At 59.7% G+C, this 115,343-nt stretch carries 96 protein-coding genes and 2 pseudogenes (2 of these 98 cut by a window edge); 48 read left to right on the top strand and 50 right to left on the bottom strand.

The genetic code is table 11. The features are described from left to right. The 4 genes in view from nqrE to nqrM are tightly spaced (at most 18 nt apart) and all read left to right on the top strand, a layout consistent with a single transcriptional unit that may run on beyond the window. A protein-coding gene (gene nqrE, locus GWQ27_RS00735) for an NADH:ubiquinone reductase (Na(+)-transporting) subunit E (protein WP_021139368.1) crosses the window boundary here: on the top strand, positions 1-515 show its 3' portion. It extends 82 nt beyond the left edge of the window; only the last 515 of its 597 coding nucleotides appear in the window; the start codon falls outside the window, past its left edge; the stop codon is at positions 513-515. Positions 516-533: 18 nt separating this feature from the next. Next, positions 534-1,757: an NADH:ubiquinone reductase (Na(+)-transporting) subunit F gene (gene nqrF, locus GWQ27_RS00730; RefSeq protein WP_059112146.1), complete on the top strand. Its 1,224-nt coding sequence runs from the start codon at positions 534-536 to the stop codon at positions 1,755-1,757. Positions 1,758-1,760: 3 nt separating this feature from the next. Further along, positions 1,761-2,798 carry an FAD:protein FMN transferase ApbE gene (locus GWQ27_RS00725; protein WP_021139367.1) on the top strand — a complete coding sequence of 346 codons (1,038 nt, stop codon included), beginning with the start codon at positions 1,761-1,763 and terminating at the stop codon, positions 2,796-2,798. An 11-nt stretch (positions 2,799-2,809) separates the two neighbouring features. Beyond that, entirely contained in the window at positions 2,810-3,034 is a 225-nt protein-coding gene (nqrM, locus tag GWQ27_RS00720) for a (Na+)-NQR maturation NqrM (RefSeq protein ID WP_005311992.1), read from the top strand. Positions 3,035-3,130: 96 nt separating this feature from the next. On the opposite strand, the gene GWQ27_RS00715 is transcribed toward nqrM, so the two are convergent. Next, on the bottom strand, positions 3,131-3,349 hold the full coding sequence (locus tag GWQ27_RS00715; protein ID WP_021139366.1) for a hypothetical protein: 219 nt from the start codon (positions 3,347-3,349) through the stop codon (positions 3,131-3,133). Positions 3,350-3,479: 130 nt separating this feature from the next. On the opposite strand from GWQ27_RS00715, the gene dinB reads away from it, so the two are divergent. From dinB to rlmM, 6 genes are all read left to right on the top strand, one after another. Beyond that, positions 3,480-4,532 carry a DNA polymerase IV gene (dinB, locus tag GWQ27_RS00710; RefSeq protein WP_275906430.1) on the top strand — a complete coding sequence of 351 codons (1,053 nt, stop codon included), beginning with the start codon at positions 3,480-3,482 and terminating at the stop codon, positions 4,530-4,532. A 66-nt stretch (positions 4,533-4,598) separates the two neighbouring features. Beyond that, complete coding sequence (locus tag GWQ27_RS00705; protein ID WP_275906429.1) at positions 4,599-6,740, top strand: methyl-accepting chemotaxis protein; 2,142 nt, start codon at positions 4,599-4,601, stop codon at positions 6,738-6,740. Between the two features lie 282 nt (positions 6,741-7,022). Continuing rightward, positions 7,023-7,943 carry a transcriptional regulator GcvA gene (locus GWQ27_RS00700; RefSeq protein ID WP_005312000.1) on the top strand — a complete coding sequence of 307 codons (921 nt, stop codon included), beginning with the start codon at positions 7,023-7,025 and terminating at the stop codon, positions 7,941-7,943. Beyond that, positions 7,936-8,574: an alpha/beta fold hydrolase gene (locus GWQ27_RS00695; protein WP_058393503.1), complete on the top strand. Its 639-nt coding sequence runs from the start codon at positions 7,936-7,938 to the stop codon at positions 8,572-8,574. Before GWQ27_RS00700 ends, GWQ27_RS00695 begins: the two co-directional genes overlap by 8 nt. Before the next feature lie 32 nt (positions 8,575-8,606). Next, a complete protein-coding gene (locus tag GWQ27_RS00690) occupies positions 8,607-8,993 on the top strand; it encodes a DUF423 domain-containing protein (RefSeq protein ID WP_099991894.1) in 387 nt (128 codons plus the stop codon). Then, positions 8,986-10,080 carry a 23S rRNA (cytidine(2498)-2'-O)-methyltransferase RlmM gene (rlmM, locus tag GWQ27_RS00685; RefSeq protein ID WP_059112140.1) on the top strand — a complete coding sequence of 365 codons (1,095 nt, stop codon included), beginning with the start codon at positions 8,986-8,988 and terminating at the stop codon, positions 10,078-10,080. The genes GWQ27_RS00690 and rlmM overlap by 8 nt, the downstream gene beginning before the upstream one ends. An 84-nt stretch (positions 10,081-10,164) precedes the next feature. On the opposite strand, the gene GWQ27_RS00680 is transcribed toward rlmM, so the two are convergent. The 7 genes from GWQ27_RS00680 to queF form a co-directional block, all read right to left on the bottom strand. Next, positions 10,165-10,608 carry a hypothetical protein gene (locus GWQ27_RS00680; protein WP_275906428.1) on the bottom strand — a complete coding sequence of 148 codons (444 nt, stop codon included), beginning with the start codon at positions 10,606-10,608 and terminating at the stop codon, positions 10,165-10,167. A 121-nt stretch (positions 10,609-10,729) separates the two neighbouring features. After that, on the bottom strand, positions 10,730-11,737 hold the full coding sequence (locus tag GWQ27_RS00675; protein WP_058393501.1) for an isocitrate dehydrogenase: 1,008 nt from the start codon (positions 11,735-11,737) through the stop codon (positions 10,730-10,732). A gap of 164 nt (positions 11,738-11,901) precedes the next feature. After that, positions 11,902-12,699 (bottom strand): flap endonuclease Xni, encoded by a 798-nt coding sequence (gene xni, locus GWQ27_RS00670; RefSeq protein ID WP_275906427.1) that lies wholly within the window; start codon positions 12,697-12,699, stop codon positions 11,902-11,904. A 165-nt stretch (positions 12,700-12,864) separates the two neighbouring features. Then, complete coding sequence (gene ppnN, locus GWQ27_RS00665) at positions 12,865-14,220, bottom strand: nucleotide 5'-monophosphate nucleosidase PpnN (protein WP_021139357.1); 1,356 nt, start codon at positions 14,218-14,220, stop codon at positions 12,865-12,867. Between the two features lie 161 nt (positions 14,221-14,381). Beyond that, the gene (locus tag GWQ27_RS00660) at positions 14,382-16,001 is read right to left on the bottom strand and encodes a GGDEF domain-containing protein (RefSeq protein ID WP_275906426.1); all 1,620 of its coding nucleotides are present in this window, start codon (positions 15,999-16,001) and stop codon (positions 14,382-14,384) included. 91 nt (positions 16,002-16,092) lie between these two features. Beyond that, on the bottom strand, positions 16,093-18,363 hold the full coding sequence (locus GWQ27_RS00655) for a hypothetical protein (protein ID WP_087756281.1): 2,271 nt from the start codon (positions 18,361-18,363) through the stop codon (positions 16,093-16,095). Positions 18,364-18,479: 116 nt separating this feature from the next. Then, positions 18,480-19,328, bottom strand: coding sequence for an NADPH-dependent 7-cyano-7-deazaguanine reductase QueF (gene queF, locus GWQ27_RS00650; protein WP_275906425.1), 849 nt, complete (start codon positions 19,326-19,328; stop codon positions 18,480-18,482). Between the two features lie 177 nt (positions 19,329-19,505). On the opposite strand from queF, the gene syd reads away from it, so the two are divergent. After that, the gene (syd, locus tag GWQ27_RS00645; protein WP_275906424.1) at positions 19,506-20,054 is read left to right on the top strand and encodes a SecY-interacting protein; all 549 of its coding nucleotides are present in this window, start codon (positions 19,506-19,508) and stop codon (positions 20,052-20,054) included. A gap of 91 nt (positions 20,055-20,145) precedes the next feature. Here the strand turns inward: syd and GWQ27_RS00640 are convergent, their stop codons facing one another. The 5 genes from GWQ27_RS00640 to GWQ27_RS00620 all read right to left on the bottom strand — a co-directional run bounded on the left by GWQ27_RS00640 (position 20,146) and on the right by GWQ27_RS00620 (position 23,112). Beyond that, a complete protein-coding gene (locus GWQ27_RS00640; RefSeq protein ID WP_169046624.1) occupies positions 20,146-20,931 on the bottom strand; it encodes a Zn-ribbon-containing protein in 786 nt (261 codons plus the stop codon). A gap of 6 nt (positions 20,932-20,937) precedes the next feature. Continuing rightward, a complete protein-coding gene (locus GWQ27_RS00635) occupies positions 20,938-21,243 on the bottom strand; it encodes a hypothetical protein (RefSeq protein WP_275906423.1) in 306 nt (101 codons plus the stop codon). Between the two features lie 97 nt (positions 21,244-21,340). Beyond that, complete coding sequence (locus tag GWQ27_RS00630; protein ID WP_169046622.1) at positions 21,341-21,577, bottom strand: DUF2789 domain-containing protein; 237 nt, start codon at positions 21,575-21,577, stop codon at positions 21,341-21,343. 134 nt (positions 21,578-21,711) lie between these two features. Then, positions 21,712-22,011 carry a DUF3301 domain-containing protein gene (locus tag GWQ27_RS00625; RefSeq protein ID WP_005312029.1) on the bottom strand — a complete coding sequence of 100 codons (300 nt, stop codon included), beginning with the start codon at positions 22,009-22,011 and terminating at the stop codon, positions 21,712-21,714. Between the two features lie 72 nt (positions 22,012-22,083). Then, positions 22,084-23,112 carry a DUF3549 family protein gene (locus GWQ27_RS00620; protein WP_059167939.1) on the bottom strand — a complete coding sequence of 343 codons (1,029 nt, stop codon included), beginning with the start codon at positions 23,110-23,112 and terminating at the stop codon, positions 22,084-22,086. 402 nt (positions 23,113-23,514) lie between these two features. On the opposite strand from GWQ27_RS00620, the gene GWQ27_RS00615 reads away from it, so the two are divergent. From GWQ27_RS00615 to ptsG, 6 genes are all read left to right on the top strand, one after another. Next, complete coding sequence (locus GWQ27_RS00615; protein WP_005312033.1) at positions 23,515-23,850, top strand: YqcC family protein; 336 nt, start codon at positions 23,515-23,517, stop codon at positions 23,848-23,850. Between the two features lie 55 nt (positions 23,851-23,905). Continuing rightward, positions 23,906-24,646, top strand: a complete 741-nt coding sequence (gene truC / locus GWQ27_RS00610) for a tRNA pseudouridine(65) synthase TruC (protein ID WP_059112127.1) — start codon at positions 23,906-23,908, stop codon at positions 24,644-24,646. A gap of 90 nt (positions 24,647-24,736) precedes the next feature. After that, positions 24,737-25,177 carry a flavodoxin gene (locus GWQ27_RS00605; protein WP_096118006.1) on the top strand — a complete coding sequence of 147 codons (441 nt, stop codon included), beginning with the start codon at positions 24,737-24,739 and terminating at the stop codon, positions 25,175-25,177. 524 nt (positions 25,178-25,701) lie between these two features. Further along, positions 25,702-27,018 (top strand): maltoporin, encoded by a 1,317-nt coding sequence (locus GWQ27_RS00600; protein ID WP_282684564.1) that lies wholly within the window; start codon positions 25,702-25,704, stop codon positions 27,016-27,018. A 91-nt stretch (positions 27,019-27,109) separates the two neighbouring features. After that, positions 27,110-28,075, top strand: a complete 966-nt coding sequence (locus GWQ27_RS00595; RefSeq protein WP_275906422.1) for a MalM family protein — start codon at positions 27,110-27,112, stop codon at positions 28,073-28,075. A 433-nt stretch (positions 28,076-28,508) separates the two neighbouring features. Beyond that, positions 28,509-29,939, top strand: coding sequence for a PTS glucose transporter subunit IIBC (gene ptsG / locus GWQ27_RS00590; RefSeq protein WP_005312062.1), 1,431 nt, complete (start codon positions 28,509-28,511; stop codon positions 29,937-29,939). 257 nt (positions 29,940-30,196) lie between these two features. Here ptsG and GWQ27_RS00585 read toward each other — a convergent pair whose 3' ends face one another. The 4 genes from GWQ27_RS00585 to map all read right to left on the bottom strand — a co-directional run bounded on the left by GWQ27_RS00585 (position 30,197) and on the right by map (position 35,237). Further along, positions 30,197-30,580, bottom strand: coding sequence for a DUF3461 family protein (locus GWQ27_RS00585; protein ID WP_005312064.1), 384 nt, complete (start codon positions 30,578-30,580; stop codon positions 30,197-30,199). A gap of 128 nt (positions 30,581-30,708) precedes the next feature. Beyond that, positions 30,709-31,536, bottom strand: a complete 828-nt coding sequence (gene dapD, locus GWQ27_RS00580) for a 2,3,4,5-tetrahydropyridine-2,6-dicarboxylate N-succinyltransferase (protein WP_005312067.1) — start codon at positions 31,534-31,536, stop codon at positions 30,709-30,711. Between the two features lie 135 nt (positions 31,537-31,671). Then, positions 31,672-34,359, bottom strand: coding sequence for a bifunctional uridylyltransferase/uridylyl-removing protein GlnD (glnD, locus tag GWQ27_RS00575; RefSeq protein ID WP_275906421.1), 2,688 nt, complete (start codon positions 34,357-34,359; stop codon positions 31,672-31,674). A gap of 89 nt (positions 34,360-34,448) precedes the next feature. Then, positions 34,449-35,237, bottom strand: coding sequence for a type I methionyl aminopeptidase (map, locus tag GWQ27_RS00570; protein ID WP_275906420.1), 789 nt, complete (start codon positions 35,235-35,237; stop codon positions 34,449-34,451). A 363-nt stretch (positions 35,238-35,600) separates the two neighbouring features. Between map and rpsB the strand changes: the two genes are divergently transcribed. The 21 genes from rpsB to pdxY all read left to right on the top strand — a co-directional run bounded on the left by rpsB (position 35,601) and on the right by pdxY (position 62,048). After that, positions 35,601-36,329, top strand: a complete 729-nt coding sequence (rpsB, locus tag GWQ27_RS00565; RefSeq protein ID WP_005312073.1) for a 30S ribosomal protein S2 — start codon at positions 35,601-35,603, stop codon at positions 36,327-36,329. A 104-nt stretch (positions 36,330-36,433) separates the two neighbouring features. After that, entirely contained in the window at positions 36,434-37,315 is an 882-nt protein-coding gene (gene tsf / locus GWQ27_RS00560; protein WP_021139738.1) for a translation elongation factor Ts, read from the top strand. Positions 37,316-37,386: 71 nt separating this feature from the next. After that, positions 37,387-38,121 (top strand): UMP kinase, encoded by a 735-nt coding sequence (gene pyrH, locus GWQ27_RS00555; RefSeq protein ID WP_005312076.1) that lies wholly within the window; start codon positions 37,387-37,389, stop codon positions 38,119-38,121. Positions 38,122-38,178: 57 nt separating this feature from the next. Continuing rightward, entirely contained in the window at positions 38,179-38,736 is a 558-nt protein-coding gene (gene frr / locus GWQ27_RS00550; RefSeq protein WP_005312078.1) for a ribosome recycling factor, read from the top strand. A gap of 72 nt (positions 38,737-38,808) precedes the next feature. After that, entirely contained in the window at positions 38,809-39,585 is a 777-nt protein-coding gene (gene uppS, locus GWQ27_RS00545) for a polyprenyl diphosphate synthase (protein WP_005312081.1), read from the top strand. A 26-nt stretch (positions 39,586-39,611) separates the two neighbouring features. Continuing rightward, positions 39,612-40,469, top strand: a complete 858-nt coding sequence (locus tag GWQ27_RS00540; RefSeq protein WP_059112121.1) for a phosphatidate cytidylyltransferase — start codon at positions 39,612-39,614, stop codon at positions 40,467-40,469. Between the two features lie 67 nt (positions 40,470-40,536). Next, the gene (gene ispC / locus GWQ27_RS00535) at positions 40,537-41,730 is read left to right on the top strand and encodes a 1-deoxy-D-xylulose-5-phosphate reductoisomerase (RefSeq protein WP_275906419.1); all 1,194 of its coding nucleotides are present in this window, start codon (positions 40,537-40,539) and stop codon (positions 41,728-41,730) included. Between the two features lie 171 nt (positions 41,731-41,901). Further along, entirely contained in the window at positions 41,902-43,254 is a 1,353-nt protein-coding gene (rseP, locus tag GWQ27_RS00530) for a sigma E protease regulator RseP (protein WP_275906418.1), read from the top strand. A gap of 34 nt (positions 43,255-43,288) precedes the next feature. Further along, entirely contained in the window at positions 43,289-45,712 is a 2,424-nt protein-coding gene (gene bamA / locus GWQ27_RS00525) for an outer membrane protein assembly factor BamA (RefSeq protein WP_219598529.1), read from the top strand. 148 nt (positions 45,713-45,860) lie between these two features. Then, positions 45,861-46,373: an OmpH family outer membrane protein gene (locus GWQ27_RS00520; RefSeq protein ID WP_219598530.1), complete on the top strand. Its 513-nt coding sequence runs from the start codon at positions 45,861-45,863 to the stop codon at positions 46,371-46,373. A gap of 3 nt (positions 46,374-46,376) precedes the next feature. Beyond that, positions 46,377-47,396: a UDP-3-O-(3-hydroxymyristoyl)glucosamine N-acyltransferase gene (gene lpxD, locus GWQ27_RS00515; protein WP_275906417.1), complete on the top strand. Its 1,020-nt coding sequence runs from the start codon at positions 46,377-46,379 to the stop codon at positions 47,394-47,396. 24 nt (positions 47,397-47,420) lie between these two features. After that, on the top strand, positions 47,421-47,882 hold the full coding sequence (gene fabZ / locus GWQ27_RS00510; protein WP_005312091.1) for a 3-hydroxyacyl-ACP dehydratase FabZ: 462 nt from the start codon (positions 47,421-47,423) through the stop codon (positions 47,880-47,882). Between the two features lie 5 nt (positions 47,883-47,887). After that, positions 47,888-48,679, top strand: a complete 792-nt coding sequence (gene lpxA, locus GWQ27_RS00505; protein WP_021139730.1) for an acyl-ACP--UDP-N-acetylglucosamine O-acyltransferase — start codon at positions 47,888-47,890, stop codon at positions 48,677-48,679. Continuing rightward, on the top strand, positions 48,672-49,811 hold the full coding sequence (gene lpxB, locus GWQ27_RS00500; RefSeq protein WP_275906416.1) for a lipid-A-disaccharide synthase: 1,140 nt from the start codon (positions 48,672-48,674) through the stop codon (positions 49,809-49,811). Before lpxA ends, lpxB begins: the two co-directional genes overlap by 8 nt. An 80-nt stretch (positions 49,812-49,891) precedes the next feature. Continuing rightward, entirely contained in the window at positions 49,892-50,482 is a 591-nt protein-coding gene (gene rnhB / locus GWQ27_RS00495; protein ID WP_059112117.1) for a ribonuclease HII, read from the top strand. 38 nt (positions 50,483-50,520) lie between these two features. Further along, positions 50,521-54,000, top strand: a complete 3,480-nt coding sequence (dnaE, locus tag GWQ27_RS00490) for a DNA polymerase III subunit alpha (RefSeq protein ID WP_099994727.1) — start codon at positions 50,521-50,523, stop codon at positions 53,998-54,000. 16 nt (positions 54,001-54,016) lie between these two features. Then, entirely contained in the window at positions 54,017-54,967 is a 951-nt protein-coding gene (accA, locus tag GWQ27_RS00485) for an acetyl-CoA carboxylase carboxyl transferase subunit alpha (RefSeq protein WP_005312096.1), read from the top strand. Between the two features lie 402 nt (positions 54,968-55,369). Next, positions 55,370-56,905: a lysine decarboxylation/transport transcriptional activator CadC gene (cadC, locus tag GWQ27_RS00480; RefSeq protein ID WP_275906415.1), complete on the top strand. Its 1,536-nt coding sequence runs from the start codon at positions 55,370-55,372 to the stop codon at positions 56,903-56,905. A 670-nt stretch (positions 56,906-57,575) separates the two neighbouring features. Then, positions 57,576-58,910: a cadaverine/lysine antiporter gene (gene cadB / locus GWQ27_RS00475; protein WP_005312099.1), complete on the top strand. Its 1,335-nt coding sequence runs from the start codon at positions 57,576-57,578 to the stop codon at positions 58,908-58,910. A gap of 76 nt (positions 58,911-58,986) precedes the next feature. Next, the gene (locus GWQ27_RS00470; RefSeq protein WP_111589326.1) at positions 58,987-61,119 is read left to right on the top strand and encodes a lysine decarboxylase CadA; all 2,133 of its coding nucleotides are present in this window, start codon (positions 58,987-58,989) and stop codon (positions 61,117-61,119) included. Between the two features lie 68 nt (positions 61,120-61,187). Continuing rightward, positions 61,188-62,048: a pyridoxal kinase PdxY gene (gene pdxY, locus GWQ27_RS00465; RefSeq protein WP_275906414.1), complete on the top strand. Its 861-nt coding sequence runs from the start codon at positions 61,188-61,190 to the stop codon at positions 62,046-62,048. Between the two features lie 24 nt (positions 62,049-62,072). Here the strand turns inward: pdxY and GWQ27_RS00460 are convergent, their stop codons facing one another. Next, positions 62,073-63,494, bottom strand: coding sequence for an MATE family efflux transporter (locus tag GWQ27_RS00460; protein WP_275906413.1), 1,422 nt, complete (start codon positions 63,492-63,494; stop codon positions 62,073-62,075). A 106-nt stretch (positions 63,495-63,600) separates the two neighbouring features. Further along, positions 63,601-64,509: a LysR family transcriptional regulator gene (locus GWQ27_RS00455; protein WP_021139723.1), complete on the bottom strand. Its 909-nt coding sequence runs from the start codon at positions 64,507-64,509 to the stop codon at positions 63,601-63,603. Between the two features lie 503 nt (positions 64,510-65,012). On the opposite strand from GWQ27_RS00455, the gene GWQ27_RS00450 reads away from it, so the two are divergent. Then, complete coding sequence (locus tag GWQ27_RS00450; RefSeq protein ID WP_034523881.1) at positions 65,013-66,308, top strand: HAAAP family serine/threonine permease; 1,296 nt, start codon at positions 65,013-65,015, stop codon at positions 66,306-66,308. Between the two features lie 140 nt (positions 66,309-66,448). Further along, entirely contained in the window at positions 66,449-67,729 is a 1,281-nt protein-coding gene (yjeH, locus tag GWQ27_RS00445; RefSeq protein ID WP_275906412.1) for an L-methionine/branched-chain amino acid transporter, read from the top strand. A gap of 55 nt (positions 67,730-67,784) precedes the next feature. Here yjeH and GWQ27_RS00440 read toward each other — a convergent pair whose 3' ends face one another. From GWQ27_RS00440 to GWQ27_RS00425, 4 genes are all read right to left on the bottom strand, one after another. Then, complete coding sequence (locus tag GWQ27_RS00440; protein ID WP_275906411.1) at positions 67,785-68,324, bottom strand: GNAT family N-acetyltransferase; 540 nt, start codon at positions 68,322-68,324, stop codon at positions 67,785-67,787. Positions 68,325-68,401: 77 nt separating this feature from the next. Further along, positions 68,402-70,135 (bottom strand): ATP-binding cassette domain-containing protein, encoded by a 1,734-nt coding sequence (locus GWQ27_RS00435; RefSeq protein WP_275906410.1) that lies wholly within the window; start codon positions 70,133-70,135, stop codon positions 68,402-68,404. 398 nt (positions 70,136-70,533) lie between these two features. Beyond that, positions 70,534-70,971: a PliI family lysozyme inhibitor of I-type lysozyme gene (locus GWQ27_RS00430; protein WP_005312116.1), complete on the bottom strand. Its 438-nt coding sequence runs from the start codon at positions 70,969-70,971 to the stop codon at positions 70,534-70,536. A 113-nt stretch (positions 70,972-71,084) separates the two neighbouring features. Beyond that, the gene (locus GWQ27_RS00425; protein WP_275906409.1) at positions 71,085-73,115 is read right to left on the bottom strand and encodes a M13 family metallopeptidase; all 2,031 of its coding nucleotides are present in this window, start codon (positions 73,113-73,115) and stop codon (positions 71,085-71,087) included. Between the two features lie 128 nt (positions 73,116-73,243). Between GWQ27_RS00425 and tilS the strand changes: the two genes are divergently transcribed. Then, positions 73,244-74,614, top strand: a complete 1,371-nt coding sequence (tilS, locus tag GWQ27_RS00420) for a tRNA lysidine(34) synthetase TilS (protein WP_275906408.1) — start codon at positions 73,244-73,246, stop codon at positions 74,612-74,614. Between the two features lie 60 nt (positions 74,615-74,674). Here tilS and GWQ27_RS00415 read toward each other — a convergent pair whose 3' ends face one another. Continuing rightward, positions 74,675-75,577, bottom strand: a complete 903-nt coding sequence (locus GWQ27_RS00415; RefSeq protein WP_034282344.1) for a GGDEF domain-containing protein — start codon at positions 75,575-75,577, stop codon at positions 74,675-74,677. A gap of 119 nt (positions 75,578-75,696) precedes the next feature. Between GWQ27_RS00415 and GWQ27_RS00410 the strand changes: the two genes are divergently transcribed. Continuing rightward, positions 75,697-77,649, top strand: coding sequence for a monovalent cation:proton antiporter family protein (locus GWQ27_RS00410; protein ID WP_275906407.1), 1,953 nt, complete (start codon positions 75,697-75,699; stop codon positions 77,647-77,649). Positions 77,650-77,680: 31 nt separating this feature from the next. Here the strand turns inward: GWQ27_RS00410 and GWQ27_RS00405 are convergent, their stop codons facing one another. The 6 genes and pseudogenes from GWQ27_RS00405 to GWQ27_RS00380 all read right to left on the bottom strand — a co-directional run bounded on the left by GWQ27_RS00405 (position 77,681) and on the right by GWQ27_RS00380 (position 81,427). Beyond that, on the bottom strand, positions 77,681-78,826 hold the full coding sequence (locus GWQ27_RS00405; RefSeq protein WP_021139084.1) for a patatin-like phospholipase family protein: 1,146 nt from the start codon (positions 78,824-78,826) through the stop codon (positions 77,681-77,683). A 123-nt stretch (positions 78,827-78,949) separates the two neighbouring features. After that, positions 78,950-79,819 carry an alpha/beta fold hydrolase gene (locus tag GWQ27_RS00400; protein ID WP_059112103.1) on the bottom strand — a complete coding sequence of 290 codons (870 nt, stop codon included), beginning with the start codon at positions 79,817-79,819 and terminating at the stop codon, positions 78,950-78,952. A 70-nt stretch (positions 79,820-79,889) separates the two neighbouring features. After that, positions 79,890-80,471: a TetR/AcrR family transcriptional regulator gene (locus tag GWQ27_RS00395; protein ID WP_005312128.1), complete on the bottom strand. Its 582-nt coding sequence runs from the start codon at positions 80,469-80,471 to the stop codon at positions 79,890-79,892. Positions 80,472-80,558: 87 nt separating this feature from the next. After that, positions 80,559-80,663 (bottom strand): annotated as a pseudogene (locus tag GWQ27_RS00390) (DNA-binding response regulator); the annotation flags it as partial. A gap of 7 nt (positions 80,664-80,670) precedes the next feature. Beyond that, positions 80,671-80,775, bottom strand: a pseudogene (locus GWQ27_RS00385) (DNA-binding response regulator); the annotation flags it as partial. Between the two features lie 7 nt (positions 80,776-80,782). Beyond that, positions 80,783-81,427 carry a response regulator transcription factor gene (locus GWQ27_RS00380; protein ID WP_059112100.1) on the bottom strand — a complete coding sequence of 215 codons (645 nt, stop codon included), beginning with the start codon at positions 81,425-81,427 and terminating at the stop codon, positions 80,783-80,785. Between the two features lie 158 nt (positions 81,428-81,585). Between GWQ27_RS00380 and GWQ27_RS00375 the strand changes: the two genes are divergently transcribed. Continuing rightward, positions 81,586-82,212 (top strand): glutathione S-transferase, encoded by a 627-nt coding sequence (locus tag GWQ27_RS00375; protein ID WP_021139080.1) that lies wholly within the window; start codon positions 81,586-81,588, stop codon positions 82,210-82,212. A gap of 81 nt (positions 82,213-82,293) precedes the next feature. Here the strand turns inward: GWQ27_RS00375 and GWQ27_RS00370 are convergent, their stop codons facing one another. From GWQ27_RS00370 to GWQ27_RS00355, 4 genes are all read right to left on the bottom strand, one after another. After that, positions 82,294-84,405: an alpha-amylase gene (locus tag GWQ27_RS00370; RefSeq protein ID WP_275906406.1), complete on the bottom strand. Its 2,112-nt coding sequence runs from the start codon at positions 84,403-84,405 to the stop codon at positions 82,294-82,296. 425 nt (positions 84,406-84,830) lie between these two features. Continuing rightward, the gene (locus tag GWQ27_RS00365; protein WP_275906405.1) at positions 84,831-85,634 is read right to left on the bottom strand and encodes a helix-turn-helix transcriptional regulator; all 804 of its coding nucleotides are present in this window, start codon (positions 85,632-85,634) and stop codon (positions 84,831-84,833) included. A gap of 11 nt (positions 85,635-85,645) precedes the next feature. Continuing rightward, positions 85,646-86,182: a YbhB/YbcL family Raf kinase inhibitor-like protein gene (locus GWQ27_RS00360; RefSeq protein WP_005312147.1), complete on the bottom strand. Its 537-nt coding sequence runs from the start codon at positions 86,180-86,182 to the stop codon at positions 85,646-85,648. Between the two features lie 269 nt (positions 86,183-86,451). Further along, entirely contained in the window at positions 86,452-87,708 is a 1,257-nt protein-coding gene (locus GWQ27_RS00355; RefSeq protein WP_021139077.1) for an adenylosuccinate synthetase, read from the bottom strand. Between the two features lie 181 nt (positions 87,709-87,889). Between GWQ27_RS00355 and GWQ27_RS00350 the strand changes: the two genes are divergently transcribed. Continuing rightward, positions 87,890-88,810: a LysR family transcriptional regulator gene (locus GWQ27_RS00350; RefSeq protein ID WP_058393458.1), complete on the top strand. Its 921-nt coding sequence runs from the start codon at positions 87,890-87,892 to the stop codon at positions 88,808-88,810. Positions 88,811-89,009: 199 nt separating this feature from the next. Here GWQ27_RS00350 and GWQ27_RS00345 read toward each other — a convergent pair whose 3' ends face one another. After that, complete coding sequence (locus GWQ27_RS00345; protein ID WP_275906404.1) at positions 89,010-90,374, bottom strand: TAXI family TRAP transporter solute-binding subunit; 1,365 nt, start codon at positions 90,372-90,374, stop codon at positions 89,010-89,012. Positions 90,375-90,557: 183 nt separating this feature from the next. Then, on the bottom strand, positions 90,558-91,697 hold the full coding sequence (locus tag GWQ27_RS00340) for a PatB family C-S lyase (protein ID WP_275906403.1): 1,140 nt from the start codon (positions 91,695-91,697) through the stop codon (positions 90,558-90,560). 161 nt (positions 91,698-91,858) lie between these two features. Here GWQ27_RS00340 and GWQ27_RS00335 point away from each other — a divergent pair, with 161 nt between their 5' ends. Next, on the top strand, positions 91,859-93,031 hold the full coding sequence (locus GWQ27_RS00335) for an MFS transporter (protein ID WP_275906402.1): 1,173 nt from the start codon (positions 91,859-91,861) through the stop codon (positions 93,029-93,031). Positions 93,032-93,212: 181 nt separating this feature from the next. Here the strand turns inward: GWQ27_RS00335 and GWQ27_RS00330 are convergent, their stop codons facing one another. Both GWQ27_RS00330 and GWQ27_RS00325 read right to left on the bottom strand, forming a co-directional pair. After that, the gene (locus tag GWQ27_RS00330; RefSeq protein ID WP_005312172.1) at positions 93,213-94,097 is read right to left on the bottom strand and encodes a LysR family transcriptional regulator; all 885 of its coding nucleotides are present in this window, start codon (positions 94,095-94,097) and stop codon (positions 93,213-93,215) included. Between the two features lie 109 nt (positions 94,098-94,206). Next, on the bottom strand, positions 94,207-94,962 hold the full coding sequence (locus GWQ27_RS00325; RefSeq protein WP_275906401.1) for a YciK family oxidoreductase: 756 nt from the start codon (positions 94,960-94,962) through the stop codon (positions 94,207-94,209). 222 nt (positions 94,963-95,184) lie between these two features. Between GWQ27_RS00325 and sohB the strand changes: the two genes are divergently transcribed. After that, on the top strand, positions 95,185-96,192 hold the full coding sequence (gene sohB, locus GWQ27_RS00320) for a protease SohB (protein ID WP_275906400.1): 1,008 nt from the start codon (positions 95,185-95,187) through the stop codon (positions 96,190-96,192). Between the two features lie 203 nt (positions 96,193-96,395). Here the strand turns inward: sohB and astB are convergent, their stop codons facing one another. Continuing rightward, positions 96,396-97,733: an N-succinylarginine dihydrolase gene (astB, locus tag GWQ27_RS00315; RefSeq protein ID WP_275906399.1), complete on the bottom strand. Its 1,338-nt coding sequence runs from the start codon at positions 97,731-97,733 to the stop codon at positions 96,396-96,398. Between the two features lie 361 nt (positions 97,734-98,094). On the opposite strand from astB, the gene topA reads away from it, so the two are divergent. Beyond that, positions 98,095-100,716 carry a type I DNA topoisomerase gene (gene topA / locus GWQ27_RS00310; RefSeq protein ID WP_275906398.1) on the top strand — a complete coding sequence of 874 codons (2,622 nt, stop codon included), beginning with the start codon at positions 98,095-98,097 and terminating at the stop codon, positions 100,714-100,716. A 114-nt stretch (positions 100,717-100,830) separates the two neighbouring features. Further along, on the top strand, positions 100,831-100,998 hold the full coding sequence (locus tag GWQ27_RS00305) for a hypothetical protein (protein ID WP_005312189.1): 168 nt from the start codon (positions 100,831-100,833) through the stop codon (positions 100,996-100,998). 130 nt (positions 100,999-101,128) lie between these two features. On the opposite strand, the gene GWQ27_RS00300 is transcribed toward GWQ27_RS00305, so the two are convergent. The 11 genes from GWQ27_RS00300 to GWQ27_RS00250 all read right to left on the bottom strand — a co-directional run. Continuing rightward, on the bottom strand, positions 101,129-101,485 hold the full coding sequence (locus GWQ27_RS00300) for an MGMT family protein (RefSeq protein ID WP_011898984.1): 357 nt from the start codon (positions 101,483-101,485) through the stop codon (positions 101,129-101,131). Positions 101,486-101,554: 69 nt separating this feature from the next. Further along, positions 101,555-103,108 carry a PAS domain-containing methyl-accepting chemotaxis protein gene (locus GWQ27_RS00295; RefSeq protein WP_219591974.1) on the bottom strand — a complete coding sequence of 518 codons (1,554 nt, stop codon included), beginning with the start codon at positions 103,106-103,108 and terminating at the stop codon, positions 101,555-101,557. A gap of 214 nt (positions 103,109-103,322) precedes the next feature. Further along, positions 103,323-105,188 (bottom strand): beta-N-acetylhexosaminidase, encoded by a 1,866-nt coding sequence (locus GWQ27_RS00290; RefSeq protein WP_275906397.1) that lies wholly within the window; start codon positions 105,186-105,188, stop codon positions 103,323-103,325. 160 nt (positions 105,189-105,348) lie between these two features. Next, a complete protein-coding gene (locus GWQ27_RS00285; RefSeq protein WP_169046593.1) occupies positions 105,349-106,221 on the bottom strand; it encodes a BadF/BadG/BcrA/BcrD ATPase family protein in 873 nt (290 codons plus the stop codon). Between the two features lie 105 nt (positions 106,222-106,326). Further along, the gene (locus tag GWQ27_RS00280; protein ID WP_275906396.1) at positions 106,327-108,066 is read right to left on the bottom strand and encodes a glycoside hydrolase family 9 protein; all 1,740 of its coding nucleotides are present in this window, start codon (positions 108,064-108,066) and stop codon (positions 106,327-106,329) included. A gap of 114 nt (positions 108,067-108,180) precedes the next feature. Then, positions 108,181-109,173, bottom strand: coding sequence for an ABC transporter ATP-binding protein (locus tag GWQ27_RS00275; RefSeq protein WP_021139062.1), 993 nt, complete (start codon positions 109,171-109,173; stop codon positions 108,181-108,183). Between the two features lie 11 nt (positions 109,174-109,184). Continuing rightward, positions 109,185-110,204, bottom strand: coding sequence for an ABC transporter ATP-binding protein (locus GWQ27_RS00270; RefSeq protein WP_111588230.1), 1,020 nt, complete (start codon positions 110,202-110,204; stop codon positions 109,185-109,187). Then, entirely contained in the window at positions 110,201-111,109 is a 909-nt protein-coding gene (locus GWQ27_RS00265; protein WP_087756236.1) for an ABC transporter permease, read from the bottom strand. Before GWQ27_RS00265 ends, GWQ27_RS00270 begins: the two co-directional genes overlap by 4 nt. A 1-nt stretch (position 111,110) precedes the next feature. Further along, positions 111,111-112,094 carry an ABC transporter permease gene (locus tag GWQ27_RS00260; protein ID WP_058393444.1) on the bottom strand — a complete coding sequence of 328 codons (984 nt, stop codon included), beginning with the start codon at positions 112,092-112,094 and terminating at the stop codon, positions 111,111-111,113. A gap of 117 nt (positions 112,095-112,211) precedes the next feature. Then, complete coding sequence (locus GWQ27_RS00255) at positions 112,212-113,897, bottom strand: ABC transporter substrate-binding protein (protein ID WP_087756235.1); 1,686 nt, start codon at positions 113,895-113,897, stop codon at positions 112,212-112,214. A 413-nt stretch (positions 113,898-114,310) separates the two neighbouring features. Further along, positions 114,311-115,343 carry the final stretch of a response regulator gene (locus GWQ27_RS00250; protein WP_275906395.1) on the bottom strand. Its footprint extends 2,405 nt past the window's final position, so 1,033 of the gene's 3,438 nt are visible here — the last part of the coding sequence; its start codon lies beyond the right edge, outside the window; the stop codon is at positions 114,311-114,313.

Here is a 115,343-nt window from a genome sequence, read left to right as displayed (position 1 = left end):
TCCTGGCAGTGTCCAAGAAGGTCAAGACCGCCATGGGTCTGGGGATTGCCGTTATCGTGGTTCAGACCGTTGCCGTTCCGGCCAACAACCTGATCTACAACTACGTCCTCAAGGATGGTGCCCTGGTCTCCGGCCTGGATCTCAGCTTCCTGAGCTTCATCACCTTTATCGGTGTGATTGCAGCCCTGGTGCAGATCCTGGAGATGGCGCTGGACAAGTACTTCCCTGCGCTCTACAACGCGCTCGGTATCTTCCTGCCGCTCATTACCGTGAACTGCGCCATCTTCGGTGGCGTCTCCTTCATGGTGCAGCGTGACTACAACTTTGTGGAGTCTGTGGTCTATGGCGTGGGGTCGGGTGCCGGCTGGATGCTTGCCATCGTGGCGATGGCGGGGATCCGCGAGAAGATGAAGTACTCCGACGTGCCGCAAGGTCTGCGTGGACTGGGCATCACCTTCATCACCGCGGGACTCATGGCGCTGGGCTTTATGTCCTTCTCTGGTATTTCCCTGTAATCGGAAAAGGAATAATAGATGGAAATTATTCTGGGTGTGGTCATGTTCACCGTGATCCTGCTGGCTTTGGTGGCAGTTATTCTGTTCGCCAAGTCCAAGCTGGTGACCGCAGGTGACGTGACAATCAGCATCAACGGCGACCCGGCCAAGGCTGTCACCAGCCCGGCGGGTGGCAAGCTGCTCGGCGTGCTGGCCGGCAGCGGCATCTTCGTCTCCTCCGCCTGTGGCGGCGGTGGCTCCTGTGGTCAGTGCAAGGTGCGGGTGAAAGCTGGCGGCGGTGATATTCTGCCGACCGAGCTGGATCACATCAGCAAGGGTGAAGCCCGTCATGGGGAGCGTCTGGCCTGTCAGGTCACAGTGCGTTCCGACATGGATATCGAGCTGCCTGAAGAGATCTTCGGGGTGAAGAAGTGGGACTGTACTGTTATCTCCAACGATAACAAGGCCACCTTCATCAAGGAGCTCAAGCTGCAGATCCCGGATGGCGAGAGCGTGCCGTTCCGCGCCGGTGGTTATATCCAGATCGAAGCCCCTGCTCACCACGTGCAGTACAAGAACTTCGATATTCCCGAGGAGTATCGCGGGGATTGGGATCGCTTCAAGATCTTCGAACTGGAGTCCAAGGTCAACGAGCCGATCATTCGTGCTTATTCCATGGCCAACTATCCGGAAGAGTTCGGCATCATAATGCTGAACGTGCGGATCGCGACCCCGCCGCCCAGCAACTGGACTGCGCCTCCCGGCCAGATGTCCTCCTATATCTTCAGCCTCAAGGCTGGCGACAAGGTGACCATCTCGGGTCCGTTCGGTGAGTTCTTCGCCAAAGACACCAATGCCGAAATGGTGTTCGTCGGTGGTGGTGCGGGTATGGCGCCGATGCGCTCCCATATCTTCGACCAGCTGCGTCGCCTGAAGACCCAACGCAAGATGAGCTTCTGGTACGGTGCCCGTTCCAAGCGCGAGATGTTCTATGTCGAAGACTTCGACATGCTGGCGGCCGAGAATGACAACTTCCAGTGGCACGTCGCCCTGTCTGATCCGCAACCGGAAGACAACTGGGATGGCTACACCGGCTTCATCCACAACGTCTTGTTCGAGAACTATCTCAAGAACCACGAGGCGCCGGAAGATTGCGAGTTCTACATGTGTGGACCTCCCGTCATGAATGCTGCCGTCATCAACATGCTGAAGAACCTCGGTGTTGAAGACGAAAACATCCTGCTGGATGACTTTGGTGGTTAATCAATGCACAGTGTTGTAAAGACCTGGCTAGCCTTAGGGCTAGCCTTTTTCTTGACTGGGTGCGGTCAGGAAACGGTCCAATCCAAGCCGGAGATCCACATCACCGGCAGCACCATGGGTACCTATTATTCCATCAAGGTCGCGGATGAGATCATCCAGGATCCGGCCAAGTTTCAGGCTGAAGTAGACATTCTGCTGGAGCGGGTCAACGACCAGATGTCGACCTATCGTCCCGATTCCGAGTTGTCCCGTTTCAACCAGCACAGAAGCTCGACCCCTGTGGTGGTCTCTCGCGATACCGCCCGGGTGGTGACTGAATCCCTGCATCTAGGCCGTGAGAGCCGGGGGGCGCTTGACGTTACCGTCGGCCCTCTGGTCAATCTGTGGGGCTTCGGGCCGGATGCGCGTCCGACCAGGATCCCGTCAGAGGAGCTGATCACCCAGACCCGTCAGAAGACTGGTCTGGGCAATTTGCATGTGATCACCTCCGCCGATGCAGATACGTTGCAAAAAGATATTCCGGACCTCTATGTGGATCTCTCTGCCATTGCCAAGGGCTTCGGGGTGGACAAGGTGGCCGAGTATCTGGAGTCCATGGGGTCTCGCAACTATCTGGTGGAGATCGGTGGCGAGCTGCGGATCAATGGCGTCAACGGCAAGGGGCACCCCTGGCGTGTGGCCATCGAGAAGCCGACCGCCAATGCCGGCTCTGTACAGGAAGTGATAGTGCCGGGGGACAACGGGGTTGCCACTTCAGGCGAGTACCGCAATTACTACGAAATGGATGGCCAGCGTTTCTCCCACACTATCGATCCCATGACGGGCAAACCCATCCAGCATCGCATGGTGTCGGTGACCGTCATTCACCCTTCCTGCATGACCGCAGACGGGTTGGCGACCGTGTTCATGGTGCTCGGGCCCGAGAAGAGCCTGGCGTATGCCAAAGAGCGCGGACTGGCGATCTTCGTGATCACCAAGACGGCCGATGGTTTTGACGAAGCCTATTCAGATGCGTTCAAACAGTACCTGGTTAGAAAGTAAGGGGCACCAGCATGCAGATTTTTCTGATCACCTTCGGGGTGTTTCTGGTCGTTGTGGTGGCCATGGCCATAGGTTACATCTTCCAGAAGAAGACCATTTCCGGCTCCTGTGGCGGACTGGGCACTATAGGTATCGAAAAGGAGTGCGATTGCCCGGAACCCTGTGACAACCGCAAGAAGAAGATGGCCAAGGAAGAGGCCCGTCGCAAGATGCTGACCGATAACCGGATCATCTGAGCGGACCAGGGTTTTCGAGTTGTACTCGGGCCAAGGCTGAATGGCAGGCGGGCTGACCTTGGGGTCAGCCCGCCTTTTCTTTGGCGGGAGGGGGATTCAGTAGTCGTATTGATGACAGGCTTTCTTTTTGAACTCGGCCTTCCAGCGCGCCAGTTCCTCCCGTGTTCCCAGCTCATCCCCTTGCTTGATGGCTTTCTCCAGTGTCTCGATGCGATCATGCAGCCAGCTGCATTCGGCGGTCGGATGGTCCTTGGTACCGCCAAGCAGCGGCAGCAGACAGAGTCCCAGTCCTACTCCCAGCCAGAGTGCTCTCATTCCTTTCCTCCTTGTCATTTTTTGTGAGTGGTGTCTTAAGAGTCTATGCCTGTTCGTTGTTTCATGCCGATGGCAGAAACGGGTGCGCTGGGTTAGCATGGGTGAGTTAACTGTTTATCCGTACAGTGGTATGCGCAAAATCATTCACATCGACATGGACTGCTTTTATGCGGCGGTAGAGATGCGGGACAACCCGGCTCTGCGGGACGTACCCTTGGCGATAGGGGGCTCCTCCGATCGGCGGGGGGTCATCTCGACCTGCAACTATGTGGCACGCCGTTTCGGGGTGCGCTCCGCCATGCCGAGTGGCCTGGCCAAGAAACTCTGCCCGCCGCTCGTACTCATACCGGGACGAATGGCGGTCTACAAGGAGACCTCCCGTCAGCTGCGCGCCATCTTCTTGCGTTACACCGAGCTGGTGGAGCCGCTTTCGCTGGACGAAGCCTACCTCGATGTCACCGACAGTAATTGCTGTGGTGGCAGTGCCACCCTGATGGCGGCCGAGATCCGCCAGGCCATAGTGACCGAACTGGGGTTGACCGCTTCGGCCGGGGTGGCACCGAACAAGTTTCTGGCCAAACTCGCGTCGGAGCAGCGCAAACCCGACGGCCTGTTCGTGATCCGGCCAGAGGAGGTGGATGAGTTCGTGCGCCAGCTGCCGTTGGCCAAGTTGCCGGGGATTGGGCACAAGACGGCCGAGCGGCTGGAGTCCCAGGGACTCTATTCGTGCGAGGATGCGAGAGTGCTCAGCAGTGATGAGCTGATCGCCCGGTTTGGCAAGTTGGGGGAGATGCTGACTGGCCGGATCTGGGGCCGAGATGATCAGCCGGTGCAGGCGCAGCGGATCCGTAAAACCATTGGTGTGGAGACAACGCTGGCCAGCGACGTGTTGGATGAGGCCGCCTGCTGGCAGGTACTGAGCCAGCTTATTCCCGAGCTGGAGCGTCGTTTTGCCGCTGGCTATGCCAGGGAGCAGTTGATGGGGCAGGGGATCAAGCTCAAGTTCGCCGATTTTCAGCAGACCACTGTCTATCGCCGTGGCGGCTATCAGCCCGAGCTGTTTCACGATCTGCTCCATGAAGGGCTGCTGCGGGCGCAGGGTAAACCCATTCGATTGCTCGGGCTGGTTGTGGGCTTGCCTCGTGACGGGGAAGTTAACCAGCTGAGCCTGGATTTTGCTTGATTAGGTTAAGTTTTTGTATCCAAAACCGATACACTGATCACATCTGTATGAGCTAGGAATGGTGGCATGAGTTCTCTTTCTGTTCAGGGGCGGATCACCCTGATCGCCGGTTGTTGTTTATTGGCCAGTGCTGGTGCCCTGGTTGCCTCTTCTCTTTATAGCGCCGCCCGGATGCAGGATCAGGTGCTGACCTCCACCACTGAGGAGGCGCAACGCTCGGCCGAAAACTGGATGAAGGCGATGGGATCCGAGCAGGCGGCCAAGGTCACCAGCTATCTGGATGAGGCCTATTTCCGTACCACTCTGCTGGCTCAGAGCATATTGTTCCAGCGCAAGAATGCGGCCGACAACTTTGGCTCTTCCGAGGCGCTGCGTGGTGCCGTCAATCAGCAACTGCAAGATGCGGCGGCAGCTTCCGCCAACCTGCTTGGTGTCTATGCGGTGTTCGAGCCCGATCAGCTGGATGGGGAAGACCGCAACTACCACGGTTCCAGCGAGCTGGGTGCCAATGACAAGGGGCGCTTCTCCACTTACTGGGCCCGGGTCGACGGCAAGATTGAACCTGAGGTGCAAGACGAATCCGTGCTGGCGGACGAGAGCCCCACGGCAGCAGGTGGCGTGGAGAACGACTGGTATCGTTGCAGTATTCGCAGCAAGGCGCTCTGCCTGCTCGAGCCCTACCTCGATGATGTAGGGTCGCAGAAGGTGCTGATGACCTCGGTGACAGTCCCTCTGCTGGAGCAGGAGACCCTGCTTGGCATGGTCGGGGTCGATATCTCGCTGGCGACCCTGCAAAGTCTGGTCAAGGAGATGGATCAGGCGCTGTACGACGGACAGGGCAAGGTATTGCTGGTCAGTCACGAAGGGCGAGCCGCCGGGGTAGATGGGTTTGACGTCACCCTGGGCAGCCCGTTGGGGCAGCAATATCAGGCACTGGCTGGCGATCTGAAAGGCTGGATCGGCCAGGGGCAGACAATGACACGCTGGAGTCCTGACGGGACTCTGCTGCAAACTTTCGTGCCGGTCAGCATGCGCGGCACCGAGCACAAGTGGGGCATCTATATCGAGCTTCCCCGCACCGTTGTGCTGGCCTCGGCCCGCCAGCTGCAAGACGAACTCTCCAACCAGGCCAATGGCAGCGTGGTCACCCAACTGGTGATTGGCGGCGTGATTTCGGTAGTTGCCTTGCTCTGCATCTGGTTGATGGCTCGTCAGATCGTTGCCCCCATTCGCGCCGTGGTGGCTCGCCTCAAGGACATAGCCACGGGGGAGGGAGACCTGACCCAGCGGATTGACCTGCATCGCGATGACGAGATTGGCGAGTTGGCCAAGTGGTTCAACAGCTTCCTCAACAAGTTGCAATCCACCATCAGTCAGGTGATCGATACCGTTGCGGGCACCCGCGCCAGTGCGGAGCAGGCGGCTCAGGTTGCCGAGCGCACCAGTGCCGGCATGCAGGCCCAGTACCAGGAGGTGGATCTGGTGGCGACTGCATTCGAGGAACTCAGTGCCACTGCCTTGCAGGTGGCGGGCAACGCCAACTCGGCGGTGGCGGCGGCCAACCAGGCAGATACCTCGGCGCAGGAGGGCAAGTATGTGGTGGCCGATACCCAGGAGGCCATGCGCAAGTTGATGGTGGTGATCAGCGATGCCAAACCTGTGGTGGAGCGACTCGCCGCCAACAGCGACAACATCAACGACATACTGGTGGTGATCCAGGGGATCGCCGAGCAGACCAACCTGCTGGCGCTGAACGCCGCCATCGAGGCGGCGCGGGCCGGTGAACAGGGCCGTGGCTTCGCCGTGGTGGCTGACGAGGTGCGCAATCTGGCGGGGCGTACCCAGAATGCCATCGTCGAGATCCAGACTCTAATAGGGCAGCTTCAGTCCGGTACCGAGGCCGTGGTCAAGGCGATCATGACGGGTCACAGCCAAGCGGATGTGACGCTGACAAAAGTGGATCTGTCGGTCAGCGTACTGGAGCAGATCATCCATGCGGTGGCGACCATTCATCAGATGAACGAGCAGATTGCCAGGGCGGCGCAGGAGCAAAGCGGGGTGGCGGACGAGATCAATCGCAACGTCAGCAACATTCGTGATGTGAGCCATACCATACGGGCCGAAGCGGCGACTTCCGCCGAAAATGGGCGCGAGTTGTCGGCGCTGGCGGACAAACAGCAGCAGCTGGTGGGGCAGTTCAAGGTATAGGATAAGAAAAAAGGCGCCATCCAACCGGAGGCGCCAAACACATTCAGATGACAGACTGGGTTAAATCGGTCCGATTTAAGCCCCTCTTCCCGCAGAGGAAGAAACACAACACCACAATCGCAGACCACTGACTCACAAAAATCACATGTAAACCAACATGGAAGAGAAAAAGTGAGCCATATGACAACGGATTGCGAAGCGAATTATGTTTATTCACTGGTCGACCCGCAACCGACAAATTATAATGCGGCCCATTAGAAAAACTCATCGTCGGCTGGTCTCATGTCTCGTCGTTTACCCCCGCTCAATGCCCTGAAAGCATTCGAAGCCGCGGCTCGTCACTTAAGCTTCACCCGGGCAGCGGAAGAGTTGTTTGTGACCCAGGCTGCCATCAGCCACCAGATCAAGGCGTTGGAAGAGTATCTCGGCATCAAGCTGTTTCGCCGCAAGAACCGCTCCTTGCTGTTGACCGAAGAGGGGCAGGGTTACTTCCTCGATATCAAAGACATCTTCACCTCCATCTCGGAGGCGACCGACAAGCTGCTGGCCCGCAGTGCCAAGGGGGCGCTCACCGTCAGCTTGCAGCCAAGTTTTGCCATCCAGTGGCTGGTACCCAGACTGGTGAAGTTCAGCGAACGTCATCCGGACATAGACGTACGGATCAAGGCGGTGGACATGGACGAGGGATCGCTGACCGACGATGTGGACGTGGCCATCTACTACGGCCGTGGCAACTGGCCTGGACTGCGTGCCGACAAGCTGCACACCGAGTACCTGATCCCTGTCTGCTCGCCGCTGTTGCTGACCGGCCCCAAGCCACTGCGCACCCCGGATGATCTGATCCGCCACACTCTGTTGCACGATACCTCCCGCCGTGACTGGAAAGCCTGGTTTCGCCAGCTCGACATCGATGCGCCCAACGTCAATCAAGGGCCCATCTTCAGCCACTCCACCATGGTGATCCAGGCGGCGATCCACGGTCAGGGGGTGGCGCTTGGTCACAGTGTGCTTGCCCAGCCAGAAATCGAAGCGGGGCGCCTTATCTGCCCGTTCGAGCAGGTGCTGGTGAGCAAGAATGCGTTCTACCTGGTATGCCAGGAGCAGCAGTCCGATCAGGGCAAGATAGTGGCCTTCCGCGACTGGATGCTGGAGCTGGTGGAGCAGGAAGAGGCTCGTCGCAGGGCACGGCTCGCCGATGCCTGATGTGATGAGAGAGGGGGCGAGTGATGCCCCCGTTCGTATTCTGCTGGCCCATGGCGCCGGGGCCGGCATGGAACACGCCTTTCTTTGCGAGCTGTCACGCCTGCTGGCGGGGCCCGATATCGAGGTAGTGCGTTTCAACTTCCCCTACATGACCAAGCGGGCCCAGGATGGCAAGCGCAGGCCGCCGGACAGGCAGCCGGTATTGCTCGACCATTGGCGCCAGATGGCGCAGCTGTTCGCTCACCCAAGGCTGTTCTTGGCGGGCAAGTCCATGGGGGGGCGCATGGCGGCAGAGCTGTATGGCGAAGGTGGGGACGAGATGAATGCTGCAGGATTGCTCATTCTCGGGTATCCTTTCCACCCCCCGGCCAAGCCCGACCGCTGGCGGGGCGAGGTGCTCAAGCAGATCAAGACGCCGACCCTGCTGTTGCAAGGGGAGCGCGACACCTTCGGCACGCGCGCCGAACTGGCAGATTTTCCCTTCTCACCCCACGTATCGGTCCACTGGCTGACCGATGGTGACCATGGCTTCAAACCGCGAAAAGCCAGCGGCGTGAGCGAGCAGGAGAACCTGCAGCAGGCGGCTGATCATATCAGGTGCTTCATCGCGGCGACGCTGGCACAGGGCTGACGGTCGCGACGGAGAGAACGAGGAGGGTAAGAATGCAGATCCATCGACATTGGCTGGTACTGGCGGGTTTTTTTGGCCTGACGGCGACCATGCTGGGGGCTTATGGCGCCCACGGTCTGGCGGCGAGTGGTATTACGGCTTCGCAGCTGGCGGCGTTCAACACCGCCGTGCATTATCAGTTTTTTCACGCATTGGCCCTGCTGGTGCTGGGTTGGTGCGGTGTGCGCAGCAAGGTAATCACCTTTGCGGGCTTCGCATTTTTGCTGGGGATCCTTGGATTCTGCGGCAGTATTTACGCCATGGTGCTGCTTGGCAGCAAGGGGCTGGGGCTCATTACCCCGGCCGGTGGCCTCTGTTTTATGTTGGGATGGGCGGCTCTGATATGGGCTGGCTGTCGTCTTGGAGGAAAAAATGAATAATCTGCTGCTTTATTGCCGCCCCGGTTTTGAGAAAGAGGCGGCGGCAGAGATCACCGAGCGTGCCAGTAACATGCAGTGCTACGGTTTCGCCCGGGTCAAGGACGACAGCGGTTATGTGATATTCGAGTTGTATGACGAGGAGCAGGCCGATCTGCTGGCGCGCAAGTTGCCATTCAGGGAGCTTATCTTCATCCGTCAGATGCTGGTGGTGACCCACGAGCTGAAGGATCTGGATGTGGCTGATCGGATCTCGCCCATCATAGAAGCGACCCGTGAATACACCATTTGTGGCGATCTGCGAGTTGAAACCGCCGATACCAACGAAGCGAAAGAGCTGTCGGCCTTCTGCCGCAAATTCACAGTGCCGCTTCGTCAGGCCCTGCGCAGCAAGGAGCTGCTGACCAAGAAAGAGACGCCGCACCGTCCGGTGTTCCACGCCTTTTTCATGGCCAACGATCACCTGTTGCTGGGGTATTCCTACTCGTTCAACAACTCAGAGTTCCACATGGGTATTCCCCGTCTGCGCTGCCCGCCGGATGCACCGAGCCGATCCAGCCTCAAGCTGGAAGAGGCCTTCTATGTGTTCGTACCGCGGGAAGAGTGGGACCTGCGCCTCACCTCCGGCATGAAAGCGGTCGATCTGGGCGCCTGCCCGGGTGGCTGGACCCATCAGCTGGTGCGTCGCGGCATGATGGTGACAGCGGTGGATAACGGCACCATGGCCCAGTCCCTGATGGATACCGGTCAGGTGAAGCACCTGCGTGATGATGGTTTTGTGTGGCGCCCCAGCAAGAAGAATATCTACTGGCTGGTGTGCGACATGGTGGAGAAGCCGGCGCGGGTTGTTCACATGATCGCTGACTGGTTCCGCGAGAACGACTGTCAGGAGGCCATGTTCAACCTCAAGCTGCCGATGAAGAAGCGTTACGCCGAAGCGGTACACAACATAGAGGTGTTGCGCGGCCTGCTCAAGGAGGTAGACAACGCCTTCGTCATTCAGGCCAAGCAGCTCTATCACGATCGCGAAGAGATCACGGTACACGTCTACAACAAGTACTGGGTCTCCAAGCTGGAAGCCAAGGAGTGACATCCTGTCCCTTGCCGTGAGCAGAAAAAAGACCGATGGCAGCGATGCCATCGGTCTTTTGCTATCTGCGCCATGCAGCCAGTGTCAGAAGCGGTAGTCGAGACGCAGAGATGACTCGTCATCCGTGACTTTGAGCTCTATCTGCAGGGGAATGCTCTTGTCGACCGGATTGAACTGCAACTTGACCCCATCCCCTCTGAGTTTGATGGCCGTATTCATGCCAGCGGCCTTGAACTTGATCCTGGGTTTGTGGTGCTCGAAGGAGAGGCTTACGCTCTTCTCCGCCGTCAAATTCAGCTTCTGGTATGTGGTAACCTGCTGGTTGCCATCGCTGTCCGTCATGATGTCTACCCCGAAGGAGAGCGGTTTGGGTGCCTTGAGCAGATCATTGGTATCCAGACTGGAACGCCATACCTGACTGGCGGGCTGCGACTGGGCTGCCGGAAGCTGTTTCCAAGCATTTTCGACCGGTCTGTCTACTGCCATGACGCTGCTGCTGACAAGCAACAGGGGAAAAATAGCGCGCATAATGGATCTCCTTATCCCTTATGCATTGAACATAGTAGTCAATTGACTAGGCGGGTAGCGCGCCGCGAGATAAAACAAGGGGAGCCTGAGCTCCCCTTTTGAATCAACGAATTAAGATGAATTACAAACGGTCTATGATGGATTGGGTGAACTCGCTGGTAGAGGCGGTCCCCCCGAGATCCCGGGTCACGCGATCACCGGATTCGATGGTGGCGCGCACTGCCTCACGGATGCGCTCAGCCTTGTCCTGCATGCCCAGGTATTCCAGCATCTGGATGGAGGCGAGGATCACCGAGGTCGGGTTGGCGATGTTCTTGCCTGCGATATCCGGCGCCGAGCCATGGACCGCTTCGAAGATGGCGGCGCCATCGCCGATGTTGGCACCAGGTGCCATACCCAGACCGCCCACCAGACCGGCGCACAGATCCGAGAGGATGTCGCCAAACAGGTTGGTGGTGACCATGACATCGAACCGCTCCGGGTACATCACCAGGTTCATGCAGGCGGCATCGACAATCATCTCTTCGCTCTGGATATCCGGGTAGCGAGCGGCGACATCGCGGGCCACTTCCAGAAACAGGCCAGAGGTGGACTTGAGAATGTTGGCCTTGTGGATGATGGTCACTTTCTTGCGTCCTTCCTGGCGGGCCAGTTCGAAGGCAAACTTGACGATGCGTTCTGCCCCGTCGCGGGTAACGATACTCATCGCCTCGGCGCTATTGTTGTCATCGCTGCGCTTCTGGCCAGCGCCCGAGTACATCCCTTCGGTGTTCTCGCGCACTGTGATGATATCGATGTTCTCGTAACGACTCTTGGTACCCTTGAAGGAGATGACGGGGCGGACGTTGGCGTAGAGGTTGAATTTCTTGCGCAGGGAGACGTTGATGGAGGTGAAGCCGCCGCCGACCGGGGTGGTGAGCGGGCCTTTCAGGCTGACCTTGTTCTTCTCGATCAGATCCAGGGTTGCCTGGGGCAGCAGCTCGCCGTGCTTCTCCAGCGCGACCAGACCGGCATCCGCATACTCGTATTCGAAGTCACAACCGGCGTGGGTCAGGATCTGGATGGCGGATTCGATGATGCTGGGGCCAATGCCGTCGCCCGGGATGACGGTAATCTTTCTTTTTGACATGAGAGGTATCCACTTCTAGGGAACAGAGGGGGAGGATTCGGCCGTTTTATACCATTTATACAACTAACCCTCCATGTTTCTTTACATTCTATCTGTTTTTGTCAACAGCAAGGGTGAGTCCCGTCATGATTGGCAGGATTGCTGGTCAATGGGGGACGTCGGTGTCATGCCTCGCTCTCGGGTGCTGGGGGATAGCGTATTTCCCGCAAGTTGAAACCCAGGGGAATATCACGCTGCAACCGGACCAGACGCTGGGCCAGCAGGGCATCGTCCTGATGCTGGCGCAGCTTGAGCAAGGGCTTGCTGGTCTCCTCCTGTTGGCAGGCCGCGAGCAGCGCCGACAGGCTGCCATATTGCTGCAGCAATTGGGTCGCCGTCTTGGGGCCTATGCCGGGCACCCCCTTGATATTGGATCCGCTGATGCCGGTCAGGGCCCAGAAATCCACCAGCTGGGCCGGTGCCACACCATATTGCTGCTCGACGAAGGCGGCATCCAGCCAGCGTTTGTTGAAATAGTCCCTGATCTGGATCTGCGGGCAGATGAGCTGACAGAACCCCTTGTCGGTAGAGATGATGGTGGCCCTTGCCCCGTGCTGGGCGATGCCGCTGGCCAGGGTGGCGATGAGATCGTCCGCCTCATCGGTCTGGGAGAGCAAAGCGTCTACGCCACACTCCCAGAATGCATCCTGCAGCGTGTTCAGACCTTCACGCAGCTCCACCGGCATGGGGGTTCGTCCCTCCTTGTAGGCCGGGTAGACCTCTTTGCGCCAGCTGTGTATCTCGCCGTCGAATACCGCTATGACGTGGGTCGGCTCGCTGCCCGTCAGCAGCTTGCGGCAGGTATTGATGAGATTGGTACGGGTAGCGATGAGCGCCTGGGCCGGGGTCAGCGCCTGCTGGGCTTGCACCGCGTGCAGACGGCGGATGAGGTTGAGGGCATCGATGATAAGCAGGTGTGGCATAGGGGGCTCTTGGCAGTCAGGACGCGCCATTGTAACAACTGGCAGCCTTGATGACAGTGTTCAGGTGGTGCCAGAGCGTCAGATGCTCATACAGATGGCAAAAGGAAGGGGCGCTGCTGCGCCCCTTGTGCCATGTTGTCGCTGGTCACCGGCGACTAACAGCCTTTAACGAACTATCTCGTAACAGGGGACGTATTGGGTGCCAGGCAGCTTCATGCGCTGTTGTTTGACGAAGCTCTCCAGCAGCTTGTCCATCAGGTGCATCAGCTCCTTGTCGCCGTGCAGCTTGAAGGGGCCCTTCTTCTCGATGGCGCGGATGCCCCCTTCCTTCACGTTACCGGCGACGATGCCGGAAAAGGCGCGGCGCAGGTTGGCTGCCAGCAATTGGGGCGGCTGGTTGCGATGCAGATCCAGGCTGGCCATGCTGGCATGATCCGGCTCGAACGGCAGCTGGAACTCGGGCTCAATCTTGAGGGACCAGTTGAAGGAGTAGGCATCGCCGACCGATTTACGATATTCGCGAATTTTCGGCATCGCTTCCTTCATCACCCGGGCCACTTCCGGCGCATCGCCAACGATGATCCGGTAGAGGCTGGTAGCGGGTTCGCCCAGGGTGGCCTTGACGAAGTCATCGATGGCACGGAAGTAATCGGCGCTCTCTTTCGGACCGGTCAGGATAATCGGCATGGGTTGGCGCTCGTTGGCCGGATGCATCATGATGCCGAGCAGATAGAGCAGCTCTTCGGCCGTGCCGACCCCGCCCGGGAATATGATGATGCCGTGGCCCAGACGCACGAAAGCCTCCAGCCGTTTCTCGATATCCGGCAGTATCACCAGCTCGTTGACGATGGGGTTGGGCGGCTCGGCGGCAATGATCGAAGGTTCGGTCAGACCTATGTAGCGGCCATTGCGTACCCGCTGCTTGGCGTGGCCGACGGCGCCCCCCTTCATGGGCCCCTCCATGGCACCCGGACCGCAACCGGTGCAGATGTTGAGCTCGCGCAATCCCAGCTCGCTGCCGACCTCGCGGGTGTACTGGTATTCAATGGGGTTGATGGAGTGGCCGCCCCAGCAGACCACCAGATTGGGATCCGCCCCCGGCAGGATCGCCTTGGCGTTGCGCAGTATGGCGAACACCACGTTGGTGATATGGGTGGAGCTGGTCAGGTTGACCAGTCGGTTCGACTCCAGCTGGGTCGACACATAGAGGATGTCGCGCAGCACGGAGAAGAGGTGCTCCTGAATGCCACGGATGATCTCGCCATCCACAAAGGCATGCTCGGGGGCATTGAACAGTTCGAGTTTGACCCCGCGCTCGCGCCGGATCACATGGATATCAAAGGATTTGAAACGCTCCAGTATCTCTTTGGAGCTGTCGGTATGGCTACCTGAGTTGAGCACCGCCAGCGAGCAGTTGCGAAACAATTGATAGATATCGCTGGAAGCAGTCTGTTTGAGGCGATCCACCTCGAGTTGTGACAGCAAGTCCATGCTGCCCACAGGATTGATGTGCGTAATCATAAGTTCCCCTTTCACTCGCTTGTTATCGTTGTGCTTTTCCCTGGGGAGAAAACGGGATGCCATGTGGCATCCCTTGAATTTGATAGTAGATGTAAGCGGTAGGGCAGGGGAATAGGGGAGAAGTGCGTTTGCTGCTTTTTTAGTCACCGCTCAGCCCGAATTCAGGCCAGATTGACCTGATCCCGACCCGAGTGCTTGGAGCTGTAGAGCGCCTTGTCGGCTCGCTCGAACGCATCCGTGGTGTGATCTCCCTCCCGAAACAGGGTGGCACCGATGGAGATGGTGATCTCGACCCTGGCATCCCGAAAACGGAACGGAATGCTCTTGATGGTCTGGCGCAGTGTCTCCAGCGGCTTCTGGTATTTGTCCGGGTTGATGTTCGGCAGCAGCACCACGAACTCCTCACCGCCAAAGCGGGCGATGAAGTCGGTATCGCGCAGGGCGCCCTGCAATGCCTTGGCCACCACCTTCAACGCCTTGTCGCCGGCCATGTGGCCATAGTTGTCATTGATGTTCTTGAAGTGATCAATGTCGATGATGGCCAGACAGAGCGGGGTGTTGTAGCGCAGCCAGCGCTTGTATTCGAGTTCGAGCCGCTCGTCCAGCGCCGCCCGGTTATGTACCTGGGTCAGGCTGTCGAGGAACAATTTGTGTTTCTGGATGGTGAGCCGCTTCTTGTACTCGGCGGTCTCCTCCTTCATCAGCCGCAGCTTGGCCTCCATGGTGGAGAGGCGGGTGAGCAGGTGGCGCTCACGGGTAGCCATGGCTTCCCTGTCCTGCAGCAGCATGTTGATGGCACCCATATGGCCCGAGATGGCATCCTTGAGCTCGCCGAAGGCGTCGTGGCTGGCCAGGGTATGGTCGAGGGCTCGCAGCTCCTTGTCGATGGCCTGACGGGTATCCTGGGTGGCGCTTTGCAGGGCGCGCCCCTCGTCGAGGGACTCGGTGAAGCTGAAATGCACCGCAGAGAGGCTCTCGTTGAGGGTACTCAGGAAAGCCTGGGAGGATTTTCGCTCTTCGCGGGTGCCCTCAATGATGAGCTCTATCACCTGCAGGCAAATCTCCGCCAGCAGCGGCGGCGTGATGCCATTGAGCAACTGGCGGCGGATATCCGCCAGACTCTCGCCAACGGCGCCGGCAAAATCCAGCTCTGTGATGAGCCGCTGCAACTCGTCGGCGATATGGGCGTGAGCCTTGGCGTCAAACGGGATCGCAGGCTCAGGAGACGAAAGTTCTGTGATGGCCATGGCCTGCACGCTGGCGGCGGGCGCCGGGGCTAGCAGGGGCTGGGTCGGCAGCAGCTGGATCTTGATGGCCTGCTGGTAAAACTCCAGCAAGCGGATCACTTTCTTTTGATGGTCGCCGATGCCATAGCCATCCGGGCTTGCCAGAAACTCCTTGAGGGACTTGCGGGTATCCTCCGGGAAGCCCTTGATGGATTTGAGTTGTTTGGTGCCAAGGTCGATGGCGGACTTGGTCAGGCTGATGGACTCTTCCAGCGCATTGCCATGTTGCTGCAACAGCTTTTCGATGACGGCGAGGTCGGCATCCAGCGAGGAGAGCGGCGGATTGCCGTCGAGTTTTTGCTTGAGCTTGGCGAGCTTGTTGTCCAGCTCCCTGTCATGGCCACGACAGGCTTGCATCAATTTACCGATAAACTGGATGCTGCGGGCTCGCTCTGCATCGGAAAAAGTGACTATGCCGTCTAGCTCCAGCTGCTTTTGCTGAAGGGATTCCCTGAGTCTGGCCAATTGTCCTGCTACGGCAGCGATATCATTCATTATTCAGGTCGCCCTGTTGTCATTATCGTTTTTGTGTTGGATAGCAACGGCGGTCGAACCCAGTTCCAGACCCAGTTGATTATCTATAGGGTTATTGGTTATCCGGTGCTTTCGTCCGTGAAAGTCGAAGCCAATTAACCCATTGCTTTTCATGAGAAGAATTTACTTTTACCAGTCCCTTGTCAATTGCCATCAAGCAGCATTGCCACACATCCCCATTAAAAAATGCGGCCTGTTGGCAATCGATGGCGGCAAGTTCCAGCCAGACGCTTTGCTGGTATTTTTCGCTGAGCTGAATGGCTCCGGCCAGTGCCAGATAGCAGAGGTCGAACAGGCCGTGGTGATCGAGGGCGGTCGCCGCCTTGGGCAGGAAGGGGTGGCTGACGATGCCGAGGCTGATGTGGCGATCCAGCGAGTGCTGGCAGGGGAAAGCGGCAAAGGCCGCGAGCAGATCCTGAGCCAGCTTGTGGAGGTCCTCCACGTGGCGCTGGGGCACCACGTAGAGCAGATGGCCTTCGCGCAAATCATAGATGCGGCCATCCTGCGGTGTCAGCTCCTTGATATAGGCGCCGAAAGCCTGCTCTATCTCTCGGCTCACCTGATAGCCGTGCTGCTCCAGGCAGTTCACCAGGAAGGGCACCCGAAACAGCAGGTAATGCAACTTGTCGTCAAATTCGCTGGTGGGCCGTTCGCTCAGATACCAGCGTTCTGATTTTTGCTGGCGTCTTGCCATTTCCCGCGGCCAGCGGCTCATCAGCCGCTGCCAGTTGGCAAGGCCGGTGCGTGGCTCGATCAGTATGGCCTCACCCAGTTGTTTGCCCTGCAGGCGTGCGACCCTGAGCTTGAGCCAGAGGGTAAAGAACAGATAGATGAACAGGGTCAGCAGCAGGCCTGTGATCACGCTCGACCAGAGGTAGCGATCCTGCTGATGCTGACTGATATCCAGTTGTTGTTCCAGCTCCTTGATCTGCTGTTCCCGCTCCACCTGGACATAGTTGTCGCGGATCGCCTCCTGCTCCAGATCGACCTGCTGCTGGCGTACCTGCTCGCTGCGCTGGTGGAAATTCTTGTAGCTGTCCAGCGCCTGCTTGAGGTAGCCCTTCTGCTCGTAGGCCACCGAGAGCAAACGGAAGATCTCGAACTGGCGCTGGGCGTCGCCAATCTGGTTGGCCAGCGCCAGCGCATTTTCCAGCTGAAGGATGGCGATGCCCGCCTCCTTCTGCTTGAGGTGCAGCTCACCCAGCAACAGCAGGGTATCGATCAGCGGCTCCTTGTCGTCCCCCAGTTCGTGGGATTGACGGGCCGCCGTGAGGTAGTTGCGGGCCAGGGTCAGATTGCCGGTCTGCAGATAGGTTTTGCCTATCTCGTACTTGAGATTGGCGATGCGGGTGCGGTTATTGCCCTCGTCCAGCAGATCCAGCGCATTGAAGAAGTAGACCAGCGCCATGTTCATCTCGCCCTGATCCCGATTGAGGCGGGCCAGCACGATCAGTGCATCGCTGAGCAGGGAGGGATTGCCGAGGGCGTGGAAGTAGTTGGCGGCCTCATTGGCATATTGCAGTGCCTTCTGTGGCTCCTGCTCCGCCTGATAGAGGTTCACTATCTGGTTCGACAGCAGGCCGAGGAAGAGGGGATCCTGCAGTCCTCGCGCCTGTTGCTGGGCATCTATGTAGTCACCAAGAGAGAGCTGGGGCTGCTGGAGGGCATGGTAGAGATCGCCGCTCACAGCGCTGACCCAGGCGCTGGCCAGCGGGTTCTTGGCCTGATCTGCCCAGCGCCGTGCCTCTGCCAGCTGGCGTTTGGCCTCGTCAAACTGGTGCGCCTCTATGCTGGCGTTGGTGCGCAGCAAGCGGCTGTATACCTGCAACTGACTCTCTTTGAGGCTGGGTGTGCTGAGCAGGGTCTCGAGCTGGCCAAGCAGAGTGGCGCTGGCGCCATGGGAGTGCTCCTGCAGATTCTGGCTGCGGATCTTCAGATAGAGGCCGTGGGCCTGCAACTCCAGCTGCTGCTCCTTGGTGGCCATGGCAATGCCTTGATCAAGCGCCTTCTGGGCAGCCTGGAACTGGCCCAGTTGCAGCAGGCATTCCCCCTTGAGCAGGTGGGCGCCCGTGGCCTGGGCTGCCGTGCCATAGCTCAGCAATGGCTCGCGATAGCCATATTCCTGGCGATTGCTGATGATTTGCTTGGGATTATTGGCTGTGCGTGTCAGGAAGGCAGAGGTGATCTGGACACATCTGGCAGGATCGGTCAGTACCAGGGTTTGGGCCTGCTGCAGATCGATAGACAATTGCTCCTTGGCCAGATCCAGGTCAGGAGCCGACAGGGAGGACATCATCATTGCCAGAAAAAACAGTTGATTCATTGGATTAAGGACAGCACAGGGGTGTGGGCATGTTATCCAAGCCCCCCCCTGCACGTCCAGAGTTTACTGACAGATACGATAGCCAAGGGCCTTCTCTGTCAGCCAGGACCCCAACTTTACTGCCGGATCAGCCGCAGGTTGGCGGGTGGAAGCTCCCAGTCGCTGCGAAACGGGTTGATATCCAGCCCGCCACGGCGAGTGTAGCGGGCATAGACGGTCAGCTGGCTCGGGCGGCAGAGGAGCTTGAGATCGGTAAAGATGCGCTCGATGCACTGTTCATGAAATTCGTTGTGCTGGCGAAACGAGATGAGGTAGCGCAGCAGTTTTTCCCGATCCAGCCGTGGGCCGCGATAGTGGATCACCACTGAGCCCCAGTCGGGCTGGCTGGTGACCAGGCAGTTGGACTTGAGCAGGTGACTGTGCAGTGTCTCTTCCACCTCTTCGTTGCCCGCGGCCCCTTGCAGCAGATTGGCATCGAATTCATAGCAATCAACCTCTATATCCTGCTCATCGATGCACTCACCCGGCAAGGCGGCAATGTGGTGTGGAGCCTGTGCCAGGGGGAACAGCGTCACGCTCACTTCGCTGCTGGCGCAGACACTCAGATCCTTGACCAGCATGGCTTGTACCGCTTCCAGCGAGTCGCAACGAGTCTGGTTGAAGGAGTTGAGATAGAGCTTGAACGACTTGGATTCGATGAGGTTGGCGCTCACTGCGGGCACGGACACCTCACCCACAGCCACCATGGGTTTACCCCTGGCGTTGAGCCAGGAGAGCTCGTACAGAGTCCAGATGTCGCAACCCTGGAAAGGCAACTCGCCGGTCAAGCCGAGGTCGTCGCGATTGAGGCTGCGCGGCACAGGTTGCAGCAGGGCAGGGCTGTACTGACTGATGTAGGCAGATTGCTGACCCAGGCTCAGCCCTTGCAAGGCGCTGGCACCGGCGTATTTCTCTTGTTTGCTCATTGTGTTTATGAATCCGGATGTTGAATGGGCCATTGCGTTGCAGCGTCAGGGGCGCTTGCCCCTACCTGGATATTGCATGGGATCGCCACCGGATGGCGACGTCTCATGCTTCACCTTGTCTGCTCGTGGGTTTGATGGTGCAATAGCGAACTTTGGCAGCAATTGTGGGGAATTTCGATGTCGGATCAAGTCTTGTCTGCCCTGGAACACTTTTTTTTGCGCTGGCAGCGTGATGGTGAGGCAAGGCGGGGATTGCCCCTGTGTGAGTGGGAAGCTGACTGGCGCTCCCCTTGCGAGCTGGATGAGCCCAGAGAGGGGCGGGTCGCCTGGCGCCCTCACCAGCGCCAGCAAGCGGCCGATTTTGCGGCCATGGCCAATGCGCTGGAGCTGGTGCTGCATCCTGCGGCCCAGGCGCTGTTTGGTCACTGGTTCAGTCGCCCCATCCCCTGTTCCTACAAGGGGCTGCGCCTTGAGCTCATCTTGCCTTGGAACGAGGCGGATCTGGACCTGCTCAGGGAAAACCTCATCGGTCATCTGCTGATGCTGCGCAAGTTAAAGCGCACGCCATCGCTGTTCATTGCCACCACCCGCAACGAGATGACCCTGGTGTCGCTGGACAACGAGAGTGGTCAGATATGGCTGGAGTGGCTCGATTCTGGTCGACGTCTCACCTTGGCCCCCTCGCTGCCAGCCTTCCTCGCGCGGCTGGAAACCCTGCCCCATTGATCCTGTTCCTGTGAGACGAGAAGGGCCTTGCCATCCGGCAAGGCCCTTCTGCTATCTGGACACAAGGTAGTGCCATCTCAAGGGAGGAGGCTCAATCCTTGAAGTCCCAGGAAAGGTTGGAGATCAGCCGGCAGGGATCGCACTTGAAGTCGAAGATATCGTGCAGCGGTGCTGTCAGTGCCCACTCACCGCCGCAGCCCGGACAGGGGCGGTTTCTCTCTTCGGCTACGCTCAGCCCGCCGACCCGGTAGAGGTAGTAGTAAGTGGGAATGCCGCTCAGGGCCTCCAGCCGCTTGACCAGATCGCTGCCGCGCCGATGGAGGCGGCTGCCCACTTCGCCTATCTCGTGCAGTGCCGCGTGTTCGGCGATGGAGCCGTTCATCTGCAGCTGATCGCACGCCTCCCAATCCTCCTGCCACTTGATAATTTGCTTGTGATCGCCGTTGGCGACGGCAGGCAGCCGGTAGAGCGGTATGGGAGCGAAGTGGTCACCGCAGCGCAGTGGCGAGCAGGTGTGCAGGAAACTGGTGTAGAGCAGCATCCAGCTCGGCCGCTCGTCTGTGTGACCGCAAGGGTCTGTGCTGTCGGAGAGTAAATCCATCCCTTGCAGCTGGAGCTTGGGTGCGAGCAGACCCGCCTGATTGAGCTGCTGTTCAGCCAGCTTGACCTGTTCGCTCTGGTTGTCCGGATGCAGGCTGTCCTGTTCGGGGCAGACCACCCGGCTGACGAACTGCCCTTCATGCATGCTGGTGGGAAACTCCCGTCCCAGGATCTGGCCCTGATAGCGCAGCATGTCCAGGTAGTTGACGATGGCCCGTTCGGCCTCACCGAGGGAGGTATCGCGATAGCACTCAAAGCAGAGTTCGAGAATATACATGGGGGCTCAGTCTGGTTGGCGTTGGAGCAGCAGGGTGGTCAGGCGATCGACTTTCTGCTCGAGCCGGTTGAGCTGCTCGCTCAACTGTTGCAGGTTGACGGCATCGGCCTGCGTGCCGGTATCGGCAGCGGCTGGTGTGCTCGCCGGGGCCGGTTCTGTGGGTTGGGGCTGCTGCTTCCACTGGCTCAACACCTTGAGCAGTTCGGCCATGGGAACGGGCTGACTGAGGCGGGCCTTGACCATGGCAGTGGAGGGGGTGATCCCCTTGGCGGTCAGTTCGTTGGCGATGCGGATGATCTCTTGGGCGGACATGGGGGCTCCTGCGCAGTAGGGCTGTGATACGGGCTTGACGGGGCACAGAGCTTAACCAAACCGCTCTCCTCTGGAAAGCGGGTGGTAAAAGAAGGGATCAGTCGGTCTGGCGCAGCAGCACATCCAGCTGGTCTATGGTTTCCGACCAGTCCGAGTCATTCCAGAGGGCATCGCGCAGGAAACCAGCCTGGGACGGGGTCCAGAAGCTGGCTTCGGGCAGCAGGGTCTGATTGTCCAGTCTGTGTTCGTGGATGAAGCGGTGCAGGCTCAGCTCGTCATTGGGCAGGCCCAGCTGGGCGAACAGGGCAGACAGGTCGTGGGTCAACAATTCCATCTTGATCTCTCCCGGGGGACATCCCTGAACATTATAGGTTGTTATCCGCCGCGTCTTGTTTACTGGGATGGCATGCGTCCGGGGATAGGGCCGGTCTGGCCTCGTATCGGGCTACCGGGGGCCGTGCAGCTGGCTTATTGGGCTGGGATGCGATGGGGCGGCAGGTCGACGCCGACTATATGCAGTCCCTGCATGCGCAACTGCCCCTGATAATGGCTCTCGCCATCGCTGGAAAATTCAAACTCGTAATAGGTCAAGAGTCGCAGCGGCCTGTGTGCCAGCGCGCGGTGGCTGCGTGCCAGAGACAGCAGTTGCAGATCGTGATGCTGGCAGTAGCGGCGCATGTATTGCCAGGCGAGCTCCGCTTGGCGGCGCTGATGCCAGAAGGCGCCCCCGACGAGGATAAGCAGCAAGATACCGAGCATTTCACCCATCAAGGGCTCCTTGTGTGATCTGGAGTTGTCTTTGCCAGGCGGCAGCCCACCTGGCCGTTATTCCATTAACCGTTACGCCGAGGCAAACAGACGTCCGATAGCCTGACCGAGTGCATTGCTGCGCTCAGGATCACGCAATCTTGCCAGCATATCATTGCGCAGGGCCGGCAGGGTCACCAGTTCGGCAAACACCTGATTGAAGAACTGGGTCGGCTGCAGCGCCAACTGTTCCAGGAACAGGCTGAGCAGGCTTGGCTCTTTGAGGTCGGGCCAGAGGCGCCCTGCGATGGCGAGCAACAAAGCCGGGCTTGGCTGGGTTTGCAGCAGGGTCAGCAGCTTGTTGGTGCGCATCGCATTGCCGTTGCAGGAAGCCAGCGCCCGACACAGGTAGGCCAGGGTTTCGGCATTGGGCTCGGCAGTTTCCTGTTCCTTGCCGATCCGCTCGAACAGGGCACCTTGCACGGCCGGCGGCAGCGGGACATTTTCCAGGCTCTGACACAGGGCGTAGAGCGGGGCCTGGGGTAGCTTCGGCAGGGCCTTGCACACCAGCGCCAGATTGCGTTCGTCCTGCAGCCGCTCCGCCATGTCGGCAAAACCTTGCAGTCCCAACGCTTGCCAGCCCTCGTCACCCGGCGCAGCCAGATAGTGGCACAGGCCCTCATAGTAGGCGGAAGGAGCCTGTTCCAGCTGGCGAGCCAGCTTGGCATGCAGGCTGGCCATCTTGGCTTCGGCAGGACGGAAAGTATAGGGATTGTCGGCCAGTCGTTGGGCCTTCTCTTCATCCAGATCGCCGGTCAGCTTGTAGCCGAGGGTCTCGACCACTTGATCCATAAAGAGCTTGGGGCCGCTGCCGATGAGCAGGCCACGCTCATCGAGTGCAAACTTGAGGAACCAGAGATAGTGTCGGGATTCTGCCGGCTGGAAGAAATGAACGCCGAGCCAGGCATGCTGCTGCAGTGGCCAGGGATAGGGCTCTTGTTGCTGCTCTATGCGTTCGAAGGCGTCGCTTGCCAGCGGTCGCACCTGGCGACCCATGTCAAACAGTTGAAACTGGGTATCGGCCTGGGTCAGAAACTCGGTCAGCGTATTGATGGTAGACATGATGTGATCCGGCTAAGAGTGATGCGGGCCGATTATAAAGCGCTTATATCAGATAGCCAGTGGCGGTACCAAGACCGCCTTGTGACAAGCTGAGAAAGGCGCATCAGGGCGCTGCGGGTCAATCTGTATAAAGCGGTTGTATCAGATAGCCAGTGGGGCACCAAGGCCACCTTGTGACGAGCTGAAAAAGACGCATCAGGGCGCTGCGGGTCAATCTGTATAAAGCGGTTGTATCAGATAGCCAGCAGGGGCTGGGTTCTGCGTTCCGCTTGCCAATGGAACATGGCAGAGGGGGAGGGGGACGGTGTATAGTAGCGCCCTTTTTTGAGGAACCCGGCCAGCCGTTATCTGCCATGCAGAGGAGCGTCAGGCCGGTATCGCAGTAATGAGGAAGAGAACGAGATGAATCAATATCTGCTGGTAGCCGGCCTGCTGGGTGAACTCACTGCCGAGTTGCAGCGCCTGGGGCGCTGGCAAGACGAGCATCCTGGCAAAGAGGCTCTGGCGAGCGAGCTGCCGTTCTGTGTCGATACCCTGAGCTTTGATCAGTGGCTGCAATTCGTGCTGATCCCGCGCATGGAGCAGCTTGTCATGCTGCAAGCCCCCTTGCCTACCAGCGTCTCCCTCTATCCCATGGCGAGCGAAGTCTACAAGAACGAGCTGGCCGAGATGGCGAGCCTGCTGCGTCTCATCGGTCGCTTCGATCTGCTGCTGACCGGTAAAGTGGTGGAAAAATGAGTCTGACCTTGCGCTTTCAGAGAGAGACGCAGCCGGGTGACGACGTGGTGATGCAATGAAACTGACGCTGCTCTATCAGGATGATTGGCTGGTAGCGGTCAACAAACCCTCCGGTCTGCTGGTGCACCGCAGCTGGCTCGACAAGGCCGAAACCCGGTTCGCCATGCAGATGACCCGGGATCTGATCGGGGGGCGTCATGTCTACCCCGTGCATCGCCTCGATCGCCCCACCTCGGGCGTGCTGCTGTTTGCTCTGGATCCTGCCGTTGCCCGTATCCTGACAGAGGCCTTTGCCGCCCGGCAGGTACACAAGGAGTATCTGGCGCTGGTGCGGGGCTGGGCCCCGGAGCAGGGGGTGATCGACTACCCTCTCAAGGAGCAGCTGGACAAGATCGCCGATGCCATGAGCAATCCTGATCGCCCGGCCCAGGAGGCGGTAACGGCATTTCGTTGCCTGCATCAGGTCGAACTGCCTCATGCGGTTTCCAAGAAGCACCCCACCAGTCGCTATAGTCTGGTCAAGTTGTTCCCGAAAACCGGTCGCAAGCATCAGTTGCGCCGCCATATGGAACATCTTTTCCACCCCATAGTGGGCGATACTACTCATGGTGATGGTCGCCACAATCGCTTCTTTCGTGAACACTTCGGCTGCGAACGCCTGCTGCTGGTAGCTCGTACTCTCAGCTTCGAGCACCCGATCCTCAAGGTCCCGATGCGGATCCAGGCGCCGCTGGGTCCTGATCTGTTGCAGCTGTTCGCCGAGCTGGGCTGGCCTGGCAGTGAAAGTGACTACTGATCATCCCCTCTATTCCTTCGCCCTGACAGGGTGTTGCCTTTGACGGCGCTGTGGCATGCTGTGCAGCCATACTCGTCAAAGGAATCCGTTATGGCTCAGATAGATCTTGTAGTGGGAACCGTCTATGGCTCAGCCATGCTGGTGGCCGAGACGCTGGCTGAACATCTGCAGCAAGTCGGACATGTATGTCAGATTTTCGATGAGGCCGTGCTGGAAGACATAGATGCCTCCCGCTTCCTGCTGCTGATCACCGCCACCACGGGGCAGGGCGATATTCCGCCCAACCTGCAACCCTTGGCCGCCGCCCTGGCGGATCGGGCTCCCTATATGAAAGGCTGGCGTTATGCCCTTATTGCCATGGGGGACAGCAGCTACGAACACTTTTGCGGTGCCGGTCGTCAGCTCGACGGCTTGTTGCAGGAGCTGGGGGCGAGTGCACTATTACCCCGCCTTGAGATAGATGCCGCCGTCGATGATGAACCGGAAAAGGTGGCATTGGCCTGGCTCACCGGCTGGGAAAATAAACTCTAGGGCCATTCCCTCCTCATTTTTTATTCATCCCCGATGGGTTCGACCATGGGGATGTTTATTTCTGCGTTTCAGGTCTGTCAGTTGAGTCTATTTTCCACTATTCCTCCGATTATTTTCCTGTCTCCCAATCATGTATTTGAGCATTTATTCCACTCATAACCGACATGCAGGGAAATTAAAAGTTCCGCATTGAAAGCGATTTCAGTCATGTTTTTGTCATTGAATTGACATTTTTCACCTTAATGCTCGAAGCGAATTAATTGCTGATAGCGTTTTCAAGATTTTGTTTGAGCGATTTTTTATGTTTTAAGGGTGATTTATTGCTAATCATTGGTCTTTAATCTTCGTTAAACCCCCTTGGTAGTGGTGGTGGGCGATTTGTCGCCATTTTGTGAATCAGCTCATGTTTGTCTCGAAATTGGCTACCTATAATCCATCCCGGTTATCACCGAAACGTTTTTCTTGGTGATAAGAACTTGAATATCAGGATCACACTCCTCTCAGCGGGAATAAGGAAAATGAAAATGAAAGCAAAGTGGCTCCCGATCGCTGCAGCAGTAACCGCAGCCCTGGCTTCCCAAGCCGCCTTCGCCGTTGATTTCCACGGCTACTTCCGTTCAGGTGTAGGCGTTTCCGGTGACGGAGACATGGTTAAATACAACGTGAACAAAGTTGGCCGTCTGGGTAACGAAAATGATACCTATGGCGAAGTTCAGCTGGGTCAGGAAGTATTCAACAAGGATGGCAAGACTTTCTACGTTGACTCCATGTTTGCCATGGCTTCCAACGGTTCAAACGACTGGGAAGGTACCGGTACCGTTTGTAACTTTGATGCCAAACAGTGCAATGGCGACTCCGATTTCGCCCTGCGCCAGTTCAACGTACAGGCCAAAGGTCTGCTGGGCTTCGCGCCGGAAGCCACCCTGTGGGCCGGTAAGCGTTACTACCAACGTCACGATGTCCATATCTCTGACTTCTACTACTGGAACATCTCCGGTGCCGGTGCCGGTATCGAAGGCATCCAGGCCGGTCCTGGCAAGATCTCCTTCGCCTGGGTTCGCAACGACCGCAGCGCGGCCGATGTGTTCGGTCAGTACACCAACACTGGTACTGTCGCCAACCCGGTTTATCAAAAGAATGAAGACCTGAACGTCAACACACTGGACCTGCGTTATGCCGGTATCCCGCTGTGGAGCGAAGCCTCTCTGGAACTGGGCGTAGACTATGCGCTGGTTAACGAGACCGAAGCTCAGAAACCGCTGAAAAACAACAACATGAAAGACGGCGTCATGCTGACTGCCGAACTGACCGCCGGCATTCTGGGTGGCTTTAACAAGACAGTGCTGCAATACGGTACTGAAGGTTATTCCAAGACCATGGCCTTCTACGGCGACGGCTCCTGGTACGGTGCCGAAGCCAAAGACGGTGCTGATGGTTATCGCATCATCAACTGGGGTGTTGTCCCGATGGGCAACAACTTCGAGATGGGTCACCAGCTGGTCTACGGTGTAGGCAACGATATGTGGGATGGCAACGACAAGTGGGAAGCCATGTCAGCCGTTGTTCGCCCCATGTACAAGTGGGATGACTTCAACAAGACCATCTTCGAAGGCGGCTACTTCAAGGACAAGAACAAGTCCACCAACGGTACCTCCGTTGATGACTCTGGTTACAAGCTGACCCTGGCTCAAGCCTGGTCTGCCGGCTCCAGCTTCTGGGCTCGTCCTGAAATCCGTGTGTTCGCCTCCTACCTGGCCAACGACGAAGATCAGAAAGTCTTCGAAAGCGGCACCTCCAAAGACACCTACCAAGTTGGTGTTCAAGCGGAAGCTTGGTGGTAAGCACCTCTTTCAGTTAAGTTAGTCACTGCCCCCGTATGGGGGCAGTTTTGTTTCGCCGGGTAACGGCAACCGGGTTATGGAGATAAGAAGAATGAAATTGGTAAAGATGTCTATCGCAGCCGTGGTTACTGCGCTGTTGGCCGGTTGTTCCGGTAGCATGGTGGTCCCCATGCAGGATCACGCATCCATTCTGAGCAATGCCGAACAGGCCAAGCAGGCACTCTCACAGGCGACCAGTTGCTGCAATGCTTTCAACGACTTCAATTATGTGGCCTTGCCAGAAGGCGATACCCTGCTGGCCCTCGACGGCAAGCAACCCAGTTTTCAGTTTGACGAGGGGATGAGCTACTTTGCGGCTTATCGCCTGCCAGCCAACACAGGCAACCTGGCCATCAAGGTCGCATCTCAGGTAAGCAAAACGGTACTGGTGCCGCAAGTGATTATGCTGGATGCCCAGTTCAAGGTGACACGGGTGCTGGGTGAGTCAGTGTTCAGCTACCAGCCAGCCCACCTGCTGAATAACGATCGGATTGAAGGCAATATCTTTGTCGATCGCAGCATGCCGGGCAACCCGGCTGCCGAAACCTATATGATTGTCTATGCCCCGGCCAGCGAGCTGGCGGGCAGTACCACCATATTGCACCCGGCCAAAGCCTTCGCCCGTGCCAACCAAACGGTTGAGCCAGCAGTGCCGGATCCCGTGATCCCGCATTCACCATGGGGGCTGGTACAGATCGAGGTGGTCGATATGGCCAAGGGGCAGGGCCTTGAGGCTGTGTTCAAACCCGAGTACGCAGACAAGGTTGCGATGAGCCAGGCCGCGCCAGCAACTGCCGCAGTGGCTTCCAGTGCGGTGACGGCAACTGCGGTTGCTGCCAAACCCGTGCCCGCCATGTTGACCGAGACCGAAGCCTTCTATCAGTCCCAGATTGAGAAAGCGGTGAAGGCCGGTGATATCGACAAGGCCATGCAACTGGTCAGTGAGGCCGAGCGTGCCGGTTCAACCAAAGCTAAATCCATTTTTATTGATGCGGTCAAACGTTCGCAAAAAGGCTGAATATTTTCTAGCCTTTAAATTGTAATATTTATTTGAGGCCTCCCTTGTTGGAGGCCTTTTTAATCGGTAGACTAAAATAGAAAAAACAGCAAATGGTTACATTGAGTTACAATGCGTTTCTTTGTGTATTGATTTGATTGGTTAAAATACAATGCGAAACAGCACTTTTCATATTTGTGGCATACAATGAAAGTGCCGAAATATATTCCTGATTAATCTGTAATTCCCCTCGAAATTATCTTGTGATCTCCCCTCCAAAATTTTTATTCCCTTGTGCCTGATGGAAGAAATTTCCGATCTGCTGGGTTATATTCAGCGGGTCAAAATAAACAACCCCAATCGAATTCACGCCAATGAAAGATGATGCTGGTGATCGTCTATCAATTGGACTGAACCGTTTACGGGAAGACAATCCATTCAGGAGCATACACACATGATGAAAAATGCGTTTTCTAATCTGCAAAAGGTTGGTAAATCGCTGATGTTGCCCGTCTCCGTATTGCCAGTCGCAGGTATCCTGCTTGGTGTCGGTGCTGCAAACTTCAGCTGGTTGCCAGAAATTGTTTCCCATTTGATGGAACAGGCCGGTGGCTCGGTATTTGGCCAGATGGCCCTGTTGTTCGCGGTGGGTGTTGCCCTCGGCTTTACCAATAACGACGGTGTATCCGGTCTGTCAGCCATCGTTGGCTACGGCATCATGACCGCCACCCTGTCAGTCATGGCGCCAGTGATGGGTGTTGACAAGATCGACACGGGTGTTCTGGGCGGTATCCTCGCCGGTGGTGTCGCCGCCTGGGCGTTCAACCGTTTCTACAAGATCCAGCTGCCTGAGTACCTGGGCTTCTTCGCTGGCAAACGTGCTGTGCCCATCATCACAGGTTTCGTTTCCATCGGTCTGGGTGTGATCCTGTCCGTGATTTGGCCGCCAGTTGGCTCTGCCATCGGTGCCTTCTCTGACTGGGCTGCCAACCAGAACCCGGTACTGGCCTTCGGTATCTACGGTGTGGTTGAGCGCTCCCTGATCCCGTTTGGTCTGCACCACATCTGGAACGTGCCTTTCTTCTATCAGGCGGGTACCTGTGTCAACGGTGCCGGTGAAACCGTCCACGGTATCATGACTTGCTTCCTGACCGCTGATGACGCTTCCCGCGCTGCCGGTAACGGCTTCGGTCAACTGGCTGGTGGTTACCTGTTCAAGATGTTCGGTCTGCCTGCTGCTGCGTTTGCCATTGCTCACGCTGCCAAGCCGGAAAACCGCGCCAAGATTGTTGGTATCATGGCCTCCGCTGCCCTGACCTCTTTTCTGACCGGTATCACCGAGCCGATTGAATTCTCCTTCCTGTTCATCGCTCCGGTACTGTACGCCATCCACGCCGTACTGGCTGGTCTGGCTTATGTGCTGACCAACATGCTGGGCGTTGTACATGGCCATACCTTCTCCAACGGCTTCATCGACTTCGTGGTTCAATCACCCCGTGCCGACAACATGCTGCTGCTGGTAGGCCTGGGTCTGGTTTACGCTGGTATCTACTACGTGGTCTTCAGCTTCGTTATCCGTGCCATGAACCTGAAAACCCCGGGTCGTGAAGACGAGACAGCTGAAGAGACTGTCAGCCAAAGCAAGGACGGCATGTCTGAAGCTCTGGTTACTGCCTTCGGTGGTAAAGAGAACATTGCCTCTCTGGATGCCTGCATCACCCGCCTGCGTGTTGGCGTGAAAGATGTGGCCAAGGTTGACCAGGCTGGTCTGAAGAAACTGGGTGCTGCCGGTGTGGTAGTCTCTGGCTCCGGCGTTCAAGCCATCTTCGGTACCAAGTCCGACAACCTGAAAACCGACATGGATATCTGGATGAAGAGCAACTAATCCTGTTGCCTGGATTTCAGAGTTCCGAAAAGGGAGGCGCAAGCCTCCCTTTTTTCTGGCCGCTTTTTGACCTGGTAAAGAGCCTGGATAAGGAATATTCAGGTATCTTGGCTTGCTGTATCGAAAAGTGCCTCAAGGGAGAAGTGCGCAGGCGTTAGGTGCCAACACCTGATACCAGCGTCATGAGCCAATTGTGTCGCATTCAAGCCAAACAACAAGGGCGCCAGATGGGCGCCCTTGTTGTTGCTGGTGCTGGCTTACAGTTTTTCCAGATCCCGCTCTATTTCGCTGATCTTGTTCTGCACCACTTTTTCCAGATGGCGCAGGTCACGCAGTATCTTCTGTTTGATATCCGGGTCTGCCTGGATATGTACGCCCTGAGTCAGGTTGTCCAGCTCATCCACCACGTACTTGAGATTGGCGTTGATCTCGGTGACATCCTTGTACTCATGAGTACCCGAGTCGACCAGCATGGTCTTGCGCTGGCGAGGGTATTTGAATTTGACACTCTTGGCGAAGAACTCGCCCTTCTGCTTCTTGAAGTAGATCTTGAGGATGTCGTGATTGGCCTCCTGGCGCAGGGTATAGCTGTCCACTGAGGTGGGTTCCTGGATCCCCAGGCTCTTCAGATTCTCGTACATCGGGCTTCCTCGGTTTGAAACGATCCTGACCAATCTATCTTAACCGAGTCGATGTGGCTTGCCTGTGACAGGGGCGCCAAAATCAAAAGGGCGCCATCAGGCGCCCTTGTTCTCAATGGTGAGAGGCATTACTCGTCAATGGAACGCAGCAGGGCATTGATGCCGACCTTTGCACGGGTCTTGGCATCTACCTTCTTGACGATGACGGCGGCGTAGAGACTGTACTTGCCACACTTGGAGGGCAGGGAGCCAGAAACGACCACTGAACCCGCCGGCACGCGGCCGTAGTGAATTTCGCCGGTTTCGCGATCATAGATGCGGGTGGACTGGCCGATGAAGACGCCCATGGAGATGACGGAACCTTCCTCGACGATAACCCCTTCAACCACTTCGGAGCGGGCACCGATGAAGCAGTTGTCTTCGATGATGGTCGGGTTGGCCTGCAACGGCTCCAGCACGCCGCCGATGCCGACGCCGCCTGAGAGGTGTACGTTCTTGCCGATCTGGGCGCAGGAGCCCACTGTGGCCCAGGTATCGACCATGGTGCCTTCATCAACAAAGGCGCCTATGTTGACGTAGGAAGGCATCAGCACTGTATTGGGCGCGATGAAGGAGCCTTTGCGAGCCGTCGCAGGAGGCACCACACGCACCCCCGCTTCCTTGAACTGCTCGGCGGTGTAGTCGGAGAACTTGAGAGGAACCTTGTCGTAGTACTGGGCATCGTCGCCCTTGATGATGCCGTTGTCATTGATGCGGAAGTAGAGCAGCACCGCCTTCTTCAACCACTGGTGTACCACCCACTCGCCGGCAATCTTCTCGGCGACACGGGCCTTGCCGGCGTCCAGCAGGTCTATGGTCTGCAGGATGGCGGACTTGGTGGCGGCGTCGACGGAGCCGGGAGTGATGGAATCACGGCGCTCGAAGGCCGCTTCGATGATCTGTTGCAACTCGGTCATGACAGGTTTCCTTTAAAAAATTCGGTTTGTTGTATCACACTTTTCCAATTGTTTTTAAGGGCTCAAGCCGATTTCTTCAGGAGAATGGCGATTTATTATACTCATGTGGCCCAACCACTTGTTCTATTTGAAGAATCAGGATGAGGAAAGGCGCCTTGTGAGGCCTGTCAACGGCTCGCCGTCAGGGGCTTCATCCGCCGATTCCTGCGGGTTGAGCTGGCTTACCAGTCGATCCTCCAGCGCCAGCTGTTCGGCCTGGTTCAGCGGCTCCCCCGCCAGTGTGGTGAGGCTGAAAAAGTCCTCCACTCGCTCGCCTATGGTGGTGATCTTGGCCGCGTGCAGGGAGAGGCCACACTGCTGGAACACGGCGCCGATACGAGCCAGCAGGCCAGGGGTATCCAGTGCCGTCAGCTCCAGCAGGGTGTGACGGGTTTCGCCCTTGTGGGGCAGAAACACCACCCGGGTCGGCACGCTGAACTGACGGTGGCGCCGCGACAGCGGCTTGTTGCGCAGCACCAGCTTACCCGGTTCCTGCAGGGCCTTCTCCAGTGCCTTTCTGATGGTGGCGGTGCGGTTGGGGCTGATGGGCTCGCCGCTGGGCTCCAGCACCACGAAGGTATCCAGCACATAGTCGCTGCGGGAATTCATGATCTGGGCATCATGGATGTTGAGGTTTTTCTGATCCAGTGCCGAGGCCACGGTGGCAAACAGATTCGGTGTGTCGCGGCAGTAGATAAATACCTCGCTGCCACCACGGGTCGGGTGCTTGCCGATGATCACCAGTGGCGCCGGGTTGTCGCCGTGCTCGATGATCTTGCGGCAATGCCAGGCGATCTGCTCAGGGGTGTGGCGCAGGAAGTAGTCGGCCTTGAAGTCGCTCCACAGCTGGTTGATGGCCTCTTCCGGCACGTCCCGCTGGGCCAGGATCTGCTTGGCCTGGCGCTGGTTCTCACGAATGCGCAGTCGCATGTCGGGCGGGTTTTCCAGCCCCTGGCGCAGGGCTTTCTGGGTAGCGAAATAGAGTTCGCGCAGCAGGGTGCCTTTCCAGTCGTTCCAGAGGGTGTCGTTGGTGGCGCAGATATCGGCCACCGTCAGGCAATAGATAAGGTCGAGGTGCTGCTCGTCGCGCACCTTCTGGGCGAAGTCGGTGACCACGTCCGGGTCGTAGATGTCGCGGCGCTGGGCGGTGACCGACATCAGCAGATGGTGGCGCACCAGCCAGGCCACCAGTCGGCTCTCGTAGCGATCCAGGCCATGCAGCTGGCAGAACTCCAGCGCGTCCACGGCGCCTAGCTCTGAGTGATCCCCGCGGCGCCCCTTGGCGATGTCGTGGAACAAGGCCGCTATGCTGAGCAGTTCCGGCTTGCGCAGCCGGGTAAACACCTCGTGGCAGAGCGGGTGGGTCTGGCGGCTGGCCGGATTGGGAAACTGGTGAATGTTCTTGAGTAGCCGGTGGGTGTGCTCATCGACCGTATAGGCGTGGAACATGTCGAACTGCATCTGGCCGACGATGAGGTTCCACTGGGGCAGGTAGGCCGCCAGTATGCCGTACTTGTGCATCAGGGTGAGGGGCTGGCCGATGCCGTTGGGGTGGCGCAGCAGCGCCATGAAGAGGCGGCGGCAATCGGGCAAATCCTGCAGCCAGCAATTGAGTTTGCGCCTCGCCTCGCGCAGCTGGCGCAAGGTGGCGGAGTGAATGCCGGCAATCTCGGGATGCTGGGCTATCTGGTAGAAGAGCCGCAGTATGGCCGCGGGCTCACGGCCAAACAGCTCTGAGTCCACCGCATCGATGAGGCGGCCACGCAGCTGGAACTCGTCGCAGAGACGACGCACGTCCATGGCGGTGTTGCCGAGGATCGCCTCGTCAAACAGCTGCAGCAGCATCTCGTTGAGCTCGGAGACTCGCCGTACCGTCTGGTAGAAGCGCTTCATCATCTGCTCGACCGGGCTGTTGCCTTCCCCCTCGAACCCCAGCATCTGGGCCACGGTACGCTGGCGGTCGAACAGCAGCCGGTTGTCACCCTTGTTGATGGCCATGTGCAGGGCGAAGCGCACCTTCCACAGGAAGTTCTGACAATCGAGCAGTTCACGGTACTCCGCCCGGTTGAGAAAGCCGTGGCTGGTCATCTCGAACAATGTGGTGGCGCCGAAGTGACGGCGGGCGACCCAGGCCAGGGTCTGAATGTCTCTCAGTCCGCCAGGGTTGCTCTTGAGGTCGGGCTCCAGCTTGTAGGCAGTGCCAAGAAATTGCTGGTGGCGCAGGGCCTGCTCTTCGCGCTTGGCCTGAAAGAACTGCTCGCTCGGCCAGAAGCGCTCGGGACGCGTGGCCAGGGTGAGCTGCTCGAAACCGCCTTTGCGGCCTGTGATGAAACGGGCCTCTATGAGGTTGGTGGCGACCGTGATGTCGGCGCGGCCCTGCTCGATGCACTCGGCCACGTTGCGTACCGCCTGACCCACCTCCAGCTTGAGATCCCACAGCAGGGTAATGAACTCACCGATGCGCAGCCCCAGCACCTCGTCCAGCTCCTCCCCTTCATAGAGGATGAGCAGGTCGATGTCGGAGTGGGGATGCAACTCGCCGCGGCCATAGCCGCCGACGGCTATCAGGCTGAGATCTGTCTTGTCGAAGCCAAATTTTTGCCACAGTCGGGTCAGCAGCGCATCCATGTATTCGGAACGGGTCGCAACCAGTTCTATGATGTTGTCGCCGGCATCGAAACGGGCGTGCAACCAGCCGAGAAAGCGGCCCAGATACTCTTTGCAGTTCTCGCGGGTGAGCTGATCGTCGGGTAACAGATGGGGGGAAAGCAGGCTGGCATCCATGGCATCTCACGCTCTTGTCGCACGCATACACAGCGGCTGATAAAAACAAACCCCGGTGCCATCTCGCTTCGGCGCCGGGGTTTTTGATGTTAACTGTGTTTGATATAGCGGTCGATAGTGTCATCGGGGCGCAGGGTAAGCACCTCGCAGCCATCGTCGGTCACCAGCAGTGTGTGTTCCCACTGGGCGGAATCGCCGCCATCCTTGGTGGTCACTGTCCAGCCATCTTTCGGGTTGATGCGGCAGTGATACTTCTTGCTGTTGACCATGGGCTCTATGGTGAAGCACATGCCCGCTTTGAGCTCCAGCTTGCCGCCATTGCGGTAGTGCAGGATTTGCGGCTCCTCGTGGAATTCGCTGCCGATGCCGTGGCCACAGTAGTCACGCACCACGGAGAAACCGGCCTTCTCGACGATGGGCTGGATCAGGGCGCCTATCTCTGTGATGCACATGCCTGGGCGCACCTGCTTGATGGCAGCGTAGAGGCTCTCCTGGGCGACCTTGCACAGCTGGCGACGCAGCGGTGTGGTCTCACCCACGATGAACATGGCGGAGGTATCGCCGTGGTAGCCATCCTTGATGACTGTGATGTCCAGGTTGATGATGTCCCCTTCGCGCAATTTCTTGTGGTTGGGGATGCCATGGCAAATCACGTCGTTCACCGAGGTGCAGATGGACTTGGGGAAGCCGTGGTAGTTGAGCGGAGCCGGAATAGCCTGCTGCACGTCGACAATATAGTCGTGGCACAGGGTGTTCAGCTCATCTGTGGTGACGCCTGCCTTGACGTGGGGGGCTATCATGATCAGCACATCGGCGGCCAGCTGGCCGGCAACGCGCATCTTTTCAATCTCTTCCGGTGTCTTGATTTTAATGGACATGGGATCTCTCTTGGGGCCTGACTGCGCATCCTGTCGATGCCCAACAATCAGGTAATGAAAAATAGATGCGTTTGCAATCAGGCCAAAATTTTATCCCCAACCCCCGTTTACTTCCAGTGTGATTGTCATCACAACGTCAAATCCTCTGGTCAGCATTGCGCGCAGGGATCCATTTTTAGCACTGTGGTCGGTGGTGTCCTGAGCAAAGGTATGGTATAAAGCGCGCCGGAATGGGGAACTTGCGTCCACCATTTCATCACCCTTAATCAATAACACACACACATCGACACCTGTACCGGGGTGCCCCTTTGGGGTCGGTTACATGGGATGTGTGGAGGCCTAACCCCAATACAGAGGTATATAATGGCTAAAGTTTCTATGCGCGACATGCTGCAAGCCGGCGTTCACTTCGGTCACCAGACTCGTTACTGGAACCCGAAAATGAAGTCCTACATCTTCGGTGCCCGCAGCAAGGTTCACATCATCAACTTGGAAAAAACCGTTCCGATGTTTGACGATGCCATGAACTTCATCAGCTCCGTAGCTGCCAAGAAAGGCAAGGTACTGTTCGTAGGTACCAAGCGTGCCGCGTCTGAAGCCGTAAAAGATGCCGCCGGTCGTTGTGACCAGTTCTATGTCAACCACCGCTGGTTGGGTGGCATGCTGACCAACTGGAAAACCGTTCGTCAGTCCATCAAGCGTCTGAAAGATCTGGAAACCCAGAGCCAGGACGGTACCTTCGAAAAGCTGACCAAGAAAGAGGCGCTGATGCGTACTCGCGAAATGGACAAGCTCGAGAAGAGCCTGGGTGGTATCAAGAACATGGGCGGCCTGCCTGACGTGCTGTTCGTTGTCGATGCCGACCACGAGCACATTGCTATCAAAGAAGCCAACAACCTGGGTATCCCGGTAGTTTCCATCGTTGATACCAACTCCAACCCGGACGGCGTTGATTACGTCATCCCGGGTAACGACGATGCTATCCGTGCCGTACAGCTGTACCTGAATGCTGCTGCTGACACCGTACTGGAAGCTCGCGCTCAGGACATCGTTGTTCAAGCTGAACAAGATGGCTTCGTTGAAGCTGAGTAATTGATAAGGACTGTAAAGCCCTTATTAACCAAGCTGATGTAATTGGTTAGCAGGGGCCCTTGTGGCCCCTGTTTCTTGTCAATTCAAGACCGAGGATACTGGACATGGCTAACGTTACTGCCGCCCTGGTAAAAGAACTGCGCGAGCGCACTGCCGCTGGCATGATGGATTGCAAAAAAGCGCTGGAAGAAGCCGCTGGTGATATCGAGCTGGCAATCGAGAACATGCGTAAATCCGGTCAGGCCAAGGCCGCCAAGAAAGCAGGCCGTATCGCTGCTGAAGGCGTGATCTTTGCTCGTACCGAAGGCAACGTTGCCGTCATGATCGAGCTGAACAGCGAAACCGACTTCGTCGCCAAAGATGCCAGCTTCATGGCAATGGGCCAGAAGATCGCCGATATCGCTGCGACCCAGAAAATTGCTGACGTTGACGCACTGAAAGCGGCTGACTTCGGTAACGGTGAGTCCGTCGAACTGACCATCACCAACCTGATCGCCAAGATCGGTGAGAACATGAACCTGCGTCGCGTGATGCTGGTTGAAGGTGACAACCTGGGCACCTACGTTCACGGTTCCCGCATTGGTGTTATCACCAAGCTGACCGGTGGTACTGCCGAGCTGGCCAAAGATCTGGCCATGCACGTTGCTGCCAACAGCCCGCAGTTCGTCAAGCCTGAAGACGTGTCTGCTGAAGTCGTTGCCAAAGAGCGCGAAATTCAGATCGACATCGCCATCAACTCCGGCAAGCCGAAAGAGATCGCCGAGAAGATGGTTGAAGGCCGCATGAAGAAGTTCACCGGTGAGGTTTCCCTGACTGGTCAGCCGTTCGTGAAGGATCCTTCCATGACCGTTGCCGAGCTGCTGAAGAAAGAAGGCGCTGACGTTGTCTCCTTCACCCGTTTCGAAGTGGGCGAAGGCATCGAGAAGCAAGAGACCGATTTCGCTGCTGAAGTAGCAGCCCAAATCGCGGCCGCTCAGAAGGCCTAATCGAACCGGTTTTTCCGTTTCCCCAGACCGCGACTTATGTCGCGGTCTTTATATGACCAGGAATCAGTGACATGAGTACCAATCCCAAGCCTGCATACAGACGTGTTCTTCTGAAGTTGAGTGGTGAAGCCCTGCAAGGATCCGAGGGTTTTGGCATTGATCCAGCTGTGCTGGAGCGGATGGCCCAAGAGATCAAGGAACTGGTTGAGTTGGGTGTTCAGGTCGGTCTGGTCATCGGTGGCGGCAACTTGTTCCGTGGTGCCGGTCTTGCCAAAGCGGGCATGAACCGCGTGGTGGGCGACCACATGGGTATGTTGGCTACCGTGATGAACGGTCTGGCCATGCGTGATGCCCTGCATCGTGCTTATGTGAATGCCCGTCTGATGTCTGCCATCTCCCTGCAGGGTGTTTGCGATTCCTATAGCTGGGCCGAGGCCATCAGCCAGCTGCGCGCCGGCAAAGTGGTGATTTTCTCTGCCGGTACCGGCAACCCCTTCTTTACCACCGATTCTGCAGCCTGCCTGCGTGGCATCGAGATCGAAGCCGATGTTGTGCTCAAGGCGACCAAGGTCGATGGCGTATTCAACGAGGATCCGGTTAAGAATCCGGACGCCGTGCTGTATCATGAGCTCAGCTACAACGAAGTGCTTGAAAAAGAGCTCAAGGTGATGGATCTTGCAGCCTTTACTCTGGCCCGTGACCACGATCTGCCGATCCGCGTGTTCAACATGAACAAACCGGGTGCATTGCGTCGGGTTATCATGGGTGAGCCGGAAGGCACGCTGATCCACCACATCGGCAAATAAGATAAATATGATAGACACGAGCCGCGTGATGGCTCGTTCGCCAAAAGGAAAACCACTGTGATCAACGAGATTAAAAACGACGCCAAGGACCGTATGGCCAAGAGCGTAGAGTCGCTCAAGACCCAGATGTCCAAGATCCGTACCGGCCGTGCTCACCCGAGCCTGCTCGACGGTATCCAGGTTGAGTATTACGGTGCTGCCACTCCTCTGAAACAGTTGGCCAACGTGGTGGCAGAAGATGCCCGCACCCTGTCCATCTCCATTTTTGACCGTTCCATGATCCAGGCGGTAGAAAAGGCCATCCTGACCTCCGATCTGGGCCTGAATCCGTCCAGCAACGGTCAGACCCTGCGTGTGCCCCTGCCGCCGCTGACCGAAGAGCGTCGCCGCGATCTGACCAAGATCGTCCGTGCTGAAGCGGAAGGTGCCCGTGTGGCCGTGCGCAACATCCGTCGTGATGCCAACGCCGATCTGAAAGCACTGCTCAAAGACAAAGAAATCTCCGAAGACGATGACCGTCGTGCCCAGGAAGAGATCCAGAAACTCACCGATTCCTTCATCAAGCTGGTGGATGACGCCCTGGCCGCGAAGGAAAAGGAGCTAATGGAAATCTAAGCCTCTGACAGGTATATTACGAGCGCCGTGTAGTGCCCCTGCACGGCGCTTTTGTCTTTGTGGGAGAAATGAATGTCGCTTTTGGCAGCGTTAGGTGATTGTGCCAATTCGTCCTTGCCTCGTCATGTAGCCATCATCATGGATGGCAACGGGCGCTGGGCTCAGAACCGTGGCAAGATGCGGGTCTATGGCCACAAGGCGGGCGTGAAGTCTGTTCGTGAGGCGGTGACGTTTGCCGCGCGCGCCAAGATAGAGGCGTTGACCCTGTTTGCGTTCTCCAGTGAGAACTGGCGGCGTCCGGAAGGGGAGGTCAGTGCCCTGATGGAACTCTTCATGACAGTGCTGGGCCGCGAGGTCAAGCAACTGCACAGCAACGGGATCCGGCTCAAGGTGATCGGCGATACCGCCCGTTTCAGCGAGCGCTTGCAGGCCAGGATCGCCAAGGCCGAGGCGTTGACTGCAGACAACAAGGGGCTGACCCTCAACATTGCTGCCAATTACGGTGGTCAGTGGGATATCGCCCAGGCGGCCCGCAAGCTGGCCCGAGCCGTGGCGGCAGGCGAGCTGGATGCCGATGCCATCGATGAGTCCCTGCTGGCCGAGCAGGTCTGCATGGCTGATTTACCACCTGTGGATCTGCTGATCCGGACCGGCGGCGATCATCGCATCAGCAATTTTGTGTTATGGCAGCTCGCCTATGCCGAGCTCTATTTTACCCCGGTATTGTGGCCCGATTTCAACGAGGCCGAGTTCAGTGAGGCCGTTGCCTCTTTCGTTGCCCGCGAGCGTCGCTTCGGGTGTACGGGTGAACAGATACGGGAATTGATCGCCGAGCATCAGACCGGCTAAATCCCCTCCCAAGAGAGAGGTTTCTTTTGCTAAAACAACGAATTATTACCGCATTACTGCTTGTTCCCCTGGTGTTGGGAGCGCTATTTTTCCTGCCGTTGAAGTTCTTTGCCCTGTTGGCAGCTCTGGTGTTTCTGTTGGCCAGCCGCGAGTGGAGTGGCTTCGTCTCTGCCCAGCCGCAGCAATGGTTGCCGCTGGTGTTCTGTCTGTTGCTCGGTGCCAGCCTGTTCTGGCTGCCGGTCGATCAGCTCTGGACCCCCCATCTGCATCCGCTGGTAATGGGCGTGCTCTGGACCGCCGTCAGCTGGTGGCTGCTGGGGCTGCTGCTGGTATTGCGCTATCCCCGGAGCGCCAGGCTGTGGAAAGAGTCCATCTGGCTCAAATCCCTGTTTGGTCTGGTGACCCTGGTGCCCTTCTTCTGGTCCCTGGTGGCCATTCGTGGTTACAACTTCTATCACGACCCCATGATGGGGGCCTGGATCCTGTTGTTCGTCATGGGGCTGGTCTGGGCGGCAGATTCTGGCGCGTATTTTTTCGGCAAGGCCTTTGGCAAACACAAGCTGGCGCCGGCCGTCAGCCCGGGTAAAACCATCGAAGGCATGTGCGGTGGTCTCTTTACTGCCAGCCTGCTGGCGGTCGGTGTGACCTGGTTCATGGGCTTTGTACCCGCCAAGATGGCGATAGTGCTGTTCTGCTCCTTGCTGGCCGTGCTGGCTTCCGTGCTCGGCGATCTCACCGAGAGCATGTTCAAGCGGGAGGCAGGCATCAAGGATTCTGGCACTCTATTGCCCGGTCATGGTGGTATCCTCGACCGGATCGACAGCCTGACCGCGGCCCTGCCAGTCTTCCTGCTCAGTTATCTGTTACTCAGTCAGGAGTTCTGATGCACATCTTGCTGATGGTTTTGAGCGCTTCCGGCTCCATTGGTTTGTTACTCAAGCAGGAGTTCTGATGCATAACCTGGTGATCCTGGGGGCTTCCGGCTCCATCGGGCAGAGCACCCTCAAGGTGCTGCGCCGCAATCCCGGGCGCTGGCAAGTACTGGCGCTCACCGCCGCTCGCAGCGTGGATGCCATGGTGCGGGACTGTCTCGAGTTTTCCCCCCGTTTTGCCGTCATGGTGGATGAGGCGGCTGCCGCCGAGCTGGCCGGTCAGCTCAAGACCCACGGTAGCGCGACGCGGGTGCTGTCCGGTCCTGCTGCTCTGTGTGACGTGGCCGCTCACCCCGATGCCGACAGCGTGATGGCGGCCATCGTCGGTGCGGCGGGTCTGGCACCGACCATGGCCGCAGTGCGTGCCGGCAAGCGGATCCTGCTGGCCAACAAGGAGGCGCTGGTGATGTCCGGGGCCTTCTTCATGGAGGCGGTGCGCGAGCATGGCGCCGAGCTGCTGCCCATCGACAGCGAACACAATGCGATTTTTCAGTGCCTGCCCGAAGCCATTCAGCGCCAGCCCGGCTACTGCGATCTGGCAGGGGCGGGCATCAGCAGGATACTGCTGACCGGCTCAGGCGGTCCGTTTCGTTATACCGATATCAATGCGCTGGCACAGGTCACGCCGGCCCAGGCCATCGCCCACCCGAACTGGTCCATGGGAGCCAAGATCTCGGTCGACTCCGCCACCATGATCAACAAGGGGCTGGAGTACATAGAGGCGCGCTGGCTATTCAACGCCGCGCCCGAGCAGATCCAGGTGGTGATCCATCCCCAGTCAGTGATCCACTCCATGGTGCAGTACAAGGACGGCTCAGTGATGGCCCAACTTGGCAATCCGGACATGTGTACCCCCATAGCGCACGCCCTGGCCTATCCGGCTCGAGTTGAGTCCGGCGTGGAACCTTTGGATTTCTTCAGTGTCGGAGAGTTCAGCTTTATCCGGCCCGATTATGAGCGTTATCCCTGCCTGGCACTGGCCATGAGTGCCTGTCAGCAAGGGCAGGCGGCGACCACGGCGCTCAATGCCGCCAATGAAGAGGCCGTTGCGGCTTTCCTTGCAGAGCGGATCGGTTTTATGGATATTGCCAGAGTCAATGAGGCCACCATGGTGACGCTGGGGAGTTCCGCTGTGGGTTCGCTGGATGATTTGATTGCGCTGGATGGTGCGGCCCGTGCCCGTGCTCACAATTTGATTGAGGAGCTTAGCTAATGAGTGGTATTTCGTGGCATTGTGCTGCCTTTATCGTTGCCTTTGGGTACCGGACCATGCATGAAATCGAGGTAACTGGCTGATGAGTGCTGTGCTGTGGAATGACAAACCTGCCTTTGTTACTGCCTCCTTCGATGATTCGAATGGGTGTGATCTCGAGGTGATAGGCTGATGGGCGGCGTGCTGTGGAACATTGGTGCCTTTATCATCGCCCTCGGATTGCTGGTTGCGGTGCATGAATTTGGCCATTTCTGGGTGGCCCGCCGTTGCGGCGTCAAGGTCGAGCGCTTCTCCATCGGGTTTGGCAAGGCTATCTGGCGCCGGATGGGCAAGGATGGCACCGAATATGTGCTGGCACTGATCCCGCTCGGCGGTTACGTCAAGATGCTGGATGGTCGGGTCGATGAGCTCAAACCCGGCGATGAGCAATTTGCTTTCAATCACAAGAGTGTCTGGGCGCGGATGGCCATAGTGGCAGCGGGCCCCATGGCGAACTTTGTGTTTGCCCTGTTTGCCCTCTGGCTGATGTTCATGATCGGTGTCCCTGCCGTTAAACCCGTGGTGGGGGAGGTGCGTCCCGCCTCCATTGTGGCGGCGGCCGGGGTCGAACCCGGCATGGAGATCGTCGGTGTCGGCGACAAGGCGACCGGTGACTGGGAGAGCGTGACTTATGCCCTCATCAGCCACTTGGGCGATGATGCCGTTCAGCTCAAGCTGAAGGCGCCAGGCGCCAGCTACGCCGTCGACAAGACGCTGATGCTGGATAGCTGGACCTTCGATCCGGACAAAGAGTCCCCCGTCGGCAGCCTGGGGATAGTGCCCCTCGGCGGCAAGGTACTGCCCGTGGTCGAGGCCATAGTGCCTGCGAGCGCCAGTGAGAAGGCCGGTATCCTGGTCGGCGATCGCATCAAGCGGGTGGGCGAGCAGGAGGTCACCGAGTGGACCCAGTTCGTGCACCAGGTCCAGCAATCTCCCGAGCAGCCATTGCAGGTCGTGGTGGAGCGGGCAGGCAGTGAACTGACCTTGACCCTGACTCCGGATGTGAAAAAAGTGCGTGGCCAGCTGGTCGGTTTTGTCGGCTTGTCACCGCAATTGGTTCCATTACCGGATGAGTATCGAATTCTGTTACAGTATGGGCCTTTGCAGGCCCTGTGGCAGGGAGCCCAGAAGACCTGGAGCCTGACCACGCTGACCTTTGACATGATTGGCAAGCTGATTGGTGGCATCGTCTCCCTGGATAACCTGAGCGGTCCCATCTCCATTGCCAAGGGGGCAGGCAGCAGTGCCGATTACGGTCTGGTCTATTTCCTCGGCTTTCTGGCGCTGATCAGCGTCAACCTGGGGATCATCAACCTGTTTCCCCTGCCGGTGCTGGACGGAGGCCATCTGGTCTACTTCCTCATCGAGGCAGTCACCGGCAAGCCGGTATCAGACAAGATTCAGGAAGTGGGTTTCAGGATCGGCGCCGCCATTCTGATGTTACTGATGGGCATTGCGCTATTTAATGATTTCGCTCGCCTCTGAGGCCAGAGCATCAACAAGGACACACAAGAACAAAATGGCTGTTAAAAAAGCATTGGTGTTGAGTTGCCTGCTGGGTGCCAGTTTCCTGGCCCAGGCGGCCCCTGCCTCTTTTGTGGTGCAAGATATCCAGGTCGACGGCTTGCAGCGTGTAACGCTGGGGGCCGCCCTGTTGAACCTGCCGATCCGGGTTGGCGACACCGTCGATTCCGTGACCCTGGCCAACGCCATCAAAAAGCTCTACTCCTCCGGTAACTTCGAGGATGTGAAGGTTTACCGTGACGGCCAGGTGTTGCAAGTGGCGGTCAAGGAGCGGCCGACCATCTCCAGCATCGAATTTTCAGGCAACAAGGATATCAAGGAAGAGCAGCTGACCCAGAGCCTGGAGTCCTCCGGCATCCGGGTGGGTGATCCGCTGGATCGTACCGTGCTGAGCTCCCTCGAAAAGGGTCTGGAAGATTTCTACTACGGCGTGGGCAAATACTCCGCCAAGGTCAAGGCCATCGTCACCCCGCTGCCGCGCAACCGGGTCGACCTCAAGTTCACCTTCGTGGAAGGGGAAGCGGCCAAGATCCAGCAGATCAACATAGTTGGCAACAATGTGTTCCCGGAAGAGAAACTGCTGGCCCAGCTCTCCCTCAAGGACGATGTGCCCTGGTGGAACTTCACCGGTGACCAGCGTTACCAGAAACAGAAACTGGCCGGCGACATCGAAACCCTGCGCTCCTACTACATGGATCGCGGTTATATCCGCTTCGCCCAGGAGTCGACCCAGGTCTCCATGACCCCTGACAAGAAGGGGGTCTACGTGACACTGAACGTCAAGGAAGGGGATCAGTACAAGGTCTCCGGCGTTCAGCTCAAGGGCGATTTGATCGACCGTGGTGGCGAGATGAAGGGCCTGATCCCCATAGGGGCAGGCAGCACCTACTCCGCCAGTCAGGTAACCCACACTGAAGAGGTGCTCTCCAAGTTCCTCGGTCGTTACGGCTATGCCTACCCGAAAGTGGTCACCTTCCCCCAGGTCAACGACGAAACCAAGGAAGTGGAGCTGATCGTCAACATAGAGCCGGGTCCCCGTGTCTATGTGCGCAACATCAACTTCAGCGGCAACGTCACCACCCAGGATGAAGTGCTGCGCCGCGAAATGCGTCAGATGGAAGGCACCTGGCTCTCCTCCGATAGCGTCGAGCAGTCCAAGACCCGTCTCAACCGTCTCGGCTTCTTTGAAACCGCGGAAGTGGACACCAAGCGGGTGCCGGGCAGCGATGATCAGGTCGATCTCGACTTCAAGGTCAAGGAGCAGCCAGCTGGCTCCATCAACGCCGGTGTGGGTTATGGTACCGAATCGGGCCTGAGCCTGCAGGCAGGCCTGCAGCAGGACAACTTCATGGGTACCGGCAAGAAGATCGGTATCTCCGCCAGTACCAACAAGTACTCCAAGAGCGTCGACCTCAGCTACAACGATCCCTACTTCACCGTGGACGGTGTCAGCCTGGGTGGCCGCCTCTACTACAACCAGTTCAGTGCGGCCGATGCCAACATCGTCGACTATGAAAACACCACGATTGGTTTCCGCCTCTCCAGTGGTTTCCCGGTCAACGAGAACAACCGCCTCGACTTCAGCCTCGGGGTCGAGAACAACAAACTGTCCCAGCCCAACCCCTATCTGCAGGTGGACGAGTTTTGGAAGGTGTACAGCAAGAACAAGGATGGCGACAACCGCATGGTGTTCAACACCGTTGACGTCACCGCCGGATGGACCCGTTCAACTCTCAACAAGGGAATGTTCCCGACCGCCGGTGACCGTCAGCGTGTTAACGCCAAGGTGACAGTGCCCGGCATGGATCTGCAGTACTTCAAGCTGAACGCCGAAGATGCTCACTACTTCCCGTTCGATGCGGACCACAAATGGGTGTTGATGGCCAAGGCCCGCGCCTCTTACGGCAACGGTTATGGCAGCAACGGCAGCTATGATCACGTCCTGCCGTTCTTCGAGAACTACTTCGCCGGTGGTTTCGACACGCTGCGTGGCTTCAAGAGCAACACTGTAGGTCCGAAGGCGCTCTACTACTACAACCTGAGCGGTAACGACGTCATTCAGGGCACCGACAGCTCGGTGGGGGGCAATGCCCTGGCGGTGGCGTCCCTCGAGATGATAGTACCGACGCCGTTTGCGTCTGAAACCTATCAGCCTCAGTTGCGTACCAGCTTCTTCATCGACGCCGGTTCAGTGTGGGATACCACTTTTGACTATGCCCAGTACCAGAACCGCTGTTTCAGTGGTTGCAACTATCTGACCGACTATTCGGACCCGACCAACTACCGTGCCTCGGCCGGTCTGTCGCTGCAGTGGCTCTCCCCCATGGGACCCCTGGTGTTCGCGATTGCCCGTCCGCTCAAGGAGTACGAAGGGGACAGGACAGAGTTCTTCTCGTTCAATATCGGCCGTACCTTCTAAGGACGGACGCGCCCCCACCCAGCCGGTGGGGGTATTCAATGATGGGACGCGCAGCTTGCGTGCCTCACCAGGTAACAAGTCGGTCCGGGTACCACTTGCATAATCAGGTAAATCAGGTTGCCCTCACATGAGGGAACAAGGAGTTAGTGTGAATAAAGCGTTGAAAGTAGCTGGTTTGAGTTTTGCACTGATGGCTGCCGGCATGGGCTCCGCCTTGGCTGACACCAAGATCGCCGTGGTCGACATGGGCGAAATCTTCCAGAAGCTGCCCCAGCGTGAAGCTGTTTCCAAGAAGCTGAAAGGTGAATTCGAGCCGCGCATGCGTGAACTGCAGAAGCTGGAATCCGACGGTCAGAAACTGGTCGAGAAGTTCAAGAAGGATGAAGCCTTCATGAGCGCCGATCAGAAGAAGCAGAACCAGGAAAAACTGGCCAAGCTGCAGATGGAGTTCAACCAGAAGCGTCAAGCGTTTGAGCAGGACAACGGTCGTCGTCAGTCCGAAGAGCGCAACAAGATCCTGACCAAGGTACAGGCTGCCATCGATTCCATCGCCAAGAGCAATGGCTACGATCTGGTGCTTGAGCGCAATGCTGCGCCCTATGCCGCCAGCAAGCTGGACATCTCTGCCCAAGTTATTTCTCAGGTAAGCAAGAGCAACTAATTGATGGCATTCACTCTCGCACAGCTGGCCCAGCAACTGGGGGCCGAGATCCATGGCGACGGAACCCTGGAAATCCGCAAGGTAGCGACACTGGAAAAGGCCGGGGAGGGGGATATCACCTTCCTGTCCAATAAAAAGTACCGGCATTATCTGGAGCAGAGCAAGGCCTCGGCCGTGCTCATTACAGAAGCGGATCTGCCATTTTGTCCCACCAATGCCCTGGTACTCAAAGACCCCTATGTGGGGTTTGCCCGGGTAGCCCAACTGCTGGACACCACACCGCAGCCGGCCACGGATATCCATCCGAGCGCCGCCATTGCGGCTGACGTGCAACTGGGCGAGAGAGTGGCCATCGGGGCCAATGCAGTGATCGAATCCGGCGTCGTGCTGGGGGATGACGTACGCATAGGCCCTGGCTGTTTTGTTGGCAAGAATACCCGACTGGGAGCGCGCTCCCGGTTGTGGGCCAACGTCACCCTGTATCACAACATCACCATGGGTTCCGACTGTCTGGTTCAATCCGGCACAGTGATCGGGGCCGATGGGTTCGGTTATGCCAATGAGCGTGGCGAGTGGATCAAGATCCCCCAGCTCGGTGGCGTGACTATCGGCAACCGGGTCGAGATTGGTGCCTGCACCACCATAGACCGCGGCGCGCTGGAAGATACCCGCATCGCGGATAACGTCATCATCGACAACCAGTGCCAGATCGCCCACAACGTCGAGATCGGCTACGGCACCGCCGTGGCAGGCTCCACCGTGATGGCTGGTAGTCTCAAGGTCGGCAAATACTGTATCATTGGCGGCGCCTCCGTCTTTAACGGGCACATGGAGATCTGCGATCAGGCCACCGTTACCGGCATGGCCATGGTGATGCGACCCATTACCGAGCCCGGTGTCTACTCTTCCGGCATCCCTCTGCAAACCAATAAAGAGTGGCGCAAGACCGCCGCCCGGGTGATGCGTATCGAAGAGATGCACAAGCGGTTGAGCAAGCTTGAGAAGAAGCTGGATCAAGAATAATCACGATTGGTATAGGGTACTGTTTTGACTACTGAAAAGAAGAGCCTGGGCATCCAGGAAATCATGGATCTGCTGCCTCACCGTTATCCGTTCCTGATGGTGGATCGGGTCGACGATTACGAGATCAGTGATGAGCGCAAAACCTTGCGTGCCATCAAGAATGTCTCGTTCAACGAGCCGATCTTCCAGGGACATTTCCCGGCCAAGCCGGTGTTTCCCGGCGTACTGATCCTGGAAGCCATGGCGCAGGCCACCGGTATCCTGGCCTTTACCATGGTGGGCAAGCCGTCTCCCAACGAACTCTATTACTTTGCCTCCATCGACAACGCTCGTTTCAAGCGTCCGGTTGGCCCTGGCGATCAGCTGGTGCTCGACGTGGAGTTCCTGAAAGAGCGTCGCGGTATTGCCAAGTTCACCGGTGTGGCCACGGTCAACGGTGAAGTGGTTTGTACCGCCGAGCTGATGTGCGCCAAACGCGAGGTTTAATACACGTGATCGACCAGACTGCCATCATTCACGATACTGCCATCGTCCATGAGTCTGCGGTGATTGGCAAAGGGGTTGAAATCGGCCCCTTTTCCGTCATCGGCGCCGAGGTGGAAATCGGCGACAACACCTGGGTAGGTTCCCATGTGGTGATCAAGGGGCCGGCCAAACTGGGCCGTGGCAACAAGATCTTCCAGCACACCTCCATCGGTGAGGATTGCCAGGACAAGAAGTACGCCGGCGAGCGCACCTTCCTCGAGATTGGCGACAACAACGTCTTTCGCGAGAACTGCACTGTGCACCGCGGCACCATCCAGGATCAATCCCTGACCAGGGTGGGCAGCGGCAACCTCTTTATGGTCAACGTGCACGTTGCCCATGATTGCATCATCGGTGACAACTGCATCTTCGCCAACAACGCGACCCTGGCGGGCCACGTGGTGATAGGTGACTTCGTGATCTTCGGCGGTCTCTCCGCGATCCACCAGTTCGGTCGCGTTGGCTCCCACGCCTTCATCGGTGGCTGCGCCGCCCTGAACAAGGATGTGCCGCCCTACGTGATGGCCGCTGGCAACTATGCCAAGCCGTTCGGGGTCAACTCCGAAGGCCTGCGTCGCCGTGGTTTCAGCGCTGAAGCCATCTCCGCCGTCAAGCGTGCCTACAAAGAGATCTTCCGCTCCGGCAAGACAGTCGAAGAGGTGTTGCCCGTGCTGACCGAGATGGCGGCCACCGAACCGGCCGTCCAGCTCTACGTGGATTTCCTCAAGGACAATGAGCGCGGGATCATCCGTGCCTGATCCCGTTCGCATCGGTATCGTCGCCGGAGAGACCTCCGGCGACATCCTGGCCGCCGGCCTGGTGCGCGAGCTGCAGCGCCGTTATCCGGACGCGCAGTTTGAAGGGATCGCCGGGCCGCGCATGCAGGCCCTCGGCGTCAAGGCCCTGTTCGAGATGGAAGAGCTCTCCGTCATGGGGATCACAGAGGTGCTGGGCCGTCTGCCGCGCATCCTCAAGGTTCGCCGTGAACTGCTGCGCCATTTCATTGCCAATCCACCTGACATCTTCGTCGGGGTGGATGCACCGGATTTCAATATCGGGGTGGAGCTGAAGCTGCGCCGCGCCGGTATCAAAACGGTTCACTATGTCAGTCCCTCTGTCTGGGCCTGGCGTCAGAACCGCATTCACAAGATCAAGGCCGCCACCGATATGGTGCTCGCCTTCCTGCCGTTCGAGAAAGCCTTCTACGATCGCTTTGCTGCCCCTTGCCGATTTGTGGGTCACACCATGGCCGATGCGATCCCGCTCGAACCGGACCAGGCTGCCGTGCGCCAGGCGCTGGGCATTGACCCGGGTCGATGCTGGCTGGCCGTGTTACCCGGCAGTCGCACCGCCGAGGTGGGCTTCATGTCACCGGTATTTCTCGAGGCCTGCAAGCGGCTGACGGTACGTTATCCGGATCTCGGCTTTATCGTGCCGCTGGTCAACGAGGCGCGACGGGCGCAGTTCATGGCCATCAAGGCCGAGCTGGCGCCGGATCTCGACATGGTGTTGCTGGAAGGTCAGGGTCGCGAAGCCATGATAGCTGCCGATGCCGTGCTGCTTGCCTCAGGTACCGCAGCACTGGAAGCCATGCTGGTGAAAAAGCCCATGGTGGTGGGCTACAAGCTCAAACCGTTCAGCTATTGGCTGGCTCAGCGGCTGGTGAAGACCGCCTATGTGTCGCTACCCAATCTGCTGGCCGATCAGATGCTGGTGCCCGAACTTATTCAGCACGAGTGCACCCCGGACAATCTGGTGGATGAAGTCAGCAAGCTGCTGGAACACGACAACCGTGAGCTCATAGCCACCTTCACCCGGCTGCACCAGAGCATTCGCTGCAACGCCGACGTGCAGGCCGCGGATGCGGTGGCCGAACTGCTCGGCAGATAACAGGCAGGGTGGCCGATAGCGCTGCGCTCATCTACCCCATGTCAGGCCCTGCGGGGCCTGTTTTGATTCAAGGCTGCAAGATGATGATCGATATTCCCGAAGACAAGCTGGTTGCCGGGGTGGACGAGGTGGGTCGTGGCCCCCTGGTGGGTGACGTGGTCACCGCCGCCGTGATCCTGGATCCGGCCAACCCGATCACCGGGCTCGCCGATTCCAAGAAGCTCTCCGAGAAGAAGCGTCTGGCGCTGTTTGACGAGATCAAGCAGAAGGCGCTGGCCTGGGCCATCGGCCGTGCCAGTCCCGAAGAGATAGACGAGCTCAACATACTGCACGCCACCATGCTGGCGATGCAGCGCGCCGTGGCGGGCTTGTCCATCACCCCTGAGCTGGTCTTTATCGACGGCAACCGTTGTCCAAGCTTGCCGATGGAAGCGCGCGCCGTGGTCAAGGGCGACAGTCTGGTGGCTGCCATCAGCGCCGCCTCGATTCTGGCCAAGGTGACCCGCGATGCGGAGATGACAGCGCTGGACAGCCGTCATCCCGAATATGGTTTCGCCCGTCACAAGGGCTATCCGACCCCTGAGCACCTCGCCATTCTGGCCGAGCGCGGGCCCTTGCCCGCCTATCGCAAGAGTTTCAAGCCGGTGCGCCATGCACTTGGGATCGAATAGCCAATGCATTTCTGTTTGAGCAACGAGAGGGTATGACGATGGCTGAACCCCGTTTTATCCACCTGCGCGTCCACTCCGATTTCTCCATGGTCGATGGTCTGCAGAAGATCAATCCCATCGTCGGAGCCGCTGCGGCCAACAACATGCCGGCGCTGGCCCTGACCGACCAGATGAACATGTGCGGTCTGGTGCGTTTCTATGGCGCCGCCCACGGCAAGGGCATCAAGCCCCTCGTCGGGGCCGACTTCTGGGTGCAAAGCAGTGAGCTGGGGGACGAGCAGTTCCGCCTCACTCTGCTGGCCATGGACAACGATGGCTACCAGAACATTACTCTGCTCATCTCCCGCGGTTATCAGCGTGGCCATGTGCAGGGACGTCCCGTCATCGACAAGGAGTGGCTCACCGATCACGCCAAGGGGGTCATAGTGCTCTCGGGTGGACGGGAGGGGGACGTGGGCAAGTTCCTGCTCAAGGGCAACCGGCAGATGACGGAGTCGTGTCTCGCCTTTTACCAGACCCACTTTCCCGACGCCTACTACCTGGAGCTGCTGCGTACCGGTCGACCCGATGAAGAGGTCTACCTGCACATGGCGGTGGCCATTGCCACCGAGTTCGAGCTGCCGGTGGTGGCCACCAACGAGGTGGTGTTCCTCAACGCTGAGGATTTCGACGCCCACGAGATCCGGGTTGCCATCCACGATGGCTATACCCTGATGGACAAGCGTCGCCCGCGCCGTTACAGCCCGCAGCAGTACCTGCGCAGCCAGGAGGAGATGGCCGAGCTGTTTGCCGACATCCCCGAAGCGCTGGAAAACACGGTGGAGATCGCCAAGCGCTGCAACGTGACAGTGCGTCTGGGTGAATACTTCCTGCCCAATTTCCCGACCGGTGACATGACCACCGAAGACTTTCTGGTGGCCAAATCCAAAGAGGGCCTGGAAGAGCGTCTCGCCTTCCTGTTCCCGGATCCGGCCGTGCGCGCCGTCAAGCGCGGCGAGTATGACGAGCGCCTCGAGATCGAGCTGAAAGTCATCAACCAGATGGGCTTCCCGGGTTACTTCCTCATAGTGATGGAGTTTATCCAGTGGTCCAAGGACAACGGCATCCCCGTTGGCCCGGGCCGGGGCTCGGGGGCGGGTTCACTGGTGGCTTACGCGCTCAAGATCACCGACCTCGACCCGCTGGAATTTGACCTGCTGTTCGAACGCTTCCTCAACCCCGAGCGGGTCTCCATGCCCGACTTCGACGTCGACTTCTGCATGGACAGACGGGACGAGGTGATCGAGCACGTCTCCGACATGTATGGCCGGGATGCGGTGTCCCAGATCATCACCTTCGGCAGCATGGCGGCCAAGGCGGTGGTACGGGACGTGGGCCGGGTGCTGGGCCACGCCTATGGTTTCGTCGATCGCATCTCCAAGCTGATCCCGCCTGATCCGGGCATGACCCTGGCCAAGGCATTCGAGGCCGAGCCCAAGCTGCCCGAGCTTTATGAGCAGGACGAGGAGGTCAAAGACCTCATCGACATGGCGCGCCGGCTGGAAGGCGTGGTACGCAACGCCGGCAAACACGCAGGTGGCGTGGTAATAGCGCCCACCAAGATCACCGACTTTGCGCCGCTTTACTGCGATGACTCCGGCAATCACCCTGTCACCCAGTTCGACAAGAACGATGTGGAATACGCCGGGCTGGTGAAGTTCGACTTCCTGGGGCTGCGTACCCTGACCATCATCGACTGGGCGCTCGGCATGATAAACCCGCGCCTTGCCAAAGAGGGCAAGCCGCCGGTCGACATCGCCGCCATCCCCATCCACGACAAGAAGTCGTTCGATCTGTTGCAGCGGTTCGAGACCACGGCGGTATTCCAGCTCGAATCCCGCGGCATGAAGGATCTCATCAAACGGCTTCAGCCTGACTGTTTCGAAGACATGATCGCCCTGGTGGCCCTGTTCCGTCCGGGCCCGCTCCAGTCGGGCATGGTGGACAACTTCATCGAGCGAAAACACGGCAAGGAGGCGATCTCCTACCCGGACGAGAAGTGGCAACACGAAAGTCTCAAACCAATCCTTGAGCCCACCTACGGCATCATCCTCTATCAGGAGCAGGTGATGCAGATAGCCCAGGTGCTGGCGGGCTATACGCTGGGTGGGGCGGACATGCTGCGCCGGGCCATGGGCAAGAAAAACCCGGCCGAGATGGCCAAGCAGCGATCCGGGTTTGAGGAAGGGGCGGTCAAGAACGGCATCGACGGCGAACTGGCGGTAAAGATCTTCGATCTGGTGGAGAAGTTTGCGGGCTACGGCTTCAACAAATCCCACTCTGCCGCCTATGCGCTGGTCTCCTACCAGACCCTCTGGCTCAAGACCCACTTCCCGGCCGAGTTCATGGCGGCGGTCATGACCGCCGATATGGACAACACCGACAAGATAGTGACCCTGGTGGACGAATGTCAGCGCATGGGGCTCACCGTGATACCGCCGGATGTGAATACCGGTCGCTACCGGTTCAGCGTCAACGAAGATGGCCACATCGTCTACGGCATAGGGGCTGTGAAGGGAGTGGGGGAAGGCCCTATCGACGCCATTCTCAGCGCTCGGGATCAGGACGGCCCGTTTCGCGATCTGTTCGACTTCTGCAACCGGGTCGACATCAAGAAGATCAACAAGCGGGTGATGGAAAAACTCATCCTCTCCGGCGCCATGGACAGGTTAGGTCCTCACCGCGCCGCCCTGATGGCGACTCTGGAAGAGGCGATGCGCGCCGCCGAGCAGCACGCCAAGGCACAGGCCGTGGGTCAGGTCGACATGTTCGGGGTCTTGACCCAGGAGATTGACGACGTCAAGAAGGCGTTCGCCAACGTGCCGCACTGGCCTGACAAGGTGTGGCTGGAAGGGGAGCGGGAGACGCTCGGCCTTTACCTGACCGGCCACCCCATCAACCAGTACAGCGGCGAATTGCGTCGCTACACGTCCGGCCGTCTGTGCGATCTGCATCCCACCTCCCGGGATACGGTTACCACGGCGGCGGGGCTGGTGATCGCGGCCCGCAGCATGGTGACCAAGCGTGGCAACAAGATGGGGATCTTCACCCTGGACGACAGATCCGGCCGTCTGGATGTGACCCTGTTCAGTGAAGCGCTGGAAAAATATGAAGAATTGATGCAAAAAGACCGTATTTTGGTGGTTTCTGGACAGGTCAGCTTTGATGACTTCTCCGGTGGCCTTAAAATGTCGGCCCGTGAATTACTGGATATCAACGATGCGAGGGAGCGTTTTGCCAGGGCAATCCGCATCTCCCTCGATGAACAGCGGATTGATGATCGCTTTTTCCCGCGTTTGTGCGAGATTTTGGAACCCGCCCGTGCCGGAGTCTGTCCGGTTCAGGTAAACTATCGTCGCCCCGGCTCACGGGTGCGATTGACGCTCGGTACCGAGTGGCGGGTGACGCCCACCGATCAACTGATAGATGACTTGCGTGTCCTGCTGGGACGAGAGCGGGTTGAATTGGTTTTTGATTAGAGGATCTATAGGCCCTATGAGTCTTTTTCTGGATTTTGAACAGCCGATTGCCGAGTTGCAGGCGCAGATTGATGAACTCCGTCATGTGAGTGAGCACAACAGTGCTGTCGATCTCAATGAAGACATTCGCCGGCTGGAGAAGAAAAACGAAGAGCTGACCAAGAAGATCTTCGGCGATCTGGGTGCCTGGCAGGTATCCCAGATGGCGCGTCATCCTCAGCGTCCTTACACCCTCGATTATATCGAGCACATCTTCACCGACTTCGACGAGCTGGCTGGCGATCGCGCCTATGCCGATGACAAGGCCATCGTCGGCGGTATCGCCCGTCTCGACGGCGAGCCCGTGATGGTGATTGGTCAGCAGAAGGGTCGCGAGACCAAGGAGAAGATCAAGCGCAACTTTGGCATGCCGCGCCCGGAAGGGTATCGCAAGGCCCTGCGTCTGATGGAGATGGCCGAGCGCTTCAAGATGCCGATCATCACCTTCATCGACACCCCGGGCGCTTACCCTGGCGTGGGTGCCGAGGAGCGTGGTCAGTCTGAAGCCATCGCCCGCAACCTGAAAGTGATGGCCGGTCTGACCGTGCCCGTGGTCTGCACCGTGATCGGTGAAGGCGGCTCGGGTGGGGCCCTGGCCATTGGCGTGGGCGATCGCGTCAACATGCTGCAGTACTCCACCTACTCCGTCATCTCGCCGGAAGGGTGCGCCTCCATCCTATGGAAGAGCGCCGACAAGGCTCCCGTGGCCGCCGATGCCATGGGTATCACGGCCCAGCGCCTGAAAGAGCTCAAGCTCATCGACACCATAGTCGAAGAGCCGCTCGGTGGTGCCCACCGTGATGTGCCCCTGATGGCACAGCGCCTGAAGGAGCGTCTCAAGCAGGATCTGAATGCCCTGCGTCCGCTCGAGACCGATCAGCTGCTGGAGCAGCGTTACCAGCGCCTGATGGGCTACGGCTACTGCTAAGCCCGGCATGCTTCTATAAATGGCGTCAAAAGGCCCCTGCTTATGCGGGGGCCTTCTTTTTTGGGCGCGGGGAAAGTGCTGTTCATATGGATATCAGTCGGCCCCCCGTTTGCCGAAAACCCCTGTGTTGGATCAATTCAGCTGTGGTTAATGGCCAATAAAAGTGGGATCCCGCTCCCGTTTTGCTTAAAGTGGCCCCCTTCCGATCGACCCGATTGGAATGCCCGCAAGGATGCTCTTCAGACGTACGCAGGATGGCCTGGCCAGACTGACTCACAGCGATGTTTACTGCTCCGGTTCCCTTTTTCTGCCACCTCGCGCTGGCAGCGCCTTGTGCCGTTCAGTCAGTCCAGGTTTGCGTCACTCTCATTGTGCATTGTCTCCATCTGCAGCGAGTGAATCATGAGCGAATCGGTTTTTGAGATCCACGACTGGACCCTGAGGGTTGACGACAACATGCTGTGTCGCTCCGACCGCGAGGTCTACCTTGAACCCAGACTAGTCAATCTGTTGCGGTTTCTGGCCTGCCATACGGGCACAGTGTTTGGCCGCGATGCCCTGATCAAGGAGGTGTGGGACGGCGCCGAGGTGACCGATCAGGTGGTCACCCAGTCCATCTTCGAGTTGCGCAAGATCCTCAAAGATGGTCGCTTTGATGCGACCGACTATATCGTTACCGTGCCCAAGCGCGGCTACAAGCTGGTGGCATCGGTGCGGCCGCTGCAGGTGGTTTCGCTGCTGATGGCGGACGAGCAGCCCGTGCCAGCGGTCAATCCGACCCTCTCCGATCTGAGCCCGCCCGCCACGGCCGACGATGACGATGCCCTGCCCAATGTCGCCCCTTTTCCCGCCGGGCCCCTGACCCGCGCCATCTCGACTCACGCCAAGGATGCCCGCAGCCGCTGGAAGATGGTGAGCTTCGATATCTTCGTGGCCGTCATCCTGGTTGCCATCGTCAGCATGCTCAGCTATCAGCACGCCAGCCCCCAGGTTCACACCATGCTGGATCCCAATTTGCTGGTGTTTCGCTTTCACTCCGGTATGGATGACAACAACGAGAACGTGCGTCTGGCCGATGGCATCACTCGTGCCCTGATGGGGGAGGTGGCTGCGGTTACCCCTCTGCGTGTTCAGTACGGCGCCACCAATCTGATGGGGGGCATCCTGCCCGGCAAGGAGCTGAGCGTGCGGGTCTCCCGCCAGCCGCGGGGCACCTATCTGGATCTGGAGTATCGCAACATCAATACCAATCAGGTGCTGTTCAGCCACCAGTACCAGCTCAGCCGTCACAAGGTACACGCTGTGCTGCAGGCGAGCAGTCAGGATCTGCTGCGGGCCCTCGATCAGCCGGACGTCTTGCCCGGCATGGGATGGCCCACCGATGATACTTCCCTGATGGCCATGATGGAGGCGCAGTACTACATCAACAGCCAGGATCCCGTGGCCCTCAAGCGTGGCATAGCGCTGCTCGACAACTCTCTTTTCGTCCAGCCGGATCAGCCGTTGTTGCTGGCGGAGCGCTATCTAGCGGGGGAGGCGCTGGCAACCCTGGCGGGCAAGTCCGAGAGTGAGCATCTGATGGGGATAGGTACTCATCTCGCCAGCGTGGTGCAAAGCGATGGCGTCGTGCCCGCTCGGGTGTGGGAGGCCTTGACCCTGCAAGCCATCCTCAACAACCAGCCTCAGCAGGCGAGTCAGCTGCTGGCGCAGGCCGCCAGCCGTGGCCGCTCCGTACTCTACTACATACTGCAGGGCAAGCTGGCGGAGCTGGATGGTCGCCCCGAGGCGGCGGGAGATGCCTACAGTCAGGCCTTCCTGATGGAGGCGACCGAGCAGACCTATCTGCTCTGCCAGCAGCTCGGTTTCTACAGCAATATGGAGACCCTCACCCCCGCCCTGTTCAATGCGCTGGGCCAGAGCAAGGTGAAGCTCTTCTAACACTTAGGCTCTTGCTTCCCCTCGGTCGGCACTGTTGCCGGCCGTATCCACAGGCTGCCTTCGGGCGGCCTGCGTCGTTTCTGTCTGCGTCAATCCGCCTGCCTGCCCAAGGGAATAGCCAGTTTGGCTCATCCCGATTTATCTCCCGCTGCTCATTGTCACCCGCATTTGACTGGCTCGCCGCATTTGCGCTTGTCCGGCGTTGCGTCATGAGCACTGCTCGCTGCCGCTGAGGTGTTCCTCTGAGCCGGGGTGGTGATGAGAGATGCGGAGGGGCGAACAGGGGGGAGCGGCCACTTGGAGTGATGGTTCGAGGGACTTTTGGATGGCCGCAAGGGGAGGGGGCGCTATGCGATCCCCGTTATCCCGGGTTTATCCCCGGAAAAATATCAAGACGGCGAGATAAGGGGGTTATCAAGGGGCAAAAGCGGGGTGGCCGGATATCAAGGTTTTATCAAGATGGCTGCATCGTCTGATGTCAATGTGCTGTTTTTAAATGGTTTTTTGAAAAAGGTACCGAGGCGGCGAAAAAAGTTGGCTCATATTTTTATCCGTTAGCGGGTCCTTATGTTTTCCGGGGAGGAGAGGCCTAGTCTGTGCCCATTCGTTGGCGGGGCGTTCCGCCAAATGTGTATGTGACGACCCGACCTTTTATAGAACCGGAGATCTTATGTCCCTAGATACGAGCAAGAAGATTGGCCTCATCGCCTGTACTGGTGTGGTGGCCGGCAACATGATGGGGAGCGGCATAGCGCTGCTGCCTTCGGCACTGGCTACCATAGGTTCCATTTCCATTTTCAGCTGGGCCATCTGTCTGGTGGGTGCCATGGGCCTGGCCTTCGTGTTTGCCCGTCTCGCCACCAAGAACCCGCAAGAGGGTGGCCCCATTGCGTACGCTGGCGAGATCTCCCCCGTGTTCGGTTTCCAGACCGGTGTGCTCTATTACCATGCCAACTGGATCGGCAACCTGGCCATCGCCATTACCGGCGTCTCTTACCTGTCGGTCTTCTTCCCCATCCTCAACAACCCTATCCCGGCGGCCATCGCCACCATAGCGGCAGTCTGGATCTTCACCTTCGTCAACCTGCTCGGCGGCAGCTGGGTGAGCCGACTCTGTACCCTGGGTCTGGTGCTGATCCTGCTGCCTGTGGTGGGTACTGCCGTGATGGGGTGGGGGCATTTTGATACCAGCGTCTACAGCCAGAACTGGAACACCACCAGCGGCAGCGACCTGCATGCAGTCATCAGTGCCGTGCTCATCTGCCTCTGGTCTTTCGTTGGCGTGGAATCTGCCGCCGTCTCTTCCGGCATGGTGAAGAACCCCAAGCGCACCGTCCCCCTCGCCACCATGCTGGGCACGGGTATCGCGGGTGTTATCTATATCCTCTCTACCCAGGTGATCAGCGGCATGTTCCCGGCCGGTGAAGTGGCGGCCTCTGGCGCACCGTTTGCCATGGCCTCTTCCGCCATCTTTGGCAACTGGTCTGCGCCGTTCGTCTCTGCTTTCACCGCCCTGGCCTGCTTCACCTCGCTCGGTTCCTGGATGATGCTGGTAGGCGAGGCGGGCAAGCGTGCCGCCAACGATGGCAACTTCCCGAAAATCTATGGTGAGCTGGACAAGAACGGTGTGGCCAAGAAGGGCCTGATCCTCGGCTCCCTCAAGATGACAGCGCTGATGATTGGCCTGACCGCCTTTACCTCCCGGTCCGCTCACGCCGCCGATCTGTTCAACGTGCTGACCACGGATGCTGTGCTGCTGACCATGCTGCCCTACTTCTACTCCAGCATTAACCTCATTCGCTTCGAGGGCATGACCTCCCGCAGCATAGGCACCATGATTTTCTCCGGCGTCGCCTGTGTCTTCTGTCTGGTGGCCCTGATGGGCGCCAAGGGGTCAAACCTCACTGCCACCTTCGTGGTGTCGCTCATCATTCTGATGTTCTACGCCAAAAAACAGGGGCTGCGTCAACACGACGCCCTGCTCAAAGAGCAAGCCAGCCACTAATTCCCTTTTCTTCTTCCGAGCGCTCTTCACTCACCATCCCTGATGGAGAGCGCCCCTTCATGTGTGGAGCATCAAGATGAATATCATTGCCATCCTCAACCACCTGGGCGTTTTCTTCAAAGAAGAACCCATTCGCCAGCTGCAAGCTTCCCTGGAGCGCAAAGGCTTTCAGGTTGTGTATCCGGTCGATGTGGCCGACTTGCTGAAGCTTATCGAGAAGAATCCCCGCGTCTGCGGCGCCATCTTCGACTGGGACAAATACTCGCTGGGTCTGTGCAAGGAGATCCACGATCGCAACGAGAAGCTGCCGATCTTCGCCTTTGCCAACGATCAGTCCACCCTGGACATTCACCTGACCGACCTGCGTCTGAACGTCCACTTCTTCGAGTACCGTCTCGGCATGGCCGACGACATCGCCCTCAAGATGGGCCAGGCCACTCAGGCCTATCAGGACGCCATACTGCCGCCCTTCACCAAGGCGCTGTTCAAGTATGTGGAAGAGGGCAAGTACACCTTCTGTACCCCGGGGCACATGGGCGGTACTGCCTTCCAGATGAGCCCGGCCGGCAGCATCTTCTATGACTTCTACGGCCCCAACGCCTTCAAGGCGGATGTCTCCATCTCCATGCCGGAGCTGGGTTCCCTGCTGGATCACTCAGGCCCGCACAAGGAGGCCGAGGAGTATATTGCCCGTACCTTCAATGCAGACCGCTCCTACATAGTCACCAACGGCACCTCCACCGCCAACAAGATTGTCGGCATGTTCTCCGCCCCGGCGGGCAGCACAGTGCTGGTTGATCGCAACTGTCACAAGTCCCTCACTCACCTGATGATGATGAGTGACGTGACCCCTATCTATTTTCGTCCGACCCGCAATGCCTATGGCATTCTGGGGGGGATTCCGCAGAGCGAATTCAGCCGCGAGACCATAGCGGCCAAGGTTGCTGCCACCCCGGGTGCCCAGGCACCCCGTTACGCCGTGATCACCAACTCCACCTACGACGGCCTGCTCTACAACACCGGTTTCATCAAGGAGAGTCTGGATACCCCTTACATCCACTTCGACAGTGCCTGGGTGCCTTACACCAACTTCAGCCCCATCTATGAGGGCAAATGCGGCATGAGCGGGGACGCCATGCCGGGCAAGGTGTTCTACGAAACCCAGTCCACCCACAAGCTGCTGGCGGCCTTCTCCCAGGCCTCGATGATCCACATAAAGGGTGACGTTGAGGAAGAGACCTTCAACGAAGCCTTCATGATGCACACCTCCACATCGCCGCAATACGGCATAGTGGCGTCCACCGAGATCTCCGCCGCCATGATGCGAGGCAACAGCGGCAAGCGTCTGATCAAGGACTCCATCGATCGCGCCGTCTCCTTTCGCAAGGAGATCAAGCGGCTGCGTGATCAGAGCGAAGGCTGGTTCTTCGATGTATGGCAGCCGGACAACATAGACACAGTCGAGTGCTGGAAGCTGGATCCCAAGGATGACTGGCACGGTTTCAACGGCATCGACGATGACCACATGTACCTGGATCCCATCAAGGTCACGCTGCTGACCCCGGGGATGAACCGTCAGGGAGAGCTGCTTGAGCGTGGCCTGCCTGCCTCCCTGGTCTCCAAGTTCCTCGACGAGCGCGGCATAGTGGTGGAGAAGACAGGTCCCTATAACCTGCTGTTCCTCTTCTCCATCGGGATCGATCAGTCCAATGCGATGCAGCTGCTGCGCGCCCTGACCGAGTTCAAGCGTGGCTATGACCTGAACCTGACCATCAAGAGCATATTGCCGAGTCTCTATCGTGAAGACCCGAGCTTCTACGAAGGCATGAGGATCCAGGAGCTGGCCCAGAGCATCCACGATCTGACCTGCAAGTACCGTCTGCCGGAGCTGATGTTCAAGGCGTTCGACGTGCTGCCGGAGATGAAGATGACCCCGCACCTCGCCTGGCAACAGGAGCTGGCGGGCAATCTGGAAGAGGTGCCGCTGCGTGATATGGTGAATCGCATCAGCGCCAACATGATACTGCCGTACCCGCCGGGAGTGCCGCTGGTACTGCCGGGCGAGATGGTAACGGCTGATTCCCTGCCGGTGCTCGAGTTCCTCGAGATGTTGTGCGAGATCGGCGCCCACTACCCGGGCTTCGAGACCGACATCCACGGCCTCTATCGTCAGGCCGATGGCAGCTACACCGTCAAGGTGCTGTGCTAATCAAAGTGACAACAACGGGCCGCAAGGCCCGTTTTTCCCTGCGGTTTTTATCCATTTTGTGAGTCGTCATGAAGCGCATTCTCTCCATTCAATCCCACGTCGTCTTTGGCTGTGCCGGCAACAGTGCCGCCGTCTTCCCTATGCGCCGCATGGGCATGGAAGTGTGGCCCGTCAACACGGTGCAGTTTTCCAACCACACCCAATACAGTCAGGGGTGGCAGGGGATGGTGATGCCGGATGGCCATATCCGTCAGCTGATAACCGGTCTGGCCGACATAGGCGTACTGGGGCAGTGCGATGCGCTGCTAAGCGGTTACCTCGGCTCGGCCGAGCAGGGGGAAGAGATACTGGCGGCGGTGGCCAGACTCAAGGCGCTCAATCCGAACGCCCTCTACTTCTGTGATCCCGTCATGGGTCACCCCGACAAGGGGTGCATAGTCGCACCCGGTGTCGCCGACTTTCTCAAAAACCGAGCGCTGGCCTGCGCCGATATGCTGGCCCCCAATCTGCTGGAGCTGGAACAGCTGACCGAGCGGGAGATCCGCAATGTGCCCCAGGCACTGGCAGCATGCCAGCAACTGCGGGATCAGGGGGTCAAGCTGGTGATGGTCAAGTATCTCGGGAAGGCGGGTTTTGCCATGGACAGGTTCGAAATGCTGCTGGTATGCGAAGAGGGGGCGTTTCATATCTCACGCCCCCTCTATCCCTTTGCTCGCGATCCCATTGGGGTAGGTGATCTGCTGAGCGCCACCATGCTGGCCAATCTGCTGGCAGGTTTCACGTCTGTGGCGGCGTTCGAGCGTACCAATGCCAGCGTCGATGCAGTCGTGGCCCAGACCTGGCTCGCCGGAGCCTATGAGCTGCAACTGGTGGCAGCCCAGCAGGCGATGGTGCTGCCACAGGTGCGTGAGCAGGCTATCCGGCTTTAGCCGACGCATTCGTGCTACTTGTGTCTAGCTCGGGCGACGTGCCAGCCGCAGAGCCTGACGAGCGGTTAGCCCTGTGGCCTGGTGCAGGCCCTGAGGAGCGCACGCCAGCTTGAGGCGACGCCACTCTCGCCACAGCAACCAGCACAGCGGCAGTGTCAACAGCAGCACAGTCGTGGGCTGGGCGAGCAGTACACCTTCGCGTCCCCACTGCATCGGCAGCAAGAAGATCAGTGGCAGCAGCAGCAGTGTCTTGGCCGCCGAGATGATCAGTGCCTGCTTGGTGCGAGCCATGGATTGCAACAGGACTATGCCAAAGATGATGATCCCTTCCAGCGGAATGGCGCTGAGGTTGAGAGTCAGGCTGCTGACGGCGGCGGCAAGCAGTTCGGCATCCTGACCGCCGGTGTAGAGCATGGCCACCTGGCGCGGCAGCAGCTGGATCAGCAACCAGACCGCCATGCCATAGACCAGCGTGATCTTGAGCCCCATCTCCATCAGGAATTTCAGGTCACGGTAGCGCTTGGCCCCCGCCGCCTGACTGATGAGAGGCTGGATGCCAAATGCCAGTCCCTGCAGGATGACGATGAATATTGCCTCCGTGTAGCCTGCTACCGTGTAACCGGCCAGATCCTTGATGGCGCCATACGCCATCAGCTGGCTGTTGTGCAGCAGCAGCAGCAGTCCCAGGTTGAACTGGGCGATCAGGCTCGGCAGGCCGGTAAAGAGCAGGTTGGGCATGGCCGGAAAATTGGGCACCATATGGCGCCATGACAAATTCAGTTTGGCATGGGAAGTAAAGAAGTAACCCAGGCCCAGCAGGCTGACGACCCCCTCGGACATGAGTGTCGCCTGGGCAGAGCCCACCAGTCCCAACCCCAGCCGACCGACCATGATGTAGTTGAGAATGATGTTCAGCACTGCGCCCCCGCTGACCAGGATCATGGCCAGCCTGGGTTTGCCGTCGTTGCGCAGCAGATAGGGCACCGCCAGGTTGCTGGCCAGCAGCAGGGTACCGCCACCAATCCAGTAGAGGTAGTCACTGGCCTGTTTCCAGGTCTCTGTGCCTTGCTCGATTCCCAATGCCAGCAGGATATCGATGTGCCAGTGGTGCAGCAGCAGGGGGGCCAGAGTGCCGAGCAAGGCCAGCAGCCAGAGCGCATTGACCAGTGCCTGGCGGGCGAGCTTGAGGTTCTTGGCCCCTTGCTGGAAGGAGATGGCGGTGGCCGCGCCCATGCTGATCATGGCGGCGAGTCCGATCAGCACCATGATGACCGGGTAGACCAGGTTGATGCCGGCGAGGCCGGCGGCGCCCACGTAGTGACCGACGAAGATGCCATCGACCAGGTAGTAGGCACCGGAAACCAGCATGGCCATGATGGAGGGGAGGGCATAGCCCCAGAAACGGCGGGTCATCGCCCGCTGGCGCAATGTGAAGTAGGCAGACATATCTGTTCTCTTGGGGAGTTCGATTATCGAGCCGACAGTCTAAATTAATACATTTTTGTTGATAATCCGTCTTAAGATTGATGAATTGATGAGTGAAGTTCAGTAATCACCGGGTTTGGTAGTGTGCCTTGAGCATGTCGATCAGGGCGCGCAGACCTTTACCCAGTTGATGACGGCTGGGATAGAAGAGTGAAAATCCCACGAAGGTTGGGCACCAGGGCTCCAGCACTCGCAACAGTTTCCCTTCTGCCAGTTGCTTGCTGACCTCCTCTTCCGGACAGTAAGCCAATCCCAGCCCTGCCTCGGCAGCGCCAAGATAGAGGGCTGGCGTGCTGGTGGTGAGCGGCCCTGTCACCTCGATTTCCAGCATGCTCCCCTTTCCCTCGGTAAACGCCCAGCGATAATGGTGGGAGGGTGTCAACCGATAACCTATGCAGGCGTGACGCGACAGCTCGCGGGGATGTTGCGGTGTGCCGTGTTTGCTCAGATAGGCCGGTGAGCCCACCACCAGATAACGCTGGTGTGGTCCCAGTGGCACACCGATCATCTCCTTGGGCAGCAGATCGCCGTAGAAGATGGCGGCGTCATAGCCATCCTCGATAAGCCGTGGCATCAGCTCCTGCTCCACCACCTCTACCTGCATGCGCGGGTAGCGCACCATGTAATCGATAAGCACAGGGGCCAGCAAGTCGTTGATGGCCTCCCTTGGTGCGCTTATTTTCAGTCGCCCCACAGGCTCATTGCTGTGATGGGCCAGCTCGTCGAGGGCCTCTTCCAGGGTATTGAGGGTCGGCAGCAACTGCTCGAGCAGACGTTGACCCGCATCGGTCGGCACCACGGCGCGTGTGCTGCGATTGAGCAGTCTGACACCGAGCCGGGTCTCCAGCCCTTTCAGGCTGTGGCTCAGGGCGGAGGCCGAGACGCCGAGTTCGAGGGCGGCCTTGCTGAAACTCTGATGGCGGGCCACGGCGGCAAAAACCGCCAGTTCGGCGAGATCGGTACGGGTGATGACCATGACAACTCAGGGGAAAAAAGGATGAACAACAGGGTACGTCAGGGCAAGGCGAGGCACAACATGACCAATAAATGACCGAGTGTAAGCGGTTTGTTATACCCATAAGGATATAGATACTGGTGAAACTACCTGAACTTGTTAACGGTTGTTCACAAGGTTGAGCTGATAACGTGATCCATGACGCCAGAAAGGCGATTCTAGTCAAACTTTGGTTGATTAATTCAAAAAAACACTGTGATCGTTAAGGGGATTTAATTAGAGTCAGCCCATCAGAACAAAGGCGCGTTAACGACTTGTAACAGCTGACGCGCTGACAGCCCCAGGCTGATGACCCACTGACCTGTTTGTTGCAATTTGGTTGTTGCATGGAGTAATGACCACCTTGCCGGGTTTGGGGGGAAGAAAAAACAGGGATGGACGGCAGGAGTTCCAGGGAAATGGGACAGGGCATTGCGCCCGGTTGACTCGATTTTTCTATTTTCCTTGATGACAGGAACACCACTATGTCTGACATGAATATTGCAGTAGAAGGCAGCGTAGCCAGTAATGCGTCTTCCCGTGGCAACACCAAGGCCGATCTGGTCTGGATGCTGGGTTTGTACGGTACCGCCATCGGTGCCGGTGTACTCTTCCTGCCGATCAACGCCGGTGTAGGTGGTTTGTGGCCGCTGGTGGCCATGGCGCTTCTGGCGTTGCCGCTGACCTTCTTTGCACACCGTGGTCTGACTCGCTTCGTACTGTCCGGCTCCACCCGTGATGGCGACATCACCGAAGTGGTGGAAGAGCACTTTGGCAAGACCGCAGGCAAGTTCATCACCCTGCTCTACTTCTTTGCCATCTATCCCATAGTACTGATGTACTCGGTCGCCATCACCAACACGGTTGAAAGCCTGCTGGTTCACCAACTGGGTATGACAGCACCACCCCGTGCCGTCCTGTCGCTGGCACTGATCCTGGGTCTGATGGCGGTGGTACGCCTCGGTGGCCAATTCATCGTCAAGGCGATGAGCGTGCTGGTATTCCCGTTTGTGCTGACCCTGATGGGCCTGGCCTTCTATCTGGTTCCACACTGGAACGGCGCCATTATCACAGAAGCACCAGCCCTGTCCGATGCCTTCAACGGCGACTTCATCAAGACCCTGTGGCTTGCCATTCCGGTGATGGTGTTCTCCTTCAACCACTCCCCGATCATCTCCTCCTTCGCGGTGGACAACAAGGGTCGTTACGGCGCCGGTGCCGAGAAGAAGTGCGGCAACATACTGCTGGGTGCCCACGTCATGATGGTCATGACCGTCATGTTCTTCGTGTTCAGCTGCGTACTGAGCCTCTCCCCGGCTGATCTGGCTGCCGCCAAGGAACAGAACATCACCATTCTGTCCTACCTGGCCAACCATTTCGATAATGCCTTCATTGCCACAGCGGCTCCGCTGATTGCCATGGTTGCCATCAGCAAGTCTTTCCTCGGCCACTATCTGGGTGCCAAAGAGGGCATGAACGGTCTGATGGCCAAGGCGCTGCGCGAGAAAGGCAAGCAGGTCGACATCAAGCAACTGGACAAGGTGACTGCCGTCTTCATGATCCTGACCACCTGGGCTGTGGCTACCGTCAACCCCAGCATCCTCGGCATGATCGAAGACCTGGGCGGCCCCATCATCGCCATGCTGCTGTTCCTGATGCCGATGTACGCCATCACCAAGGTACCTGCCATGCGCAAATACGCTGGCAACATCAGCAACGGCTTCGTGACCCTGATTGGCCTGATCGCCATGTCCGGTATCATCTACAAGCTGATTGCCTGATAATTCCGGTTACACTGTTGAATGAAGAAGCCGCCTCGCAAGAGGCGGCTTTTTTGTTTGAGCAAGGGATAGTCCTTAACAAGCAAGGGGTTGCGGCCTAACATGGCCCGATGTGTGTTTATTAATCGGGACAAAGGAATATGTCTGCTTTGAAAAAGGATCTCGGGCTCTGGCAGGGAATGGGGCTGCTCGCCACCTCACTGCTGGGTACCGGTATCTTCGTGGTGCCGGCGACGGCGGCGTCGCTGGCGGGTGGGGCCTCGCTCTGGGCCTGGGTGTTGCTCATCGTGCTGGTGCTGCCCATCGCCTTCACCTTCGCCCGGCTTGGCCGTCGCTATCCTCACGCAGGTGGGGCGCCGCATCTCATCGGGCTTGCCTTTGGCATTGGCGCCGAGCGCTTCTCCGCCTTCCTGTTTCTGGCTGTGCTGCCGGTGGGATTGCCTGCCGCACTCACCATTGCCGCCGGCTTCTGGCATGCCCTGTTTGATCTGGGGGAGTGGACCCTGTGGGGCATACAGCTGCTGACACTGCTCGGGGTGTTTCTGCTGGGTTTGCGCGGGGCACGATCCTCCGGCAACCTGCAACTGCTGATCGCTCTGGCCATATTGGGGCTGACCCTGCTTATCTGGTTCAAGGGGGATCTCAGTTGGCGCGACGGGGCCCAGCCGTTGCCGACCGCAAGCGAATGGCCCGCCATGGGCACGGCGCTGGCGGTGATGTTCTGGTGCTTCGTGGGGCTCGAAGCTTTCGCCCATATGGGGGAGGAGTTCAAGCGACCTGAGCGGGACTACCCGCTGGCACTGCTTGGCGGCGTGCTGCTGGCGGGGCTTATCTATTGGGTCCACTCGCTGGTGGTGCTCAAATATGGGCTCTATGGCGACGAGGCAAAAAACGCCACCGCCATTCCGGCGCTGCTCTCGCTGCTGTTCGGCCCTACCGCCAAGTGGCTGGTGGCAATCCTGGGTTATCTCTCCTGTTTTGCCAGCATCAACATCTATCTGCAGGGTTTTGCGCGCCTTATCTGGAGCATGGCGCGGGAGGGCAAGCTGCCCACCTCGCTGGCTCGTCTCTCGGCCCGGGGAGCGCCGCTCAATGCTCTGTGCTGGGTGCTCGCCATCTGCCTTGTCTCCATCACCTTGATCCTCTGGCTGCGTTTGCCACTGGATGAGCTGATCCGCTACGCCAACGGCAACTTCGTACTGGTCTACCTGCTCTGCATGGCGGCAGGCTGGCGTCTGCTCGGCGGCATGGGCAAGGGGCTGGCGGGATTGAGCGTCTTGCTCTGCCTCGCCGTGCTGGTGGCGCTCGCCTCCCAGGTGTTTTATGCCGTATTGCTGAGCACAGGTTATGGTCTCTTCTCCCTGTGGCGCCGCTATCTGCGCCGCACCCGGGCCACGGAGAATATCTGCGCCATCAAGTAACCAGCCCGACAAAGAGCCCCGCAGTGCGGGGTTCTTTGTCTATCAGGGGTGTTGGTTACCGGGCGCTTGGCTGGTCGCTGCGCAGCAGAGCGTAGTGTTGCAGGGAGATAAACTGATCCCCCTTCCATTCGCACTCCCGCGCCGTCCCCTCGTAGCGAAATCCGGCGCGGAGCAGGACGCGGGCGGAGGCGACATTGGGCTCCTCCACCAGGGCGTGCAGCCGGTGCAGCGTAGTGGTGCCATAGAAGTGGGTCAGAAAAAGGGGCAGGGCCCTGCCCATTACCCCTTTTCCCCAGTACTCGGGATAGAGCCAATAACCTAGCTCGGCCTTTCTGTGCTGCGGATCGGCATCGTTGTAGCCGATGGCGCCGAGCGGTTCGCCCGTATGCCGGTCGCGAATGAGGTGCCAGGCGCCGCGGCCGGTGCGGGTCAGCTCGGCATACCAATCCATCTGGGCCTCACAGGCCGTCAGGCTATCGTAACTGATGCCGTAGTGGGCAATAACCTCTGGATCCGACAGGCCGCGATAGATGTGGGGCAGATCGGCAGTCGTGATAGGGTCGAGCCGCAGTTCGCCCCCTTGTCGTGAATTCATGCTCTTCTCCTGTGCGGCCTGTGTTGGCAGGCCGCCTGATTGGGAAAGACAGTTGTGTGAAGGTGTGATTGTTGGCGTCAGTTCGCTGCGAGGCCAAGCAAACCGGCCAGCTGCTGCAACTCGTCGCGCCACTGTTGTTGCAGCCTGGGTGTCTGATGCCTGGGCTTGCGGGCGAGGTCGGCGGCGAGCAGGGCATCCAGCTCGTACCAGCGTGCCAGCAGCGCCTCTTCGTCATCCTCCACAGTGGCTTGCTCCTGCGAACTGCCAGTGGTGGCGGGGCTGATTGAAAGGTCCATGGGTTCATCACAGAGCAACTCGGCATAGGCCCGCTCGGCACTGTGGGCTTCGACAATCCGGCCTTCCCTGATCACCCAGAACCGGTTGCAACTGCGCTCGATCAGATCCCGGTCGTGGGAGATCAGCAGCACGCCCCCGGCAAAACGCGACAGCGCCTCGGCCAGATCTTCTTTTCCTTCCAGATCCAGATGATTGGTCGGCTCATCCAGCCAGAGCAGATGGTGGCTCGCCAGCGACAGGGCGAGAAACAGCAGCCTGGCCCGCTCACCACCGCTCAGGCTATGCACGCGTTGCCTGTGACGGGAGTAGGGGAAACCTGCACGGATCAAGGCCTGGCGCAGCGTCACCTCGGACAGGGGGGCCAGACAATAGAGGGCATCGGTCAGCGTTGCAGCGTCATCGAGCTGCTGCAGGGACTGATCGTAGTAGGCGATGCTGGCGCCGGGGTGGTGGTGCCAGCCTTCACCTGGTAGTTGAGCGTGCAGATCGTGCCAGCACTGACGCAGCAGGGAGGACTTGCCGGTGCCATTGGCACCGAGCAGGGCAACCCTGTCTCCGGCTCGCAGCCCGAGATCCTCGGCCCGCAGCAGGGGAGGCAAGCCGGGAGCGGGGCGCACGTCGAGGGCGTCCAGCCGCAGCAGGGCATCGGCGGGCAGTGCCTGCCCGTGCAGTTCGAGGCGCCAGGGGGCGCCGGCACCGACAACGCTCTGCTCCTCCTGCATCCTGGTAATCCGTTTCTCCATGGATTTGGCCTGACGCACCAGCTTCTCGTTGTCATGCTCCCGCCCCCAGATGGCGAGGCGTTTGCTGCTGGCGCTCAGGCGGTCGATCTCCTTTTGCTCGTCGGCCCGGCGCAAACGGGCTTGCTCGTCCTCTTCCGCCTGGGCCGCCCTGGCCTGGCTGCAAGGCAGGGCGAAGCGATAGAGGCATCGGTCACGCAGGATCAGGGTCTCGCGGGTGACCCGGTCGAGCAGGCGGCCATCGTGGGACACCAGCACGAAAGCACCGCGCCAGCCCAGCAGGAAGCGCTCCAGCCAGAGCAGGGCGGGCAAGTCCAGGTGGTTGCTGGGCTCATCGAGCAGCAACAGATTGGGCTGGCGCAGCAGGGCGCGGCCTATCTGCAATCGGGTGTGCTGGCCGCCGCTCAGGGCGCTGACCGGTAACGCGCCCTGTGCTTCAAGCTGCAGCTCGGTCAGCATCTTGTCCACCTGCCAGTCGAGCGCGGGATCCCCGTCCACTGCATCGAGCAGTACGGCGCGTGTGGTGAGCGCCTGCAGGCGTGCGGGCAGATGTTGCGCCACGAATTCACAACGGCAAGCCGCTGCGTGATGCACGCGTCCGTCATGGGGATCGAGCAGACCGGCCAGCAGGGCGAGCAGTGTGCTCTTGCCGCTGCCATTGGCACCGATAAGGCCGATGCGATCACCGCTGCGGATGCTGAGGTCGACGCTGTCAAACAGGGGAAGGTGTCCTGCCGTCATGTGCAGGGAATGGGTACTCATCAGGGTTGTCATGCTCTTGCTCTCTAAAATCACGGGATCGGAAATCCCTGTCATCAGGAGCGCTGGCGACAACGGCAGAGTCGAGAAAGGTCTCGGTTTGGAAGGGAGTCGGCTTTGCTCGAACCCGCTATCGCAGCGCGATGGTATGCAGGCAAGAGCACTGGAATGTGCCGAACAGGCGAGCCGAGAACATCGGACACGCTTGGATAACCATTTTTTACCTCCTTATTTTTTGTGATGACAAGGTGCGCCGATTATAAGCACAGAAAAAATAGCCGTCCATCGGGGGCCTCTGTCTCTTGCCCCCGTGGTGAGGCGGGTCCGGGTACACGGAGGCAGTGGCATTATCTGCTGTGCCAGCAAAGTCAAAGCCCCGCATTGCGGGGCCTTGGCTGTATGAGAATGGTGGGTCAATCGCGGGGGGTCTTGAGCGCCTGGATCACATCCTCGTCGGGGGCCAGCCCTTCTACGTGGTTGAAGATCTCCAGCCCCTCCTGCGCATTGATGGTAAAGGCGTCGGCACTGCGATAGCTGCCGCTGCCGGCGCTTTCGATGATGACGATGAGCTCGGGCTGCTTGTCGCCGTTGAGATCCTGCAACTTCAGCTCCTTGATGCTGCCATCTCGCGCCAGTACCTTGCCATCGATGAACTGATCGAGGGGAAACTGGGGGTTGGCGCCGGAATAGAGACGCACGTCGTAGCTGCCGATGGAGGCGGGCTCACCGCGCCCCTCGCTGATGGCAAGCACCTGACCGGTGGGCAGCGTCAGCTGTTTGAAGAACCCTTCTGCCGCCTGACCAGTCAGTGGCAGGGTGAGCAGACCGAGTGTCATGAGCAAGGCTTTCATGGATGTGATCCTTGTGACTGTGGTGACGGGCGGGTATCTCCGCCCGTCACGGATGTTGATATGTGAGCCGGGTTCAGGTGATGCCTGTCCCGGCTCTTCGAACAGGGCGTCCGTTACCAGATCTTGACCCGTTTGGCGGGGTCCAGATAGAGCTTGTCCCCCGGCTTGATGTTGAATGCCTCGTAGAAGGCGGGGATGTTCGGCACCACGCCGTTGACCCTGTACTCCGGCGGGGAGTGCGGATCCGAGGAGAGCAGCATCTGCATCAGTTCGGGGCGGTACATGCCTTTCCACACCTGGGCCCAGCCGAGGAAGAAGCGCTGTTCGCCAGTGAAGCCGTCCAGCACGGGGGCTTCCTCGCCCTTGAGTGACAGCAGATAGGCCTTGTGGGCTATGGTGAGACCGCCCAGATCGCCAATGTTCTCCCCCAGAGTGAACTGGCCGTTGACGAACTGGCCATTGATGGGCTCGAAGCGGTTGTATTGGGCAACCAGTCGGCTGGTACGAAAGCGAAACTCCTTGAGGTCGGCCGGCGTCCACCAGTCGCGCATCACGCCATCACCGTCGGATTTGGCCCCCTGATCATCGAAACCGTGACCCATTTCATGGCCAATGACGCCGCCTATGGCACCGTAGTTGACGGCATCATCGGCCTGCATGTCGAAGAAGGGGGGCTGCAATATGGCGGCCGGGAAGACGATCTCGTTGTTGCTCGGGTTGTAGTAGGCATTCACCGTCTGCGGCGACATGTGCCACTCGTCCCTGTCCACCGGCTTGCCCAGGCGTGCCAGGCTGTCGGCATATTCAAAGGCGCGAGCCCGTTGCAGGTTGCCTACCAGATCATCGGCACGGATCTCGATGGCGCTGTAATCCTTCCATTTGTCCGGATAGCCTATTTTGGGCCTGAACTTGGCAAGTTTTTCCAGTGCCTGGGTCTTGGTGGCCGGTGACATCCAGTCCAGCTCCTGAATGCTCTGGCCGTAGGCGGTGCGCAGGTTTTCCACCAACTGCTCCATGCGGGCCTTGGCCTGGGGCGGGAAGTAGCGCTCCACATAGAGTTTGCCCACCGCTTCCCCAAGGTGATCGTCCAGTATGCCGAGGGCGCGTTCCCAGGGGGCGCGTTGCTTGGGGGTGCCGCTCAAGGTGGTGCCGAAGAAGGCGAAATTCTGGGCGTCGGTCTTGCTGTCGAGATAGGGGGCATAATCCGTGATGAGCTGCCACTTGAGGTAAGCCTGCCAATCACCGATGGGAGTCTGCTGCATCAGGCCGTCGAGGGCAGCGAGATAGCTGGGCTGGCCGATGATCAGGCTTTGCTGACCGGCGAGACCGGCCTGGCCAAGGTAGCCGTTCCAGTCGATATGGGGGGCGAGGCGCTTGAGCTCGTCGAGGGAGCCCTTGTTGTAGTTCTTCTCCCTGTCCCGCAGGGTCACGTTGTCCCACTGGATCTGGGCGAGTTTGGTCTCAAGGGCCAGGATACGCTTGGCCTTTGCGTTCGCATCCGCTTCGCCAAAGCGTGTCAGCATACCGGCGATGTGCTGCTCGTATTTCTGGCGCAGGGCCTGGCTGTTGGCGTCGGTTTTGAGGTAGTAATCTCTGTCCGGCAGGCTGAGCCCGGACTGATAGAGATAGACGGCATGGCTGTCCGGTGCCTTGGCATCGGCGCCGATCCAGAAGCCGAACGGGGCGCTGCCCCCCAGCTGGCCGGAGCGGGCGAAGGCGCGAGCCAGTCCGTTCTGATCGCGGATCTGATCGATTTCGCCGAGCAGGGGCAGCAGCGGTGTGGTGCCCTTGGCATCCCGACCAGCCTGATCCAGATAGCTGGTGTAGAGATCGCGGATCTGCCGGGCCTGGGTATCGGCGGGGGCCTTGGCATCAAGCCCTTCCACCAGCACTCGTACATCCGCCAGGGATTTGTCCCTGAGCATATAGAAGGCACCATCGGCAGGCCTGTCATCCGGGATCTTGGCGGTGGCCAGCCAGTGACCGTTCACGTAGCGGAAGAAGTCATCACCGGGTTTGACCCGGGTATCCATGTTGGCCAGTGCCAGGCCCGAGTGCTTGTCTGCCGTGTCCGGCGCCTGACTGCAACCGGCTAACAGGGCCAACCCAATGAGGCCGGCCAGTATGCTTTTCTTGTTGTTCATTCTGTTGGATTCCAATTCGGGTTATTCAGCTTCCTTGCCCACGCAGGGCGCACATCACTCTAGCAGTCGGGTTACAGCTTGATAAGCCCGACTCTGCTAAGATCGGCCAGGTCGTTTTGGGGAAGCCTATGATTTCTCGTATTTATTCTCGTTTTTGTCAGACCCTGCCAGAGCCGGAAGGTTCCCGGGGCTTGTTGGTAGCCTTCAGTGGCGGGCTCGATTCCACAGTGTTGCTGGCGTTGGCGGCGCAGTTTGCCCGCGAGCATGGGCTTGCGCTGCGCGCCTTGCACGTTCACCACGGCCTCAGCCCCCACGCCGATGAGTGGGTCGCCCACTGCGAAGCCGTGTGTCAGCAACTGGCGGTGCCGCTCATGGTGGAGCGGGTGCAGCTGGTGCGTGGCAATGGTGAGAGTCTGGAGGCACAGGCGCGGGATGCCCGTTATCAGCGGCTGGCCGCCAGGCAGGAAAAAGGGGAGTGGCTGCTCACCGCTCATCATCAGGACGATCAGCTGGAGACTTTGCTGCTGGCCCTCAAGCGAGGTGCCGGTCTGCGCGGTCTGGCGGGGATCTTGCCGAGTCAGCCCTTTGCCGGTGGCCTCTTGTTGCGCCCCCTGCTTGAGTTCAGCCGCGCCGAATTGGCCGAGGCGGCGGCGACCCTCCCCTTCGGCTGGGTGGAGGATGAGAGCAATCAGGACGTAAGCTATGACCGCAATTTTCTGCGTCAGCAGTTGATCCCCCAGCTCAAGGCACGCTGGCCGGCCATGGCTCGTACCGCCGCCCGCAGCATGGCGCTGTGCGCCGAGCAGGAGGCGTTATTGGAGGAGCTGGCCGAAGAAGACTGGCAGCTGGCCTGTGGAGGGGAGGCGCTGCACGTTTCATCGTTACCGGCTTCATCGCTGCAGATTGTGCCCCTGCTCACCCTGTCGCCCACCCGGCGCAACAACTTGCTGCGTTACTGGATCCGCCGCCTGGGGGGCGAGATGCCCTCCCGGGATCAGCTCGCTCTGCTGTGGCAGGAGGTGGCGCTGGCGCGGGAGGATGCCAACCCTCAGTTCAGCCTGAAAAACCTCGATTGCCGCCGTTTTCAGGGGCGGCTGCATCTGGTTCAGCCCGGGTTGACGCCCCGTCACGAACAACTGGCTGTCACTATCGGCGAGTCCGTGGGCCTGCCCGATGGGCTGGGGCGGGTGCAAGTGTCGGCCAGGCCGGACGGGGAGGGGCTGAGGTTGCCAGGGATGGGGGAGCCTTTGTCGGTGCGTTTTCAGGTGACGCCCGGTGTCATGCTCAAACCTGTGGGGCGCAGCGGCAGCCGCCGTTTCAAGAAGCTGCTGCAAGAGTATGGGGTACCTTCTTGGCTGCGGGGCCGTATTCCCATCCTCTACTATGGCGAGCAGGTGGCGGCAGTGGCCGGACTCTTTATCTGTGACGGATTTATGACGCAAGAAGCGGGGATAGGATGGCAGTGGCTGCCAGCGGCCGACAGCGGCATCCCGCAGTGAGCTCAGGCCCGCCATGCAGCTAGCCTGGCGGGCCTTTTTACGATCCTGGCGCTGTGGTGCTCAGTCCAGCAGACCCGCTTTACCGGCTTTCTTGCGGGCATAGAGGTGAGCATCGGCCGCCTCATACAGGCTCTGGACTGCGACCCCTGATTGCCAGCTGGCCGCCCCCAGACTGCAACCGACCGAGAAGGTGCTGAGTTCCTTGTGGGTCAGCAGCATGTGTTGCAGCCGCAGCCAGACCGGGCGCCAGGCCTCGGGTTCGGCGGGTTGCAGCAAGAGGGCAAACTCGTCGCCACCGAGGCGAAAGGCCTGATCCGTGCTGCGGATGCAGCTCTGGAGCAGATGGGCAAAGCGGCTCAACACCAGATCGCCGACCGGGTGACCCCAGGTATCGTTGATCTGCTTGAAGTGATCGAGATCCAGCAGCACCAGCACCAGACCGTGGGATTCCCGGCTGTGTTGCTCCACGGCGCGACCTATGGCCTCGTCGAAATAGGAGCGGTTGCCGAGCCCAGTCAGGTGATCGAGCCGTACTTGCTGCTCCAGCTGCGCCAGCCGCAGGTAGAGTGGCAGCGGCTGGCAGAGCAGCTGATGGTACTGCTGCAGGATCCGCTGCTGGCTGCCGCTCAGTATGTGTTCCAGGGTGTAGTGCAACTGGCCGAACAGCTGACCGTGCTGGCCGCGCAGTTCAAACGGGTAGCTGTGGAGCGTCAGGCTGGCCTGGGGCGGCTGCTGGATCAGCCTCTGTGGCTGGGGGTTGTCGAAATAGAGGCTATGTATACGGACAACTCTTGCCGCACGATCGGCAAAGGTTGCCAGCAGGCTGTCGAGATCCGACTGTGCCAGCAACAGCTCGAGCAACTGGTTGCGATCCTGACTTGCTAGCGGCGTGAGCCGCTCCATCTGCCGAACCCACAACTCGATGCCATGCCCCAAACCATTCAATGACGATGTGTTTTCCACGGTATAGCCCTCATACGTCCTACTACCTGCCACTTCCCTGCAATCCCTGTGCCTAAAATATGTTCAATGTGAGCAAGGGCGGCTGACTAGGCTTAAGTGGATAAAAAGGGAGGAAAAATTTGTACGCAGATGTGTTGATCCTGCTGTTTGCCGCCGTCTTGCTGGTGGCGATTTTCCGGCGCCTCGGCCAGCCGGTGATCCTCGCTTACCTGGTCGCCGGTGTACTGCTGGGTCCCCATGGCGCCGCCGTTCTCTCCGAGCAGGCGAACATGCAGACCATCGCCGAGCTTGGCATCGTCTTTCTGATGTTCTCACTGGGGCTGGAGTTCTCGTTGCCGCGTCTGATCGCCATGCGGATGCTGGTCGTGGGGATCGGTGGTCTGCAGGTGCTGTTCACCTCCCTGCTGTTCTTCTGGCTTGGCTGGTGGTGGGGGCTGAGCCTGCCCCAGGCGCTGGTGGTGTCGGGCACTCTGGCGCTCTCTTCCACCGCCGTAGTGATCAAGCAGTTGGGAGAGCAAAAACAGCTGCATACCCGCCGCGCTCAACTTGGGGTCAGCGTGCTGCTGTTTCAGGATCTGGCGGTGGTGCCGCTGCTGGTGATGATCCCCATACTGGCCAGACCCGAGATCCAGGGCAGTGCCCTGCTGGCGGAGATCGCCTGGGCCACCCTCAAAGGCTTGTTTGCCCTGTTCAGTCTGCTTGCCGTCGGCAAGTGGCTGCTGCCTCTGCTGTTTCACGAGGTGGCGCGGGCCCGCTCCGATGAACTTTTCGTGCTCAGTGCCCTGCTGGTGGCCTTGCTGGCGGCTTTCATGACCCATTCGCTGGGGTTGTCGATGGCACTTGGGGCTTTCCTGGCGGGCATGATGCTGGGCGAGTCCCACTATCGCCATCAGCTGGAGGTGGACATAAGGCCGTTTCGGGATGTGTTGATGGGACTCTTCTTCATCACCATCGGCATGACCATGGATTGGCAACTGGTGGCGCTGGCCTGGTGGCAGGTGATCCTCTGCGTATTTGGCCTCATCTTGATCAAGTCCCTGCTGGTACTGCTGGCGGGTCGCCTGATGGGAGAGCGCAAGCGGGATGCCATGGCGGCGGGGATCATGCTGAGCCAGGTCGGCGAATTTGGCTTCGTGTTGCTGGCGCTGGCCAACCACCACGCGCTGCTCGACCATCAGCTGGTCTCCCTGCTCATCGGCATAGGGGTGATCTCCATCGCCATGACCCCCTGGCTGGTGCAAAAGGCGCACGGTCTGGCGCGCTCGCTCACCGACTCGGCCCTGCTTACCCGCTCCGAGGTGGCGCAGTCGGGGCTGAGCAAACATCAACACGTCATCATCGCCGGTTTTGGCCGTGCCGGGCAGACATGCGCCCGTTTTCTCAAGCTGGAAGACATTCCCTTCCTCGCGCTGGATCTCGATCCCGAGCGGGTGGGCGAAGCCAAAACGGCGGGGGAGCAGGTGGCATTTGGCGATGCCAGCCGGCGCGATATCCTGCTGGCCGCCGGTCTGCTGCGGGCTCGCCTGGTGATCATCACCTTCGACGATCGCAAGCGGGTCGAGGCCATGCTGGCGCTGATAAAGGAGCTGGCGGGGCAGGTCAGGGTACTGGTACGGACCCGGGACGACAGCTTTCTGGAGGCCTTCAAGCAGGCAGGGGCGCATGAGGTGATCCCGGAATCCCAGGAAGGGGCCCTGATGCTGGTCTCTCATCTGTTGCTCAATTGCGACATCCCTATCGGCCGGGTGATCCGGCGCATGGAGCTGGAACGCAGCAGCCAGTATCGCTTTTTGCACGGCTTCTACTGGGGGGACCAGAGTGCCAGCAATCTGGAGACGGATCAGTTGCTCGAGCGTCTGCATCCCGTGCTGCTGCACGATCAGGCCTGGGCCGTGGGGCAGACGGTCCAGGCGCTGGCGCTTGACGCTGTGCGAATAAAAGAGGTGCAACGCGGTGAACAGAGCCTGGAGCCCAGGCCCGAATTGCGGCTGGCGGCAGGGGACAGGCTGGTGCTGTTTGGCAATGCGGTAGCGATGGAGCAGGCGGAACAAAAGTTGCTGGAGGGGCGTTAGGCCTTGCGCTGCACAAGGCCGACCAGCTGATTTACGCCTCTTCCCGCATCACGTCTTCAATCCCCAGAAATTGTTCGACCCGCGCCCGCTCGTTGAGGGTGTCCCTGTAACCCAGCTTGATCAGTTGCTGGCAGTAGCCGGGATAGAACATCAGAAAGCTGGCCAGGCTGCTGGTCTCGTCCCCCGACACTCCCAGCACCCGCAAGAGGCGGCGCAGGTGTACAGGCAGCTTGCGCAGATAGGCCAGCGCTATGGTGTCGAGATCCTGGCTCGGTTTCAGCACGCAGGTCTCCACCCGTTTGAGTTTCAGGCGTCTGCGCTCCCGCTCGGGTATGAGATCCAGGGTCTGATTGATACGCCATAGCCGCTCCAGATCCGAATTCAGGGTATCGGTAAAGACGGTATCGAGCAGGTGACTCGCGATGTTGGAGCTGGTCAGGTGGCCATGGCGAAAGGTGGGGGCCGAGTGGGCAGGTGGATCCAGCGCAATCAGCAGGATCCGCTCCGCCCCCAGATGGATGGCTGGGCTTAATGGGCTCAACTGGTGAATGGAACCATCGCCGTAAAACTTGTCGCCAATATGGGTCGCCGGAAAGACAAACGGCAACGCCGAGGAGGCCAGCAGGTGATCCGAGGTGAGCAGGGTGCGCACCCCACGCCGTCTGGCTCGCTCCCACGGCAGATGGTCGGCCCGTCCCTGAAAAAAGGTGGTTGAGAGGCCGTCATCATAGTCCGACGCTGTGATGGCCAGTGCCTCCAGGCTGCCATAGAGGATGTTGTCGTCGATGCGGTGATAGTCGATGAGCTGATCCAGCAGGCGGCGCAGGGGGGCGTTGTCAAACAGGTGAAAGGCGTGATTGGTGTGAGGATTGATAAGCCCGGCCGAGCCTTCATACAACAGCCGCCACAGCAATCTGCCGGGGTGAAAGTCGAAGATATGGTGGGTTTCGAAGCGGCGCCAGACCCACTCCAGCTTGCGTACCCCCAGGTGGAAACAGGAGGCATAGCAGGCCAGCGCCGTGACATTGATGGCACCGGCCGAGGTGCCGCACAATATGGGAAATGGAATGCCGAGATTGCGGGGATAAAACTCGGCGATGGCCTTGAGGGCACCGACCTGATAGGCCGCGCGAGCACCGCCACCGGTCAAGAGAAGAGCTGTGTTGGGTCTGGCCATGATACTGCGCCTTATGGTTGCCACTGAAGGTGTTGCCACCGAGCAATTTAACTATAAGGCGCTGTATCGAATATAAAAACAGGTCTGCGCACCATTTTTTCAGCAGGCTGGTTTCAACGGTGGTTATGCCGGTGAATGGGAGCCTGCCAGGCTATCGAAGGCGGCAAAGAGGGGGGCACTGGCAAGGATTCGGCCGTGACCCAATCCACGGGTACTGACCAGTCGGGTACGGCCATCCAGGGTTGCTCGTTGGGAGTCGCCGTAGGGGGCAAACCTGTCTTCCTCGTCGTGCACTATGATGGCGGCGCCGCTGCGGCTGGCGAGACGCCCCAGCGGGTCGACCGTGCTGAGGGGATGCTGGTACTCCTGCTCAATCTCTTTCACTACCGCATCGAACAGGCGGATGGAATAGCCGGAGCGGGCCACCATGCCGTAGAGCTGGGGCACATAGTCGAGCACGGGCGAAACAAGCAGCAGCGGCAACTGGTCGAGGGCTTGTTGGCGACTGGAGAGGGTGACGGCACCTCCCATACTGTGGGCGATGACGCCACTGAGTGGACCGAATTTGGCGACCTGTTCGGCCACCAGCTCGTCAAAGGCGCGCACGAAGCGGGGCAGGTGACCGGTATGACCGGCGCTATGGCCATGGGCCGGATGGTCATAGGCGATGGCGGTGAAGCCCTGGGCGGCGATATGGCTCATCAGCGGATAAAACTGGCTGGCACTGCCTGACCAGCCATGCATCAACAGCCAGACCGGCCCCTGGCCGAGCCGATAGCTCATCAATATCCCTTCGCTGGTGTGCACGGCTTGCTTCACCAGGCCCGCAGGCGCCGCCTCATCCCGCTGATTGCGCTGGGGGGTGAGCAGCAGCTTGCTGGCGGTACGCCTGGCGTGAGCGGGGGCGAGTCTGTGATGCAACCGGGTGCCAAGCCCCAGCAGCCATTTGCTCGGGCTGAAGCGGCGGGTGTTGAAGTAGATCTTGCTGCTCATGATGGTCCTGTCTGTTTTGTGTGCGAACGGTCGTGCTTTTTTGTGGTTTTTTAAAAAGTCATTCGAGAAATCATTGCCAGCTGGTCAGCAGATCATCCACTTCGGGCCAGAAGTGGCGAGCGGGATCCTGACACAAGTCCAGCGCATTGAACACCTGATCTGCCAGATAGAGGCCGTATAGCCGATAGACGGCGCGCCAGGGTTCCAGATCCTGGCGCCACTCCCCCTGCGCCTGACCCTGCACCACCTGGCGGGCCAGGTAGTCGAGCCAGAAGCGCACCAGCTGGCGCGCCGCCTGTTGCACGTCACCCTCCTGGGCCGAGGTCCAGGCATCGAGGAACATGCAGCGACCGGCGAAACACTGATTCCAGGCCAACCAGGCCTGGAGCAGGGCGACAAGTTTTTCGCGCTGGCTCTGGTGTTGTTGCTGGCGCACGGGCTGGATCACCCGCTCCCGGAACACTTCGGCAGCGTGTTCCAGCACGGCGATCTGCAGGTTGTCACGGGATTGAAAGTGGGCAAAGAGACCGCTCTTGGACATCTCACACGCACAGGCCAGCGAGCCTATGGTCAGGCTCTCCAGCCCTTGCTGGCTCGCCTGCTCAAAGGCAGTCTGCAAAATGTTGTCGCGGGTCAGGCGGCCCTTGCTCATCACACTCTCCTCGTTGGCCCTGCAGCATAAAGTACGATCGTGCTAATTGTCGAGGGAGAAACTGGCAGGAGAGGCCACAGGTCAGACTCAATCTTCCTTGATATCCATCTGCTGCAAGGCGATGACCGCCTGGGTGCGGTTCTTGACGCCGGGCTTGCGAAAGGCGGGAGTGATATGGGCCTTGATGGTGGCAAGGGGGTCAGTCGTCCTTGATATCCATCTGCTGCAAGGCAATGACCGTCTGGGAGCGGGTCTTGACGCTGGGCTTGCGAAAGGCGGGAGTGATATGGACCTTGATGGTGGCAAGGGGGTCAGTCGTCCTTGATATCCATCTGCTGCAAGGCGATGACCGCCTGGGTGCGGTTCTTGACGCCGAGTTTGCGAAAAACAGCCGTGATATGGGCCTTGATGGTGGCTTCGGAGACATTGAGCTCCCAGGCGATCTGCTTGTTCAGGCTGCCGTCGCGCAGCATTACCAGCACCTTGTACTGCTGTGGAGTGAGGCTGGCGAGCTTGCTGGCGAAATCGGGGCCGTCTTCGGATTCGGGATGCAGGGATATGCCGGCTGGCACCCAGTTATCTCCCCCGATCACCGTATTGAGGGCGTTGACCAGCTCTTTCATGGGGACCGACTTGGGGATGAAACCCAGCGCGCCGAGCCGCAGTACCTGCTGGATGATGGCGGCATCTTCCGAGGCGGAGACCACGACAATGGGCAGGTCGGGATACTGGCCGCGCAGGTGGGCGAGGCCGGAGAAGCCGTTGGCACCGGGCATCTTGAGATCGAGCAGCAACAGGTCTACCTCAGGGTGTTCCCCCAGCAGGCTGGTCAGGCTGTTGATGGAGTCGGCCTCCAGCAGCTGGGCATCCTTGATGGCCATGTGCACAGCTTGATAGAGGGCGCCCCGAAACAGGGGGTGGTCATCTGCGATGACGATGGTAAATTGGCTGTCCATTGCTCACATTGTTGCTAACTGATTGTTTTGGAAAATCAAACTAGCATCGCTCCCTTGGGGGGTCAAACCCGCAGGCGTGCAAATGTGAAGCGACCGTCGGATGTCGTGCCATTGGGGCAGATGGGATGGTCACGAGCAACCCATGCAGGAGGCAAGAGATGGGATCCTTGGTATTGACGGTGGGCACGGGCTCCACCTGGGCAATGCGGGCGGCACTGGTGCTCGCCATGAGCGGGCAGGAGTGGCAGGAGCAGGTGTTTGATCTGGAAGATGCCAAGGCGCTGGCGCGGCTCAAGCGGTTGGCGCCTGCCGGCCTGGTGCCCTGGCTGGATCACGATGGCGTGCGGGTACACGACTCGCTGGCCATTGCCGAATACCTGTACGAGCTCTGCCCAGACCGCCAGCTCTATCCCGCTTCCCGGGCCGAGCGGGCGCTGGCCCGCAGTCTGTGCGCGGAAATGCACTCGGGCTTTGGCCAGATCCGCAGTCAGCTTCCCTTCTTTCTGGGGGCGCCGACCCGCAGCGAGCCACCGGTGGAGGCCATCGGCGAGCTGGCTCGCCTGCAGACCATCTGGTCCCAGGCGAGGGGACCATTTTATTTCGGTGAAGAGGGCATTATAGATGCCTTCTATGGGGTGATGGCCTATCGGCTTGCCAGCTATGGCATCCAGTTGCCCGGTCAGGCCGGTGTCTATCAGCAGGCCTTGCTGGCCTGGCCTTTGTGGCAGGCTCTGCTGGTCAAGGTACGGTTGCAGTGGCCTGTGGCTGCCCGTCAGCCGGCGTAAGACTGCCCTGTTGAACGGGTCGGTGACTGACATTGAAGAGGGGAGCCATTGGCTCCCCTCTCTGCTGATGGGTGGGACTGTCTACGGCTGCCGACCGGCAAACACCACCACCACCTTGTCCTCCCCCTTCTCCCGCACGAAGCTGTAGGGAGCATCCGACAGCTTCTTGTGGCTGCCAGCGGCTATGGCCGGATGGGCGGCGCGGAACTGGCCGAGTCGCTGCCAGTGCTTGACCAGCTCGGCCTTCTCGCCGCTCCCGATTTCCTGCCAGTTCATGTCCGAGCGAACACTCTGATCGAACACGCCGCCATCCTTGGCCAGACCCCGGCCGGACTCGTCGCCGTAGTAGAGCTGGATGCCCCCCGGTAGCAGCATGAAGCTGTTGGCGACTCTGCGTTGCAGCGGCACATCCTGATAGTCGCCAAAGAACAGCTTGGTGTCGTGGGAGCTGATGTAGCTCAGCACGTTGAACTCGGGATCCTGATTGATGCGGCTGGCGTAGCTGGCATAGGTGGGATCGCTGCCCGCCATGCACTGGGCCTGGGGCAGGGCGAACTCGCGCTGATAGTCGAAGTTGATCAGGGAATCGAAACCGTTCTGATACCAGAAATCCTTGGTGACCCCGTGATCCCACACTTCGCCCACCATGTAGAAGGGCAGATCGTCGAGCGCCTTGCTTGGATTGGCGTCCTTCCACTCCTTGAGCGCCGCCGTGCCCGCCTGTTTGAGCTTGGCCCACACTGCGGGCTCCAGGTGCTTGACGGTGTCGGCGCGAAAGCCGTCGATGCCGAAGCGGCGCACCCAGTCGGTGTGCCAGGCAATGAGGTAGTCGCTCACAGTGGCATTGGGCAGCGCCTTGGCTCTGGTGTCCTTCTTCGCGGCCAGCAGCGGTGGCAGACCTACCGGTTTGGTCGATTCGGTCAGGAAGTCCGGCAGCCCCGCCACCGAACCGGTGACGTCGTCGGTGCCCGGTTGCGGGTAGCCGGGCAGGCCGGCGCGTACCCAGTCAGGGCCCCACCACTTGTTCCAGTCTGGTGATTGGTAGTCGATAAACTGGTTGTAGCCATGCCAGTTGAGGCCGCCACTCGGACGCCATTCGTTCCAGCGGGCCGGCAGTTTGCCGGTGTTCTGGGTCAGATCGGTGAGCCCCAGATCCTGCAGGTCGGCCAGGGTGGCGTAACCGGCGTGGTTCATCACCACATCGAGGATGATCCGCATGCCACGCTTGTGGGCCTCGTCCGCCAGGGTCTTCAGGCTCTCCTCGTCGCCATAGTTGGGATCGATCTTGGTGAAATCCAGTGCCCAGTAGCCGTGGTAGGCGTAGAAGGGGAAGTTGCCCTGCTCGCCGCCGCCGATGAAGCCGTGTACCTGCTCCACCATGGGAGTGATCCAGATGGCGTTCATGCCGAGGCTCTTGATGTAGTCGAGCTTCTCGGTCAGCCCCTTGAAGTCGCCGCCATGCCAGGTTGCCACCTCGTCCTGACCATCCTTCTGGCGGCCGAAGCTGTGATCGTTGGCGGGATCGCCGTTGTGGAAGCGATCGGTCAGCAAGAAATAGACGCTCGCCTGATCCCAGCTGAAAGGTGCTTGCTTGGCTGCCTTGACCGGTTCAAGCAGCAGCAGGCCGCCGCTCTCCTTGCTCGGGGTCAGGGTCAGCTTGCCCTGTTTGACCACGGCCTCCTGTTTTGAGTAGGCATCCCGCAGCCGGGTGCCGTCAGGCCAGACTCCCTTCAGTGACACCGTCACAGGGCCGCCATCCCAGGCGATACAGGGCTCTGCCGGGGGCTGGCGCTTGAACTCGCTCTTCCTGGTCGCCCTCAGCACCTTGAGGCTGGGGGTATCGGGGTTGAAGGTAAACTCGTAGTCCCCGGCCAGCATCACCCTCAGGGTGAAACTTGTCCCTTTGGCGCATTTGTCCATGGGTTGGGCTGTGCCGAAGGGGAGCGGCCTGGCCTCAGGTGGCCCGAAGCTGGTGCCGCAACTGTTGCCGGCATCGCCGATGCGGATCTGGTGGCTGCCCTTATCCAGCTTGTGGGTCAGGCTGACGGTGCCCTTGTCCAGCGTCAGCGCCTCGGCCACAGGTTTGCCATCCACATAGAGATGCACCTCGGGGGAGGCCAGCACCAGGCCTGAACACAGGGGGCCAGCCAGCAGGGCGAGCCAGAGGGGAGAGAAGCGAGGAGAGCGACGCATAAGCCATTCCTTGAGCAAGGGTAACCGGACCAGATTCCGTCAATGGGGCTCATTCTAGGTGGCATAGTGGCGGGCTTGGACAGGTAAAACGCCGATCTGTGAACTCAGTTCAAATGGTTACGTTTTCAAGCCAGGTAAAGTGTGATGACGGCAAGCATCCGATCGCGCTTGTCCAGAGAAGGCCGCCCTGACGTCAAGAAGCCGCCGCCCGAGTCGCGACATTCACAGGGCATTTGCTCACGACTGAGCAACCCCAAGGCATAGCTTCGGTGCTTGTACTGGGCCCGCTTCTTTTCCCGGAAAAATGGCACGGCTCTAACCCGACGCGGCGGACCCCGCTAACTGTATCGGTCAGCGGGTATTACAGTACGGGTCAGTCACAGTTGGCGGATGTGACCACTTTGCGCGATATGCCAGAGGCTGTCTTAGTCACTATTCACCATGCGCTGTGCGTTAACAGAGGGACAGGTGCGCAGATATTGATATGGGGTCAGGCCGAATTCTTGCTTGAAGCGGGCGGCGAAACGGCTGGGAGAGTCATAACCGCAGGCGAGGGCCACCTCCAGCGGAGTGAGGGCTTGTTGCAGCAGGGTGAGGGCGTGGCTCATGCGCACCTGGGTCAGCAGCTGGCGAAAGCTGCGCCCCTCGGCGGCCAGCTTGCGCACCAGGGAGGCGCGGCTCATGGCGAAGTGGGGGGCTATGGTCTCGAGTGTATGGTCGGCGCCTGGCTCCACCCCGAGGTAGCGGGCCAGCCGCTCCCCGAGTGTCATTGTGCTGGCGGGAAACAGCAGGTCGAGTGCATGGGCGGCGTGCAGCTCGGCATAGAAGCCGTGCAGCAGCTGGGTCTGGGTGGCCTGGCTCAGCGTGCGGCTGGCCATGGAGCAGACCAGCTCGAAGCAGAACGCCAGCGCCGGGTTCACCTCAAGGCGCGGCTCCCTCTGCAGGGTGGGTGGGGCGCTGTTCAGCCATTCGGCGGGGGGAGGGGCCAGCAGGGTCAGGGCATGGGAGCTGAACTTGCCCTGCTCGGGCTGATTGATGAAGGTGAGCTGGTGGCCTGCCGGGATCAGCAGCCAGCTCCCCTTGTCAAACGACAGGCGCCTGTCCTGCCACCACAGCTGCTTGTGGCCCTGCTGTACCCAGATGAGGGTCGGCGCATAGATGAGCACCCTGTGCAGGGGCTGCTCGCGGATCCCGAAATAGTGATTCAGTTGCAGCAAGGGAGTGCTCATCCAGCGGGCTCCTAGGGGGTGACGAAGGTGGCGGTCAGGGTGGCCTTGCCCAGCGCCATGGCATTGAGCATGTAGCCTACCATGGCGGGCGGGGTATCTGCCTTCACCTCGAGATCCTGAGGCAAAGCCCAGGCGGTGAACTGGTAGCGGTGCATGCCATGCCCGGCGGGGGGGCAGGGGCCGCCGTAGCCCTGGCTGCCGAAGTCGGTTCCGAGCTCCAGCCCCTGCTTGAGCTTACCGGAGGCGTTGCTGGCCAGCTCGCTCTGATTGGCGGGCAGGTTCACCACCAGCCAGTGCCACCAGCCGCTGCCGGTGGGGGCATCGGGATCATAGGCCGTGATGGCGACGCTTCTGGTGCCGGCCGGCAGGTCCTGCCAGCTCAGCTGGGGCGAGCGGTTCTCCCCCTTGCAACCGAAGCCGTTGAAGCTGAACGCCTTGTCCATCAGCTGACCTTCCTGGATGTCCGTGCTCTTCAAGGTCATGGCAGAGGCGGGCAGGGCCGCCACGCACAGCAGGGAGAGCAGGGCGGAACGCAGGGGTAATTTCATTGTGGTGCTCCTTTATGGATTAAGGGATCTCCATGGGGGGATCCTGATGAGGGGATCAGTCTAGCGAAGGAGGGTCAGCCTGGTGCAACATCAAGGCTCAATATCAGGTTTCAGGTGGCTGATTGTGAGCAGGTCTGCATCTGGAAGGTAAAAGATTGGTAAGGTGGGGTGAGACGGCAAGGGAGAAGACGGCTGGTGGTGTGGCGGCCATAAAAAACCGGCCTCATGGAGGCCGGTTTTGACATTGTGCTGACAGCAGAGCAGGCGGCTTAGCGCAGTATCATCTGCTCGCGGCCCGGGCCGACGGAGACCATGGGAACCGGCACACCCAGCAGGGCTTCGATACGCAGCACATAGTGCTGGGCAGCCTTGGGCAAGTCTTCAAACTTGCGGATGTGGGAGATGTCTTCGCTCCAGGCTTCCATGGACTCGTACACCGGCTTCAGACCGGCGGTCTGTGGCCAGATCGGGTTCTCGGTGTTGGCACCTTCGTAGGCCACGCAGATCTTCAGATCCGGCATGCCGGAGAGGCAGTCCAGCTTGGTCAGGGCGATCTCGTTGGCGGCCTGGATCTCCAGACCCTGCTTGGTAGCAACGGCGTCGAAGTAGCCGATGTCACGGGGACGGCCAGTGGTGGCACCGAACTCGTTGGCGAACTTGCGGAACTCTTCCTGGTTCTCCATGGCGGTGATCAGGGTGCCGGTACCGACAGAGGTACTGAACGCCTTGGCCACGGCAATCACGCGCTCGGGGCGCAGGGCTGGCAGGCCGCCACCGATGCCGGCGTAAGCGCCGGAAACGTGGGAAGAGGTCACCCAGGGGTATTCGCCGTAGATGAGGTCACGGCCGGCGCCAAGCTGGGCTTCGAACAGCAGGGTGCCATTCTGGGCCTGGATGGCCTTGAGCGGCTCGCTGACGTTGCAGACGGCGTCGATCCAGGGTGCGGACACTTCCAGCAGCCAGTCGGCCATTTCCTGGGCGGTCTGGCTGAACTCGAAGCTCGGGTAGAGGGCTTTGAGCTGCGGCAGTTTCCAGTCGAGGAAGAACTGGATGCGCTCGACCAGTACTTCAGGCTGTTTCAGCCAGCCGACCAGGATCGCTTTTTTCATGACCCGATCACCGTAAGCCGGTGCAATGCCCTGACGGGTGGAGCCATAGGCGCCATCACCCAGACGGACTTCTTCCAGGGTATCTTCCAGCGCATGGATCGGCAGGCAGAAGGTAGCGCGATCAGAGATGGCCAGTTTAGGGGTCACGCCGGCGGCTTTCACTTCAGCCAGCTCGCGGGTCAATGGCTCCGGGCTGATGACCATGCCAGGGCCGAGGACAACCAGGCACTCCGGGTTGAATACGCCGCTCGGCAACTGGTGCAGCTTGAAGGTGCCCAGGTCGTTGACGACGGTGTGGCCGGCGTTGTTGCCGCCCTGAAAACGGATGCTGGCGGCGGATTGACCTGCCAGATAATCGACGATGCGGCCTTTGCCTTCATCACCCCAGTTAGCACCTACGACTACGATAGACGACATGACTCTTTCTCCTAAGACGTTAGGCGTTCATCCTAGGAGGCTAAGGCGGATTAGAAAAATTAATTATCTTTATAATTCCGATAAGAGAACCATATAATTACAACAGCGTTATCGGCAAGACACCTGTGCTGCTGCACTGGCCGGCATAAGGTGCGCATAGGTGGAAAACAAAAGGATCCCCATGCTGGATATTCACTGGCTGCAAACCTTCGTCACCCTGGCACGGTTGCAGCACTTCGGCCACACCGCCACCGAACTGCACATGACCCAGCCCAATGTCAGCCTGCACCTCAAAAATCTGGAGCAGGCTACCCGGGTCAAGCTGATTGAACGCAGCCCGTTCCGGCTGACCCAGGCGGGGGAGCGCCTGTTGCAAAGTGCCGAGCGCGCCATCAATGAGTTGCTGCTGTGCCAATCCGACCTCAATGCCCTCAATCAGCTGAGTCAGGGCACGCTTGCCATCGCCGCCAGCGACATCATCTCCCGCTTGCTGCTGATCCAGCCGTTCCAGCGTTTCAAGCAGGAGTTTCCCGGCATCGACCTCACCTTGTTCAATACCACGTCGGATCAGGCGGCCGAGCTGGTCAAGGCTGGCAAGGCGGACCTTGGCTTCGTGATGGCGCAAAAGCGCAGCGAACCTCTGTTCTACACAGAGTTGCAGCAAGTGACCTGGTGCGCGCTGGGACACGGCTTGGCCCGCTGGCAAGCGCGGGCGAAGGCAGGAGAGAGCGATCCCCTCGATGAGCCGACCCTGATCCTGCTCGGTCACGATACCCGCACCCGGGCGCTGATAGACCCTTCCTTGCCTCTGCTCGGTTTGCCTACTTGTCGCATCATGGAAGTGGGCAGCGTGGATGCCCAGCTCGACTGGGCCGAGGCGGGATTCGGGGTGGCCATAGTGCCGGACTTCTCGCTCCATCCGCGCCTCAAGCTCACCGCCCCCGTGACCAGATTGACCGACTTTCCCGGCACCAGCTTAGGGTACGTGGTGCGTCAGAACCAGGTGTTGTCACGGGCCATCAAGCAGCTGCTGCACTGGGTGGAGGAGGAGATACAGAGGCCGGATGCCTACCATCCACCGCAGCCCACGGCTGAGCGCTGAACCGGTTTCGGATAAGCCGGGGGCGTTGTCGCTTGTCCGGCCGCGATCACAACCGACAACAGGCAAGGTTTGACGGCTGAAATAAACGGTATATCTATCGCCTTCATTCCCGCTGTGTGTGCCGGGCCAAGGGATATAAAACGATACAAAAAAAGAGGCCACCCGAATGGGTGGCCTCTTTGCCTTGGGTATCCCGGGATCACTGGGCGGGGATGCTCGCCGAGGGCGCGGCGGGCAAGGGCTGGCTCGCGTCGTTCGTTGCACTGGTCGCGCTTGGCGATCCCCCTTTTGTGTCGCTTGTCGTCCCAGTGGCAACCGCTGCAGGAGAGACTGCCGCCGAGGCGGGCATAGTCACGGTTGCTTGCGTTGTCGTTGCCGCCGACGGGGGAGCGGCCACCCCGGGTTGAGTCGCCATGGCGGTCGAGGTGGGCTGCACGGCAACGGGCTGGGTTGCCACCGGGGCGGATGTGCCCGCCGGGGGGGCGGTCACCTCGCTGCTGGCGTGCGCAGCCGAGGCCGCTTCCATTGCGGGAGTTGCCGCCGACACTTCTGTCGTAGAGGCAGTGAGGGATTCAGGTGTCAGTGACGGCAGTGGCAGGGCGGCGTCTTCCATGCCCGGATGGCGCGGTACGTCTGCCGCGGCCAGCATGGAGTCCTGGGTGAGGGGCGTCAGTGCCGGGTGCAATCGGGTAAATTGCTTGAGCCGCGCGGTCAGCACATCTCGCACTGTGCGCACCTCGGCTTCGGGCAGGCTGTCTAGTGTGATCAACTCGGCGGTAACGGCGAAGGTACTGACGCTGGTGGGCTGTCCGGGATAGAGGTTGGCGCCGATCCGGCTGTGCTGATAGTAAGGGTGGTGCTTGAGCAGGCGGTCGATCTGCTCTCCTTCGATAGGAATGATACGCGCCTTGCAGCGACCGGTCAGGTCCCCTATGCCCTGATTGGGGTGGCCCGCCACCACGAAAGCGGCGTCCAGAGTGCCATCGCAGAGCCCTTCCAGCCGACTGTTGACTGCGGCCGGGATGACGGGGGCAAAGCTGCTTGCCTGCCAACCCATGGCATCGAGCAGAGCCTGACTGGTGACGCGCTCCCCCGAGCCCGGGTTGCCCAGATCGACCCGCTTGCCTTCGATGTCAGCCAGGGTAGTGATGCTGCTGGTGGCGCTGGCAAGCAGGGTCAGCGACTCCTGATGGAGCCTGAACAGGCTGCGAAGCCGGTCGTTGGGCGGCTGGCCAACGAAGGGGCCCGTGCCTTTGGCGGCATGATGAACCACATCCGACTGCACCAGTGCCAGCTGGATTTTGCCCTGGCCCAGCTCCTTCAAGTTGGCCAGCGAACCTGAGGTGCTCTGCACCGAACAGTGCAGCCCCTTGCTGGCACTCTCTTCGTTCAGCAAGCGGCAGATGGCGCCTCCGGTCGGATAGTAGACGCCGTTGAGCGCCCCTGTGCCAATGGTGAGATTGGTGGGCGTGGTGGCGTGCAGGGGCAGTGCCAGTGCCGCAGCCAGCCAGGGCAGTGTGATTCGTAGCAGGGCAGGCAGGTGGTGCAAGGGGCTTGGGTACATAGTGAACCGGATAAATGGCTGATAAAAGGGATGGGCCTGGCCCATCCCGTATGACGTCTCATGTTGTCTATTCAGCGGCGGGCCACAATCACAAGGGAGTCAGCCATTGTGGCCCGCAACGACTGTGCTCAAGCGTAGTTGGTTGCCGCCGACATGCAGCTGCAAAAATATACGCTATTGCCGTCAGATGCGAGTCTGGATCGCTTTCTCCATGCGAGCCAGTGCCTCGGTCAGCCGTGCCCTGGTGCAACCGAAGTTGAGCCGCACGAACTGGCCATTGCCGAACTGGGCGCCGGGGGAGAGTCCCACTCCCGCCTGTTCGAAGAAGGCGATGGGGTCGTCGAGCCCGAGCGCACTGACATCGATCCAGGCGAGGTAGGTCGCCTGATGGTGCGCCAGCGTGACGCCAGGCCAGCGGGCGACCGCCTGCTCGATCAGCGCCAGATTGGCAGCCAGATAGTCGAGTTGTTCGGAAAGCCAGGGGTCGCCCCCTTCATAGGCTGCTTCGGCCGCGACAAAGCCCAGCAGATTGACGTCGGCGCTGATGCCGCGCATTGCCTGTTGCAGCTTGAGGCGCAGGCGGGCGTTGGGCACCACGGCGAAGGCGCAGCACAGACCCGCAATATTGAAGGTCTTGCTCGGTGCCATCATGACGGCGCAGCGATCGGCCGCTTGTGGGCTGATGGCGCCATAGGGGATGTGGCGGGCATTTTTGTCCAGCAGCAGGTCGCAATGGATCTCGTCCGAGCAGACCACCAGATTGTGGCGCTCGGCGATGGCATCGATGGCTTCGAGCTCCTCGCGGGTAAACACTGTCCCACCCGGGTTGTGCGGGTTGCACAGCAGCAGCAGATCACCAAACGGGGCCTGACGCTCCAGCGCTTCCAGATCCAGCACCCAGCGACCTGCCTCTTCCACCATGGGGACTGTGAGCAGGGGACGGTCGTTGAAACCGGGGGCTTGCAGGAAGGGGTAGTAGACCGGTTTGGGGGTGATGATACCGCGGCCTTGCTGGCTCCAGGCCTTGCACGCCAGGTTCAGACCCGGTACCACGCCGGGCAGGAAGATGAGCCACTCTGGCTGTATGGTCCAGCCGTAGCGGCTGGCCAGACGCGCCATGATGAGTTCGATCAGCCGGGCAGAGGGGCGCGAGTAACCGAAGATACCGTGGGCGACCCGTTTGGTGAGGGCCTCGACGACGGCGGGCGGCGAGACAAAGTCGGTGTCGGCAACCCACATGGGCAGCACGTCCTCGCCTTTGTACTTGTCCCATTTCAGGCTCATGGTGTCGCGACGATCTATTTCCCGGTCAAAATCAAACATGTGAAATCCTTATACTGGCCAGTGGGCTTTCAATGTACGGGGTCGGGCGCGGGGTCGCAAGCCTTGAGGTAACTCTTGATAATGACATAAAATAAGCGGCGCTATTTCATGCACTTGCCGAATTTTGGCCAGTTTTTATCCCCCAATCCAGTGGTAATCCTATGAGCTTGCTGACCACAGCCCTGCAGAGGCGTGATCCCGTCTCCCTCTCTTTTCTGGCCGTGACCTTTATGACCGGGGTTGCAGTCGCGCTCCAGGTACCGACCTTGAGCCTGTTTCTAGCCGAAGAGGTGCAGGTGCGCCCCTTGCTGGTCGGGCTCTTTTACACCGTCAACGCTGTGGTCGGCATCCTCATCAGCCAGTGGCTCGGCCATCGCTCCGACAGCAAGGGGGATCGCAAGCAGCTGATCCTGCGCTGCTGCTTCGCGGGTGTGGTGCTCTCCCTGCTGTTCGCCTGGAATCGCAACTACTGGCTGCTGGTGAGCCTGGGGGTTGTGCTGGCCAGTCTGGCGGCCACTGCCAGCCCCCAGCTGTTTGCCCTGGCCCGTGAATATGCCGACAGCCGCAACAAGCGGGCGGATATGTTCAGCTCAGTGCTGCGGGCCCAGTTTTCCCTGGCCTGGGTGATTGGTCCCCCCATCGCCTTCGCGCTGGCCATCGGCTATGGCTTCGAGGTGATGTATCTCGCCTCCGCCCTTGCCTACCTTGTCTGCGCGCTGGTGGTGTGGCGCTGGCTGCCCTCCCTGCCGTTGCCCACGCAAAATAACGAGGTGGAACGGGTCAGCAGCTGGCGGGACCCGTCGGTGCGGGCACTGTTTATCGCCTCCACCCTGATGTGGACCTGCAACAGCATGTATCTCATCAACATGCCGCTCTATATCACCCGCGAGCTGGGGCTGGAGGAGAAGCTGGCCGGTGTGCTGATGGGCACGGCTGCGGCCCTGGAAATTCCCTTCATGTTGCTGGCAGGCTACTACACCCAGCGCTTTGGCAAGCGTCCCATGATGCTGGTGGCCGTGCTGGCCGGGGTCGGTTTCTACGTGGGGCTGGTCACCCTGTCGAGCCAGCCTGCCCTCATAGCGCTGCAACTGCTCAACGCCATCTTCATCGGTATAGTCGCGGGGATCGGCATGTCCTACTTCCAGGATCTGATGCCGGGGCGCGCCGGGGTGGCGACTACCCTGTTTGCCAACAGCATCCGCACCGGTTCCATCATGGCGGGGGCCATAGCGGGAACCGTGGCCGAGATCTGGAGCTTTCATGGTGTCTTCATGGTGGCGACCGCACTGGCGATGGCGGCACTGGCCGCCTGCTGGCGGGTACCCAATGTGTAAGGCGGGTCTGTGACCGGTTGGCGATGGGTGGCGCAGGCAGCCTGACGGCTTGGGCTTATTTGTCGTTATCGGTCTGATATTCGTTACGCAGGCAGCGCAGCAGCAGTTCGGTAGCAGGGCCCAGGGTATCGGCCGTTGATGGCGTGAGCTGAGATATCAGTATCGCTGTCGCTGACCGAGGTTACTTGTCGTTATCGGTCTGATATTCGTTGCGCAGACAGCGCAGCAGCAGTTCGGTGGCCGGACCCAGGGTATCGGCTGACGGGGTGAGCAGATAGGTATAGAGATGGCGCTCGTTGCCGCTCTCCAGATCCAGTGGCACCAGGGCGCCGCTGCCCAGCTCCTCCTGCACCAGATGGCGGGGCAACCAGGCATAGCCAAGGCCGAGTTTGAGCATGGCGATGGCTTCGTGATAGTGGGTCGCCTTCCAGCCGGTGTCGTCCGCATCGTTCCAGTCCACCGAGCGGTGGATGGGGGGATGCAAGCTTATCTGGTTGTGGCTGGCGAGTTCCTCGGTCGAGACGGCCCCCGTCAGGGCGGCGAGGGGATGTTCGGCCGAGCAGAGCGGCAGCAGGCATACTTCGTCCAGCGGCAGGCCGGTGCGATCCTGGGGCAGGTGTTCGGACAGCATGAGATCCCCTACCTGCAATGCATTGAAGTGGCAGTGAATGCGTTCGTGCAGATTGACGCGGCAGCCCCGGCTGCGGGGATAGAAGTTGGCCAGTGCCCGATAGAGACGCTCCCGCGGTTGCAGCACGGAAACATAGAGATTGATCTGCGGCTCCCACTGCCGCTCCAGGTTGTTGGCCAGATTTTCCAGCTCTTCCACCTGCTGGCTGAGCTGACGGGCCCGCTTGAGGAAGATCTCCCCTGCCGGCGTCAATACCGCCTTGCGCCCCCTCACTTCCAGCAGGGGCACTCCCAGACTCTGCTGCAGCTTGGCCACCGCATGATTGAGAGAGGATTGGCTCTTGTTCAGCGCCTCGGCGGCCTGGGCATAACCGCCGCAGTCCACCACGGCCTGAAAGATCCGCCATTGCTCAAACGTGCTCTTGGGACGAAACATATCTCAACCTGATAAGGGATCGGATCTGATAAAGGCCTTCGACAGGGTGCCGACGACACCCTATTGAATTTAACCCCATGCGGTGCAGGGTTCCGGTTATTTTGTTGATTTATTTGGGCTGGGCCACAAAGGTCTGACCGGTTTTGCCACGGCTGTCCTGTCCCATCAGGTAGAGATAGAGCGGCATCAGGTCGGCCGGCGTCTTGAGCAGCAGGGGATCTTCCGCCGGGAAGGCGCTGGCACGCATCTTGGTGCGGGTACCGCCCGGGTTGAGGGTGTTGACTCGCACAGCCGTGTTTTCCAGTTCGTCGGCCAGCACTTCCATCATGCCTTCGATGGCGAACTTGGAGATGGCGTAGGTGCCCCAGTAGGCGCGGCCTTTGCGCCCCACGCTGGAGGAGGTGTAGACAATGGAGGCCTCACCATGCTCCTTGGCGGTCTGGCGGATCAGCGGCAGCAGCGCCTGGGTCAGCAGGAATTCAGATTTCACGTTGACCTGCATCACCTCGTCCCACTCCTTCTCCTGAATATGCTCGAAGGGAGAAAGGGTGCCGAGCAGGCCCGCGTTGAACAGCACGCCGTCGAGGCGACCAAACTGCTGGGCGAAGGTCTCGGCCATGCCGCGATAGTGAGCGGCGGTTGCTCCTTTCAGGTCCACCGGCACTATGGCGGGAAGGGGATAACCGGCGGCCTCAATCTGGTCATAAACAGCCTCGAGTTTGGCACTGGTGCGGCCGAGCAGGATCACGGTCGCGCCGTGGGCTGCATAGGTGATAGCCGCTTCGCGGCCTATGCCGTCACCGGCACCTGTGACCAGAATGACCTTGTCCTTGAGCAGATCCCTGGGTGCCTGATAATCGAGCATGACAACTCCTGTTAACAAATTCGTGGCAGATGCGCGCGGCAATAGAGGGGCAAGTGTACTGATCCCGCACGGCATTTGACCAGTATGAGACGGCAAAAATGTGAAGAAAATAGAGGGGTTGTGATTGTCGAGTCTGTTTTTTGAGCCACTGTCGCAGAGTTTTTGCGCGAGCCCTGCAAACTCCCTAGAATGTGAAAAAACTGACTCACTATGGAGTATCAAGTGGCATTTTTGACCGAGTATGGCCTGTTCCTGGCCAAGACCCTCACCTTACTGCTGGCCATAGCTGCCGTCATCCTGATGGTGATCAGCAGCCGTCAGCCGAAATCCCGCAAGGGTGAGCTGGTGGTGACCGATCTCTCCAGCGAGCTGGAGCAGGGGCGTTATCAGTTGCAGGCGGCGCTGGCCGGCAAGACCGAGCGCAAGCAGTTGGAGAAGGCGCGCAAGGCCGAACACAAGGCGCGCGCCAAGACGGAAGACGAACGCAGCCGCCTGTTTGTGCTCGATTTCAACGGCAGCATGGATGCCAAAGAGGTGGCTTCCCTGCGAGAAGAGGTGAGCGCCGTGATAGGGGTTGCCCAGTCCGGTGACGAGGTGTTGCTGCGTCTTGAGTCCGGCGGCGGTGTGGTCCATGGCTATGGCCTGGCGGCTTCCCAGCTGCAGCGACTGCGGGACAAGGGCATCAAGCTCACCGTAGCCATCGACAAGGTGGCGGCGAGCGGCGGCTACATGATGGCCTGCGTGGCGGATCAGATCCTGGCTGCGCCCTTTGCCATCGTCGGCTCCATCGGTGTGATTGCCCAGTTGCCGAACTTCAACAAGCTCTTGAAAAAGCACGACATCGAATTCGAGATGCACACCGCTGGCCAGTACAAGCGCACCATCACCATGTTCGGTGAGAACGACGATCTGGGGCGGGAAAAGTTTCGTGAGGAGCTGGGCGCCATCCACGAGCGGTTCAAGGCGTTCGTGGCCGAGCACAGACCCCACCTCGACATAGACAGTGTCACCACGGGGGAACACTGGCTGGCGAGCCAGGCCAAGGGGCTGGGGCTGGTGGATACCCTCTGCACCAGCGACGACTACCTGCTGGCCCAAGCCAGCCACCACAAGGTGGTCGGCATCAGCTATCGCAAGCCAAAGAGCCTGACCCAGAAGCTGGGCCAGCAGGCGGCCATGGCGCTGGAGTCGAGCTTGGGTCGCCTGTGGCAGCAGAGCCCCTGGCGCTGAGAACCTGTTCCGATCTTACTGCGAGGTCGTGATCAAGGCTCATGTGCTGCTCGGAATCCTCACGTATGTTTATACGCTCCGGTTCCTGCGCTGCTCTTCACCTTGCTGACGACCTCTCGCGACAGTTCGAAAACAGGTTCTAGGAAGCCGTTCAAAGGGCAATAAAAAGCCGGGCACTTGCCCGGCTTTTGCTATCCAGCGACTCAGCGCTGGAAGGGGTAGACGGAGCCGAGTTTGAGGATCTGGGTCAGCTCGTCCAGTGCGGTACGGGACTCCTGTACCAGTGCCGGGTCGCGCAGATCATCCAGCGCCAGACTGTCGCGGTAGTGGCGATCCACCCACTGATCCAGCCGGGCAAACTGGCTGTCGTTGATGAGGCAGGCCGGATTGACCGCCGCCAGCTCCTGATCGTTCATGGCGACCCGCAGCCGCAGACAGGCGGGGCCGCCGCCGTTGCGCATGCTCTGCTTCACGTCCATGTAGTGTATCTGCTTGATGGGGGTGCCCCGGGCGATGAGCTTGCCGAGGTAGGCCGATACCGCCGGATTGTCACGACACTCTGTGGGAGCGATGATCGCCATCTCGCCGGACGGCAGGGTCAGGATCTGGGTATTGAACAGATAGGATTTCACCGCATCTTGTACCGACACCTCGGCAGTCGGTACCTCGATAAAGTGCAGCTCGCCTTCGCCGAACTTGTTGCGCACCTCGACCAGCGCCGACTCGGTATTGAGAAACGCCTGCTGGTGGAAGAAGAACAGGTTCTGGTTGCCTACCGCTATCACGTCGTTGTGAAACACCCCTTGATCGATCACGTCCGGATTCTGCTGGATGAAGACGGCACTCTCTTCACTCAACCCGTGCAGACGGGCGATGGCCTGGCTGGCTTCCAGAGTCTGGCGGGCTGGATAGCGCTTGGGGGCGGGCTGGGAGACATCAAACGCGCTGCGGCCATAGACGAACAACTCGACCCCGGATTCGCCGTAGGCACGACACAGTCGGGTGTGGTTGGCGGCGCCCTCGTCACCAAAGTGATCGTTTTCCGGCAGGTGCTGGTGGTGATAGAAGTGACGGTCGTTGTTGAACACGGCGCGCAGTATGCGGCCCGTCACCTCGGGTTCGAGGGAGCGGTGGAACTTGTTGGTCAGGTTGGCGGGGGTGAAGTGAATGCGGCCATCCTGGGTATCGGCACTCGGGGAGACGGTGGCGGCGTTGGCAGTCCACATGCTGGAAGCTGAATAACAGGCGGCCAGCACGGCAGGTGCCTGTCTGGCGGCCTGGGCCAGCACGCTTGCATCATTGCCGGTGAAGCCTAGACGGCGCAGGGTAGCCAGATCCGGCCGCTCCTGCGGTGCCAGCACCCCCTGGGTCATGCCAAGCTCGGTCAGCGCCTTCATCTTGCGCAGCCCCTGCTTGGCTGCCTCCTTGGGATTGGACGCTTCCTTGGCATTGCTCTGGGAGGCAACGTTGCCGTAGGACAAGCCCGCATAGTTGTGGGTCGGGCCGACCAGGCCGTCGAAATTGACCTCGAAGTGCTTCATTGAGTACATCCTTTCGATTTTTATATGGGTAGCGGTTCCTTCCGCGCACAAAGCTGCGGGATGCAGCCATTATAAGGAGATTTTGTCTTTTGTAACAAGCTGATAACTAAAGTGGTTTGTTATGTTACAAGAGCGGTTTGTTATGTCGTTTCAAATATAAAAAAGGGGTGGATATGGCATAAAAATAAAAAAGCGGTTGCTTCCCAAGGCTCGGCTTCGCATTAATAAATAAAGAGGTCAGGTGGTTCGGGCGGGTGAGCTAATTTGCTCACAAGATTGCTTTTTCGCGTCAAATCTCTTATACAGCCCCACAAAACCGCACACCAACCCCGTCGGGTGCAATGAGGATAATAGTTACAGCATGGGCAAATCACTGGTCATAGTGGAGTCTCCGGCCAAGGCCAAGACCATCAATAAATATTTGGGCAAGGACTACGTGGTGAAATCCAGCGTCGGTCATGTTCGCGATCTGCCCACCAGTGGCAGCGCCAGCAACGAGCCCAAAAAACCTGTCATTCGCGGTATAAAGCTGAGCGAATCAGAGAAGGCTGCCAAGGATCGCAATGCCCTGTTCTCACGGATGGGGATCAATCCGACCGCAGGCTGGCAGGCCAACTACCAGATTTTGCCCGGCAAAGAGAAAGTGGTCAGTGAGTTGCAAAGTCTGGCCGCCAAGGCCGACACCATCTATCTCGCAACCGACTTGGATAGAGAGGGAGAAGCCATCGCCTGGCACTTGCGCGAGATCATCGGTGGTGACGACAGCCGCTACAAGCGGGTGGTGTTCAACGAGATCACCAAGACTGCGATTCAGGAAGCATTTGCCCAGCCATCCGAGCTGAACATCCACCGCGTCAATGCCCAGCAGGCCCGTCGTTTCCTCGACCGGGTGGTGGGCTACATGGTTTCCCCCCTGCTCTGGAAGAAGCTGGCCCGTGGCCTCTCTGCCGGCCGGGTACAGTCCGTTGCGGTGCGTCTCATCGTCGATAAAGAGCGCGAGATCAAGGCGTTCGTACCGGTCGAGTTCTGGGATCTCAACGCCGATCTGCTGACCGGTGACAAGGCCGATCTGCGCATGGAAGTGGTCAGCCGCAACGGCGCCGACTTCAAGCCGGTCACCCAGGCCGAGACTTTCGCTGCCGTGGCCGCCCTCGAAGGGGTCGACTACAAGGTGGTGAACCGGGAAGACAAGCCGACCGGCTCCAAGCCGTCCGCCCCCTTCATTACCTCCACCCTGCAACAGGCGGCATCTACCCGTCTGAGCTTCGGGGTGAAGAAGACCATGATGATGGCCCAGCGTCTCTATGAAGCGGGTTACATCACCTACATGCGTACCGACTCCACCAACCTCAGCAAAGAGGCGGTCGAGGCGCTGCGGGAATATATCAGTGAGCAGTATGGCGCAGCATATCTGCCGGCCGAGCCGAACCTGTATGGTTCCAAGGCTGGCGCCCAGGAGGCTCACGAGGCAATCCGTCCCTCCAGCGTGCTGGTCACGGCCGAGATGCTGGAAGGCATGGAGCCGGATGCGATGCGTCTGTACGATCTCATCTGGCGCCAGTTCGTGGCCTGCCAGATGACACCGGCCCAGTACGACTCCTCCACCCTGACCGTCAAGGCCGGTGAGTTCGAGCTCAAGGCCCGTGGTCGTACCCTGCGTTTCGCCGGTTGGACCAAGGCATTGCCGCCCATGGGGCGCAAGGGCGAAGACAGCCAGCTGCCTGCAGTGACAGTGGGCGAGGTGCTCAAACTGATCAAGCTGGATCCGCGCCAGCACTTCACCAAGCCGCCCGCGCGCTTCACCGAAGCTGCCCTGGTTCGCGAGCTGGAAAAGCGCGGCATTGGCCGTCCTTCCACTTACGCCTCCATCATCTCCACCATCGTGGATCGCGGTTATGTGCGGGTCGAGAGCCGCCGTTTCTTCGCCGAAAAGATGGGTGAAATCGTCACCGACCGTCTGGTGGAGAACTTCGTCGAGCTGATGAACTACGAGTTCACCGCCAAGATGGAAGACAAGCTCGATGGCATCGCCGAAGGCAGCCTGGAGTGGAAGAAGGTGCTGGACGCCTTCTACGAAGAATTTACCCAGGAGCTGGCAAAAGCGGATCGGGATGCGGAAGAGGGTGGCATGCGTGCCAACCAGATGGTGCTGACCGACATCGACTGCCCGGATTGCGGCCGCAAGATGGGCATTCGTACCGCCACCACCGGCGTCTTCCTCGGTTGCTCCGGTTACGCCCTGCCGCCGAAAGAGCGCTGCAAGAAGACCATCAACCTGGTCTCCGCCGACGAATTTGTCTCCGCCACCGACGGTGACGAGGCCGAAACCGAGGCGCTGCGTGCCAAGCACCGCTGCGGCATCTGTGGCACCGCCATGGATGCCTACATCATCGACGACAGCCGCAAGCTGCATGTCTGTGGTCGCAACCCGGATTGTGATGGTTACGAAATCGAGAAGGGCCAGTTCAAGCTCAAGGGTTATGAAGGGCCGAGCATCGAGTGCGATCGCTGCGGTTCCGAGATGCAGCTCAAGAACGGCCGTTTCGGCAAGTACATGGGCTGTACCAACGAGACTTGCAAGAACACCCGCAAGATCCTGAAAAACGGCGACATAGCGCCGCCGAAAGAAGATCCTGTACCGCTGCCCGAGCTCAAGTGCACCCAGTCCGATGCACACTTCGTGCTGCGTGACGGGGCAGCCGGCCTGTTCCTTGCCGCCAGCAACTTCCCGAAATCCCGCGAGACCCGTGCACCTCTGGTGGAAGAGCTCAAGCGCTTCAAGGATCGCCTCTCGCCCAAGCACCAGTACCTGGCTGACGCCCCGGCGTCAGATCCTGACGGTAACGCCTCCATCGTGCGCTTCAGTCGCAAGACCAAGGAGCAGTACGTGATGACGGAGGTCAACGGCAAGGCGACGGGCTGGACGGCGCACTACGACAACGGCAAGTGGCAGGAGAGCCAGGCCAAGTCGAAGAAGGCGTGATGGCGCGCAGTTCACACTATGATGAAAGAGGCCCCTTGCAGGGGCCTTTTTGTTGGGAGATGACGGTATACTGAAACGGCTGCAAGGATGGCAGCGCTGTACACGGAGGTTGTGATGGAGATTAACGAGATCCGGCCGGGAATGACCTGCTTGACCCGGGAAGGGACTGCCTATGTGCTGGAAGTGGACAGGCAGAGTCTGCTGGTGTTGCTGCAACGGGAGTATGAAACCATACCCGTTCAGGTGCGCAGCGACGAGATCCTGGCTCCCCTCACACTGTGACTTGAAAGGGAACAAGGAGGCATGACAGCTCTTTGATTCGAAAGGAAACCAAGACAGATAGCCGCGCTGTGACTCAACAGAACATCATGAGAAACCGCAGCGCTCTGGTTTAACAAAAAATAGCAGTGCTTTAAAAAGGGATGAGGAATAGCAGCTCGGCGAGATCGGGCTGCCATTGCCACTCCCGCATCTTTACCCTCCCGCCTATCACAGGCACCCCCTCCTGCTGCAATCGCCCCGTCTGTTCCATGAAGCCTGTCGACCCTTTTGGCAGTGAAATGGTGCCGCCTGCGCCCAGCACGCGATGCCAGGGCAGCACCTTGTCCGTTTCCCGCAGCACCTTGCCTACCAGTCGGGCTCGACCGGGCAGCCCAGCCAGATCGGCCACCTGACCATAGCTGACCACCTTGCCGGGCGGGATCAGGGCGAGGATCGCCTCGATGCGGGCGACCTTGTTCAGGGGGGCAGGGGCTGGCTCCATTCTCATGGGTCATGACTCTCCAGAAACGACAGAAGCGCCATTGTGGCGCTTCTGTCGTGGGGGTGGCAACCCGCGTCAACCAAAGGTCTGACTGAGCCCCTTGAGCTGCCTGGCACGCTCCAGCAGCTCCTGACTCGAGTCGTCGACCTCCTGCATCTTCTGGCTATTGGCCTGGGAGTACTGGGATATCTGGTTGATGCTGCGGCTGATCTCCTCCACCACCGCCTGTTGCTGCTCGGCGGCGGCGGCGATCTGGGTGGAGTGTTCAGTGACCAGCTCTATCTCTTCCAGTACGGAATGCAGGCTGCTGGCACCCTGGCGGGTCATCTCGGCGCATTCGCGGGTCTGTTGCAGGTTCTCCTGCATCATCCCCTTCCAGCGTCCCAGTGTGTGCTGGATCTGCTGTATGCTGCCCTGGATCTGCTCGGTCGCCTTGTGGGTGCGGGTCGACAGGGTACGCACCTCGTCAGCCACCACCGCAAAGCCGCGGCCCTGCTCACCGGCCCGCGCCGCCTCGATGGCGGCGTTGAGGGCCAGCAGGTTGGTCTGATCGGCTATGCCCTGGATCTCGCCCATCACGCTGCCAATTCGCTCCGACTCGCTGGCAAGTTCTACCGCAGAGTTGAACGCCAGTTCAGCTTGTTTAGCGAGCTGCTCGATGCGCTGTTCGGTCTGGCTCAGCTGTTTGTTGGTGTGCTCGCAGCGGCTGCGTGCCTCGTTGACCTGACCATTGGAGTCCTGGATGTTGTGGGCAATCTCATGAGCCGTGCTGGCCATCTGGGTCATGGCGGCAGCCATCTGCTGGGTCTGGGCATCCTGCTCGTTGATGTCGAGACAAGCCTGATGGGATGCCTGTTTCAGGTTGGTGGCCAGGGTCTGCAGGGGATGGGTCGCATCGTTGATCCGGCCCAGCACGGTACGGATGCGGGCCTGCAGCATCTTGATGTGAAAATCGGCGATGGCGCCCGGGCCGTCACCCGAATAAACCAGCCGGGTCAGGCTGTCGTATTCGCGACCGAGCTGCTGCAGATAGAGCGGTAGTGCAAAGAGCTCGCGCCAGTAGGCGCCACCGATGAGCAGCAGGGGCAGCAGCATCAGCAGGGCTGTCATGGCGCCCTTGCTGAGAAAGGCCCAGCCGAGCAGGCCGAGCAACAGCAAGCCCAGCACCGGCAGGCGCACGCGGTTGAAAGAGGGGAGGCTGCTGGCCGAGCCACGCTCCGTCTTGAGCAGGGCCTGATAGGTCTGGCTGGCGACGCGCTTGAGCTGGGGTTCCGGTTTGCAGCGCACTGACTGGTAACCGCTGATCCTGCCCCCCTCGTAGATGGGGGTCACATAGGCGTCGACCCAGTAGTAACGGCCATCCTTACAGCGGTTCTTCACCATGCCGCGCCAGGGCTTGCCCTCCTTGAGGCGGGCCCACAGATCGGCAAAGGCGGCCTTGGGCATGTCGGGGTGGCGCACCAGGTTGTGGTTGTGACCAACCAGCTCTTCAACGGGGTAGCCGGCGATGCGGCAGAAGGCGGGGTTGGCGTAGGTGATCACCCCGCGCAGGTCGGTGGTGGAAACGAGTTGTTCGTCGGCAGGAAACTCCACTTCGCTGTCCAGGGTATGGACGTCTCTGCGAGCCATAGGAATACGCTCCGATGTTCTTGTTGATAGTTTTGTTGTTGTTATTGTGGCAGATCCGGGCGTGGTTGCAGGTGATTGCCTGGGCGCGCCGAGTCGGCTTCATAGGGGGCTGAATTTTGCCAACAATGGCGGATGAATGGTAGGGGAAAGTTGGTTTTTTGTTGGTGGATGGTAAAAAAAGGCGACCCGAAGGTCGCCAGACAGAAAGATAACACTACCTCTGTGGCACCCGATAACGCACCTGTAGCTGATCGAGGATCTGCAGCTGGCCCGGCAGGCGGGCGGCGAAGTGATCCCACGCCTTGCGGGTGGCGTCGCTCCAGGCCACCTCGGCGGTGGCCAGCATACGCGGGAACAACATATAGTCGAGACGGTCACGAGAGGTCACCAGTTCCGACCATAAGGGGCTCAGCACCCCCAGGATGTTATCGTTGGCATGGAAATCGGCCGGGGCAGGATCACATCGATAGACCTGCTCCAGATTGAGGGTGCCCGCCCAGTAGAGGCCGGGTTCGCGGGGATCCTGGCTCCAGGCCAGATCCAGATAGAGGTGCTGGGCCGGTGCCATCACAACGGGATAGCCCGCAGCCGCGGCATCCAGCCCTGCCTGGAAGCTGGTCCAGGCGAAGATGGTGGCATCCCGGCTTACCTTGTCGCCGTGCAATATCTCCTCCCAACCCAGCATCTGCTTGCCCTTGCTGGCCAGATACTGTTGGCAGTGGCGCAGCAGGTGGCCCTGCAGCTCGCGGCAATCCTGATATCCCTGCCGTTGCATCAACTGCTGGCAGGCCGGGCTGTCGGTCCATACTCCGGTCGGTACCTCGTCCCCCCCCATGTGTACCAGGGGGCCCGGGAACAGCTCGCACACCTCGTCAATTACCGCCTCCAGGAACTGATAGGTGCCGGGCAGGGCCGGGTTGAGCACGTTGTCGTCGAAATATTGCACCGACAGGTAGCGGGAGCGATCCGCTTCCTCGATCAGTAGCCCGGGCAGCGCCTTGATGGCGGCGTGGCAGTGGCCCGGGATGTCGATCTCGGGGATGACGGTAATGCCGAGCCCGCTGGCATAAGCCACCAGCTCGCTTACCTCGCTTTGGGTATAGTAGCCGCCATAGGGCTCGGGGCCGCCACTGAGCTGGGGCCCCACAGGCAGATCGTGGCCGCGCCAGGCGGCGATCTCTGTCAGCTGCGGGAAAGCCTTGATCTCGAGCCGCCACCCCTCGTCATCGGTCAGATGCCAGTGGAAGCGGTTGAACTTGTAGAGGCTCATCAGCTTGAGCAGGCGCTTGAGGCTAGCGACGGGGTGAAAGTGGCGGGCGCAGTCGAGGAAGATGCCGCGAAAACCGAAGCGGGGGGCATCGACCAGCTCGATGCAGGGCAGGCTCTCTCCGTGCTGCAGGGCCCACTGGGCCAGGCTTGTCAGGCCGTGGCGCCAGCCAGCCTCGCCAGCCGCGGCTATGGTCACCCCCTCCGGCGTGATGGTGAGGCGATAGGCTTCGGCAGCCAGGGGGGCCTCGATCAGCCGGATCTCGGCATCATGATCCTGCTCCAGCGCCAGCCCGGTCAGCTCGTTGAAATGGGCCAGCAGGCCGGTCAGCGACCCGGGCCCGCTGACATGAGCCCGCTCTGCCAGCCGGAAGTTGCCCTCCAGCAGCACCAGCTGATCCGGCTGGGGCACTATGCCGGCGAGGGGCTCGACTTCGGGCAGATCCGGGGCGCCGGGCCCGCTTGGCGGCAGGCCCAGCTCTTGTTCCACCAAGGTGACCGGCATTAGCTGGGGGCCCGTGCTCGCCTCGGGCAGGCTCAGGAAGAAGCCCTGCGGCATGTCAGACAATCGTTTGATGGGGGTGTTGCGACAGCAAAAACGCAGCTCGCTTTGCCCCTCGGCCGGGATTAGCACCTTGTAGCTGCCGCTCTGGCGCTCCAGTCTGGCACCTTCGAGGGAGGCGGGATCTATGTGGCGTGCCAGGCAGAAGTGAAGTTTCCAGGGGGCTGCCGGCAACTGGCTCAGGTTGAATCGGAACCAGACGTCCTCGCCATCGCGTCGGTCAACCTGGGTGTGGATCAGGGGTGCAGACATGAAAATTCCTCTGATGGAGTTAAGGGAACAAACAGGGCGATCATCTCCTTGTGGTACTGGTCAACTCGGGGAGGGATCCAAAGTGCAGGCATGGGTATTCCCCGGAGCGGGCAGAGGGGGATCCTGTCCCCGCCGGCGGGCAGATCAAATTGGACAAGGCTCAGCAGTGCAGACATGGGAACGACTCCGACTGGGCAAACAGTATGGCCCCCTCCAGTGCATCGGCCTTGGGGTTGACCAGGTTGAGGTGCGCCAGCCGGGGAGCGAGGCGCATGCCGATGCCGCCGAGCAGGGCAATCTGGCTGGCTCCCAGCTGCTGCATCCCCGCCAGCAGGGTATTCAGCTGGGCGCAGGTCTCGTCAAGCAGCTGGCAGGCGAGCTCGTCGCCGTCGCTGGCGGCATCGAACACCCAGGGGGCGAAGCGGCCGTAGTCGGCGGGGATGGCGCGGGCGGCCCAGCGAACAACCTCGGCCTGATCCCGCTTGAAGTGATCGAGCAAGCGGATGGCCAGGGTGCTGGGGGGCAGGATGCCGTCGTGGCAGAGCAGGGATTGCTGGATGGCGCGCAGCCCCAGCCAGGCGCCACTGCCCAGATCCGAGATGGGAAAGCCGCGGCCGGAGCAGGTGTGCAGCTGGCCGTGGCGATAGATGAGCCCGGCCGAGCCGGTGCCGGCGATGAGAATGGCCCCCTCCTCGCCGCCAAAGGCGCCCAGACAGGCACCGAAGGCGTCGGAGGTGAGCCGCACGCTCGCAAAGGGGAAGGGCATGGTCAGCATGGCGTGATAGCAGTCGGCCAGCTCGGCGGAGGCGAGCGCCAGCCCGACCCCCATCCGTTGCTGGGCATCCTCCGTCAGTCCGGCCTCGAGACGGGCCTGCTCGATGGAGGCCAGCACGTTGCCATGGGCGATCTCGATGCCAAGCTCCAGGTTGGATCCGGCGGCGCGCCCCTCGCCCAAGATCTTGCCCGCCTTGTCCCGAATGCGGGCGCGGGTGTGGGTGCCGCCGCCATCCACCCCGACCCAGTACTCAATCATGCTGTCCTCCCTGTGCGCTCTGCCAGCTGATGGCCAGGGCAAACCAGGCGGAATGTATGGAGGATCCACTGCTCTCCCCCAGTGCTAATGATGTCCGAGCTGCTCTCAATCATGGCGACCTCCCTGCACGCTCTGCCAAGTGATGGCCAGGGCAAACCAGGCGGCGTGCGGGATCCATTGCTCCCCCCAGCGCCAGTTCTGATCCAGCCGATCCTTGTACGCCTCAGGAATAAATGCGATGTCCGCCTCGTCATCGAAGCCGGCCGTGATGCCGTTGCAGATGCCGCCGAGGGCATTGGGATAACCGGCTGTGTAGCCCGGGTTGTTGATGCCGTGGCCCGCCAGCATGCAGGCGTTGAACGGATTCTGCCCCAGGATCCAGTCGAGCTGGCGCTGGCCGAAGCCGAGCAGCGGCCCGGATTGTTGCGTGAGCTGCTCGGCGGCGGCAAAGGCCATGGCGGCCAGGGAGGCCAGCCGGGCATTCTCCCCCTGCCACCAGTAACCGGATTCGTTGTGGTGAGGCATAAAGAAGCTGACGCGCGGCGCTTCATCCACCCCTTTCACATACTGGCGGGCGAGAGAGAAGGGGTTGCCTGCTTGGGCGCAAAGTGCCAGCTCGGCGGCCAGCGCCTGTTGCACCACGGTTTGCACCTGAGCCCTGCGCCCCTGATCCGGCTCTACGCCTAAATATTCCAGCAGCGCCAGCACCGGCAGACCCGCTTCGGCGGCGTGGTAGTAGGGGCGTGAGCCATCCTCGTTGGCCGACCAGTAGTGACCCAGCTCCGGATGGATGCGCTGGCGGGCGCAAAGCTTGCCGGCCCACACTCTCGCCTCGCTTAGCCACTCATGGCCCAGGGTCTTGGTCAGCTCGACCGTGGCCAGCAGGGCGCAGTAGTCGTCGATGATGTTCTCGCTGCCATCGTCCAGATAGGCGAGGTTGTGCTCGCGCAGGTGCAGATAGCCACGGCTGGCCGCCTCGGCGTAGCGGCTGGCATCGAAGTCGCCGCTGACGCTCTCGCGGGCGGCGCGGGCCAGCGCGGCGATGGCCATGCCGCCCCCTTGCCTGAAACCCGCCTGCCAGTTGGCGGATTTGATCCCCTGCTGGGTGGCGTAGGCGCACAGCTCGCGCTGGGCGGGCTCCTTGCTCCACTTGTCAAACAGCGTCATGTAGAAGAAGCCCGACTCATCCTGCATCCGGCAGAGGAAATCGGCGCCGTGCAGCGCCTCGTCATTGAGCCGCTTGCACAGGTTCACCCCGTCTATGTCGCGGCGTGGGGCCAGCAGTTCCCGGCACTTGAGCAGGGCCCACACCACCATGGGGGTCTGCTGGGGGTTGAGGTAGTTGGCGTAGGAAAGGTGGCTCAAGTACTTGCTCATGTCGCCACTGGCGTCGAACCAGCCGCCGTGCACATCTTTGTGCTGGTCGGTGCCAAACAGGCGGGCCGTGCGGTCGGCTCGATCGAAGGCGCCGCTGGCACGCTGCCCCTTGAAGTAGTGAATGACATCGGAGAGGCAGCGACTGGCCAGCAGATCCTGGCCGATGGCAAAACGGGTCGAGCGGACAATGCGCTGCTCCGTAGCGGCTGCGCCTATGGGGGCAGTGATTGCCTCCAGCCGGTAATGACCGGGCTCCTTGAATGCAGAGAAGTCGGCGCGCCAGTAGGCACGGCCCTGCCAGCCAGGGACTTCACCGGCCGCTTGCAGTTGGGTTTCAAACAGCGTCTGGCCATCGCTTAAGCGTTGCAGCCTGACATAGCCGCCGAGATCATGGGCAGGGGAGGTTTGCAGCAGGGCGACCTTGTGCCCGTCGCACTCGTAACCCACCTGATTGATCAAGAGTTCCATCAAGGTATTGCTCCTGTGGTTCACCCCATTGCGGTGAGGCACATAGCGGGGCCGTGGTGGCCCCGCATCGAGGCATGGCCGGACTGGCTTGTCCGGCCGTTTTAATGGCGAGTATCACTCGTAGAGATAGCAGCGCACGAAGTGGTTGTCGGCGAGTTTGGTGATGGGGGGCAGCTCATCCTTGCAGCGGGCCATCGCCTGATTGCAGCGCCCGGCGAAGGGGCAGCCACAGGAGTCCGGCGTCCAGAGCGGTATCTCCCCCTTGCGGCCCCCCTCCAGCGCGGCGTGGATGCTCTTCTCGGGGTCGGGCACTGCCGAGATGAGCAGCTGGGTGTAGGGGTGCTGCGGGTGGTGCAGTATCTCGTCCACCTCGCCCCACTCCACCATGTGACCCACGTACATCACCGCCAAGTCTTCCGCCACATAGCGTGCGGTGGCGATGTCGTGGGTGATGTAGAGCATGGAGACCCCCAGCTCGTTTTTCATCTGCTCCATCAGGTTGAGGATGCCGATGCGAATGGAGACGTCGAGCATGGAGGTGGGTTCGTCCGCCAGCACCACTTCCGCCTCCACCGCTAGGTTGCGGGCTATGTTGACCCGCTGGCGCTGGCCGCCGGAGAGCTGGTGCGGGTACTTGGCCGCCGTGGCCTTGGCCGGGGTCAGTCCCACTTTTTCCAGCAGGGTATAGACCATCTCGGGCAGATCTTTCTTGTCGATCACCTTGCTGTGCAGCAGCAGGGGGCGGGCTATGTGGTGGTAGATGGTGTGGGTCGGGTTGAGCGAACCGAAGGGGTCTTGCCACACCATCTGCACGCTCTGGCGATAGTCGAGCAGGGCCGTGCCCTTGTTGAACTCCTCCAGATCCCGGCCGCGATAGAGGATGCGGCCGCTGGAGAGCTTGTACATCTTGGCGATGATCTTGGCGATGGTGCTCTTGCCGGAGCCCGACTCCCCCACCACCGCCAGGGCGCGGCCCCGGTGCAGGTTGAAGGTGATGTCGGAGAGGGCCCGCATCTTGCCGCTCTTGATGGCATTGGAGTTGACGGGGAAGTCCTTGTAGAGGTGCTGGACTTCGATGATGGGCGCGTCGGTTTGGGCGATTTGCATGACAGACATCCTTAACAGCCAGCGGCCTTGTCCAGATAGAAAACGGGATCCGGTTGCTCATCCTGCGCCTCATAAAGGTGGCAGGCGGTTTGTTGCCCCGGCCGGATCTCGACCAGGCGGGTGTACTCCTGGCGGCAGCGATCGTGCACCTTGCCACAGCGGGCCTGGAAGCGGCAGCCGACCGGCACCTCCAGCAGATTGAGCGGTGTGCCGGGGATCCCTTCCAGCACGGTTTTTGGGCCGTGCAGGGGCGGGAACGAGTTGCCGAGCCCCTTGGTGTAGGGGTGCAGGGGCGAGGTCAGGATCGCCTTGGAAGGCGCCACCTCGATCAGCTCGCCGGCGTACATGATGCCGATGCGATCGCAGAACTCGACCATGAGCGACAGGTCGTGGGTGATAAACAGAATGGAGAAGTTGAACTGCTCTTTCAGGGCATAGACCTTCTGCAGTATCTCCCGCTGTACCACCACATCCAGCGCCGTGGTCGGCTCATCCATGATCAAAAGCTCGGGGTTGAGCGCCATGGCGATGGCGATCACCAGCCGCTGGCGCATGCCGCCGGAGAACTGGTGCGGATAATCCTTGAGCCGGCTCGGATGGATGTCGACTATCTCCAGCAGCACCTGGGCGCGCTTGATCGCCTCATAACGGGTCATGCCGGGATTGTGGGCCAGCAGCACATCGCAGAACTGCTCCTCCATGCGCAGCACCGGGTTGAGCGCGTTCATGGCGGACTGGAACACCACGGATACCTGTTGCCAGCGATAGGAGCGCAGCCGCTCTTCGCCGTAGTGGAGTATGTTCTCTCCCTTGAACAGGATCTCGCCGCCGCTGATGTAGGCGGGCGGCTTGTGCAGCCGGGCCACCGAGAAGGCGACCGTGGACTTGCCGCAGCCCGACTCGCCGGCGAGGCCGAAGACTTCGCCGGGGGCTATGTCGAAGCTGACCGAGTTGACGGCGCGCACGTCGCCGCTCTCGGTGATGTAGTCGACGCAGAGGTTGCGTACCGACAGCAGGGGTTGCTTGTTCATGCTGTCCTCTCCTGTGGTGCTGCCACGGGGACGGCGAGCTGCTTCCAGCGGCGAAGACCCTTGTGGGAGCGCAGCTGAGGGTTGGCTATCTCGTCGATGGCGAAGTTGAGCAGGGCCAGACCAGCACCCAGGGTGGCGATGGCGAAGCAGGGGGCCAGGATCTCCCACCAGGCACCCACCAGGATGGCACTGGAGGTCTGGGCGTTGTAGAGCATGATGCCCCAGCTGACCACGGTCGGATCGCCGAGCCCCAGGAACTCCAGGGTTGCCTCGGTGACGATGGCGTAGATGATGGAGCCGATGAAGCTCACCCCTATGATGGAGATGAGGTTCGGCAGTATCTCCACCAGAATGATGCGCCAGGCTGGCTCCCCCAGCACTTCGGCGGCGATGACGAACTCTTTTTCCCGCAGGGCCAGGGTCTGGGCCCGTATGACCCGCGCGCCGTAGGCCCAGGAGGTAAAGCCTATGATGAGCGCGATCACCGTCGGTGACGCCTCCCCGATGAAGCTCGCCAGCACCAGCAGAAGGGGGAGGTTGGGGATCACCAGCACCACGTTCATCAGGAAGGTGAGGCACTCATCGATCACGCCGCCAAAGTAGCCAGCCGTGATGCCGACCGTGATGGCGAGGGCACACACCAGTATGCCAGCCCCGAAGCCCACCATCAGGGAGATGCGGGCACCGTTGGCAAACTGGGACCAGATATCGTGGCCCATGCGGGTGGTGCCCATCACGTATTCGGCGCTGGGGGGCTGGTGCGGACGGGAGACTCGCTTGGTCGGCTCATTGCTGGCCAGCAGGGGGGCGAACAGTGCCATCAGCACGAAGCTGACCACGATGAAGAGGCCAAAGGCGGCTTTCTTGTTGCCCAGCAGGATTTTCAAAATAGTCGGCATACGCATCTTATTTGCCTCCTGTACGCAGACGGGGATCCAGGAAGACGTAGAGCACGTCGGCCAGGAAGTTGAAGCTGAGCATTGTGATGGTCATGATGAGCAGCTGCCCCTGAATGAGGGGGTAGTCGCGGGCTAGAATGCCCTGATAGAGAGTCAGACCCAGCCCAGGGTAGTTGAAGATCACCTCTGTGATGAGGGAGCCGCCGATGACGAAACCGAGCGCCATGGAGAGCGCCGTCACGCTAGGCAGTATGGCGTTGCGGGCACCGTAGTTGAAAATGACCCGGTTGCGGGAGAGCCCCTTGGCCTTGGCCATGGTGATGTAATCCTCCCCCAAGAGGTTAATCATGTTGTTGCGCATTGTGATGAGGAAGCCCCCCACCTGCACCATGGCCAGGGTGGCGACCGGCATGATGGCGTGGGTCATGATGCTCTTGATGTGCTCCCAGCCAAAATCGGCTTTTATCTCCGGGCTGTAGGCATAGCCGATGGGCAACCACTCCAGACTGACCCCGAACAGGAAGAGGGCGAGCAGGGAGATGACAACGGGCGGAATGGCCTGCATCACCAGGGTGAGCGGGGAGAGGATGCTGTCCATGGCGCCTCCCCGATACCAGGCGGCGAAGATACCGACGATGGATCCGACGGAGAAGCTCAGTATGGTGGAGGTACCCACCAGGAACAGGGTCCAGCCGATGGCGCGTCCGAGTACGTCGGCCACAGGTTGGGGGTAGTAGCGCACCGAGGTGCCGAGATCCCAGGTGAAGACACTCTTCACGTAGGTGAGAAATTGGGTGCTGATGGGGCCGTCCACGAAACCGAAGGTGGCCTTGAGGGCCTCCAGCGCGGCGGGTTCCATCATGGCGCCAGCCCGGGCAAACATGACGGAGACAGGATCCCCCGGCATGGCTCTGGGTAGCAGGAAGTTGATGGTGGCGGCCACCAGAAAGGCGACCAGATAGAAGGAGAAACGTCTCAGTATAAATCCCATGGTGAACCCTTTTACTGCAAGCCTGCCCCGCGCCGGGCAAAGCTCCCCCAACCCCGAACAATCAGGGGGATGGAAGACATGGCGGGGAGAATGGCCCCCCGCAGGGGGCCGGGGTGGTTAGCTGTTTGGCTTGAGTGACAACACGTGCAGCAGACGTTCCGGGGTGTCCGGGTGAACCTGCGGCTTGGCGACCGGGTTGTCGGCACTGAACCAGCCATTGAAGCGCTTGGTGCTGTATTCGTACCAGGTCGGGTTGTTGAATACCGGGATGATGGTCTGGTTGGCACCGACCTTGTCCTGGATCTCGAACATGATGGCCTTCTGCTTGGCAGCATCGGCGGTCTGGGTGAAGTCATCGATCAGCTGGTCGAGGGCCGGGTCCTTGTAACGGGGCGCCGCAAAGCGGTTGCCACGCTCACCCATGTTGCGGGAGTGGAAGGCGGTCTCGAAGTACTTGTGCGGGTTGGCACCGGCAAAGTAACCCTGCAGCGCGACGTCGAAGTCACCTGTGATCAGGTTTTCGGTCCAGACGGTGGCTTCCGGGGTGGCGGTTTTGGCGTTCAGACCCAGGGCCTGCAAGCCTTCGACTCCGATCTGGGCGGTATTGACCCAGTCGGTCCAGCCGTTCGGTACCAGCACCTTGAACTCGATCTTCTTGCAGCTTGGGGTGTCGAGGAACTTGTCGCCGTCACAATCCTTGTAGCCCGCCTCTTTCAGCATGGCCTTGGCGCCTTCCAAGTCGAACTTGTTGAATTTGCCGTACTTCTTGTCGACTTCCGGGTTGTTCCAGGAGTCGAAGGCTTTGCCGAGCCCTGAGGGGTACTCGTTGACGGTCGGGTAGCCGTAACCGGCGATATCCACCATGGCCTGACGGTCCATCGCCATGGAGAAGGCGCGGCGGAAAGTGATGTCGTTGAAGGCTTCGTGGTTGCCCGGGTTCTTGGTCTGGAAGTTGACGTTGAACGCGACTGTGCCGGAGGCCGGGAACCAGTACTTGTTGTTTTTCGGATCGTTGCCAACGTAGAGGCGCTCTATGTCCGGTACGAAGGAGCCGAACCAGTCAACGTCACCCTTCATCACGGCGGCCAGCACCTGGTCGTTGGTGGCCATCTGCGGCATGCGCAGGCAGTCGATGGCGAGGTTGGCGTTGTCCCAGTAGTGCGGGTTGCGGCACTGGGTGTAGAGCTGGGCGGAGAAGTTGTCCACCTCGGTGAAGGGACCGGTACCGACCGGCTTGTCGTTGGTAAAGGCGACCGGATCCTTCACTGACTTCCACTGGTGCTCGGGGACTATGGGCACCAGCACCAGGTCATTCACCACGTTGGTATTGACGTCGGTCAGGTCGAACTTGATCTTGTAGGGACCTAGTTTCTCTATGTTCTTGATCTGGGTCCAGATAGAGCGCTCATCCAGCGCCTTGTTGGCTTTCACCAGATTGAAGGAGAAGAGGATGTCATCCGCATCAAAACCTTCCCCGTCGGACCACTTGACCCCTTCACGCAGATCGAAGGTGACGGATTTCAGGTCATCGCTGAACGCATAGTGAGTGGCCAGACGATAGACGGGTTTGCCACCCTGCATATCGTTGAAGATCACCAGAGGTTCATAGATGAAGTGACGAGTGGTATGGAGCAAACCCGCTTGCAGGAAGGGGTTGAAGTTTTTGACCCAGGCGGTCTCCTGTTGTGCGACCAGAGTCAGCACAGTCTTGTTTTCAGCAGCCATGACATTGCCGGCGGCCCCGGCAAGCATCATGGTTCCCAGCAGTACAGCAGTAGAGATTTTGGATACTTTGGCAAGCATATTATGTCCTTTCTTATTTTTTGGCATTCCCGAGGGTTCGCCTTGTTTTGTGTGAGCACCGACTTCGCATGCTGGGGAGGTCGGCCCTCTGTGTTGGTCAGGTGTCTAACCTTTGTCGTTCTGTTTTCCAACGTCCCTAGCAAAGCAGAGTTAACAGGAAAACAACAACTGTTCCGTTCGTCGATATCGTAAAAATCACAGCCCCGACGTCAATATCGTCAAAATGGTGTTTAACCCATTTTAAATCATGAAGTTATGTTATTTGCTTTGGCGTAATAAGTCCCTGTCTTCAGGCCATTCATGACAATTGTGTGAATTGGATCGGCTCTTGTTTTGACGCGTTTTACCCGCTTAATTCTGCACAAAAAAAAACCGCCCCGGCAAGTGTGAGCCAGGGCGCAGTTCGGGGGGGATCAGGATTTGCGGTTGGCGAGTTGACGCAGGGTCTGGGCGCTGTGGTGCAACTGCTGGCGCAGGGGATCGCTCAGCGGACTGTGGGCCAGCACATACTCGGCGGTGGCGACGACCGTCTTCCAGCGCGGTGCCTTGGGCAGAGTATCCAGGCTCAGGTATTTATCGAGGGTACGGGTCTGGGGGCTGGATCTGTCCATGTAGACGCGCCACAGCTTGCTCTTCTCCGCCAGCACGATTTTGCCCTTGCCGGTGCATTGCTGCCAGGCATCCAGGGTGAGACGCATGGTATCCACCAGGGCCCGGCGCAGGGGTTCGTCATCCTGTTGGCGAATGAGATCGTCGGCCAGTGAACGGAATTCTCCCCCCAGCCGGCTCAGTTCACCCAGCAGCTGACCGTCCTCTATGATGGCCTGGCGCGACAGGCTCTTGAGGGCGTTTTCCAGAGCCATCACCCGGTTCTCGTCCTGGCGCAGCTCAGTGCTGAGGGTGAGGGCGAAGGCGGCCTGCCCCCCCAGGCTGATGGAGAGGGCGCGGGCATTGAGCTCGTCCTGCTGGCCTGCCACCAGAAACGCCAGTCGCTGCTCCTGCTGCGCCTTCAGGTCGGGCCACTGGGTTGCCAGCGGGAGGGCCAGCCACTCATCCAGAGGCTGGCCCTCCATGGCTTCCGGCTCCTGACCCAGCAAGCGGGCCAGCACCCGGGAGGCAAACAGCACAGTGCCCTGCTCATCGATGAAGACAATGGGATCGGCCCCTTCCCCGAGCAGCGCCAGCAGCCGCTCCTGATCCTGATGCAGTTGCTCCTGCAGGGTGAGGCGATGTTCTATCTCCTGCTTGAGCAGACGGTTCTCCACCAGGGAGGCGCGGCCCGCACTCGCTTCCAGCAGTGCCCTGACCCGGGCAAACAGCTCCTCCTTGCAGAAAGGTTTGACCAGGTAGTCGTTGGCCCCGGCGTTGAATCCCTCTTCTATATCCTTTGGCTGGTTGAGGGCGGTGAGCAGCAGCACCGGCAGCTTGTCTTTCGGGTGCTGCTCG

Source organism: Aeromonas sp. 5HA1 (assembly GCF_029237245.1).
GTDB classification, from domain to species: Bacteria; Pseudomonadota; Gammaproteobacteria; order Enterobacterales; family Aeromonadaceae; genus Aeromonas; species Aeromonas salmonicida.
The sequence above is the reverse complement of the archived record's forward strand: the minus strand, read 5'-3'. Positions and strand labels throughout refer to the sequence as shown.

Coding starts and splice junctions, on each gene's coding strand:
- GWQ27_RS00345 (WP_275906404.1), bottom strand. CDS start 90,374: ATGTACCCAAGCCCCTTGCACCACCTGCCTGCCCTGCTACGAATCACA.
- GWQ27_RS00355 (WP_021139077.1), bottom strand. CDS start 87,708: ATGTCGTCTATCGTAGTCGTAGGTGCTAACTGGGGTGATGAAGGCAAA.
- GWQ27_RS00395 (WP_005312128.1), bottom strand. CDS start 80,471: ATGAGCAAGGGCCGCCTGACCCGCGACAACATTTTGCAGACTGCCTTT.
- GWQ27_RS00275 (WP_021139062.1), bottom strand. CDS start 109,173: ATGCAAATCGCCCAAACCGACGCGCCCATCATCGAAGTCCAGCACCTC.
- uppS (WP_005312081.1), top strand. CDS start 38,809: ATGTCGCTTTTGGCAGCGTTAGGTGATTGTGCCAATTCGTCCTTGCCT.
- GWQ27_RS00430 (WP_005312116.1), bottom strand. CDS start 70,971: ATGAAAGCCTTGCTCATGACACTCGGTCTGCTCACCCTGCCACTGACT.
- GWQ27_RS00425 (WP_275906409.1), bottom strand. CDS start 73,115: ATGAACAACAAGAAAAGCATACTGGCCGGCCTCATTGGGTTGGCCCTG.
- GWQ27_RS00640 (WP_169046624.1), bottom strand. CDS start 20,931: ATGTATATTCTCGAACTCTGCTTTGAGTGCTATCGCGATACCTCCCTC.
- accA (WP_005312096.1), top strand. CDS start 54,017: ATGAGTCTTTTTCTGGATTTTGAACAGCCGATTGCCGAGTTGCAGGCG.
- GWQ27_RS00255 (WP_087756235.1), bottom strand. CDS start 113,897: ATGCTTGCCAAAGTATCCAAAATCTCTACTGCTGTACTGCTGGGAACC.
- tsf (WP_021139738.1), top strand. CDS start 36,434: ATGGCTAACGTTACTGCCGCCCTGGTAAAAGAACTGCGCGAGCGCACT.
- GWQ27_RS00285 (WP_169046593.1), bottom strand. CDS start 106,221: ATGATTGAGTACTGGGTCGGGGTGGATGGCGGCGGCACCCACACCCGC.
- tilS (WP_275906408.1), top strand. CDS start 73,244: ATGATTTCTCGTATTTATTCTCGTTTTTGTCAGACCCTGCCAGAGCCG.
- GWQ27_RS00290 (WP_275906397.1), bottom strand. CDS start 105,188: ATGTCTGCACCCCTGATCCACACCCAGGTTGACCGACGCGATGGCGAG.
- GWQ27_RS00455 (WP_021139723.1), bottom strand. CDS start 64,509: ATGGTCATCACCCGTACCGATCTCGCCGAACTGGCGGTTTTTGCCGCC.
- GWQ27_RS00260 (WP_058393444.1), bottom strand. CDS start 112,094: ATGGGATTTATACTGAGACGTTTCTCCTTCTATCTGGTCGCCTTTCTG.
- GWQ27_RS00725 (WP_021139367.1), top strand. CDS start 1,761: ATGCACAGTGTTGTAAAGACCTGGCTAGCCTTAGGGCTAGCCTTTTTC.
- syd (WP_275906424.1), top strand. CDS start 19,506: ATGTCGGATCAAGTCTTGTCTGCCCTGGAACACTTTTTTTTGCGCTGG.
- GWQ27_RS00700 (WP_005312000.1), top strand. CDS start 7,023: ATGTCTCGTCGTTTACCCCCGCTCAATGCCCTGAAAGCATTCGAAGCC.
- GWQ27_RS00695 (WP_058393503.1), top strand. CDS start 7,936: ATGCCTGATGTGATGAGAGAGGGGGCGAGTGATGCCCCCGTTCGTATT.
- GWQ27_RS00625 (WP_005312029.1), bottom strand. CDS start 22,011: ATGGGTGAAATGCTCGGTATCTTGCTGCTTATCCTCGTCGGGGGCGCC.
- GWQ27_RS00470 (WP_111589326.1), top strand. CDS start 58,987: ATGAATATCATTGCCATCCTCAACCACCTGGGCGTTTTCTTCAAAGAA.
- GWQ27_RS00450 (WP_034523881.1), top strand. CDS start 65,013: ATGTCTGACATGAATATTGCAGTAGAAGGCAGCGTAGCCAGTAATGCG.
- GWQ27_RS00705 (WP_275906429.1), top strand. CDS start 4,599: ATGAGTTCTCTTTCTGTTCAGGGGCGGATCACCCTGATCGCCGGTTGT.
- GWQ27_RS00325 (WP_275906401.1), bottom strand. CDS start 94,962: ATGCTCGATTATCAGGCACCCAGGGATCTGCTCAAGGACAAGGTCATT.
- map (WP_275906420.1), bottom strand. CDS start 35,237: ATGTCCATTAAAATCAAGACACCGGAAGAGATTGAAAAGATGCGCGTT.
- GWQ27_RS00340 (WP_275906403.1), bottom strand. CDS start 91,697: ATGTTTGATTTTGACCGGGAAATAGATCGTCGCGACACCATGAGCCTG.
- GWQ27_RS00440 (WP_275906411.1), bottom strand. CDS start 68,324: ATGAATTCACGACAAGGGGGCGAACTGCGGCTCGACCCTATCACGACT.
- GWQ27_RS00660 (WP_275906426.1), bottom strand. CDS start 16,001: ATGAATGATATCGCTGCCGTAGCAGGACAATTGGCCAGACTCAGGGAA.
- GWQ27_RS00715 (WP_021139366.1), bottom strand. CDS start 3,349: ATGAGAGCACTCTGGCTGGGAGTAGGACTGGGACTCTGTCTGCTGCCG.
- GWQ27_RS00335 (WP_275906402.1), top strand. CDS start 91,859: ATGAGCTTGCTGACCACAGCCCTGCAGAGGCGTGATCCCGTCTCCCTC.
- pyrH (WP_005312076.1), top strand. CDS start 37,387: ATGAGTACCAATCCCAAGCCTGCATACAGACGTGTTCTTCTGAAGTTG.
- GWQ27_RS00305 (WP_005312189.1), top strand. CDS start 100,831: ATGGAGATTAACGAGATCCGGCCGGGAATGACCTGCTTGACCCGGGAA.
- xni (WP_275906427.1), bottom strand. CDS start 12,699: ATGCCACACCTGCTTATCATCGATGCCCTCAACCTCATCCGCCGTCTG.
- lpxD (WP_275906417.1), top strand. CDS start 46,377: ATGGCATTCACTCTCGCACAGCTGGCCCAGCAACTGGGGGCCGAGATC.
- ispC (WP_275906419.1), top strand. CDS start 40,537: ATGCATAACCTGGTGATCCTGGGGGCTTCCGGCTCCATCGGGCAGAGC.
- cadB (WP_005312099.1), top strand. CDS start 57,576: ATGTCCCTAGATACGAGCAAGAAGATTGGCCTCATCGCCTGTACTGGT.
- nqrM (WP_005311992.1), top strand. CDS start 2,810: ATGCAGATTTTTCTGATCACCTTCGGGGTGTTTCTGGTCGTTGTGGTG.
- truC (WP_059112127.1), top strand. CDS start 23,906: ATGAAACTGACGCTGCTCTATCAGGATGATTGGCTGGTAGCGGTCAAC.
- GWQ27_RS00360 (WP_005312147.1), bottom strand. CDS start 86,182: ATGAAATTACCCCTGCGTTCCGCCCTGCTCTCCCTGCTGTGCGTGGCG.
- rpsB (WP_005312073.1), top strand. CDS start 35,601: ATGGCTAAAGTTTCTATGCGCGACATGCTGCAAGCCGGCGTTCACTTC.
- GWQ27_RS00265 (WP_087756236.1), bottom strand. CDS start 111,109: ATGCGTATGCCGACTATTTTGAAAATCCTGCTGGGCAACAAGAAAGCC.
- rlmM (WP_059112140.1), top strand. CDS start 8,986: ATGAATAATCTGCTGCTTTATTGCCGCCCCGGTTTTGAGAAAGAGGCG.
- GWQ27_RS00655 (WP_087756281.1), bottom strand. CDS start 18,363: ATGAATCAACTGTTTTTTCTGGCAATGATGATGTCCTCCCTGTCGGCT.
- queF (WP_275906425.1), bottom strand. CDS start 19,328: ATGAGCAAACAAGAGAAATACGCCGGTGCCAGCGCCTTGCAAGGGCTG.
- bamA (WP_219598529.1), top strand. CDS start 43,289: ATGGCTGTTAAAAAAGCATTGGTGTTGAGTTGCCTGCTGGGTGCCAGT.
- GWQ27_RS00365 (WP_275906405.1), bottom strand. CDS start 85,634: ATGAGCACTCCCTTGCTGCAACTGAATCACTATTTCGGGATCCGCGAG.
- GWQ27_RS00460 (WP_275906413.1), bottom strand. CDS start 63,494: ATGTCTGCCTACTTCACATTGCGCCAGCGGGCGATGACCCGCCGTTTC.
- glnD (WP_275906421.1), bottom strand. CDS start 34,359: ATGGATGCCAGCCTGCTTTCCCCCCATCTGTTACCCGACGATCAGCTC.
- GWQ27_RS00400 (WP_059112103.1), bottom strand. CDS start 79,819: ATGAGCAGCAAGATCTACTTCAACACCCGCCGCTTCAGCCCGAGCAAA.
- GWQ27_RS00635 (WP_275906423.1), bottom strand. CDS start 21,243: ATGTCCGCCCAAGAGATCATCCGCATCGCCAACGAACTGACCGCCAAG.
- GWQ27_RS00330 (WP_005312172.1), bottom strand. CDS start 94,097: ATGTTTCGTCCCAAGAGCACGTTTGAGCAATGGCGGATCTTTCAGGCC.
- GWQ27_RS00280 (WP_275906396.1), bottom strand. CDS start 108,066: ATGGAACTCTTGATCAATCAGGTGGGTTACGAGTGCGACGGGCACAAG.
- dinB (WP_275906430.1), top strand. CDS start 3,480: ATGCGCAAAATCATTCACATCGACATGGACTGCTTTTATGCGGCGGTA.
- GWQ27_RS00620 (WP_059167939.1), bottom strand. CDS start 23,112: ATGTCTACCATCAATACGCTGACCGAGTTTCTGACCCAGGCCGATACC.
- GWQ27_RS00380 (WP_059112100.1), bottom strand. CDS start 81,427: ATGGACAGCCAATTTACCATCGTCATCGCAGATGACCACCCCCTGTTT.
- GWQ27_RS00615 (WP_005312033.1), top strand. CDS start 23,515: ATGAATCAATATCTGCTGGTAGCCGGCCTGCTGGGTGAACTCACTGCC.
- dapD (WP_005312067.1), bottom strand. CDS start 31,536: ATGACCGAGTTGCAACAGATCATCGAAGCGGCCTTCGAGCGCCGTGAT.
- ppnN (WP_021139357.1), bottom strand. CDS start 14,220: ATGATTACGCACATCAATCCTGTGGGCAGCATGGACTTGCTGTCACAA.
- GWQ27_RS00435 (WP_275906410.1), bottom strand. CDS start 70,135: ATGACAACCCTGATGAGTACCCATTCCCTGCACATGACGGCAGGACAC.
- GWQ27_RS00350 (WP_058393458.1), top strand. CDS start 87,890: ATGCTGGATATTCACTGGCTGCAAACCTTCGTCACCCTGGCACGGTTG.
- GWQ27_RS00595 (WP_275906422.1), top strand. CDS start 27,110: ATGAAATTGGTAAAGATGTCTATCGCAGCCGTGGTTACTGCGCTGTTG.
- GWQ27_RS00605 (WP_096118006.1), top strand. CDS start 24,737: ATGGCTCAGATAGATCTTGTAGTGGGAACCGTCTATGGCTCAGCCATG.
- nqrF (WP_059112146.1), top strand. CDS start 534: ATGGAAATTATTCTGGGTGTGGTCATGTTCACCGTGATCCTGCTGGCT.
- GWQ27_RS00370 (WP_275906406.1), bottom strand. CDS start 84,405: ATGCGTCGCTCTCCTCGCTTCTCTCCCCTCTGGCTCGCCCTGCTGGCT.
- GWQ27_RS00405 (WP_021139084.1), bottom strand. CDS start 78,826: ATGGCCAGACCCAACACAGCTCTTCTCTTGACCGGTGGCGGTGCTCGC.
- GWQ27_RS00300 (WP_011898984.1), bottom strand. CDS start 101,485: ATGAGAATGGAGCCAGCCCCTGCCCCCCTGAACAAGGTCGCCCGCATC.
- rnhB (WP_059112117.1), top strand. CDS start 49,892: ATGATGATCGATATTCCCGAAGACAAGCTGGTTGCCGGGGTGGACGAG.
- ptsG (WP_005312062.1), top strand. CDS start 28,509: ATGATGAAAAATGCGTTTTCTAATCTGCAAAAGGTTGGTAAATCGCTG.
- astB (WP_275906399.1), bottom strand. CDS start 97,733: ATGAAGCACTTCGAGGTCAATTTCGACGGCCTGGTCGGCCCGACCCAC.
- dnaE (WP_099994727.1), top strand. CDS start 50,521: ATGGCTGAACCCCGTTTTATCCACCTGCGCGTCCACTCCGATTTCTCC.
- GWQ27_RS00680 (WP_275906428.1), bottom strand. CDS start 10,608: ATGCGCGCTATTTTTCCCCTGTTGCTTGTCAGCAGCAGCGTCATGGCA.
- GWQ27_RS00630 (WP_169046622.1), bottom strand. CDS start 21,577: ATGGAATTGTTGACCCACGACCTGTCTGCCCTGTTCGCCCAGCTGGGC.
- GWQ27_RS00585 (WP_005312064.1), bottom strand. CDS start 30,580: ATGTACGAGAATCTGAAGAGCCTGGGGATCCAGGAACCCACCTCAGTG.
- yjeH (WP_275906412.1), top strand. CDS start 66,449: ATGTCTGCTTTGAAAAAGGATCTCGGGCTCTGGCAGGGAATGGGGCTG.
- GWQ27_RS00675 (WP_058393501.1), bottom strand. CDS start 11,737: ATGTCAAAAAGAAAGATTACCGTCATCCCGGGCGACGGCATTGGCCCC.
- rseP (WP_275906418.1), top strand. CDS start 41,902: ATGGGCGGCGTGCTGTGGAACATTGGTGCCTTTATCATCGCCCTCGGA.
- GWQ27_RS00295 (WP_219591974.1), bottom strand. CDS start 103,108: ATGGCTCGCAGAGACGTCCATACCCTGGACAGCGAAGTGGAGTTTCCT.
- GWQ27_RS00270 (WP_111588230.1), bottom strand. CDS start 110,204: ATGAACAAGCAACCCCTGCTGTCGGTACGCAACCTCTGCGTCGACTAC.
- topA (WP_275906398.1), top strand. CDS start 98,095: ATGGGCAAATCACTGGTCATAGTGGAGTCTCCGGCCAAGGCCAAGACC.
- GWQ27_RS00375 (WP_021139080.1), top strand. CDS start 81,586: ATGGGATCCTTGGTATTGACGGTGGGCACGGGCTCCACCTGGGCAATG.
- GWQ27_RS00600 (WP_282684564.1), top strand. CDS start 25,702: ATGAAAGCAAAGTGGCTCCCGATCGCTGCAGCAGTAACCGCAGCCCTG.
- GWQ27_RS00690 (WP_099991894.1), top strand. CDS start 8,607: ATGCAGATCCATCGACATTGGCTGGTACTGGCGGGTTTTTTTGGCCTG.
- pdxY (WP_275906414.1), top strand. CDS start 61,188: ATGAAGCGCATTCTCTCCATTCAATCCCACGTCGTCTTTGGCTGTGCC.
- cadC (WP_275906415.1), top strand. CDS start 55,370: ATGAGCGAATCGGTTTTTGAGATCCACGACTGGACCCTGAGGGTTGAC.